Source organism: Mesorhizobium sp. P3_A2 (genome assembly GCF_056403115.1).
In genome coordinates this window covers 114058-224225 of the sequence record NZ_JBFUGC010000002.1, presented here as the reverse complement: position 1 = coordinate 224225, position 110168 = coordinate 114058, and the positions used below count along the sequence as shown (strand labels likewise).

115 protein-coding genes and 1 tRNA gene (2 of these 116 only partly in view) are annotated in these 110168 nt (G+C 62.8%); 76 read left to right on the top strand and 40 right to left on the bottom strand.

The window, feature by feature from the left end; translation table 11 throughout:
• A protein-coding gene (locus AC1DXM_RS05555; protein WP_477232151.1) for an alpha-ketoglutarate-dependent dioxygenase AlkB crosses the window boundary here: on the top strand, nt 1-587 show its 3' portion. Its footprint begins 34 nt before the window's first position; only the last 587 of its 621 coding nucleotides appear in the window; its start codon lies beyond the left edge, outside the window; it ends in the stop codon at nt 585-587.
• Between the two features lie 81 nt (nt 588-668).
• Complete coding sequence (locus AC1DXM_RS05550; protein ID WP_477232150.1) at nt 669-1787, top strand: phosphatase PAP2 family protein; 1119 nt, start codon at nt 669-671, stop codon at nt 1785-1787.
• Here AC1DXM_RS05550 and coaA read toward each other — a convergent pair.
• From coaA to hisB, 9 genes are all read right to left on the bottom strand, one after another.
• Nucleotides 1774-2733 carry a type I pantothenate kinase gene (coaA, locus tag AC1DXM_RS05545; protein WP_477232149.1) on the bottom strand — a complete coding sequence of 320 codons (960 nt, stop codon included), beginning with the start codon at nt 2731-2733 and terminating at the stop codon, nt 1774-1776. The genes AC1DXM_RS05550 and coaA overlap by 14 nt on opposite strands.
• A gap of 132 nt (nt 2734-2865) precedes the next feature.
• Complete coding sequence (locus AC1DXM_RS05540) at nt 2866-3189, bottom strand: phosphoribosyl-ATP diphosphatase (protein WP_477232148.1); 324 nt, start codon at nt 3187-3189, stop codon at nt 2866-2868.
• A gap of 35 nt (nt 3190-3224) precedes the next feature.
• Entirely contained in the window at nt 3225-4019 is a 795-nt protein-coding gene (gene hisF / locus AC1DXM_RS05535; RefSeq protein WP_192255471.1) for an imidazole glycerol phosphate synthase subunit HisF, read from the bottom strand.
• Nucleotides 4016-4852 carry an arginase family protein gene (locus AC1DXM_RS05530; protein ID WP_192255392.1) on the bottom strand — a complete coding sequence of 279 codons (837 nt, stop codon included), beginning with the start codon at nt 4850-4852 and terminating at the stop codon, nt 4016-4018. The genes hisF and AC1DXM_RS05530 overlap by 4 nt, the downstream gene beginning before the upstream one ends.
• The gene (hisA, locus tag AC1DXM_RS05525) at nt 4849-5595 is read right to left on the bottom strand and encodes a 1-(5-phosphoribosyl)-5-[(5-phosphoribosylamino)methylideneamino]imidazole-4-carboxamide isomerase (protein ID WP_192255390.1); all 747 of its coding nucleotides are present in this window, start codon (nt 5593-5595) and stop codon (nt 4849-4851) included. The genes AC1DXM_RS05530 and hisA overlap by 4 nt, the downstream gene beginning before the upstream one ends.
• 2 nt (nt 5596-5597) lie before the next feature.
• Complete coding sequence (locus AC1DXM_RS05520; protein ID WP_142868705.1) at nt 5598-5888, bottom strand: DUF1330 domain-containing protein; 291 nt, start codon at nt 5886-5888, stop codon at nt 5598-5600.
• Nucleotides 5888-6538, bottom strand: coding sequence for an imidazole glycerol phosphate synthase subunit HisH (gene hisH, locus AC1DXM_RS05515; RefSeq protein ID WP_477232147.1), 651 nt, complete (start codon nt 6536-6538; stop codon nt 5888-5890). The genes AC1DXM_RS05520 and hisH overlap by 1 nt, the downstream gene beginning before the upstream one ends.
• A gap of 1 nt (nt 6539) precedes the next feature.
• A complete protein-coding gene (locus AC1DXM_RS05510; RefSeq protein ID WP_192255386.1) occupies nt 6540-7016 on the bottom strand; it encodes a DUF2628 domain-containing protein in 477 nt (158 codons plus the stop codon).
• Between the two features lie 4 nt (nt 7017-7020).
• A complete protein-coding gene (gene hisB, locus AC1DXM_RS05505) occupies nt 7021-7620 on the bottom strand; it encodes an imidazoleglycerol-phosphate dehydratase HisB (protein ID WP_477232146.1) in 600 nt (199 codons plus the stop codon).
• A gap of 248 nt (nt 7621-7868) precedes the next feature.
• Here hisB and hslV point away from each other — a divergent pair, with 248 nt between their 5' ends.
• The 5 genes from hslV (at nt 7869) to AC1DXM_RS05480 (ending at nt 11986) form a co-directional block, all read left to right on the top strand.
• Nucleotides 7869-8420, top strand: coding sequence for an ATP-dependent protease subunit HslV (gene hslV / locus AC1DXM_RS05500; protein ID WP_112559910.1), 552 nt, complete (start codon nt 7869-7871; stop codon nt 8418-8420).
• Nucleotides 8410-8934 carry a GNAT family N-acetyltransferase gene (locus tag AC1DXM_RS05495; RefSeq protein WP_477232145.1) on the top strand — a complete coding sequence of 175 codons (525 nt, stop codon included), beginning with the start codon at nt 8410-8412 and terminating at the stop codon, nt 8932-8934. The genes hslV and AC1DXM_RS05495 overlap by 11 nt, the downstream gene beginning before the upstream one ends.
• Before the next feature lie 4 nt (nt 8935-8938).
• Entirely contained in the window at nt 8939-9538 is a 600-nt protein-coding gene (locus AC1DXM_RS05490) for a DUF2585 domain-containing protein (RefSeq protein WP_477232144.1), read from the top strand.
• A 4-nt stretch (nt 9539-9542) separates the two neighbouring features.
• Nucleotides 9543-10856 (top strand): ATP-dependent protease ATPase subunit HslU, encoded by a 1314-nt coding sequence (hslU, locus tag AC1DXM_RS05485; protein ID WP_142868711.1) that lies wholly within the window; start codon nt 9543-9545, stop codon nt 10854-10856.
• 173 nt (nt 10857-11029) lie between these two features.
• Complete coding sequence (locus AC1DXM_RS05480) at nt 11030-11986, top strand: DUF1402 family protein (protein ID WP_477232143.1); 957 nt, start codon at nt 11030-11032, stop codon at nt 11984-11986.
• A gap of 112 nt (nt 11987-12098) precedes the next feature.
• Here AC1DXM_RS05480 and AC1DXM_RS05475 read toward each other — a convergent pair whose 3' ends face one another.
• Genes AC1DXM_RS05475 through AC1DXM_RS05465 form a run of 3 tightly spaced genes read right to left on the bottom strand, consistent with a single transcriptional unit; the run spans nt 12099 to nt 14770 of the window.
• Nucleotides 12099-13337 (bottom strand): NAD(P)/FAD-dependent oxidoreductase, encoded by a 1239-nt coding sequence (locus tag AC1DXM_RS05475; RefSeq protein WP_477232142.1) that lies wholly within the window; start codon nt 13335-13337, stop codon nt 12099-12101.
• Complete coding sequence (locus AC1DXM_RS05470; protein WP_477232141.1) at nt 13334-13648, bottom strand: MocE family 2Fe-2S type ferredoxin; 315 nt, start codon at nt 13646-13648, stop codon at nt 13334-13336. The genes AC1DXM_RS05475 and AC1DXM_RS05470 overlap by 4 nt, the downstream gene beginning before the upstream one ends.
• A gap of 30 nt (nt 13649-13678) precedes the next feature.
• Nucleotides 13679-14770 carry a fatty acid desaturase family protein gene (locus AC1DXM_RS05465; RefSeq protein WP_477232468.1) on the bottom strand — a complete coding sequence of 364 codons (1092 nt, stop codon included), beginning with the start codon at nt 14768-14770 and terminating at the stop codon, nt 13679-13681.
• 180 nt (nt 14771-14950) lie between these two features.
• Between AC1DXM_RS05465 and AC1DXM_RS05460 the strand changes: the two genes are divergently transcribed.
• From AC1DXM_RS05460 to AC1DXM_RS05430, 7 genes are all read left to right on the top strand, one after another.
• Nucleotides 14951-15982, top strand: a complete 1032-nt coding sequence (locus tag AC1DXM_RS05460) for a LacI family DNA-binding transcriptional regulator (protein ID WP_477232140.1) — start codon at nt 14951-14953, stop codon at nt 15980-15982.
• Nucleotides 15983-16279: 297 nt separating this feature from the next.
• Nucleotides 16280-17221: a sugar ABC transporter substrate-binding protein gene (locus AC1DXM_RS05455; RefSeq protein ID WP_477232139.1), complete on the top strand. Its 942-nt coding sequence runs from the start codon at nt 16280-16282 to the stop codon at nt 17219-17221.
• 112 nt (nt 17222-17333) lie between these two features.
• A complete protein-coding gene (locus AC1DXM_RS05450; protein ID WP_192255364.1) occupies nt 17334-18410 on the top strand; it encodes an ABC transporter permease in 1077 nt (358 codons plus the stop codon).
• A gap of 2 nt (nt 18411-18412) precedes the next feature.
• Entirely contained in the window at nt 18413-19180 is a 768-nt protein-coding gene (locus tag AC1DXM_RS05445) for an ATP-binding cassette domain-containing protein (protein WP_027040720.1), read from the top strand.
• A 112-nt stretch (nt 19181-19292) separates the two neighbouring features.
• Nucleotides 19293-20288: an inositol 2-dehydrogenase gene (gene iolG, locus AC1DXM_RS05440; protein WP_477232138.1), complete on the top strand. Its 996-nt coding sequence runs from the start codon at nt 19293-19295 to the stop codon at nt 20286-20288.
• 30 nt (nt 20289-20318) lie between these two features.
• Complete coding sequence (locus AC1DXM_RS05435) at nt 20319-21113, top strand: SDR family oxidoreductase (protein ID WP_477232137.1); 795 nt, start codon at nt 20319-20321, stop codon at nt 21111-21113.
• A gap of 435 nt (nt 21114-21548) precedes the next feature.
• Nucleotides 21549-22640, top strand: coding sequence for a 3-deoxy-7-phosphoheptulonate synthase (locus tag AC1DXM_RS05430; RefSeq protein ID WP_477232136.1), 1092 nt, complete (start codon nt 21549-21551; stop codon nt 22638-22640).
• Between the two features lie 132 nt (nt 22641-22772).
• Here the strand turns inward: AC1DXM_RS05430 and AC1DXM_RS05425 are convergent, their stop codons facing one another.
• Complete coding sequence (locus AC1DXM_RS05425) at nt 22773-23408, bottom strand: LysE family translocator (protein WP_477232135.1); 636 nt, start codon at nt 23406-23408, stop codon at nt 22773-22775.
• Between the two features lie 127 nt (nt 23409-23535).
• Between AC1DXM_RS05425 and AC1DXM_RS05420 the strand changes: the two genes are divergently transcribed.
• The gene (locus AC1DXM_RS05420; RefSeq protein ID WP_477232134.1) at nt 23536-24237 is read left to right on the top strand and encodes a helix-turn-helix transcriptional regulator; all 702 of its coding nucleotides are present in this window, start codon (nt 23536-23538) and stop codon (nt 24235-24237) included.
• 135 nt (nt 24238-24372) lie between these two features.
• On the opposite strand, the gene AC1DXM_RS05415 is transcribed toward AC1DXM_RS05420, so the two are convergent.
• Nucleotides 24373-25482 carry a Gfo/Idh/MocA family protein gene (locus tag AC1DXM_RS05415; protein WP_477232467.1) on the bottom strand — a complete coding sequence of 370 codons (1110 nt, stop codon included), beginning with the start codon at nt 25480-25482 and terminating at the stop codon, nt 24373-24375.
• Nucleotides 25483-25635: 153 nt separating this feature from the next.
• Here AC1DXM_RS05415 and AC1DXM_RS05410 point away from each other — a divergent pair, with 153 nt between their 5' ends.
• Nucleotides 25636-26481, top strand: coding sequence for a MurR/RpiR family transcriptional regulator (locus AC1DXM_RS05410; protein WP_477232466.1), 846 nt, complete (start codon nt 25636-25638; stop codon nt 26479-26481).
• Here the strand turns inward: AC1DXM_RS05410 and AC1DXM_RS05405 are convergent.
• The gene (locus AC1DXM_RS05405) at nt 26478-27368 is read right to left on the bottom strand and encodes an AraC family transcriptional regulator (protein WP_477232465.1); all 891 of its coding nucleotides are present in this window, start codon (nt 27366-27368) and stop codon (nt 26478-26480) included. The two genes, AC1DXM_RS05410 and AC1DXM_RS05405, sit on opposite strands and share 4 nt — an antisense overlap.
• Before the next feature lie 139 nt (nt 27369-27507).
• Here AC1DXM_RS05405 and AC1DXM_RS05400 point away from each other — a divergent pair, with 139 nt between their 5' ends.
• The 9 genes from AC1DXM_RS05400 (at nt 27508) to phnN (ending at nt 37140) form a co-directional block, all read left to right on the top strand.
• Nucleotides 27508-28236: an SDR family NAD(P)-dependent oxidoreductase gene (locus tag AC1DXM_RS05400; protein ID WP_477232133.1), complete on the top strand. Its 729-nt coding sequence runs from the start codon at nt 27508-27510 to the stop codon at nt 28234-28236.
• A 273-nt stretch (nt 28237-28509) separates the two neighbouring features.
• Nucleotides 28510-30444: a bifunctional 5-dehydro-2-deoxygluconokinase/5-dehydro-2-deoxyphosphogluconate aldolase gene (locus AC1DXM_RS05395; RefSeq protein WP_477232132.1), complete on the top strand. Its 1935-nt coding sequence runs from the start codon at nt 28510-28512 to the stop codon at nt 30442-30444.
• A gap of 34 nt (nt 30445-30478) precedes the next feature.
• Entirely contained in the window at nt 30479-32329 is a 1851-nt protein-coding gene (gene iolD / locus AC1DXM_RS05390) for a 3D-(3,5/4)-trihydroxycyclohexane-1,2-dione acylhydrolase (decyclizing) (protein WP_477232131.1), read from the top strand.
• A gap of 144 nt (nt 32330-32473) precedes the next feature.
• The gene (gene iolE, locus AC1DXM_RS05385) at nt 32474-33391 is read left to right on the top strand and encodes a myo-inosose-2 dehydratase (RefSeq protein ID WP_477232130.1); all 918 of its coding nucleotides are present in this window, start codon (nt 32474-32476) and stop codon (nt 33389-33391) included.
• Nucleotides 33392-33434: 43 nt separating this feature from the next.
• On the top strand, nt 33435-33665 hold the full coding sequence (locus tag AC1DXM_RS05380; RefSeq protein WP_112559931.1) for a DUF3329 domain-containing protein: 231 nt from the start codon (nt 33435-33437) through the stop codon (nt 33663-33665).
• A 5-nt stretch (nt 33666-33670) separates the two neighbouring features.
• Nucleotides 33671-34483 carry a 5-deoxy-glucuronate isomerase gene (gene iolB / locus AC1DXM_RS05375; protein WP_477232129.1) on the top strand — a complete coding sequence of 271 codons (813 nt, stop codon included), beginning with the start codon at nt 33671-33673 and terminating at the stop codon, nt 34481-34483.
• A 150-nt stretch (nt 34484-34633) separates the two neighbouring features.
• Entirely contained in the window at nt 34634-35341 is a 708-nt protein-coding gene (locus AC1DXM_RS05370) for a DUF1045 domain-containing protein (protein ID WP_477232128.1), read from the top strand.
• A gap of 33 nt (nt 35342-35374) precedes the next feature.
• Nucleotides 35375-36514: an alpha-D-ribose 1-methylphosphonate 5-triphosphate diphosphatase gene (locus tag AC1DXM_RS05365; protein WP_477232127.1), complete on the top strand. Its 1140-nt coding sequence runs from the start codon at nt 35375-35377 to the stop codon at nt 36512-36514.
• Nucleotides 36511-37140 carry a phosphonate metabolism protein/1,5-bisphosphokinase (PRPP-forming) PhnN gene (gene phnN, locus AC1DXM_RS05360; RefSeq protein ID WP_192255467.1) on the top strand — a complete coding sequence of 210 codons (630 nt, stop codon included), beginning with the start codon at nt 36511-36513 and terminating at the stop codon, nt 37138-37140. The genes AC1DXM_RS05365 and phnN overlap by 4 nt, the downstream gene beginning before the upstream one ends.
• Before the next feature lie 2 nt (nt 37141-37142).
• Here phnN and AC1DXM_RS05355 read toward each other — a convergent pair whose 3' ends face one another.
• From AC1DXM_RS05355 to AC1DXM_RS05345, 3 genes are all read right to left on the bottom strand, one after another.
• Nucleotides 37143-38132 (bottom strand): ABC transporter permease, encoded by a 990-nt coding sequence (locus AC1DXM_RS05355; RefSeq protein ID WP_477232126.1) that lies wholly within the window; start codon nt 38130-38132, stop codon nt 37143-37145.
• A gap of 76 nt (nt 38133-38208) precedes the next feature.
• Entirely contained in the window at nt 38209-39747 is a 1539-nt protein-coding gene (locus AC1DXM_RS05350; RefSeq protein ID WP_477232464.1) for a sugar ABC transporter ATP-binding protein, read from the bottom strand.
• 122 nt (nt 39748-39869) lie between these two features.
• A complete protein-coding gene (locus AC1DXM_RS05345) occupies nt 39870-40832 on the bottom strand; it encodes a sugar-binding protein (RefSeq protein ID WP_477232125.1) in 963 nt (320 codons plus the stop codon).
• Between the two features lie 587 nt (nt 40833-41419).
• On the opposite strand from AC1DXM_RS05345, the gene AC1DXM_RS05340 reads away from it, so the two are divergent.
• The 3 genes from AC1DXM_RS05340 to AC1DXM_RS05330 all read left to right on the top strand — a co-directional run bounded on the left by AC1DXM_RS05340 (nt 41420) and on the right by AC1DXM_RS05330 (nt 43357).
• Complete coding sequence (locus AC1DXM_RS05340) at nt 41420-42538, top strand: LacI family DNA-binding transcriptional regulator (RefSeq protein ID WP_477232124.1); 1119 nt, start codon at nt 41420-41422, stop codon at nt 42536-42538.
• Between the two features lie 215 nt (nt 42539-42753).
• The gene (locus tag AC1DXM_RS05335; protein ID WP_477232123.1) at nt 42754-42936 is read left to right on the top strand and encodes a hypothetical protein; all 183 of its coding nucleotides are present in this window, start codon (nt 42754-42756) and stop codon (nt 42934-42936) included.
• A 193-nt stretch (nt 42937-43129) separates the two neighbouring features.
• A complete protein-coding gene (locus AC1DXM_RS05330) occupies nt 43130-43357 on the top strand; it encodes a hypothetical protein (protein WP_477232122.1) in 228 nt (75 codons plus the stop codon).
• A gap of 81 nt (nt 43358-43438) precedes the next feature.
• On the opposite strand, the gene AC1DXM_RS05325 is transcribed toward AC1DXM_RS05330, so the two are convergent.
• Nucleotides 43439-44557, bottom strand: coding sequence for a DUF1501 domain-containing protein (locus AC1DXM_RS05325; RefSeq protein ID WP_477232121.1), 1119 nt, complete (start codon nt 44555-44557; stop codon nt 43439-43441).
• Complete coding sequence (locus tag AC1DXM_RS05320) at nt 44548-45897, bottom strand: S8 family serine peptidase (RefSeq protein WP_477232120.1); 1350 nt, start codon at nt 45895-45897, stop codon at nt 44548-44550. Before AC1DXM_RS05320 ends, AC1DXM_RS05325 begins: the two co-directional genes overlap by 10 nt.
• 165 nt (nt 45898-46062) lie before the next feature.
• Between AC1DXM_RS05320 and AC1DXM_RS05315 the strand changes: the two genes are divergently transcribed.
• Nucleotides 46063-46644 carry a hypothetical protein gene (locus AC1DXM_RS05315; RefSeq protein ID WP_477232119.1) on the top strand — a complete coding sequence of 194 codons (582 nt, stop codon included), beginning with the start codon at nt 46063-46065 and terminating at the stop codon, nt 46642-46644.
• 12 nt (nt 46645-46656) lie between these two features.
• On the opposite strand, the gene AC1DXM_RS05310 is transcribed toward AC1DXM_RS05315, so the two are convergent.
• Nucleotides 46657-48384, bottom strand: a complete 1728-nt coding sequence (locus AC1DXM_RS05310) for an adenylate/guanylate cyclase domain-containing protein (protein WP_477232118.1) — start codon at nt 48382-48384, stop codon at nt 46657-46659.
• Nucleotides 48385-48566: 182 nt separating this feature from the next.
• Here AC1DXM_RS05310 and AC1DXM_RS05305 point away from each other — a divergent pair, with 182 nt between their 5' ends.
• Nucleotides 48567-49763 carry a YcaO-like family protein gene (locus AC1DXM_RS05305; RefSeq protein ID WP_477232117.1) on the top strand — a complete coding sequence of 399 codons (1197 nt, stop codon included), beginning with the start codon at nt 48567-48569 and terminating at the stop codon, nt 49761-49763.
• A 12-nt stretch (nt 49764-49775) separates the two neighbouring features.
• Here AC1DXM_RS05305 and AC1DXM_RS05300 read toward each other — a convergent pair whose 3' ends face one another.
• The gene (locus AC1DXM_RS05300; RefSeq protein ID WP_477232463.1) at nt 49776-50693 is read right to left on the bottom strand and encodes a LysR substrate-binding domain-containing protein; all 918 of its coding nucleotides are present in this window, start codon (nt 50691-50693) and stop codon (nt 49776-49778) included.
• An 87-nt stretch (nt 50694-50780) separates the two neighbouring features.
• Here AC1DXM_RS05300 and AC1DXM_RS05295 point away from each other — a divergent pair, with 87 nt between their 5' ends.
• The gene (locus AC1DXM_RS05295) at nt 50781-51482 is read left to right on the top strand and encodes a haloacid dehalogenase type II (RefSeq protein WP_477232116.1); all 702 of its coding nucleotides are present in this window, start codon (nt 50781-50783) and stop codon (nt 51480-51482) included.
• Here the strand turns inward: AC1DXM_RS05295 and AC1DXM_RS05290 are convergent.
• A complete protein-coding gene (locus AC1DXM_RS05290; protein ID WP_477232115.1) occupies nt 51479-52090 on the bottom strand; it encodes a hypothetical protein in 612 nt (203 codons plus the stop codon). The two genes, AC1DXM_RS05295 and AC1DXM_RS05290, sit on opposite strands and share 4 nt — an antisense overlap.
• Nucleotides 52091-52471: 381 nt before the next feature.
• Here AC1DXM_RS05290 and AC1DXM_RS05285 point away from each other — a divergent pair, with 381 nt between their 5' ends.
• Entirely contained in the window at nt 52472-55735 is a 3264-nt protein-coding gene (locus AC1DXM_RS05285; protein WP_477232114.1) for an Eco57I restriction-modification methylase domain-containing protein, read from the top strand.
• Complete coding sequence (locus AC1DXM_RS05280) at nt 55735-56319, top strand: Fic/DOC family protein (RefSeq protein ID WP_477232113.1); 585 nt, start codon at nt 55735-55737, stop codon at nt 56317-56319. The genes AC1DXM_RS05285 and AC1DXM_RS05280 overlap by 1 nt, the downstream gene beginning before the upstream one ends.
• Before the next feature lie 196 nt (nt 56320-56515).
• Here AC1DXM_RS05280 and AC1DXM_RS05275 read toward each other — a convergent pair.
• Both AC1DXM_RS05275 and AC1DXM_RS05270 read right to left on the bottom strand, forming a co-directional pair.
• Nucleotides 56516-56592, bottom strand: a tRNA-Arg gene (locus AC1DXM_RS05275).
• A 394-nt stretch (nt 56593-56986) separates the two neighbouring features.
• Nucleotides 56987-57901 carry a DUF1003 domain-containing protein gene (locus AC1DXM_RS05270; RefSeq protein ID WP_477232112.1) on the bottom strand — a complete coding sequence of 305 codons (915 nt, stop codon included), beginning with the start codon at nt 57899-57901 and terminating at the stop codon, nt 56987-56989.
• A 287-nt stretch (nt 57902-58188) separates the two neighbouring features.
• Between AC1DXM_RS05270 and AC1DXM_RS05265 the strand changes: the two genes are divergently transcribed.
• A complete protein-coding gene (locus AC1DXM_RS05265) occupies nt 58189-58638 on the top strand; it encodes a universal stress protein (protein WP_477232111.1) in 450 nt (149 codons plus the stop codon).
• Between the two features lie 30 nt (nt 58639-58668).
• Here the strand turns inward: AC1DXM_RS05265 and AC1DXM_RS05260 are convergent, their stop codons facing one another.
• Nucleotides 58669-59655, bottom strand: coding sequence for a D-alanyl-D-alanine carboxypeptidase family protein (locus tag AC1DXM_RS05260; RefSeq protein WP_477232110.1), 987 nt, complete (start codon nt 59653-59655; stop codon nt 58669-58671).
• A gap of 185 nt (nt 59656-59840) precedes the next feature.
• On the opposite strand from AC1DXM_RS05260, the gene AC1DXM_RS05255 reads away from it, so the two are divergent.
• The 4 genes from AC1DXM_RS05255 to AC1DXM_RS05240 all read left to right on the top strand — a co-directional run bounded on the left by AC1DXM_RS05255 (nt 59841) and on the right by AC1DXM_RS05240 (nt 64242).
• The gene (locus AC1DXM_RS05255) at nt 59841-61655 is read left to right on the top strand and encodes a methyl-accepting chemotaxis protein (protein ID WP_477232109.1); all 1815 of its coding nucleotides are present in this window, start codon (nt 59841-59843) and stop codon (nt 61653-61655) included.
• 350 nt (nt 61656-62005) lie between these two features.
• Nucleotides 62006-63097 carry a hypothetical protein gene (locus AC1DXM_RS05250; protein ID WP_477232108.1) on the top strand — a complete coding sequence of 364 codons (1092 nt, stop codon included), beginning with the start codon at nt 62006-62008 and terminating at the stop codon, nt 63095-63097.
• Between the two features lie 88 nt (nt 63098-63185).
• Nucleotides 63186-63806, top strand: a complete 621-nt coding sequence (locus AC1DXM_RS05245) for a nucleoside triphosphate hydrolase (RefSeq protein ID WP_477232107.1) — start codon at nt 63186-63188, stop codon at nt 63804-63806.
• An 85-nt stretch (nt 63807-63891) separates the two neighbouring features.
• Nucleotides 63892-64242, top strand: a complete 351-nt coding sequence (locus AC1DXM_RS05240; protein ID WP_477232106.1) for a hypothetical protein — start codon at nt 63892-63894, stop codon at nt 64240-64242.
• 111 nt (nt 64243-64353) lie between these two features.
• Here the strand turns inward: AC1DXM_RS05240 and AC1DXM_RS05235 are convergent, their stop codons facing one another.
• From AC1DXM_RS05235 to AC1DXM_RS05225, 3 genes are all read right to left on the bottom strand, one after another.
• Nucleotides 64354-65058 (bottom strand): glutathione S-transferase family protein, encoded by a 705-nt coding sequence (locus AC1DXM_RS05235; protein ID WP_477232105.1) that lies wholly within the window; start codon nt 65056-65058, stop codon nt 64354-64356.
• 141 nt (nt 65059-65199) lie between these two features.
• On the bottom strand, nt 65200-66408 hold the full coding sequence (locus AC1DXM_RS05230) for a beta-ketoacyl-[acyl-carrier-protein] synthase family protein (protein ID WP_477232104.1): 1209 nt from the start codon (nt 66406-66408) through the stop codon (nt 65200-65202).
• Nucleotides 66409-66663 carry an acyl carrier protein gene (locus AC1DXM_RS05225; RefSeq protein ID WP_023671226.1) on the bottom strand — a complete coding sequence of 85 codons (255 nt, stop codon included), beginning with the start codon at nt 66661-66663 and terminating at the stop codon, nt 66409-66411.
• Nucleotides 66664-66878: 215 nt separating this feature from the next.
• Between AC1DXM_RS05225 and AC1DXM_RS05220 the strand changes: the two genes are divergently transcribed.
• The 5 genes from AC1DXM_RS05220 to AC1DXM_RS05200 are packed head-to-tail and all read left to right on the top strand — an operon-like array spanning nt 66879 to nt 69256.
• A complete protein-coding gene (locus tag AC1DXM_RS05220) occupies nt 66879-67721 on the top strand; it encodes an urease accessory protein UreD (protein WP_477232103.1) in 843 nt (280 codons plus the stop codon).
• Between the two features lie 30 nt (nt 67722-67751).
• Complete coding sequence (locus AC1DXM_RS05215) at nt 67752-68054, top strand: urease subunit gamma (RefSeq protein ID WP_023693076.1); 303 nt, start codon at nt 67752-67754, stop codon at nt 68052-68054.
• A gap of 10 nt (nt 68055-68064) precedes the next feature.
• Nucleotides 68065-68319: a DUF1272 domain-containing protein gene (locus AC1DXM_RS05210; protein ID WP_477232102.1), complete on the top strand. Its 255-nt coding sequence runs from the start codon at nt 68065-68067 to the stop codon at nt 68317-68319.
• A 29-nt stretch (nt 68320-68348) separates the two neighbouring features.
• Nucleotides 68349-68942, top strand: coding sequence for a HupE/UreJ family protein (locus tag AC1DXM_RS05205; RefSeq protein WP_477232101.1), 594 nt, complete (start codon nt 68349-68351; stop codon nt 68940-68942).
• A gap of 8 nt (nt 68943-68950) precedes the next feature.
• Complete coding sequence (locus tag AC1DXM_RS05200) at nt 68951-69256, top strand: urease subunit beta (protein WP_477232100.1); 306 nt, start codon at nt 68951-68953, stop codon at nt 69254-69256.
• A 26-nt stretch (nt 69257-69282) separates the two neighbouring features.
• On the opposite strand, the gene AC1DXM_RS05195 is transcribed toward AC1DXM_RS05200, so the two are convergent.
• Together AC1DXM_RS05195 and AC1DXM_RS05190 are read right to left on the bottom strand one after the other, a co-directional pair.
• A complete protein-coding gene (locus tag AC1DXM_RS05195; RefSeq protein WP_477232099.1) occupies nt 69283-69768 on the bottom strand; it encodes a hypothetical protein in 486 nt (161 codons plus the stop codon).
• A 129-nt stretch (nt 69769-69897) separates the two neighbouring features.
• Nucleotides 69898-70260 (bottom strand): hypothetical protein, encoded by a 363-nt coding sequence (locus AC1DXM_RS05190; protein ID WP_477232098.1) that lies wholly within the window; start codon nt 70258-70260, stop codon nt 69898-69900.
• Nucleotides 70261-70438: 178 nt separating this feature from the next.
• Here AC1DXM_RS05190 and ureC point away from each other — a divergent pair, with 178 nt between their 5' ends.
• The 8 genes from ureC to AC1DXM_RS05150 all read left to right on the top strand — a co-directional run bounded on the left by ureC (nt 70439) and on the right by AC1DXM_RS05150 (nt 76662).
• A complete protein-coding gene (gene ureC, locus AC1DXM_RS05185) occupies nt 70439-72151 on the top strand; it encodes an urease subunit alpha (RefSeq protein ID WP_477232097.1) in 1713 nt (570 codons plus the stop codon).
• Between the two features lie 93 nt (nt 72152-72244).
• On the top strand, nt 72245-72838 hold the full coding sequence (locus tag AC1DXM_RS05180; protein ID WP_477232096.1) for a hypothetical protein: 594 nt from the start codon (nt 72245-72247) through the stop codon (nt 72836-72838).
• 44 nt (nt 72839-72882) lie between these two features.
• The gene (locus AC1DXM_RS05175) at nt 72883-73488 is read left to right on the top strand and encodes a glutathione S-transferase family protein (protein WP_477232095.1); all 606 of its coding nucleotides are present in this window, start codon (nt 72883-72885) and stop codon (nt 73486-73488) included.
• Nucleotides 73485-74084, top strand: a complete 600-nt coding sequence (gene ureE, locus AC1DXM_RS05170; RefSeq protein WP_477232094.1) for an urease accessory protein UreE — start codon at nt 73485-73487, stop codon at nt 74082-74084. The genes AC1DXM_RS05175 and ureE overlap by 4 nt, the downstream gene beginning before the upstream one ends.
• Entirely contained in the window at nt 74077-74748 is a 672-nt protein-coding gene (locus AC1DXM_RS05165; RefSeq protein WP_477232093.1) for an urease accessory protein UreF, read from the top strand. The genes ureE and AC1DXM_RS05165 overlap by 8 nt, the downstream gene beginning before the upstream one ends.
• A complete protein-coding gene (locus tag AC1DXM_RS05160; protein WP_477232092.1) occupies nt 74745-75185 on the top strand; it encodes a DUF3995 domain-containing protein in 441 nt (146 codons plus the stop codon). The genes AC1DXM_RS05165 and AC1DXM_RS05160 overlap by 4 nt, the downstream gene beginning before the upstream one ends.
• On the top strand, nt 75182-75814 hold the full coding sequence (gene ureG, locus AC1DXM_RS05155; RefSeq protein WP_477232091.1) for an urease accessory protein UreG: 633 nt from the start codon (nt 75182-75184) through the stop codon (nt 75812-75814). The genes AC1DXM_RS05160 and ureG overlap by 4 nt, the downstream gene beginning before the upstream one ends.
• Nucleotides 75815-75894: 80 nt before the next feature.
• Nucleotides 75895-76662 carry a class II aldolase and adducin N-terminal domain-containing protein gene (locus AC1DXM_RS05150; RefSeq protein ID WP_477232090.1) on the top strand — a complete coding sequence of 256 codons (768 nt, stop codon included), beginning with the start codon at nt 75895-75897 and terminating at the stop codon, nt 76660-76662.
• A gap of 323 nt (nt 76663-76985) precedes the next feature.
• On the opposite strand, the gene AC1DXM_RS05145 is transcribed toward AC1DXM_RS05150, so the two are convergent.
• On the bottom strand, nt 76986-77618 hold the full coding sequence (locus AC1DXM_RS05145; RefSeq protein ID WP_477232089.1) for an HAD family hydrolase: 633 nt from the start codon (nt 77616-77618) through the stop codon (nt 76986-76988).
• A gap of 216 nt (nt 77619-77834) precedes the next feature.
• Between AC1DXM_RS05145 and AC1DXM_RS05140 the strand changes: the two genes are divergently transcribed.
• Nucleotides 77835-78794 (top strand): sugar-binding transcriptional regulator, encoded by a 960-nt coding sequence (locus AC1DXM_RS05140; protein ID WP_477232088.1) that lies wholly within the window; start codon nt 77835-77837, stop codon nt 78792-78794.
• 23 nt (nt 78795-78817) lie between these two features.
• On the opposite strand, the gene AC1DXM_RS05135 is transcribed toward AC1DXM_RS05140, so the two are convergent.
• Nucleotides 78818-79003, bottom strand: a complete 186-nt coding sequence (locus tag AC1DXM_RS05135) for a hypothetical protein (RefSeq protein ID WP_112559997.1) — start codon at nt 79001-79003, stop codon at nt 78818-78820.
• Nucleotides 79004-79113: 110 nt separating this feature from the next.
• Here AC1DXM_RS05135 and AC1DXM_RS05130 point away from each other — a divergent pair, with 110 nt between their 5' ends.
• The 10 genes from AC1DXM_RS05130 (at nt 79114) to AC1DXM_RS05085 (ending at nt 89575) form a co-directional block, all read left to right on the top strand.
• A complete protein-coding gene (locus AC1DXM_RS05130; RefSeq protein WP_477232087.1) occupies nt 79114-80022 on the top strand; it encodes a LysR substrate-binding domain-containing protein in 909 nt (302 codons plus the stop codon).
• Between the two features lie 230 nt (nt 80023-80252).
• Nucleotides 80253-80483: a hypothetical protein gene (locus tag AC1DXM_RS05125; protein ID WP_477232086.1), complete on the top strand. Its 231-nt coding sequence runs from the start codon at nt 80253-80255 to the stop codon at nt 80481-80483.
• 228 nt (nt 80484-80711) lie between these two features.
• Nucleotides 80712-82022, top strand: coding sequence for an ABC transporter substrate-binding protein (locus AC1DXM_RS05120; RefSeq protein WP_477232085.1), 1311 nt, complete (start codon nt 80712-80714; stop codon nt 82020-82022).
• A 119-nt stretch (nt 82023-82141) separates the two neighbouring features.
• The gene (locus AC1DXM_RS05115) at nt 82142-83014 is read left to right on the top strand and encodes a carbohydrate ABC transporter permease (RefSeq protein ID WP_477232084.1); all 873 of its coding nucleotides are present in this window, start codon (nt 82142-82144) and stop codon (nt 83012-83014) included.
• A gap of 11 nt (nt 83015-83025) precedes the next feature.
• The gene (locus tag AC1DXM_RS05110; RefSeq protein WP_477232083.1) at nt 83026-83850 is read left to right on the top strand and encodes a carbohydrate ABC transporter permease; all 825 of its coding nucleotides are present in this window, start codon (nt 83026-83028) and stop codon (nt 83848-83850) included.
• Between the two features lie 108 nt (nt 83851-83958).
• On the top strand, nt 83959-84963 hold the full coding sequence (locus AC1DXM_RS05105) for an ABC transporter ATP-binding protein (protein WP_477232082.1): 1005 nt from the start codon (nt 83959-83961) through the stop codon (nt 84961-84963).
• Entirely contained in the window at nt 84960-85730 is a 771-nt protein-coding gene (locus AC1DXM_RS05100) for an L-iditol 2-dehydrogenase (protein WP_477232081.1), read from the top strand. The genes AC1DXM_RS05105 and AC1DXM_RS05100 overlap by 4 nt, the downstream gene beginning before the upstream one ends.
• An 88-nt stretch (nt 85731-85818) precedes the next feature.
• Nucleotides 85819-87297, top strand: a complete 1479-nt coding sequence (locus AC1DXM_RS05095; RefSeq protein ID WP_477232080.1) for a mannitol dehydrogenase family protein — start codon at nt 85819-85821, stop codon at nt 87295-87297.
• 11 nt (nt 87298-87308) lie between these two features.
• Entirely contained in the window at nt 87309-87992 is a 684-nt protein-coding gene (locus AC1DXM_RS05090) for an HAD family hydrolase (protein ID WP_477232079.1), read from the top strand.
• The gene (locus AC1DXM_RS05085) at nt 87989-89575 is read left to right on the top strand and encodes an FGGY-family carbohydrate kinase (protein ID WP_477232078.1); all 1587 of its coding nucleotides are present in this window, start codon (nt 87989-87991) and stop codon (nt 89573-89575) included. Before AC1DXM_RS05090 ends, AC1DXM_RS05085 begins: the two co-directional genes overlap by 4 nt.
• Here AC1DXM_RS05085 and AC1DXM_RS05080 read toward each other — a convergent pair.
• From AC1DXM_RS05080 to AC1DXM_RS05050, 7 genes are all read right to left on the bottom strand, one after another.
• Nucleotides 89568-90668: an ABC transporter ATP-binding protein gene (locus tag AC1DXM_RS05080; protein ID WP_477232077.1), complete on the bottom strand. Its 1101-nt coding sequence runs from the start codon at nt 90666-90668 to the stop codon at nt 89568-89570. The genes AC1DXM_RS05085 and AC1DXM_RS05080 overlap by 8 nt on opposite strands.
• Before the next feature lie 2 nt (nt 90669-90670).
• A complete protein-coding gene (locus AC1DXM_RS05075) occupies nt 90671-91717 on the bottom strand; it encodes an NAD(P)-dependent alcohol dehydrogenase (protein WP_477232076.1) in 1047 nt (348 codons plus the stop codon).
• Nucleotides 91718-91732: 15 nt separating this feature from the next.
• On the bottom strand, nt 91733-92545 hold the full coding sequence (locus tag AC1DXM_RS05070; protein ID WP_477232075.1) for a carbohydrate ABC transporter permease: 813 nt from the start codon (nt 92543-92545) through the stop codon (nt 91733-91735).
• Nucleotides 92542-93408 carry a carbohydrate ABC transporter permease gene (locus tag AC1DXM_RS05065; protein ID WP_477232074.1) on the bottom strand — a complete coding sequence of 289 codons (867 nt, stop codon included), beginning with the start codon at nt 93406-93408 and terminating at the stop codon, nt 92542-92544. The genes AC1DXM_RS05070 and AC1DXM_RS05065 overlap by 4 nt, the downstream gene beginning before the upstream one ends.
• Before the next feature lie 104 nt (nt 93409-93512).
• Complete coding sequence (locus AC1DXM_RS05060; RefSeq protein ID WP_477232073.1) at nt 93513-94784, bottom strand: ABC transporter substrate-binding protein; 1272 nt, start codon at nt 94782-94784, stop codon at nt 93513-93515.
• 229 nt (nt 94785-95013) lie between these two features.
• On the bottom strand, nt 95014-95931 hold the full coding sequence (locus tag AC1DXM_RS05055; RefSeq protein WP_477232072.1) for an AraC family transcriptional regulator: 918 nt from the start codon (nt 95929-95931) through the stop codon (nt 95014-95016).
• A 193-nt stretch (nt 95932-96124) separates the two neighbouring features.
• On the bottom strand, nt 96125-96928 hold the full coding sequence (locus AC1DXM_RS05050; protein ID WP_477232462.1) for a helix-turn-helix transcriptional regulator: 804 nt from the start codon (nt 96926-96928) through the stop codon (nt 96125-96127).
• A gap of 120 nt (nt 96929-97048) precedes the next feature.
• On the opposite strand from AC1DXM_RS05050, the gene AC1DXM_RS05045 reads away from it, so the two are divergent.
• From AC1DXM_RS05045 to AC1DXM_RS04980, 14 genes are all read left to right on the top strand, one after another.
• Nucleotides 97049-98185 (top strand): ABC transporter ATP-binding protein, encoded by a 1137-nt coding sequence (locus tag AC1DXM_RS05045; RefSeq protein ID WP_477232071.1) that lies wholly within the window; start codon nt 97049-97051, stop codon nt 98183-98185.
• Entirely contained in the window at nt 98166-99329 is a 1164-nt protein-coding gene (locus AC1DXM_RS05040) for an ABC transporter substrate-binding protein (RefSeq protein WP_477232070.1), read from the top strand. Before AC1DXM_RS05045 ends, AC1DXM_RS05040 begins: the two co-directional genes overlap by 20 nt.
• Before the next feature lie 62 nt (nt 99330-99391).
• Nucleotides 99392-100255, top strand: a complete 864-nt coding sequence (locus AC1DXM_RS05035; protein WP_477232461.1) for an ABC transporter permease — start codon at nt 99392-99394, stop codon at nt 100253-100255.
• A complete protein-coding gene (locus AC1DXM_RS05030; protein ID WP_477232069.1) occupies nt 100255-101067 on the top strand; it encodes an ABC transporter permease in 813 nt (270 codons plus the stop codon). The genes AC1DXM_RS05035 and AC1DXM_RS05030 overlap by 1 nt, the downstream gene beginning before the upstream one ends.
• A gap of 10 nt (nt 101068-101077) precedes the next feature.
• The gene (locus tag AC1DXM_RS05025) at nt 101078-101839 is read left to right on the top strand and encodes an SDR family NAD(P)-dependent oxidoreductase (RefSeq protein WP_477232068.1); all 762 of its coding nucleotides are present in this window, start codon (nt 101078-101080) and stop codon (nt 101837-101839) included.
• A 179-nt stretch (nt 101840-102018) separates the two neighbouring features.
• The gene (locus AC1DXM_RS05020) at nt 102019-103422 is read left to right on the top strand and encodes an MATE family efflux transporter (RefSeq protein ID WP_477232067.1); all 1404 of its coding nucleotides are present in this window, start codon (nt 102019-102021) and stop codon (nt 103420-103422) included.
• A 140-nt stretch (nt 103423-103562) separates the two neighbouring features.
• Nucleotides 103563-105362 carry a winged helix-turn-helix domain-containing protein gene (locus AC1DXM_RS05015; protein WP_477232066.1) on the top strand — a complete coding sequence of 600 codons (1800 nt, stop codon included), beginning with the start codon at nt 103563-103565 and terminating at the stop codon, nt 105360-105362.
• 155 nt (nt 105363-105517) lie between these two features.
• Nucleotides 105518-105814, top strand: a complete 297-nt coding sequence (locus AC1DXM_RS05010; protein ID WP_112560016.1) for a nickel-binding protein — start codon at nt 105518-105520, stop codon at nt 105812-105814.
• A gap of 129 nt (nt 105815-105943) precedes the next feature.
• Nucleotides 105944-106102 carry a DUF1127 domain-containing protein gene (locus tag AC1DXM_RS05005; RefSeq protein WP_112560041.1) on the top strand — a complete coding sequence of 53 codons (159 nt, stop codon included), beginning with the start codon at nt 105944-105946 and terminating at the stop codon, nt 106100-106102.
• A gap of 28 nt (nt 106103-106130) precedes the next feature.
• Nucleotides 106131-106352 (top strand): hypothetical protein, encoded by a 222-nt coding sequence (locus tag AC1DXM_RS05000; RefSeq protein WP_112560017.1) that lies wholly within the window; start codon nt 106131-106133, stop codon nt 106350-106352.
• A complete protein-coding gene (locus AC1DXM_RS04995; protein ID WP_477232065.1) occupies nt 106345-106518 on the top strand; it encodes a hypothetical protein in 174 nt (57 codons plus the stop codon). The genes AC1DXM_RS05000 and AC1DXM_RS04995 overlap by 8 nt, the downstream gene beginning before the upstream one ends.
• A 27-nt stretch (nt 106519-106545) precedes the next feature.
• On the top strand, nt 106546-107223 hold the full coding sequence (locus AC1DXM_RS04990) for an outer membrane protein (RefSeq protein WP_477232064.1): 678 nt from the start codon (nt 106546-106548) through the stop codon (nt 107221-107223).
• 99 nt (nt 107224-107322) lie between these two features.
• Nucleotides 107323-108912, top strand: a complete 1590-nt coding sequence (locus AC1DXM_RS04985; RefSeq protein WP_477232063.1) for a tetratricopeptide repeat-containing sulfotransferase family protein — start codon at nt 107323-107325, stop codon at nt 108910-108912.
• A 146-nt stretch (nt 108913-109058) separates the two neighbouring features.
• Nucleotides 109059-110168, top strand: the 5' portion of a protein-coding gene (locus AC1DXM_RS04980) for an adenylate/guanylate cyclase domain-containing protein (RefSeq protein WP_477232062.1). The gene runs 549 nt beyond the window's last position; the window shows 1110 of its 1659 coding nt (coding positions 1-1110); it begins with the start codon at nt 109059-109061; its stop codon lies beyond the right edge, outside the window.

The window sequence follows — 110168 nt, the reverse complement described above, 5'->3', positions numbered from 1 at the left end:
CTGGCTACTTGCCCCGCGCGGCGCAGGAAGCGCTGGTCGAAGACGTACGCAAGGTGGTGCAGCAGGCGCCGCTGTTCGTGCCGGCGATGCCGCGCACCGGCAAGGAGATGAGCGTGCGCATGACCAATTGCGGCTCGCTCGGCTGGGTAACCGACAAGGAACTGGGATATCGCTACCAGCCGACGCATCCGCTGACCGGGGAGCCATGGCCGCCGATCCCCGACGCGTTGATGCAATTATGGCAGGAGGTCGCCGCCCACCCGCATCCGCCGGAGGCGTGCCTGGTCAATTTCTATACGCAGGATGCCAAAATGGGCCTGCACCAGGATCGCGACGAAGCCGATTTCTCGGCGCCCGTGGTTTCTGTTTCGCTCGGCGACGATTGTCTGTTCCGGGTCGGCCAGACGACGCGCGACGGCGGCACCAAATCGTTCAGACTGAAAAGCGGCGATGTCGTCGTGCTCGGCGGCGAAGGCCGGCTCTGCTTCCACGGCGTCGACCGCATCTACCCGTCGACCTCGGCGCTGCTGAAGAATGGCGGCCGCATCAATCTGACGCTGCGGCGGGTGACGCGGGCGCGGCACTAACCGATTCTACAGGTTTTCCTCGTAAAAGCGCCTGGGCATTGCAACGTCGGCCCGGGGATCATGACAGACAGCAGTGTAATCTTGCGTCAACTATGGGCTGCCACCAACGGGGCAATCCCACTGGTTCGCCGGGATTCCGGCCTTTATCTGTTCATTGCCATCTACACACTGGCCGGACTGGTTTTTCTGCACGCGATCGGCGCGGCCGACCGCAGCGCGTATTCGATATATTTCTGGCGCTGGATATTGTTGAACGGCGTGATGCCGTCGGCCTTCGCGATTCTTGTCGATGTGAGCCTGCTCATGCACCGCTTCGATGGCAGGCGCCGTCTGGCGGCGAAACATGTGTTTTCGACATCGCGGCTGGCATACTCGCTCTCGGGTCTATGCCTCATGATGGCGCTCATGATCTTTCAGGGCACATTCACCTCCGTAAAAAACGGCATGCCGGTCTGGCAGGATGGCTTTTCATTCGACGTGACACATGCCGACATCGACGCCTTCCTGCATTTCGGCGCCGATCCGTGGCGCTGGCTCTACATGGTCGCTGAAAACGATTTCGTGCGGATTGCCGTCGAGTGGAATTACAACGTTTTGTGGTTCGCCCTCAATTTCGGTGCCTTGTTCTTCATCGTGACATCGCCCTGGGCGGCGTCGGTTCGAACACGCTATGTCGCCTGCTTCATGGTGGTCTGGGTTGTCGTCGGCAACATCCTGGCCGGGCTGTTCCTGTCAGCCGGTCCGGCATTCTATGGTGCGGTCACGGGAGACACGGCACGGTTTGGCGAACAGGTGGCATTCCTGGCCCACGGCGCCGGATCCTCCAACTCCGCCGTTTCCTATCAGCAATATTTGTGGACGCTGCATGAGGCCGGGCAGACGGGTTTCGGCTCAGGCATTTCGGCCTTTCCCAGCGTGCATGTCGGCCTGGCGATGCTCAACGCGCTTTTCGTGCGGGAGTACAATCGCCGTCTCGGCGCAGTAGCGTTCGTCTATGTGGCCTTTGTCGCCGTGAGTTCGGTGTATCTGGCCTGGCACTATGCGATCGACGGCTATGCCGCCGCCGCTGTCGCGATCGTGGTCTATGCCGTGGCGCGTAAACTCGTCCCCGCGGATCGGCCCTATTTGCGGCTACCGACGCAGGACCACCCGTCGACCGAGATCGTGGACCGCCAGGGGACCGCGGCTACAGTTTCCTGAGCGCCACTTCCTCGACCAGGTGATTGGCGCCCTTGCGCAGGATGAGGTCGGCGCGCGCCCTCGTCGGCACGATGTTCTCGCGCAAATTTTTCAGGTTGATGTTGGTCCACAAGCCTTCCGCAATGGCGCGCGCGGCGTCTTCGGAAAGCTGCGAATAGCGGTGGAAGAAGGAGTCCGGATTGCGGAAGGCCGTCTCGCGCAGCCGCATGAAGCGGGCGATGTACCATTGATGAATCAGCTTTTCGTCGGCATCGATATAGATGGCGAAATCGAAGAAATCGGACAGGAACGGCACGATCTTGCCGTCCTTCGGCAATTTGCCGGGCTGCAGCACATTGATGCCTTCGAAGATCAATATGTCGGGCCGGTCGATGGTGACGAACTCGCCGGGAATGACGTCATAGGTCAAATGCGAATAGACCGGCGCGCGGACATTGCGCTGCGCCGATTTGATGCCCGAGAGGAAACGCAGCAGCGCACCGACATCGTAGCTGTCGGGAAAGCCCTTGCGCTCCATCAGATTGTCGCGCCGCAACACCTTGTTGGGTAAGAGAAAACCGTCGGTGGTGATGAGATCGACCTTAGGGCTCGACGGCCAGCGCGCCAGAAGCTCCTTCAGCACGCGCGCCGTGGTCGACTTGCCGACCGCGACCGAACCGGCAATGCCGATGATGAACGGCGTCTTGACCACATCCAGCGCGTTGAAAAAGGCTTGGCGTTGCCGAAACAGCAGCTGGCTGGCCTCGACATGGGCCGACAGCAGGCGCGACAGCGACAGATAGATGCGCTTGACCTCTTCGAGGTCGACCGGGTCGTTGAGCGAGCGCAGACGGTTGATCTCGTCTTCGCTCAGCGTCATCGGCGTGTCGGCGCGGAAGTTCGACCATTGCTCGGCCGAGAAGAAACGGTAGGGGGAATATTTCTCGGTCGGAGCGAGCTGGTCCATCGAGTCTCCTGCCCTCTAGAGCATGATGCCGAAAAGTGTGAAGCGGTTTTCGGACGACATCATGCTCCTTCTTTAATTTTAGAGACGGATTCAGATTTCAGGCCTTGGCCTGAAATCATCCGGCTCTAGCGGTCAACCCTTCGACCGCGAAGCCTTTTCGGCGACGCCCGAGCGGCCGGTACGGCTCTCGAGCTCGCGCAGTATGTCGTCCAGCGGAACCTCCGCAATCCCAAGCACGACAAGCCAATGATATATAAGATCGGCACTTTCGGAAACGAGGGCTTTTTTGTCGCCTTTGACGGCGGCAATGACGGTCTCGACCGCCTCCTCGCCAAGCTTTTGCGCGGCCTTGTCCATGCCCTTGGCAAACAGTTTCGCCGTCCACGAGTCCGGGTCGCCGGACTGGGCGCGTTGGGCGATGATTGTCTCCAGCTCGGAGAGCGAGAATTCAGCCATGGCGCGGTAGCAAGCCTTTCTTAGCCGGAAACGCTCTAGGGCCGATCGACGGATGAGTCCAGCCGCATCGGCAGGCCAGCCTTGGCCATATGCGCCTTGGCTTCTGCAATCGTGTAGGTCCCGAAATGGAAGATCGATGCCGCCAGCACGGCACCGGCGTGGCCGTCGCGGATGCCCTCGACCAGGTGATCAAGCGTGCCGACGCCGCCCGACGCGATCACCGGCGCGCGCACCGCATCCGCGATCGCGCGGGTCAGCGCAATGTCGTAGCCGGCCTTGGTGCCGTCGCGGTCCATCGAGGTCAACAGGATCTCGCCGGCGCCGCGATCGACCATTTTTCGCGCGAACTCGACCGCATCGATGCCGGTTTTTTCGCGGCCGCCATGGGTGAAGATTTCCCAGCGGTCGGCCTCATTTGGCGCCGACACCTTCTTGGCGTCGATGGCCACGACGATGCACTGATTCCCGAATTTGTCCGCTGCCTCGGCGACAAAATCCGGATTCTTCACCGCCGCCGTGTTGATCGACACCTTGTCGGCGCCGGCCAGCAGCAGTTTTCTGATATCGGCGACCTGGCGCACGCCGCCGCCGACCGTCAGCGGCATGAAGCACTGTTCGGCGGTGCGGGCGACGACGTCGAAGATGGTTTCCCGGTTGTCGGACGATGCGGTGATGTCGAGAAAGCAGAGCTCGTCGGCGCCGGCCGCGTCATAGGCTTTTGCCGCCTCGACCGGGTCACCGGCATCGACCAGATCGACGAAATTGACGCCCTTGACGACGCGGCCGTTCTTGACGTCGAGGCAAGGGATGACGCGGGCTTTCAGCATCAGCGCTTCTCCATCGTCGCCAGCAACTCGGTGAGCAGTTCACCGACCAGCGGCGGAACCTCGGCCTTCGCGTCGAAGGCCGGATCGTAGGCCGAGACGGTGATGCCGGATATCGGCAGCAAACCGGCCATGCCGCAAACCGCCTGGCGCAGTTGTTTCGGCTCCGGACCGCCCGGCGTGGTGTAGCGGTTGGCCTGCAGCGCCTCGGGATCGTGCACGTCGAGATCGAGATGCAGGTGCACCCGCTTTGCCTCCGGCGCCTTTAGTCTGCCACAGGCCATTGACCAGTCGGGGCATTCGGTACGGATCACCGGCAGCGTCTTCAACAGCTCCTGTTCGGCGGGGTCGAGGTCGCGCGCATTGACCAGCACGCAGCGGGCCGGATCGATCGGTTTGAAGCCGGGGATGGCCGAGGCCATCGGCTTCCAGCACAGGCCGAGGACCGTGGCCAGCGCCATGCCGTCGAGAAAGCCGTAGACGGAGGTTTCGGGCGTGTTGAGGTCGCCATGCTGGTCGGCCCAGATGATCGCATCGGCGTCTTCGCCGGCGACCGCACCAGCCGATGTCAGGCAATTGCCGGCAAGCACGATCGGAAAGCGGCCGCGGTCGATGGCGATGCGGACCTCGCCGCAGACGGCATTGCAGACTGCAAAGCCGGTTGCGATCTCGCGCTCCTGCTCGTCGCCTACCCTGCCGATGTCGGTAACGACGACGTCATGCCCGGCCAGCGTCAGCGCATCGACGAGCCCGCCGGCGACGATCGCGTCCGGTCCCTGGCCCATGCCGCCGTGATAGTGGCCGCTGTCATAGGAGGCCAGGATGATGGAGATTTTCACGTGCGGGTCTCCATTGCCTTGCCTTGCAGCACCGCCAGCGCCTCGGCCGGATCGATGCGCCCGTCATAGAGCGCGCGGCCGGAGATGGCGCCTTCGAGTTTTTTTGCATCGGGCATGGTCATGCGCACGATGTCGGCGATCGAAGCGAGCCCGCCCGAGGCGATGACCGGAATCGACACGGCGTCGGCGAGGTCGATCGTGGCATCCCAGTTGATGCCGGTCAGAACCCCGTCGCGGTCGATGTCGGTGTAGATGATGGCGGCCACGCCGGCGCCTTCGAATTTCTGCGCCAGTTCGATGACGCCGAGGCTTGAGGCCTCGGCCCAGCCTTCGACCGCCACCTTGCCACCCTTGGCGTCGATGCCGACGGCAATCTTGCCCGGGAATTCCTTGCAGGCCTGCTTCACCAGGTCGGGGTCGCGAACCGCCACGGTGCCGAGAATGACGCGCGCCAGCCCGCGGTCGAGCCAGTCTTCGATCTGCTCTAGCGTCCGGATGCCGCCGCCGAGCTGCACCGGGTTCTTCGTCGCCTTGAGAATGGCGCCGACCGCCGCGCTGTTGACGCTTTGGCCCTTGAAGGCGCCGTTGAGGTCGACGACGTGCAGCCACTCAAAACCTTGGTCCTCGAAGGCCCTGGCCTGGGCCGCCGGGTCGTCATTGTAGATCGTCGCGGTCGCCATATCGCCGTGCTTCAACCGCACGCATTTGCCGTCCTTGAGATCGATGGCGGGAAACAGGATCACGGTCAGGCACCCTCGACGATGACGAAATGGCCGGTCGAGGCGGCGAGCCTGTATTTTGACGCCTCCTGATACTCCGGCGAGTGATAGCAGGCGACGGCCACATCGTAGGATTCGAACTCGACCACGACATGACGATTGCCGGTCAACGTTTCCGGGTTTTCATAGCGCCCGGCCCGGACGATGAACTTCGCGCCATATTTGGCGAAGGCTTTGGCGTTGGCTTCGATGTACTGCTTGTAGATCTCGGGATCGCGGACATCGACCAGCGCGATCCAGTAGCCCTTCTTGCTCATCAGGGTCTCCAGCGCAGGAAATTGGTGATCAGCGCCAGGCCGAGCGCCTGGCTCTTTTCAGGATGGAACTGCGTACCGGCGAGATTGCCGCGCGCGACCGCGGCCGTCACCGGGCCGCCATAGTCTGCAACGGCCAGCACCTCGTCGGCTTTTTGGGCATCGAGATGGTAGGAGTGGACGAAATAGGCATGCAGCCCCTTGGGCCCGGTAGCAATGCCGGAAAACAACGGGTGCTTGCGCTCCAGATCGATCGTGTTCCAGCCGATCTGCGGGATCTTCAGCGCCGGATCGGTCGGCGTGATCTCCTTGACGTCGCCGGCAATCCAGCCAAAGCCCTTGGTCACGGTCTTTTCCAGGCCGCGCTGCGACATGAGCTGCATGCCGACGCAGATGCCGAGAAACGGCCGCGCCTTGGCGATCGCCACTTCCTCCACCGCTTCCCACATGCCGGCCACCCCGCGCAGGCCTGCCGCGCAGTCGGCATAGGCGCCGACGCCGGGCAGCACGATGCGATCGGCGCTGCGCACCCGCTCGGCATCGGCGGTCAGCTCGATCGCCGCCGCGATGCCGGCTTCATGCGCGGCACGCTCGAAGGCCTTGGTGGCCGAGCGCAGATTGCCCGACCCGTAATCGATGATCGCAACCCGCATGTCAGCCTTTTCCCGGCGTATGGGTCAGCCCGAGCGTCAGGCCGGTCTGCGCCGGCCGGGCAAGACTGGCATCGGGCACGATGCGTGGCAGCGGCGCCTGTTCCTCCGCCTGCGCCTCTGCGTCCAGCGCCTGGCGGATGTCGGCACCGTCAGGATTGTCGGCTTCGATCACGCCCCATTCATGCCAGCCGCGGCGGCGCAGGGCCGCGATCCGCAGCCCTTGGCCCTCCAGGCCGATATAGAGCGAGACCAGCAGCGACAGCGCCGAGCCTGCCCAATCCAGTCCCAGCCTTTGGCCGAGCAGCGAGATGAGGCCCATGGCGACGAAGGCGAGCGCGGCCTCGACCCACAGCCGGTGCCAGGCCAGCCACAGCGGCGCAAGCAGGAAAGCCAGCCAGGAAAACCCGTCGCGGACAAAAATGGTTGCGTCGGCCGCCTCGGTGCGGCCCGGCGGTTCCATCACGACATAGATGGCCATCAGCCTACCCTTTCAGAGATCCCTTGGTGGAGGGAACCGCGTCCGGCTGGCGCGGGTCGCGCTCCAGCGCTGCACGCAGCGCACGCGCCACCGCCTTGAAGCAGGTCTCGGCAATATGATGGTTGTTGGCGCCATAGTGATTGGTGACATGCAGGGTGATGCCGGCATTCTGCGCCAGCGCCTGGAAGAATTCGCGCACCAGTTCGGTGTCGAAGGTGCCGATCTTCGGCGACGAGAAGGCGACGTTCCAGACCAGGAACGGCCGGCCGGACACGTCGATCGCAGCGCGCGTCAGCGTCTCGTCCATGGCAAGGTCGATCGAGGCATAGCGCATGATGCCGCGTCGTTCGCCCAGCGCCTTGGCCAGCGCCTGCCCGATCGCAATGCCGGTGTCCTCGACAGTGTGGTGGTCGTCTATGTGCAGATCGCCCTTGGCCTTGACCGTGATGTCGATCAGCGAATGGCGCGACAGCTGGTCGAGCATATGGTCGAAGAAGCCGACGCCCGTCGACATGTCGGAGATACCGGTGCCGTCGAGATGGACCGAAACCGCGATCTCGGTTTCCTTGGTCTTGCGGCTGACTTCGGCGGAACGGGACGCCATGACCTTATCCTTGTCTTTGGGCAAACGACTGGGGGCGAAACGGAAAGACAATGCCTCCAAGCGCTCATTTGCTTGAAAACGAAAGCCTTCTAGCAGCATGATCCGGCGATTGCCAGTTGCGATGCGGATCGCTATCGCCGGTAGCAGAGGCGGTTTGCAATCACACGCCCCATGCATACATATGGCCGATCGAAATCACTCGTACCGCGCCAATCGCCTTATCGGGATCGCGCGAATCGGAGCTATAAATGTCGAATGAACTGACCATGCACGCCACGACCATCGTGACGGTGCGCAAGGGCAACAAGGTGGTGATCGCCGGCGACGGCCAGGTGAGCCTTGGCCAGACCATCATGAAAGGCAATGCCAAAAAGGTGCGCCGCATCGGCAAGGGCGGCAATGTCATTGCCGGTTTCGCCGGCGCCACGGCGGATGCCTTCACCTTGCTGGAGCGGCTGGAAGCCAAGCTCGAACAATATCCCGACCAGCTGACGCGCGCCTGCGTCGAGCTCGCCAAGGACTGGCGCACCGACCGCTATCTGCGCCGGCTGGAAGCGATGATGCTGGTGGCCGACAAGTCGGTCTCGCTGGCGTTGACCGGCACCGGTGACGTGCTGGAGCCTGAATTCGGCGTCATGGCCATCGGCTCCGGCGGCAATTATGCGCTCGCCGCTGCCCGTGCGCTGATGGATACCGACAAGGATGCCGAGGAGATCGCCCGCAAGGCGATGCAGATCGCCTCCGACATCTGCGTCTACACCAACAATAATTTCGTCATCGAAACGCTCGATGCCGCCTGAGCCGCCGGTGCTCTACGATTTTCGGCCGGTCGTGGAAAAAGACCTGCCGATGATCGCCGGCTGGCTGGCCGAGCCGCATGTCGCCGAGTGGTGGGACGATCCGGAGGCGGAAATCGCCGGGATCCGCGAGCATATCGACTCGATTTCCGTCGAGCCGCTGATCGTTGAACTCGACGGCAAGCCGATTGCCTATCTGCAGAGCTACGACCCGCATCTGGAGGACGGTCATCCCTATGCCGACCAGCCGTTCGGCACGCACGGTATCGACCTGTCGATCGGCGTGCCGGACCTTATCGGCAAAGGCCATGGCTCGGCCATCGTCAGGCAGTTCGTCGAGCAACTGTTCGAAGAAGGCGCGCCGCGCGTCATCATCGATCCGCATCCCGACAATGGCCGCGCCATCCGCGCCTATGAAAAGGCGGGCTTCAGGGCTATCGATCGCAGGCACTCGGAATATGGCGACGTCGTGCTGATGGCCGTCGATGCCGAAGGCGACGCGCAAGAGGGGGAATAAGCTGATGACGACACCGGGCGGGGACACGAATTACTCGGCCTACGAAGACAGCTGGCGGATGGGGCTCCTGCTCGTGCTCGCTCTGCTCATCTTCCAGGCGGGCGCGCTTTACGGCATGGGCCGCACGCCGATCTGCACTTGCGGCTACGTCAAACTCTGGCACGGCGTGGTGAACAGTTCGGAGAATTCCCAGCACATTTCCGACTGGTACACCTTCTCGCATATCATCCACGGCTTCCTGTTCTACGCCTTGGCCTGGTTCCTGTTTCCGCGCTCGCCGATCGGTCTGCGCCTGGCCTTTGCGGTCGTCATCGAGGGCGGCTGGGAGCTCCTGGAAAACAGCCCGTTCATCATCGAACGCTACCGCGCCGGCACCATTTCGCTGGACTACTATGGCGACTCGATCATCAATTCCGTGTCCGACACACTGGCCATGGTGCTGGGATTTGTGATGGCCAGAAAGCTACCTATATCAGTCGTCGTCGGCCTCGCCTTCATCTTCGAACTGGGCGTCGGCTATCTCGTCCGGGACAATCTGACGCTCAACGTGATCATGCTGCTGCATCCGTTCGAGCCCATCAAGCAGTGGCAAAGTGGAATTTAGTGATATGACCACCTTCTCTCCCCGTGAAATCGTTTCGGAACTCGACCGCTTCATCATCGGCCAGAAGGACGCCAAGCGCGCCGTGGCCATCGCCTTGCGCAACCGCTGGCGCCGCCAGCAGCTGGAAGGCCAGATGCGCGAAGAGGTGATGCCGAAGAACATCCTGATGATCGGCCCGACCGGCGTCGGCAAGACCGAGATATCGCGCCGCCTGGCGCGGCTCGCCGGCGCGCCCTTCGTCAAGGTCGAGGCCACCAAGTTCACCGAGGTCGGCTATGTCGGCCGCGATGTCGAGCAGATCATCCGCGACCTCGTCGAGATCGCCATCGGCCTGGTGCGCGAGAAGATGCGCGAGGACGTCAAGGCGCGTGCCCACATCAACGCCGAGGAACGCGTGCTGGAAGCCCTCGTCGGCAAGACGGCGAGCCCTGCGACGCGCGACAGCTTCCGCAAGAAGCTGCGCGACGGCGAGCTCGATGACAAGGAGATCGAGGTCGAAGTGGCCGACACCGGCAATGGCGGCATGCCCGGCTTCGAGATTCCCGGCATGCCCGGCGGCAATATCGGCGTACTCAACATCAACGACATGCTGTCGAAGGCGATGGGCGGCAAGAAGACCAAGAGCCGCAAGACCACGGTCAAGGAATCCTATGCGCTGTTGATCAGCGACGAATCCGACAAGCTGCTCGACCAGGACGAGGTGGTGCGCAGGGCGCTCGAATCGACCGAAAACGACGGCATCGTCTTCCTCGACGAGATCGACAAGATCGCCTCGCGCGAGGGGGGCATCGGTGCCGGCGTGTCGCGCGAGGGCGTGCAGCGCGACCTGCTTCCGCTGGTTGAGGGCACGACGGTGGCGACCAAATACGGACCGGTGAAGACCGACCACATCCTGTTCATCGCCTCGGGTGCGTTCCACGTTGCCAAGCCGTCCGACCTTTTGCCGGAGCTGCAGGGCCGCCTGCCTATCCGCGTCGAACTGCGCGCGCTGGAGAAGGACGATTTCGTCCGCATCCTCACAGAGACGGAAGCCAGCCTTATCAAGCAGTATATCGCGCTGATGAAGACGGAAGGCGTCGACCTGACCTTCACCGACGACGCCATCGATTCGCTCGCCGGCATCGCCGTCGACCTCAACGCCAGCGTCGAAAACATCGGCGCAAGGCGGCTGCAGACGGTCATGGAGCGCGTGCTGGACGAGATCTCCTACGATGCGCCGGACCGCAACGGCACCAGCGTCACCATCGACGCTGCCTATGTGGAAAAGCATGTCGGCGACCTCTCCAGAAACACAGATTTGTCGCGATTCATCCTTTAAACAACGGCGCCGGTCAGTCCGGCGCCGGTTTAGGCACCAACTTCCGGCAAACAGCACCATGTGTGGCCGGATGGTATCATCGGGCCACCTTTCGTCTTGCCGTGTGACGGGGCGCTCTCGACTCAACCCGGAGCACTCCCTAGTTTGCGCGGCAATTCTCTAGGCGGCGGCGCATGAAAAAACTGATCCTGGTCATTCTCAGCTTGACGCTGGCGGCGACGCTGTTCGCCGCCGACGCGGCAACATTGGTGCCGGCGGGCAATCGCAACGCCGTGCAGCCCGACATACCCGGCGCTTCCAGTCGCCGCACCCAGGCCACCAACACCACCTTCCAGGCCAAATACCGCAAGGTCTACGCCTTGCTGCAGAGTGATGCCGAACTGCGCGCCAAGATCAAGAAGGCGGCCGCTGCTTACGGCATCAACCCCTTGCACATCGTCGGCGCCATCGTCGGCGAGCACACCTACAATGTCGACGCCTACGACCGGCTGCAGACCTATTACGTCAAGGCGATCTCCTACCTCTCCAGCAAGCTCTCCTTCGCTTATGACGGCGAGGACATCACCGATTTCGTGCAGCGGCCGGAATTCAAGAAATGCACGATGTCCGACAGCTACGATCTGTGGGAATGCCGCGAGCAGGTGTGGAACCACTCTTTCCGCGGCAAGACCGTCGGCGGCACAAGCTTTCCCAACGACCGCTTCGGCGCCACCTTCTTCCAGCCCTATTATGCCGGCCAGACCTTTGGCCTCGGCCAGCTCAACCCGCTGACCGCGCTGCAGATGAGCGATCTCGTCCACAAGGTTTCGGGGTTGCCCGAGCTCGATGTCGGCGATCCGAATGGGGTCTACAAGACGATTATGGATCCAGATCTGACGCTGCCCTATGTGGCGGCGACGATCAAGAAATCGATCGATGCCTACAAAAATATTGCCGGCTTCGACATCTCGGGCAATCCGGGGCTCACCGCCACGCTCTACAATGTCGGCAATCCCGAGCAGCGCGCCTATGCGCTGAAGGCCGAAAACGACAAGCGCCGCGCCGCCGGCGAACCGGTGAAACTGCCGGAAGAGAATTATTATGGCTGGCTGGTCAACGACAAGCTGGACGAGCTGAAGGTGCTGTTTTAGGGGCCTTCTACCTCCCCCTTGTGGGGAGGTCGGGCCGAAGGTCCGGGTGGGGTCGGTGCCGCACCCCCCACCCCGCTGCTTTCGCAGCGACCCACAAGGGGGGAGGGTAAGCCTAGGCCGCCAGCAGCGACTTCAGCTTCACATCCTGCGATCCCAGCGCTTCCGGCGCCGGCTTTGCCCGCTTGGCGATCAGCATCTCTGCCAGCCTGATGTCGCGCGCCACCGCATTGCCGGGACCGATACCACTCGCCGCCACCAGCCGGCCATCGTCGGCCAGATGAAACAGGATGAACGCGCCATCGTCGAGGTCGCGGCGCACCGTGCTTTTGCCCTCGTCGGAAAGTCCGGCAATCTGCAGGCTGAGCCCATACTGATCCGACCAGAACCACGGCACCGCTGCATGCGCCTCGCCGGCGCCCAGCATGTTCCTCGCTGCCAGCGCGCCCTGTTCCTGGGCGTTGCGCCAGGCCTCCAGCCGCACCCGGCGGCCAGCATAGATGGCTAGCGGAAACGCACAGCAATCACCCGCGGCGAAGATGTCCGGATCGTCGGTGCGCAGTTCGGCGTTGACGACAATGCCGTTATCGACGGACAGGCCCGCTTCGACGGCAAGGCCGGTGACCGGCACGGCGCCGATGCCGATGACGGCCAGATCGGCAACGATCTCTTGTCCGTCGGCGAGCGCAATGCACACCTCGGTGCCGTCATCGGCGATGGAGATGATGCCCTGACTGGTCAGGATTTTCACGCCCTCGGCTTCATGCGCTTGATGGACAATCTGCGCGATTTCGGCCGGCACACCGCGCATCAGGATGCGCGGCTGCGCCTCGATGACGGTGACCGCAACCCCGAGCTTGCGCGCCGAAGCGGCGAGTTCGAGGCCGATAAAGCCGCCACCAATGATGGCGATGCGGTTTGCGGGGCTGAGGTGACTGCGAATGGCGAGTGCGTCGGCAAAGGTGCGGAGGTAGACGCAGCGCGCACCCAACCCCGGCATGGGCAGCTTGCGCGGTGTCGAACCGGTCGCCAGCAGCAGTTTGTCGTAGGCGAGCACCGAACTGTCAGACAGCCGCACCAGATGCGCCGCGCGGTCGATAGCCACGGCTTGCACGGAATGGATATGGCGTATGGACCGTTCCGCCAGAATTTCGTCGCTGGCGATCGCCTTGATTTCAGGCGCATCGCTGACCATCGCGTCTTTCGACAAAGGAGGCCGCTCATAGGGCAGGTGCGGTTCGTCACCGACCAGCGTCACCGGGCCGTCATAGCCGAGCTCGCGCAGTGTCAGCGCTGCCCGCCCGCCACATTCGCCGGCGCCGATGATGACCATCCCCGCTTGCATCGCCATCATCCGATCTGGATCAGCACTTTGCCCGCCTCGACCTTGACCGGATAAGTCGCGAGGTTGACGCAGACCGGTGCGCCGCGTGCGGCGCCCGTCTTGTAATTGAAGCGGCCATTATGCTTGGGGCATTCGATGATGTCGTCCATCACCAGCCCGTCGGCCAGATGCACCTTTTCATGTGTGCACAGGCCATCGGTGGCGAAATAGTCATCGTCCGGGCTGCGAAAGATGGCGAAGGTGCGGCCGCCATGATCGAAGCGCATGACATCCTCTTCGTCGATATCGCCGGCCGCACAGGCCTCGACCCAGTCACTCATTTTCTCTCTCCAAAAATCGGATCGCCGCGATCATTCCGCCGCGGCGGCGACGGCATCGTTGTGGAATTCCTCGCGGTACGGCCGCGCCGTCGGCGGTAGTTCGCGCTTGAGGAAATAATCCTCGTTGCGCAGCTGGCGCAGGAAGGCCGGGATCATCTCGCGATAGCCGGCCAGGATCGACGGCGTCGGCGCAGGCAGATCGTGCTTGATCAGCGCATGCAGCTTCGGCAGCGCGTGATAGGGCACCATCGGGAACATGTGGTGTTCGACGTGATAATTCATGTTCCAGTAGATGAAGCGGCTGATCGGGTTGATGTAGACGGTGCGGCTGTTCAGCCGGTGGTCGACGACATTGTCGGCGAGCCCACCATGCTGCAGCAGGCCGACCATGACGTGATGCCAGGCGCCGTAGAGCCGGGGCAGGCCGACCAGCATGAGCGGCAGCCATGAGCCGAAATAGATCGCCAGCGCGATGGTCACGGCATAGATCGCCGTCCAGATGCGAGCGACATGGATCGCCCTGGGCTGTTCCTGTTCCGGGATAAAAGTCTTTTCCGCCGCGCTGATGTTGCCGGCGGCGTTGCGCAGCATGTCTGACATCGCACGCCAGGCATCGAGCACGCCGACGAAGGCGAGGACGACACGCAGCAGGTCCGGCGGCCGCATCACCGATATCTCAGGATCGCGGCCGACGATGATGGTGTCGGTGTGGTGGCGGGTGTGGCTCCAGCGCCAGGTCACCGGATTGCGCATGATCATGAAGCTGGCGATCTGGTAGACCGCGTCGTTCATCCACTGCGTGCGGAAGGCGGTGCCGTGGCCGCATTCGTGCCAGCGCGAATCGGTCGAGGAGCCGTAGAGCACGCCATAGACGAAGAAGAATGGCACGCACCACAACGTGCCCCAGAACCAGGCGCCGCCTGCCGCGCTAAGGATGAGCGCGCCGAGCCAGATGATGGTGTCGCGGATCGCCGGCTGGTCCGAGCGCTGCATCAGCTCTTTCATCTGCTTGCGCGAGACATCGGTGTGATACCACTCGGCCGCCGACAGCCCGGTCTCGACGGCGAGCCTGGCGTCGCGGCCGATCAGGCTGTAGTCGCGCCGGGACGGTGCTGCGTCCATCACTGCCGTCATCGAGGTTCCTCCATCAGCGCCTTGCGATCAGCCCACAATGGAAGCTCGGGCGCAATAGCTGAGAATTCAAAATAGCGCCAAGCCATGATAGTCTCAATATCATAAAGATAGTTTCTATCATTTCATATCAGAATGAGGTAATCTCAGTTCGCAAGCAGCGGAGGATCCATGGCAAAGCGGCCAACCATCACCGATCTGGCGCGCATCTCCGGCGTTAGCGTCGCCACCGTCGACCGGGTGTTGAACAACCGGCTGCCGGTGCGCGAGGAAACCGCGCGCCGTGTCTATGAGGCCGCGACCGGTATCGGCTATCACGCCGCCGGGCTGATCAAACAGCGCATGCGCCAGGAATTGCCGGAATACCGACTCGGCTTTCTGCTGCTGCGCGGCAATGATGTCTTCTACGGCGATTTCGCGCGGGAACTGGAAGTGGCGGTCTCGCAATCGCAGCGCTTTCGCGGCGTCGCCACCATCGACTTCGCCAGTTCGCTCGCCGCCGACGAGATCGCCGCCCAGATGCGCAGACTGGCGGCGAAATCCAGGGCCATCGCCGTTGTCGGGCCGGACCATCCAACGTTGACGGCGGCGGTGGAGGCGCTGAAGGCGAGGGGGCAACCGGTCTTCTCGCTGCTGTCGGACTTTGCCGCCGGCATCCGAGAGGGCTATGTCGGCCTCGACAACCGCAAGGTCGGTCGCACCGCGGCCTGGATGATCGCCAAGGCGGCGCCGAAGCCCGGCAAGGTCGCCCTTTTCGTCGGCAGCCATCGCTTCCACGGCCATGAGCTGCGCGAGATCGGCTTTCGCTCCTTCTTCCGCGAACACGCGCCGGAGTTTGCCGTGATGGAAACGCTGGTCAATCTGGAAGCCAACCGGGTGACCCACGATGCGATGATCGATCTCCTGGCGCGCTATCCGGATCTTGCCGGCTGCTACGTCGCCGGCGGCGGCATGGAAGGCGCGGTCTCGGCGCTGCGGGCGGCGAAGCCGGCAAACATGCCGGTGGTCGTCTGCAACGAGATCAACGCCGAATCGCGCGCAGCACTCGCCGACAACATCCTGACCATGGTGATCTCGACACCGCTCGCCGCTCTGTGCCGCGAGCTCGTCGGGCTGATGGCGCATGCCATCGAGGCCGGCGCCGCCAATGCGCCGGGCCAGACCTTTCTGCCCTTCGACATCTACGTGCCGGAAAACATTTGACCCTCGCCGGCGAGAGTCGGCCCGGAAATGATAGAATCTATCAGAGCGAGCCGAAAATCCGCCATCCGACCGCGGAATCACCCTTGACGTCGCGGCGGAAAATGGAATAAATATTTCACCAACTAGGTATTTTGGTTCTTTCGTTCCGGAACATCTGTTTCAAACAGGGAGCCTGGCGTTCCAATCCTTGGGAAAACGCCGTCCGGAACAGAGACGACATAGGGAGAGATTCCTCGGGCGATCGGGGATTCCGGGTAGATCGGTGCAGCCGGACACCAAATGTGGAGGAGAAACACAATGAAGAAACTGATTTTGGGCGTCGCCTTTGCGGCGCTGATGAGTTCGTCCGCTTTTGCCGCCAAGATCGGCGTGTCGATGGCCAAGTTCGACGACAACTTCCTGACCGTGCTGCGCAACGGCATGATCGAGCAGGCCAAGGGCATGAGCGGCGTCGAGTTGCAGGTCGAAGACGCACAGAACGACGTCGCCAAGCAGCTCGACCAGATCAAGAACTTCGCCGCCTCAGGCGTCGACGCCATCATCGTCAACCCGGTCGACACTTCGGCCACGCAGGCGATGTCCGATGCCGCCGCCGCCGCCAAGATCCCGCTCGTCTACGTCAACCGCGAGCCGGTCAACGTCGACTCGCTGCCCGACAACCAGGCCTTCGTCGCCTCGAACGAGGCCGATTCCGGCACGCTCGAGACCAAGGAAGTCTGCCGCCTGTTCACGGAAGCCGGCAAGAAGGAAGCCAATGTCTATGTCATCATGGGCGAGCTTTCCAACCAGGCCGCCGTGCAGCGTACCAAGGACATCGACGATGTCATCGCCACGCCTGAGTGCAGCTTCATCAAGATCATCGACAAGCAGACCTCGAACTGGAACCGTGACGAAGCGCAGAACCTGATGACCAACTGGCTGTCGACCGGCAAGCCGTTCGACGGCGTCATCGCCAACAATGACGAAAGCGCCATCGGCGCCATCCAGGCGATGAAGGCCGCCAACGTCGACATGAAGTCGGTGGTCGTCGGCGGCGTCGACGCCACGCAGGACGCGCTGGCCGCCATGCAGGCGGGCGATCTCGACGCAACGGTGTTCCAGGACGCGGCCGGCCAAGGCGCGGGCGCTCTCGATGCAGCTTTGAAGCTGGCCAAGGGCGAGAAGGTCGAGCACAAGGTCTACGTGCCCTTCCAACTGGTGACGCCGGCCAACATCGACAAGTTCCTGAAGAAGAACTGAGGCAAGCGCTTCGCTCGACCAACGGAGCGGCGCATCAACATCCGTGCCGCTCTTGTCTCCCTCACCGCCCTGACGGGCGGGAGGGCAGGTGTGGCCTCACGGAGGACAAGACATGTCACAGACATCGCATGGCGTCGGCGGGGTCAGCTATGACGCGAAGAAGCGGACATGGCCGGCCGAATTCAACGTCTTCCTGGCGCTCATCATTCTCGTCATCGTCTTCGAACTGATCGGCCGCATCTTTCTTGGCGACTCCTTCCTGTTCAACACCCGCGACAATGTCGCAGGGATCTTCAACGAGGCCCGCCTGCAGATTATCATCCTGCAGGTGTCGATCGTCGGCATCATCGCCATCGGCGTCACGCAAGTAATCATTTGCGGCGGCATCGATCTGTCCTCGGGCTCGATCGTCGGCGCCACTGCAATGATCGCCATGAGCTTCGCCCAGGTGGCGACGGTCAACGGCAACCCCAACCCCAAGGCGATGTTCCTGGCGCAAGGCTGGACCGACCTGCCGGTCATCGTGCCGGTGCTGGTCGCGATCGGCTGCGGCATGCTCGCCGGCCTGATCAACGGCTCGTTGATCGCCTACACGCGCATCCCGCCCTTCATCGCCACCCTCGGCATGATGATCACAGCGCGCGGCATCGCCAAATGGTGGTCCAAGGGCCAGCCGATCTCGTTTCCCACCGACAGTTTTGCCGCCATCAGCACCGGCTCGAGGCCGGTCATCATCTTCCTGGCGCTGGCGGTGCTGTTCCAGCTGATCCTGACCTATACGCGCTACGGCAAGCATTGTTATGCCATCGGGTCCAATGAGGATGCCGCGCGCATGTCCGGCATCAAGATCCCCAATCACAAGATCCTCGTTTACACGATCGCCGGCATTCTTGCCTCGCTCGCCGCGGTCGTGCTGTGCTCCAAGAACCTGACCGCCCAGTCCGGCATGGGTGTGATGTACGAGCTCGACGCCATCGCCATGGCGGTCATCGGCGGCGTTTCGCTGTCGGGCGGTCGCGGTTCGATCATCGGCACGGTGATCGGCGCGCTGATCTTCGGCGTCATCATTTCCGGCTTCACCTTCCTGCGCCTCGACGCCTACTATCAGGAGATGGTCAAGGGCGTGATCATCGTCGGCGCGGTCGTGCTCGACCAGTGGCGTCAACGCATGCGGGCATTGAGGGCTTGACCATGTCAGACATCGTCCTGAAGACCGAAAACCTCACCAAGCGCTATGGCGGCGTGCATGCGCTGGAAGGCGCCAATTTCGAGCTGCGCAAGGGCGAACATGTCGCCATCATGGGCGACAATGGCGCCGGCAAATCAACCTTCGTGCGCCAGATCACCGCTGTCGAGCAACGCACCAGCGGCCAAATCTGGTTCGACGGCAAGGAAGTGAATTTTGCCGGGCCGATCGAGGCCCGCACGGCGGGCATCGAGACGGTCTTCCAGAACCTGGCGCTCGCCGACGATCTCGACGTGCCGTCGAACCTGTTCCTCGGCCGTGAAAAGGTGCTGTTCAATCTCGGCCCGTTCTCGATCCTCGACCGCAAATACATGCGCAAGGCGACCGAGGCGGCGCTTATCCGCACGGCGGTGAAAATCCCCAATCTGTCGAACACCATCCGCCACATGTCGGGCGGCCAGCGGCAATGCGTGGCGATCGCCCGGACCGCAACCTTCGCCTCCAAGCTGATCATCATGGACGAGCCGACGGCGGCGCTCGGCGTGCAGGAGACCGCGCAGGTCGAAAACATCATCCGCACGCTGAAGGACAATGGCGAGCCGCTGATCCTGATCAGCCACAATATGCGTCAGGTGTTCGACCTGTGCGACCGCATCGTCGTCTTCCGGCGTGGCCGCATCGTCGCCAATCTGCGAAAGGAAAACACCGACGGCCAGGACATCGTCTCCTACATCACCGGCGCCAAGACCGGGGAGGCGGAGCTCGCGGCCTAAACAGGGCGACCGCCCTGTTTCCGGACGTTAAGAAATAGCCTTGCCACCTTCCCCAGACAGAAAGGTGCGCACACAACTCTCTCTCGAACCCATCCCCCTAGAGGAAATTTCCATGACTGTTCGTTTCGCTCTCCTTGGTGCCGGCCGCATCGGCAAGGTCCACGCCCGCGCCGTCGGCTCCAACCCCGACGCAAAGCTGGTAGCGGTGGCTGACGCCTTCGAGAAGGCTGCGACCGAGCTGGCGACTGCCTATGGCGCCGAGGTGCGCAGCATAGATGCCATCGAGAAGTCCAAGGACATCGACGCCGTCGTCATCTGCACGCCGACCGACACCCATGCCGATCTGATCGAGCGCTTTGCCAAGGCCGGCAAGGCGATCTTCTGCGAGAAGCCGATCGACCTCAACGTCAAGCGCGTGGAGAAATGCCTGGCCGTGGTCGACAAGGCCAAGGCGACGCTGATGGTCGGCTTCAACAGGCGTTTCGATCCGCATTTCGCCGCCGTGCGCAAGGCGATCGACGACGGCGCCATCGGCACTGTCGAAATGGTCACCATCACCTCGCGCGATCCGGGCGCCCCGCCGGTCGACTACATCAAGCGCTCGGGCGGCATTTTTCGCGACATGACCATCCACGATTTCGACATGGCGCGCTTCCTCCTCGGCGAGGAGGTGGTAGCGGTCAGTGCCCATGCCTCGGTGCTGGTGGACAAGAAGATCGGCGAGGCCGGCGATTTCGATAGCGTCAGCGTCATCCTCGAGACCGCATCGGGCAAGCAGGCCGTCATCTCCAACTCGCGCCGCGCCACCTATGGCTACGACCAGCGCATCGAGGTGCATGGTTCCAAGGGCATGGTCGCCGCCGAAAACCAGCGGCCGGTGTCGATCGAACTGGCCAATGAGAAGGGCTATACGCGCCCGCCGCTGCACGATTTCTTCATGACCCGCTATCTCGACGCCTACGCCATCGAGATTGCCGCCTTCATCGCCGCCGCGACCTCGGGCAAGAAGGCATCGCCGAGCGGCGCCGACGGCCTCGTGGCGCTGAAGCTGGCCGATGCGGCGCTGAAATCGGCGACGTCAGGCAAGACCGTCCGCCTCGACAAGTAAGATCCGAAACTCACTTCAGGGAGCAGAGCGATGAGCACATCCGCCGATCGCAATTCGAAGACGCGCGCCATCGTCACCGGCGGCGCGCAAGGCATCGGCTTTGCCGTCGGCGAGGCATTGGCCGACGAAGGCTGCCGGGCGCTGGCGCTCATCGGCCGCTCGCAGGAGAAGGGCGACAAGGCCGTCGCCCATTTCAAGAAGGCCGGCGTCGACGCCATCTTCATCAGCGCCGACGTCTCGAAAGTGGCCGACTGCAAGCGTGCGGTCGCGACCGCCATTTCGCATTTCGGGACCATCAACGCGCTGGTCAACGCCGCCGCCACGTCCGCACGCGGGTCATTGGTCGAAACCTCCGAAGAGGTTTTCGACCAGATCTTTCAGACCAATGTGCGCGGCCCCTTCTTCCTGATGCAGGGCGTGGTGGCTCACCTGTTGGATAAGAAGGCACCCGGCTCGATCGTCAACGTGCTGTCGATGTCGGCGCATTGCGGCCAGTCTTTCCTGGCCCCCTATTCCTCCAGCAAGGGCGCGCTGGCGACGCTGACCAAGAACGTTGCCAACGCCTATCGCTTCAACCGCATCCGCTGCAACGCCGTGCTGCCCGGCTGGATGGACACCGAAGGCGAGGACATCGTGCAGAAGAAATGGCACGGCGCTTCCGACGACTGGCTGGCAAAGGCCGAAGCCGGCCAGCCGATGGGGCAGCTGGTGAAGCCGGATCAGCTCGCGCGGCTGATCAGCTATATGGTGAGCCCGCAATCCGGCGTCATCACCGGGTCATTGGTCGACTATGACCAGAATGTTGCGGGGGCATCACCGGAGTAAGGAGCCGGCGGCGCGGCCGGCCCTTTCTCCCCGTCACTATACGGGGAGAAATGCCCGGCAGGGCAATGAGGGGCAGCACTGACTTTGACGGCTACAGGGTCGATTGAGGTCGGCGCCTTGGCCCTGTCCTATCCTCCGACGCAAGCGCCGCCCCTCACCTGCCTGTCGGCATCCTCTCCCCGTATAGTGACGGGGAGAGGGCCGCTCGCCGGCGATTCGCCAACTCATTTACGGCACGTGACAAACGCTCTAGCTTCGATTATATGAGCCTCATGATCAACCTGTCCGCCACGTATTGGTACTTTAGCAGCTCGCTGGCGGCGGGAGGATTGCGCTCGATCTGAAGATTGCAGCAACAAGTCCGAACAGCCGCCAGACCTGGCGGCTTTTTTGTTTCAGCCGGCAGGTCTCCTAAAAAAACAGGAGCAGAAAGCCGTGTTGACCACCACAGACGACCTTCGGGTCACCGAAATCAGGGCATTGAGCACGCCGGAAGAGGTGATGCGCGAGATACCGCGCACGCTGACGGCGACGCGCACCGTCGCCACGTCGCGCAACGCCATCCATTCCATCCTTACGGGGGCCGACGATCGACTGCTTGTCATCGTCGGCCCTTGTTCCATCCACGATCCGGTCGCGGCCGTTGACTATGCCAGCCGTCTGGCGGCGCTGCGCGAGACCCTGTCCGACCGGCTCGAGATCGTCATGCGCGTCTATTTCGAGAAGCCGCGCACCACGGTCGGCTGGAAGGGCCTGATCAACGATCCCGACCTGGACGGCAGTTTCAACATCGAGAAAGGGTTGCGCATGGCGCGCAACGTCTTGTCGGCCGTCAACAATCTCGGCCTGCCGGCAGCGACCGAGTTCCTTGACATGACCATCCCGCAATACATTGCCGACCTCGTCGCCTGGGGCGCCATCGGCGCGCGCACCACCGAAAGCCAAATCCACCGCGAGCTGGCATCGGGCCTGTCCTGCCCCGTCGGCTTCAAGAACGGCACCGACGGCAATCTCAGGATCGCCGCCGAGGCGGTGAAATCGGCTGCTCAGCCGCATCATTTCATGGCGGTGACCAAGGGCGGCCGCAGCGCCATTGCCGCAACCACCGGCAACGAAGACTGCCACGTCATCCTGCGCGGCGGCGTTCAGCCGAACTACGATGCGGCGAGCGTCGAGGCCGCCTCAGTCGAACTCGCCCGCATCGGCGTTGCGCCCCGGCTGATGATCGATGTCAGCCACGCCAACTCAGGCAAGAAGCCGGAGAACCAGCCCAAAGTGGCGGCCGACGTCGCTGGCCAGGTCGCGGCGGGCGACGAGCGCATCATCGGCGTCATGATCGAGAGCAATCTCGTCGCCGGACGGCAGGATGTGGTGCCCGGCAAGCCGCTTACCTACGGCCAGAGCGTCACCGATGGCTGCATCGACTGGGCAACCACCGAGACGGTGCTGCACGGCCTCGCCGGCGCCGTCGAATGGCGCCGCTCAGCACGCCGCGCCATGATGGAGAGCCGGCAGGGCGCCGCGTAATCTCCTTCTCCCCCTGAGGGGTCCGAAGGACGGGGCGAGACCCGTGGCTCGCCCCGGGCGGTGGATCGGCGCGCAGTGCCGAGACGGATGAGGGGTACAGGAAGAAACGCGGCGTGATCGCTTGGTCGGGGATCACGCCGCCTTCAAACCGTGCCAGGCGGTCAGCACCGAAACCACAATCAGAAGCAGTCCGGCCGCCCGGCCGGCAAATATGGTCGCCCGCGGATTGGCAACCAGCAGGTTGCGGCTGCGCCCGGCTGATACTGCGAGCCCGCCATAGACGGCAAACTGCGTGGCGACCGTCATCAATCCCATGATTGTCGCCTGCATCCAGATCGGGCCATAGGCCGGCTTCAGGAATTGCGGATAGACCGCGAAGACGAAGAGATAGGCTTTGGGATTGATCAGGCAGATTACCAGCCCCTGGCGAAACGCCTTCCATGCGGAGCGGCTGCCGGCCGGCCCGTCTTGGCCGACCTTGATCGAGCTGCGCATCAGCGACAGGCCGATATAGGCCATGTAGACGGCGCCCGCGATCAACAGCGGGTTGTAGAGGATCGGCACGAAATGCATCAGCAGGCCGACGCCGACGGCGCCGTTCAGCGTATGCACCATGCCGCCCGTCATGATGCCGCCGGTCGCGGCAAGCCCCCTGTTGCCGCCGCCGGTCAGCGCATTGGCAAGCACGAACAGCATATCCATTCCGGGCACGATGATGATGCCGAACAGCAGGATAAAGAAAAGCCAGAGATTTTCCGCGTAACTCATGTCAGTTGCCTGTCGCTTCCTGCCAGTGTGCCGTTGGGGAATTTGTTGATTTTCAACCCGATAGGCAGTCCAATAGATCATCCCAACTGACGGGGATGTGTCAGTAGCGTTTCATCAGGGAGAGGAAATGCGCAAGGCGTCGCGCCTGTTCGAGATCATCCAGATCCTGCGGCTGGCGCGGCAGTCGGTGACGGCGGCCATGATTGCCGAGCAGCTGGAAGTGACGGTGCGTTCGATCTATCGCGACATCGCCGCCCTGCAGGCGATGCGCGTGCCGATCGAGGGCGGGCGCGGCATCGGTTACATCCTGCGCCCAGGCTTCGACCTGCCGCCGCTGATGTTTTCGATCGAGGAGATGGAGGCGATCGTGCTGTCGCTGGCGCTGCTGGAGCGCACCGGAGACAGCGAACTCAAACAGGCAGCCAAGCGCGTCAGCGCCAAAATTGCAGGTGCTGTGCCGCCGCCCTTGCGCCAGGCTTTCGACGCCAATGCGTTGCATGTCTGGGGGTTCGCCGCGCCCGCAATCGGCACGATCGATCTGGCGCTGGTGCGCCGCGCCATCCGCGACGAGGAGAAGCTCGACCTCTCCTATCGCGACGAAATGGGCCGCGCTTCCGAGCGGCTGATCCGCCCGATCGCACTGATCTACTACGCCGAGACCGCCAACATCGTCGCCTGGTGCGAACTGCGCCAGGCGATCCGCAATTTCCGCAGCGACCGCATCGAGGATTGCCGGGCGACCGGCCTGCGCTTCAAGGGCGAAGGCGATCGTCTGCGGCAGGTCTGGGTCGACGGTTGGGAGACGAACGCTGTGGCCGCGGCCGGCTAGAGCGGTTCATCGTTTCACGGAACCGGCGAACCGCTCTATCTCTTTGTTTTTACGCAATTCCCAAGGGAAAGCGCTACGCGCTTTTCCCGGGAAAACCGCACACACGTTTCCTGGAATTGCTTAGGCGAGCAGATATTACCGCACGTCCACCCAGCGCTTTTCCTCGAATGAGCGCGCCATGGCGTGCACGGTGCGCTCGATCTCCAGCCCTTCGGCGAATTCGATCACCCGCGCCGGCTTGCCGGCAAGCCGGGTCAGCAATTCGTGGCACTCGATGATCTTGAGGTCGTTGAAACCAAGGCCGTGGCCCGGCGCCGGCAGGAAGGCGTCGTAGGGTTTGTGGTGCGGCGCCACCAATATGGTGCGGTAGCCCTGCTCGGTCGGGCGGTCGGCGGTGACGTAAAGCTGGATTTCGTTCATCCGCTCCTGATCGAACAGGATCGATCCCTTGGAGCCGAAAATCTGGATGGCGATGCGGCCCTTGCGGCCCCAGGCCGAGCGGTTGACCAGCAGCGTGCCGGCAATGCCGTTTTCCAGATGCATCAGCACGCTGGCAATGTCGTAGGTCTCGACGGCGCGGCGGCCGCCGCTGGCCAGCTTGCGGTCGGCATAGGGCTTGGCCATGTCGCAGATGACGCTGGCGACCCGTCCGAACAGGATGCTGACCAGCGACAGCGGGTGCACGGCGAAATCGTCGAGCGCGCCATAGCCGGACGCCGCCTCATGCTTCCAGAAGAACAGCGCTTCCGGGTCGGCCATGAAGTCCTCGTCCATCTCGATGCGCAGATGGTTGACCTCGCCGATGATCTTCTCCTCCAGTAGCGCGCCGATGTGCCGGATCGCCGGGCTCTGTATGTAGTTGTAGCCCAGCGCTGCGACCTTGCCGGACTTCTTCGCCGCGGCTGCCATCGCCTCGGCCTCGGCAAAGCTCGGCGCCATCGGCTTTTCGCACCACAAATGCTTGCCGGCTTCGAGGATGGCGATGGCCATTTCCGGATGGAACTGGTTGGGTGTGGTCAAGGAGACGATATCGACCGCCGGATCGTTGACGACGGCGCGCCAGTCGCCCGACGCCTTGGCGAAGCCGAACTCGCCCGCCTTGCGTTTGGCAAGCTCCTCATTGACCTCGCCGAGATGAACCAGTTTTGGCTTGGCGACATCCGGAAAGACGGCACCGACGGCACTCCACGCTATGGCGTGGCACTTGCCCATGAAACCCGTGCCGATAAGACCGACGCCGACCATCTTCTTCTCCACTCGCCTAAATTCCTCGGTGGATGAATTAGTCCATTTTCTCCAGAAATGGAATGTCTGCCTCATTTTTTATGGCGTTCTTGCGCTGGCTGGCTATGATGGGGCAGAGAGGACGTTTCACGGATGAGCTTGGACGGGCCGACGATGGACGAACGGGTACCTCGCGACTTCGAGACGCTGCGCGCCACGATCCTCGATCGCCGCGAAACCTTGCCCAAGCGCATTGCCCAGATTGCCGCCTACTCGCTCGACAACCCTGATGACATCGCCTTCGGCACCGCCGCCAGCATCGCCGCTTCGGCCGGCGTACAACCCTCGACCCTGATCCGCTTTGCCCAGCAGCTTGGCTTCGACGGCTTCACCAGCCTGCAGCAGGTGTTTCGCGAGCGGCTGCGGGAGCGCAACTCCTCCTATGACGAGCGCTTGCAGGCGCTGCGCGCCAAGGCCGATGCGGGTGCGGGCCATCGCGCCATTTTCGACGGCTTCGTCGCTGCCGCCAGCACCTCGCTCAATGACATTTCGCGCACGCTGGACGAAGCCCATCTGGAAGACGCGATCTCGCTGCTGGCCAAGGCCGAGACCATCTATGTGCTCGCCAAGCGCCGCTCCTATCCGGTGGCAAGCTACATCGCCTATGCTTTGGGCAAATTGAAGATCCGCAACCAGCTGATCGAATCCGCCGCCGGCCTCAACGCCGAAATGGTCGCCTTCGCTACGCCGGCGGACGCCGTCATCGCCATCAGCTTCTCGCCCTACGCGCCGGCAACCATCGAGGAAGCCCGCACCATTTCCGAACAGGGCGTGCCGATCGTCGCCATCACCGACAGCTCGTTTTCGCCGCTGGCGCAGTTCGCCAGCGTCTGGTTCGAAGTCGCCGAGGCCGATTTCGCCGGCTTCCGCTCGTTGTCGGCAACCATGGCGCTGGCCATGGCGCTGACCGTCGGCGTCGGCGAGAAACGGCGCAGCACCGGCCGCAAGCGCAAAGGTTAGATCACCTCTACGGCCGCCTCGCCGGCCGCCGAAAGCCGCGCCGCATCACGCGCCGGCGGCGACCCGAACTGGCGGGCATATTCCCGGCTGAACTGGGAAGCGCTCTCATAGCCGACGGCAAAAGCGACGCTGGCAACATTGCCTGGCTGGGCGAGCAGCATATGGCGGGCCTCCAGCAGCCTTATCTGTTTTTGATACTGGATCGGACTCATCGCGGTCGCCGCCTTGAAGTGACGGTAAAAGGCAGCCTCGCTCATATGGGCGATCTGAGCGAGATCGCTGACCCGGATCGGCTGATGGCAATGCGTCCGGATCCAGGCGATCGCTTGGCCGATGCGGGACAGATGGCCATCGGCGCGCGCCAGCTGGCGAAGCTTCCCGCCCTGGGGTCCTTGCAGCAGCCGAAACAGCATCTCGCGTTCGAGCATGCTGGCCAGCACGGGAATCTCGGCCGGCCGGTCGAGCAGCCGCATGATGCGCCGCAATGCATCGAGCAAATCGTCATTGACGGGCGAGGTGGCGAAACTGTCGCCGCCAAGCGCGGGCTCGTGCTCGACAAGCAGGGCGGCGACGGCCTGCAGATCAAGGGTGAAGCCGATGGCGAGGTACGGGCGCCCGGCGCTCGCTTCGACGATCTGGCTGATGGTGGGCGTTTCCACCGTGTAGATGAAATAGCTGGCGGGATCGTAGCGCAGAGCCCTGTCGCCGATCAGAACCGTCTTCGCGCCCTGCAGCACGAACAGAATCCCGGACCCCCACACACCCGCGACCGGTGCTGTGGTGGTTTCGCTGCGGCCGATCGAAACATGCGGGATCGCCGTTCTCACCCGCCGTCCGTCTGCGTGACGGCCGGCAATATCGATCAGTTCCCGCAACGCCTCGCTCATGGCGCCAGCATGGCGCATCCGAACCGACCGGGCAAGCCGGATGAGAGGATCAGGCAAGAGGAAGAGAGGTTTCGGCGCGCGGCATTGGCGGCGAAGCGCCATCTCTGTGTCTCCGATATGGAGAAATGGAGATATCAAAATGACGACGACAAAAACCGCTGTGGTGACCGGCGCCAACAAGGGCATCGGCCGCGAAATCGCCCGACGGCTGGCGACGATGGGCTTCAAGGTGTGGCTCGGCGCCAGGGATGCCGGGCGCGGCATGGCGGCAGAACAAGAATTGCGCGCCGAAGGCCTGGACGTTCAATGGCTTGCGCTTGACGTTACGCAGGACGACAGCGTGGCGGCCGCCGCCAAAACCGTCGCCGCAGAAGGCCCCGGGCTCGATGTGCTGGTCAACAATGCCGGCATCGCCATCAACTATGAGCTGCCGCCGAGCGAGCAGCATCTGGCCGATATCAGGGCCACCTATGAGGTCAACGTGTTCGGCCCGATCCGCGTCACCCAGGCCTTCCTGCCGCTGCTGCTGGCAGCGCCGGCCGCGCGCATTGTCATGGTCAGCAGTTCGACCGGATCCATCGGTCGCGCGCTCGATTCGGGCACGCCGAACCATGCGGTCAACCTGTTGGGCTATGGCAGCTCCAAGACGGCGCTGAACGCCATCACCGTGGCCTTCGCCCGGGAGCTGGCGCCGAGCGGCATCAAAATCAACGCCGCGGCACCCGGCTATACCGCCACCGACCTCAACGGCTTTAAAGGCCACCGCACCGTGCAGCAGGCGGCCGAGATCGTGATACACTTGGCGACCCTGGATGCCGATGGCCCGAACGCCGGCTATTTCAACGACGACGGTCCGCTCCCCTGGTGAAGGAGCCGGACGCGAAAGTCCTCCGACGGCGATCATCCAAAGCACTTTTCCGAGAAGGAATGCTCATTCCATATTGACTATGGATTGGAATTATTATTTCATATTGGCGGCGTCACGCTGCCGCTCGCGCGTGTCCCCCAACTAGGTTGCAAAAGCAATTCCAGCGAAAGTGTGAGCGGTTTCGCGTCCGGAATTGCGTGAAATAAGAGTTAGAGTGGTTCGCCGTGAAACGGCTAGCCGCTCTAACGACAACAAGACTGACGGGAGGTTCCAATGAGCGAAGCCGTGGACGCGAAATACGCTCCGCTCGATGTTATCACCATCGGTCGCGCCTCCGTCGACCTTTATGGCCAGCAGATCGGCTCGCGGCTGGAGGATATCGGCTCCTTCGCCAAGTCGGTCGGCGGCTGCCCGGCCAACATCTCTGTGGGCACGGCAAGGCTCGGCCTGCGCTCGGCGCTGCTCACCCGCGTCGGCGACGAGCAGATGGGCCGCTTCATCCGCGAACAGCTGCGGCGCGAAGGCGTCAATGTCGACGGTCTCAAGACCGACAAGGAACGGCTGACGGCGCTGGTGCTGCTTTCGGTCGAGAGCGAAGGCGTTTCGCCGATGATTTTTTACCGTAGCGACTGCGCCGACATGGCGCTGGCGCCGGAAGACATTGACGAGGCCTTCATCGCCTCGGCGCGTTCCATCGTCGTCACCGGCACGCATTTTTCCCGACCCAACAGCGACGCCGCCCAGCGCAAAGCGATCCGCATCATCAAGGCCAAGGGTGGCAAGGTGGTGTTCGACGTCGACTACCGCCCCAACCTCTGGGGCCTCGCCGGCCATGCCGAAGGTTTTGAACGTTATGTGAAGTCCGACCGCGTCTCGGCGCAGCTGAAGACGGTATTGCCCGATTGTGACCTCATCGTCGGCACCGAGGAAGAGATCATGATCGCGTCCGGCGCCGATGATTGCCTGAGCGCGCTGAAAACCATCCGCTCGCTGTCCTCGGCGACCATCGTCCTGAAGCGCGGCGCCATGGGCTGCATCGTCTATGACGGGCCGATCAGCGACGACCTCGAAGACGGCATCGTCGGCAAGGGGTTCCCGATCGAGATCTACAATGTGCTCGGCGCCGGCGACGCTTTCATGTCCGGCTTCCTGCGCGGCTGGCTGGGTGGTGAAAACCATGCGACGTCGGCGACCTGGGCCAATGCCTGCGGCGCCTTTGCCGTGTCCCGGCTGCTCTGCGCGCCGGAATATCCGACGTTCGAGGAGTTGCAGTTCTTCCTCAAGAACGGCAGCAAGTACCTCGCTTTGCGCAAGGACGAAGCGATCAACCACATCCATTGGGCGACGACGCGTCGGCGCGACATCCCCTCGATGATGGCGCTCGCTTGCGACCACCGTGTGCAGCTCGAGGATGTGGCGGCCAAGACCGGCGCCGATCCGGCGCGCATCCGCGATTTCAAGGTGCTGGCGGTCAAGGCAGCGGCGAAGGTTGCCGCCGGCCGTGATGGCTACGGCATGCTGATCGACGAGAAGCATGGCCGCGAGGCGATGTTCGAATTCGCGCGCCATCCTTTTGCCTGGCTCGGCCGCCCGGTCGAACTGCCAGGCTCGCGGCCGCTGCGCTTCGAATTCTCGCAGGACATCGGCTCGCAGCTGGTGGAATGGCCGGTCGACCACTGCATCAAATGCCTGTGCTTCTACCATCCCGACGATCCGGCAGAACTCAAGGAAGAACAGCAACAGAAACTGCGCGCGCTGTTCGAGGCGGCGCGAAAGGTCGGCCGCGAATTGCTGGTCGAAATCATCGCCGGCAAGCACGGCAAGCTCGATGACACCACGATCCCGCGCGCGCTGGAAGAACTCTATGCGCTCGGCATCAAGCCGGATTGGTGGAAGCTCGAGCCGCAGGCCTCGGCCGGCGCCTGGGCCAAGATCGAGGCCGTCATCCTCAAGCACGATCCGTGGTGCCGTGGCGTCGTGCTGCTTGGGCTGGAAGCGCCGCAGGACGAGCTGGAAGCTGCCTTCGCCGCGACCGCCAAGGCGCCGATCGTCAAGGGCTTCGCCGTCGGCCGCACCATCTTTGTCCACGCCGCTGAACAGTGGCTGGCCGGCAAGATGTCGGATGACGAGGCCGTCGCCGACATGGCCGCGCGCTTCGAACAGTTGACCGAAGCGTGGCTTGCCGCGCGTGGCCGTAAAGCAGCATAAGAAGACGCGACGCAGGACTGCGGAGGAAAATACCATGAGCAAGACAATCCGCCTGACGATGGCGCAGGCGCTGACCCGCTTTCTCAGCAAGCAGATGACCGAGATCGACGGCAAAAAAGTGCCGATCTCCGGCGGCGTTTGGGCGATTTTCGGCCACGGCAATGTCGCAGGGATCGGCGAGGCGCTCTACCAGGTGCGCGATGAACTGCCGACCTTCCGCGCCCACAATGAACAGGCGATGGCGCATGCGGCGATCGCCTATGGCAAGGCTAATTTCCGCCGCCGCTTCATGGCCGCGACCTCGTCGATCGGCCCCGGCGCGCTCAACATGGTGACGGCGGCGGCGCTTGCGCATGTAAACAGGTTGCCCGTCCTGTTTTTGCCGGGCGATGTCTTCGCCAACCGCATCCCCGATCCGGTGCTGCAGCAGGCAGAGGATTTTTCCGACGGTACGGCGACGGTCAATGACTGCTTCCGTCCGGTGTCGCGCTATTTCGATCGCATCACCCGGTCGGAGCAGATCATTCCGGCGCTGAGCCGGGCCATGCAGGTGCTGACCGATCCGGCCGATTGCGGCCCGGTAACACTGTCGCTGTGTCAGGACGTGCAGGCCGAAGCCTATGACTATCCCGAAAGCTTCTTTGCCGAGCGGGTCTGGCACCAGCGTCGGCCGCGTCCGGACCGCCATGAATTGGCGGCCGCAGTCACGGCGCTCAAGGGCGCCAAGAAGCCGCTGATCATCGCCGGCGGCGGCGTGCTCTATTCGCAGGCATCGGACGAACTGGCAAAATTCGCCGAGACCGCAGGCATTCCGGTCTGCGAGACGCAAGGCGGCAAATCCTCGCTGCCCGACAATCATCGGCTCAACATGGCGGCGGTCGGCGTCACCGGCACATCCGCCGCCAACCGGCTGGCGGAAGAGGCCGATGTCGTGCTGGCCATCGGCACCCGCCTGCAGGATTTCACCACCGGCTCGTGGGCGCTGTTCAAGAATTCCGGCAAGACCATCATCGGGCTGAATGTGCAGCCTTTCGATGCCGGCAAGCACCGGGCTTTGCCGCTCGTCGCCGATGCGGCCGAAGGGCTCGCCGAACTCGGTGCTGGGCTCAAGGGCTGGAAGGCGCCTTCCGCATGGACCGACAATTCGGCCACCGGCAAGAAAGCCTGGCAGGCCGATGCCGGCAAGGTGACGGCCTCGACCAACGCCGCCTATCCCTCGGATGCGCAGGTGATCGGCGCCGTGCAACGCGCCCTGGGCTCCGGCGTGACCTTGCTGCATGCCGCCGGCGGTCTGCCAGGTGAATTGCACAAGCTCTGGCAGGCTGGCGCGCCCGGCTCCTACCACGCCGAATACGGTTTCTCGACCATGGGTTACGAGATTGCCGGCGGCCTCGGCGCCAAGATGGCCAAGCCCGATGAGGAAGTCGTCGTCATGATCGGCGACGGCTCCTACCTCATGCTGAATTCAGAGATCGCCACCTCGGTGATGCTCGGTCTGAAGCTCACCATCGTGCTGCTCGACAACAGGGGCTATGGCTGCATCAACCGGCTGCAAATAGCCACAGGCGGCGCCAACTTCAACAATCTCCTGAAGGACTCGCGCCACGAAATCTTGCCCGACATCGACTTCGCCGCACATGCCGCCAGCATGGGCGCAATCGCCGAAAAAGTGCCATCAATCGCCGGCCTGGAAAACGCGCTGCAGAAGTCGAAAAAGAACGACCGCACCACCGTTCTGGTCATCGACACCGATCCGCTTGTTTCCACCGATGCCGGTGGCCATTGGTGGGATGTAGCGGTGCCGGAAGTCTCCGCGCGCAGCCAGGTCAACGCGGCACGCAAGGCCTATGACGAAAAGCGGCAGATGCAGAGTGTTGGTGATTGAAGTAAATGCGCCAGCCCCTACCTCCCCCTTGTGGGGAGGTCGGACCGAAGGTCCGGGTGGGGGTCTGTGCCGCACCCCCACCCCGCTGCTTCGCAGCGACCCTCCCCACAGGGGGGAGGGTGAACAAAAAACCGGAGTGACGACTTGAAAGCCAAACTGGGCATGTCCCCCATTGCGTGGTGGAACGACGATCTTGCCGAACTCAGCGACGACGTCTCGCTGGAAGAGTGCCTGCGCCAGTCGCGTTCGGCCGGCTTCACCGGCATGGAGATGGGCCGGCGTTTTCCCAACGATCCCGCTGTCATGCTGCCGATCCTGAAGAAGGCCGACGTCACGCTGTGCGGCGGCTGGTTCTCCGGCACGCTGGTCGACGAGGACATGGGCAAGAACAAGGACCGCATCCAGCCGATGATCGACCTGTTCAAGGCGGTCAACGCGCCTTGCATCGTCTATGGCGAGGTCGGCCGTTCGATCCAGGGCGACCGCTCCAAACCGCTCGCCACCAAGCCGAAATTGTCGGGCGACGAGATGAAGGCCTATGCCAGACGCCTGACCGAGTTCGGCGAATGGTGCGCCGAGCAAGGCATGCCACTGTCCTATCACCACCACATGGCGGCGGTGGTCGAGACCGAGCCGGAACTCGATGCCTTCATGCGCCATTCCGGCGACGGCATTCCGCTGCTGCTCGATGCGGGTCACCTGGCCTTTGCCGGCGGCGACGTGCTGCGCGCCATCGACAACCACCACAAGCGCATCAACCATGTCCATGTGAAGGATGTGCGTATGGCTGTCATCGACGGGCTCGACCGCACGAAACAGTCCTTCCTCGATGCCGTGGCGCTTGGCGCCTTCACTGTGCCGGGCGATGGCTCGCTGGATTTCGGCGCCATCGTGCAGCGTTTCGCCGACCATGGCTATGAAGGCTGGTTTGTCGTCGAGGCCGAGCAGGACCCGAAGAAGAATCCGCCGCTGAAGATGGCGCAGGTAGGTCACAAGGAGCTGATGCGGGTGATGACCGCTGCCGGCTACACCGTCGAGACGCAAGGCTTTCCCAATGTCTGATGCGACGGGTTACCGCCGAGCCAGCTTGCTGTAGATTGGCCCGATGAAAGATTACGAGCACCCATTCTTCCGGCCGCTGTGGCGGCGCGTTGCCGTCGTCGCCGTCTGCGTAATCTGGGCGATCATTGAATTCGCCTCCGGCACACCGTTCTGGGGCGTCATCGCGCTCGGCTTTGCCGCCTACGCCGTCTGGCAGTTCTTCTATCTCTACAAGCCGGTCGACGGGGCGAAGCCTCCGGTCGAGCCGAAGACTGGCGCCGAACCGAAGGAATGACCGCAATGTCGAAACTGCTCGTCAAAGCCGACAAGGGCCATGGCCGCGTCGCCCATGTCACGCCCAAAAGCGCCGGCTGGACCTATGTCGGCTTCGACCTGCACCGGCTGAAGCCGGGCGAAAACGCCTCGGGAAAGACCGGTGATCGCGAAGTCTGCCTGGTGTTCGTCACCGGCAAGGGTACGGCAAAGGCCGGTGGTCAGGAACTCGGCCTGCTCGGCGAGCGCATGTCGCCCTTCGAGGGCAAGCCATGGTCGGTCTACATCCCTGAGGGGTCGGACTGGTCGGTCACCGCCGACACCGATCTCGAGCTTGCTGTCTGTTCGGCACCGGGCCTGGGCGGCGGCCTGTCGGTTCGCGTCATCGCGCCCGACGATCTCGGCCAGGAAGTGCGCGGCAAGGGCACCAACACGCGCTACGTCACCAACATCCTGCCGGAAGGCAAGCCGGCCGACTCGCTGCTGGTGGTCGAGGTCATCACGCCTGGCGGCCATACATCGAGCTATCCCCCGCACAAGCACGACCAGGACAATCTGCCGGCCGAATCCTATCTCGAGGAAACCTACTATCACCGCCTCAACCCGCCGCAGGGTTTTGCCTTCCAGCGCGTCTATACCGACGCCGACCAGAATGGCGCCCGCGAGCTCGACGAGGCCATGGCGATCGAGGACGGCGATGTCGTGCTGGTGCCCAAGGGCTACCACCCCTGCGCCGCCTGCCATGGCTACGACCTCTACTATCTCAACGTCATGGCCGGCCCGAAGCGGACGTGGAAATTCCACAACGCGCCCGAGCACGAATGGCTGATGAAGGCCTGACCACCCTGTCTTTCAGGGGAAGCTGTTGGCCCAGTTCGGAAAAATCGTCGGCTAACGACCCATGGGGTCGATTTGCCATCGAAAACCCTTCAAAGCTTCGTCAATCCGTCATGGAAATCACCTATGGCAGCGGGCTGACGAGGATTTTCGATGCGCTACGCCATCTATTTCACCCCGAGGCAGGACGAGCCACTGGCGCGGATCGCCGCCAACTGGCTGGGACGTGACCCTTTCGGCGCCGCCACAAGGCCGAGCGAAGCGGTGGGCGACCTGTCGGCGGCCGAAGTCGCCTTCCACACCGCCTCGGCGCGGCGCTACGGCTTTCATGCGACGCTGAAGGCCCCCTTCCGGCTGGCCCCGAACGAGACGGAAGCCTCGCTGCGTGCTGCCCTGGACGTCTTTGCCGAAGCGACGCCGACGGTCACCATCCCGCGTCTCATCGTCAGCCAGATCGACGGCTTCTTTGCCTTGGTGCCCGAAGGCCCGCTGCCGCCGCTCAACCGTTTTGCCGATGATGTCGTGCTTGGTTTCGACCGTTTTCGCGCGCCGCTCACCGAGGCGGAAATCGAGCGGCGCAGCCCGGATTCGCTTAAACCCGCCGAGTTCCGCAATCTCTGCCAGTGGGGCTACCCCTATGTTTTCGAGACGTTTCGCTTCCACATGACCCTGTCCGGCCGGGCCGGGCCACAGGAAAGCCTACGTCTGCGCGCAGCAATTGACAGCCTGTTCGCCGAGGTGCTGCAGCAGCCGGTGCTGGTGGATGCGCTGACGCTGTTTGTCGAAACCGAACCGGGCGCCCCGTTCATGGTGCTCTCCCATCATGCGCTCGGCCGCCGCGCGGCCCGGAAAACTGCCTGACCACGTCGCCTTAAAACCTAAGGACTGCCTGAGATGACCGCCGAGACCGTTTTGACCAATGCCCGCATCGTGCTTGCCGACGAGATCGTCGAAGGATCGCTGCTGCTGCGCGACGGCCTTATCGCCGGCATCGACGCAGGCACCGGGCGGACCGGCGAGGATATGAGCGGCGACTACATCATCCCCGGCCTGGTCGAACTGCACACCGACCATCTCGAAGGCCATTATGCGCCGCGGCCGAAGGTGCGCTGGAACCCGATCGCCGCCGTGCTCGCCCATGATGCGCAGGTGGCGACCGCAGGGATCACCACCGTGCTCGACGCCTTGCGCGTCGGCATGGATGAGGATGCGGATCTCACCTCCGACGACATCCGCAAGCTCGCGGACGCCATCGAGGACAGCGTGGCGCAGGATCGCCTTCGGGCCGACCACTTCCTGCATCTGCGCTGCGAGGTTTCGGCGCCGGACTGCCTGCAGGCCTTCGCCAATTTCGACGGCGACGAGCGCGTGCGGCTGGCGTCGCTGATGGACCATGCGCCGGGGCAGCGCCAGTTCGTCAACCTCGAGACCTACGCCTATTACTACCAGCGCAAGCTGAAGCTGACCGATCGCGACTTCAAGCTGTTCTGCGAAAAGCGGATGTCGGAATCGGCGAAGAATTCGGGACCGAACCGGGTGGCGATATCAGCCGCCTGCAACGAGCGCGGCATTGTGCTGGCAAGCCATGACGACGCCACATCAGGCCATGTCGACGAGGCGATTGAACAAGGCGTGCGCGTTGCCGAGTTTCCGACCACGCTGGAAGCCGCCAAAGCGTCAAAGGAGGCCGGGCTCGGCGTGCTGATGGGCGCGCCCAATGTCATGCGCGGCGCCTCGCACTCCGGCAATGTTTCGGCCCGCGCGCTGGCCGGCGACGGCCTGCTCGACATCTTGTCGTCCGATTACATCCCCTTCAGCCTGATCCAGTCGGCCTTCTTCCTCGGCGACGTCGTCGAAGGCATTTCCCTGCCGCAGGCGGTCGCCATGGTGTCGAAGAACCCGGCCGAGGCCATCGGCCTCAGCGACCGCGGCGTCATCGAACCGGGCCGCCGTGCCGACCTGGTGCGCGTGCGCGTCGACGATCATGTGCCGGTCGTGCGCACCGTCTGGCGCCAGGGACGCCGGGTCGCCTGATGGTCTCGGCGTCGATCGAGCGCGAACTCACCGCCGAGGCCTTTCCGGTCCGCAACGGCGTCTTTGTCGCCGTCGTCGGCCCGAGCGGCGCCGGCAAGGATACGGTGATCGGCTATGCCAAGTCGTTGTTTGCCGATGAGACAAGGCTGGAGTTCGTCCGTCGGGTCATCACCAGGCCGAGCGATGCGGCAAGCGAGGATCACGACACGCTGGCCGACGCCGCCTTTGTCGAGGCCGAGGCCGACGGCGCTTTCGCCATTTCCTGGGAGGCGCACGGCCTGCGCTACGGCATCCCGGCCGATGTCGACTGGTCGATAGCCAATGGCCATGTCGCGGTCGCCAACGTGTCGCGCGCGGTCATTCCGGTGCTGCGTGAGCGCTACGCCAATCTGGCCGTGGTCGAGATCACCGCTGCGCCGGAAATCCTCGCCGAACGGCTCGCTCAGCGCGGCCGTGAGTCGCGCGGCGAAGTGCTGGCACGCCTCGCCCGCAGTGCCAATGTCGCTTTGTCCGGACCCGGCGTCACCTCGATCGACAATGGCGGTCCACGCGAAGCCGCCGGCGAGCGTTTCGCCGAAGTGCTGCGCAAGGCGATGGCGTTCTCCGACATGTCGGGGGTAATTTAACGCTACTCCGCCGCCACGGCGCCCTTGCGGCTGGCGTCGAGCATCAGCCGTCTTGCCCGGAACACGCCCCATTGCTGGTCGACCAGCACGCCGATGAGGATCACGCCGCCCATCACCGCGAAGTTGAGCGAAGACGGGATGCCGAGCAGGTTGACCAGGTTCTGCAACTCCTGCAGCAGCACGGTGCCGAGGATGACGCCGACCAGCGAGCCTTCGCCGCCGCGCAGCGAGAAGCCGCCGAGCACTGCCGCGGCGATGGCGTAGAGTTCATAGAACTGGCCATGGCTGGCCGGCGAGATAGAGCGCGTGTACATGGCGAAATAGATCGCCGACAGCGCCGTCAACACGCCGCAGATGACATAGGCGGCCATGACGACACGGCCGGTGCGGATGCCCGAATATTTGGCCGCTTCCTCGTTCTTGCCGATGGCATAGAGATAGCGGCCGAACACCGAGCGGTGCAGCACCACCCACATCACGATGGCAATGACGATGAGCGCAATGAAGCTGTTCGGTACGCCCCAGGATCGGCCCGCCGTCAGGAATTCGAGCTCCGGAAAATTCTGCCCGAAGCCGAAGCCCGCGGTGCCATCGGCGGTGTAGAAGCGCGCCACGCCGCGATAGATCAGCAGGCCGCAGAGCGTCACCACGAAGGGCTGCAGTTTGAGCCGGGTGATCAGCCAGCCATGCACCAGCCCGATGATGGCGCCGAGCACCAGGATCAACGGCAGCGCTATCGGCCATCCCAGACCACGTACGGCGATGAAGTCGATGAACAGCGTACCGAGCAGCGCAACCACCGAGCCGACCGACAATTCGATGCCGCCGGTGATGATGACGAAGGCCTGGCCGATCGACAGGATGCCGAACAGGCCGATCAGGTTCGAGGTATTGGCAAGGTTGATCGGCAGCAGGAAGCGAGGGTTGATGATCGCCACCACCGCTCCGACCACCAGGATCAGGATCAGCAGGCCCAGATCTTTCTTGCTCATCGTTTTTCTCCCCCAAAACAGGTTCCGCAAAAGTGTTCCGCGGTTTTGCGACCAGAACCTGCGGCAAAGCAAAATGCTATTTTGGCTTCTTGCCGACAGCCAGCAGAAGCACGTTCTCCTGTGTGAAGTGTTCCTTGTCGAGAATGCCCGAGATCTGGCCCTCATGCATGACGGCGATGCGGTCAGACACGCCGATCACCTCTTCCATGTCGCTGGAAATCATCAGCACGGCGACGCCGGCATCGGCCAGCGCCCGCATCAGCCCGTAAATCTCGGCCTTGGCGCCAATGTCGATGCCGCGCGTCGGCTCGTCGAGGATCATCACCCTGGGGTTCATCGCCAGCCATTTGCCCAGCACCACCTTCTGCTGGTTGCCGCCTGACAGCGTGCCGGTGCGCGTCTGCACCGAGGGCGCCTTGATGTCGAGATCCTTCTTCTGCTTCTCGGCGGTGACGGTCTCCGCACTTGCCGACACCAGCTGGCGCTTCGCATGCGCCGGCAGATTGGGGAGCGAAATGTTTTGCGCGATCGACAAATCGAGCAGTATCCCGGTCAACTTGCGGTCTTCCGGGACGAGAAAAATGCCGTGCGCGACGGCATCGGCCGCCGAGCCCAGGACAAGCGGCTTGCCGTCGAGTTCGAGCGCGCCGCCGAGCGTGCTGTCGATGCCGAAGAACACCCGCGCCAGTTCGGTCCGGCCGGAGCCGACAAGGCCGGCAAGGCCGAGGATTTCACCGCGCCGGATATCGAGATCGACCGGCCGGGCAGGGTAGGCGGGGGTGCGTACAGCTTTGGCCGACAGCGCCGTTGCGCCCGGTGCTCGCGCCGCTTCGGACGCTTTCTCGCGCTCCTTCAGCATGCGGCCGATCATCAGCTTGACCATCTGGTCGTGGTTGATGGCGCTCTTCGGCAAGGTGCCGGCCAGCATGCCGTCGCGCAACACCACGACGCGGTCGGCGACACGCTCGATCTCGTGCAGGCGGTGCGAAATGAAGATGACGCTGATACCATCGGCCTTCAGCGCCTTGATGACGTCGAGCAGCTTGTCGGTTTCGGCGATCGGCAGGCTTGAGGTCGGCTCGTCGAGGATGACCAGCCGCGCCTTGATCGACAGCGCCTTGGCAATCTCGACCATCTGCTGCTGCGCCAGCGACAGGTTTGCGACCGGCGTATCGGCGGAGAAATTGGCGCCGACGCGCTTCAACAATGGCGCCACCATCTCGCGCAGCCTGGCGCGGTCGACCAGTCTCAGCGGCCCGCCGCGTAGCGGCTCGCGGCCAAAGAAGATGTTGGCGGCGACGTCGAGGTTTTCGAACAGGTTGAGTTCCTGGTGGACGAAGGCGATGCCCGACCCCAGGCTGGCTTCGACGCTAAGCCCGTCATGCGCGACGCCGTCGACGGTGATGGTGCCGCTGTCCGGCCGGGTGACGCCGCCGAGGATCTTCATCAAGGTCGATTTGCCGGCGCCGTTTTCGCCGACAAGGCCGATCACCTCGCCCGGCCTGACCTCCATGGAAAAGCCATCCAGCGCGACAACGCCCGGATAGGTCTTGCGCACGTTCTCGAGGCCGAGGAACGGGGTAGTCGCTGCAATGGATGTGTCGGAATAGTTCATCAAGCCTGACAGCAGCCGCTGGGCCAAAATGGCCCCTTCAGCAGACTGACGGGCCTTCGCCCGCCCGTCAACACGATCACCGGCCCAAGGCGAACCTTGAGCCGGCGTAACTGCTCGTGGCCTCAGTTCCCGGACATCGCCTTCAGATTGGCCGCATAGGCGTCGACATCGTCCTTGCCGATGATCTTGGTCGGGATGATGATCAGGCCGCCTTCCGGAATGCCGGATTTGTCGCCCTTCAGATAGGCGGCCATCAGCTTCATGCCCTGATAGGCCCATTCGAAGGGCTGCTGCACAACGGTCGCCGCCACCGTGCCTTCCTTGACGCCGCCCAGCGTGATCGGATCGTCATCGAAACCGACGACGGTGATCGAACCGAGCTTGCCGGCGTCGCGCAGCGCTTCATAGATGCGCGGCGTGTTGTAGGAGTAGAAGCCGACCATGCAGGTGATGTCGGGGCTGGCGACCAGCGCGTCCTCGACATTCTTCTTGGCGCGCGCCTGGTCGATATCGTCGCCGCGTACGTCGACGAGTTCGATCTTAGTGCCGGCCAGGCCGTCCTTCATGCCCTGGATGCGTTCCTTGGCATTGTCGGCGCCGAGCAGGCCGACGAAGCCGAGGCACTTGCCGCCGTCGGGCATCGCCTTCTTGGCGATCTCGGCGGCCTGCTTGCCGGCGTCGACATTGGACGAGCCGATATAGGCGACGCGCTTGGTCTGCGGGGCGTCAGAGTCTGTGGTGAAAAGCGCCGTTTGAGAGGCGATCTTGTTCAGACCGTCGGTCGATGTCTTGGGGTCGACGGCCGAGACCATGATGGCCTTGACGCCGGCGGTCACCAGATCGTCCATCAGCCGCTGCTGGATGGCGACCGAGGACTGCTCGGGATATTTGAGTTCGAGATTGTAGTCGGGTAGCTCGCCCTGCGCCTTCTTGACACCGGCTTCCGCCGCCTTCCAGAAGTCGGACGCGCCGTTGACGACGAAGGCCAGCGTCGGCTTGTCGTCGGCGCGCGCAATGGCTGTCGCCGTCAGGCCAAGCAGCAGGGCTGCCGTAGCAACGGATGCATGTCGTATCAAGGATTTCATGTTCAACCTCCCGTTTTGGATCAGTCGTCGGACTGAACCGATCTTGCATTCACTGAATTGCCGCTTGCGATTTGGACGCCCTCCTCCCCAGGGTTCCCGGCACTGAAAGAATGGCGTCGTTCCAGTCGCGATTACGGACTTTAGAGACTCATCCCATGCTCGTAAATAGTCTGATTTGTCTGACATATCACATGTCCGAGACAGAGCTTGCGGAGGCAATTTCCCCGCTCGCCATCAGGCCATTCACGCGCATTTCTCGCCGCATGGGTCCTAGCCGGACCGGACGCGACGGATTGACGTTACAGCGCATCTTTGTATTAGTAAACAGTATTAGTAAAACGTCCCATGTGAAGGCTCGACGGTAACCTTGGGGCTCGTTTGACGAACGCGCGCCGCATCGGCTGCGTTCAAGTGAATGCCTTGCAGCCTTTGGGCTTCACCAGCACGGAGCGGCATGGCGAAGGAACTTCAAAGCTGCTAATAAACATAAACGTCTTCGACCATTTCCATTAGTCGACGGCGCCAAGCTATCTTGTCGGCCTGACTGGCTGCCGCTAGACAGGCCGTGGATTGGGGACACGAATGCCATGAGCGATACGATTGACCCGGACGGCCCGGCCAGCGACGCGGCGCGGCGGCGCAAGGCGCCGGCGAGAACCGCCAAAGGCGGCCGCGTCACCATGACGGATATTGCGAGGGCTGCCGGCTGCTCGCAGGCGACCGTCTCCTTCGTGCTCAACAATTCGCCCGGCATCAGGTTGTCGCAGCAGACGCGCGAGCGGGTGATCGACGCCGCGCGTGCGCTCGGCTACACCGCGCCCGCCTTCTCGGCGCTGCGCAAACCGGTTCCCGCTTTCGAAGGGCTTGATGGCGTCATCGGCTTCGCCGTCGACCAACTGGCGACCAGTCCGGAAGCCGTCGTCGCCATCGAGGGCGCGCGCCAGGCGTCATGGAACGCCGGCAATGTCTTGCTGGTGGCGCAGACCATGGGCGACGCCGTCATGGAGCCGCGCGCCATTGCGGCTCTCACCAAGCGCGGCATTTCGGCGCTGATCTACATGACCATCTTCACCCGCGAGATCACGGCGCCCGACTTCCTCTACGGCCTCGACATCCCGGTCATCCTGCTCAACTGCTACACATCCGACTATGCCTTCCCCGCCGTGGTTCCTTCCGAGATCGCCGGTGGCCAGAGCTCGACCCGGCATCTGATCGGCCACGGCCACCGCCGCATCGCCACCATCACCGGCGAGCCGTGGATGCAGGCCGCGCAGGACCGGCTGAAAGGCTACCGCAGGGCGCTCGCCACCGCCGACATCCCGTTCGATCCGGAACTGGTGGTCGAAGGCGACTGGTCGGCAAGTGCGGGCTATGCCGCGACCGTCAAGCTCTTGGCGCTCAAAGACCGCCCGACCGCCATCTTCTGCCAGAACGACCGCACGGCAATCGGTTGCTACGAAGCGCTGAAGGAGGCGGGCCTGCACATTCCGCAGGACATTTCGGTGGTCGGCTATGACGACGAGGAGATCGCCCGCCATCTGTTCCCGCCGCTGACGACGTCGATCCTGCCGCACATGGCCATGGGCCAATGGGCGATCGAGCAACTGGAAGTGCCGCCGCCCGGCCGCGGCCGCTATCCCATCACCAAGCTGGAATGCCCGCTGGTCGAGCGCGACTCCGTGGCGGCAGTGGCGGGGCCAGCCTGACAGACCCATCCCGAAGCAAATCGGGATGGGTCTGTTCAGTACTTGCGCCTCAGGGCAGGATTTGTCCGAACCTCGGGATCATCCTGCGGCTAGAACCGCAAGATGACATAGGAGCGCCTGCGGTAGCAGCGCCTGTGCCACCTGCCATACCGCCAGAACCTGCGGCAATGCCGTCTCCAGACGCGCCGCCTGTGGTGGCGACGGTGCCATCGCCGATGGTAGATCTGCTCGACATCGCCCGGGCCGTCGTCGTCATCGAAAGCACTGGCATCCTGCTTGTCGAGCTCATCGAGAATGCCGTTACCGACATTGGGAACCCCGGCCACGGCCTCAAGAGGCCGAACCGTAGTAGCAAGCGCCGCGGCCCCCGCAACGCCGAACAATGCTGTCAAGAATGATCGCCGATCCATCAAAACCTCCATCAGAGGATAAGGCTAACATCAGCCAGATAGAGCGGCTGAGGCAAAAGGCCAGAGGGGCAATTTTAGCCGACACAAAGGGTGGTTAACGCCACGGCCCGTGGCCTGCTGGCTGTCTTAGTCCGTTCATAGGGTTGACCTAAAAATGGCGGTCTCAACAAGGGAGCGTGCCATGCCAGGCGACAATCTCGACCAACTGCAGAACGCCTACAAGACCGCGGTGGAAGAATGGATAGCGGCGATCAGGCAAGAAGCGGAACTGGCCTCCGTCCACCATTCGGTTGCCGAGGTCGACACATGGGAAGCAGCGCACTTCAAGGAAGACGAGATGCGCGACAAGGTCCTGGACCTGAAGGCGAAATACGAAGACGCTCTGCGCAAGGAACTGTTCGGGTTTTAGCCGCGCCGCGATTGCGTCGATCCCGGCGTGTGGTCCCCGCGAGCGGACGTCGGCGCTGCTACGCGTTCTGCCAAGGGTGCATCAAGTCTGAAACAAGCCTTTGATTGCTTGAAGGCCCGATGCGTTTGGAGCGACCAACGCCATTGCCTGGCTTGAGAGCCCAAGATGATCTTTCAACACCGCGTTGACAATCGAGCGGGCATCAGTGGTGACCGCCAAGTCGGTCCCCTCGTGGAGCTGATCTGCCGCCAATCCGGGCCAGCGACCCGCGATCCGCCCGCCGGCTGTCGCACCACCCATCAAGAACGCGACGCTGGCACTGCCATGGTCGGTGCCGCCTTGCTCGTTGAAGTGGATGGAGCGCCCAAATTCCGTAATGCCGAGGACAACGGTTTGACGCCAGATTGCGGCTGCCGCTTCCGAGAACGCGACGACACCGCGCGCCAATGTCCCAAGGGTCGCCGAAAGACGCTCTCCCTGAGCAACGTGGGTATCGATGCCGTCCAACTGCAGCAGGGCCACGCGCGGACCGTCCGGCCTGGACAGCGCCTGCCCCGCGGAGGTCGCCGCTGCGGCAAAGCTGGCGGCACTCAGCGCATGTCGCCGCGCAAGCAATGTCTGCACCGCGTCTCCGGCTGAACCGGACGCCTCACCGAGGCAAAGGCGGGCGATGTCAAGTCCAGGATTGGCCAACACAAGATCGAAAAGCGCGTCATTTGGCAGGTTGGCCGGCGCTGCACGCCAGATTGTTTGCCTTCCCTGCGACAGCACCGAAGCGGCTCTTCCTGGCCAGCCAAAATCGCCGCCATCGACATCGCCGTCGAACAGGACCCTCTGCGCGGCGTCATGCGATTTCCCGAGACCCGGGATGCCCGTCGCGGGCAGGATCAGCAATTCGCCGGCCGAATAGAACCGAGCAAGAGGTTCGAGCGCCGGATGAAGCGCAAACAGCGGATCAAGCTTCACACTGAACGCGTCGTCGGAGGTGTCAAGTTCTCTCGCCGTGCCTCGCACCCGCCGGAAATCCGAATCACCATGGGGCGGCAGCGCGGACAGCGCATCAAGTCCGCCCCGAAGGTGGACGACCAGCAGCCGCGGGTGGCTGTCGCCGGCAAAAACCGCCGAAGCAAGCCCTGCGCTGGTCGCAAACAGCGAGGTAAGACCCAAACCCTGGAGGGCCGTGCGGCGCGTTAATTGCATTTCGGATAGTCCGGATCAGTGACGTCCGGCGTTCCGGGCGTCGAAAATCCAAGCTGATCGGCATTTGGGATCACACCCTTTTTGATCGGGACCTCCTGCAAATTCGGAGCGGGCCGGGCCAGCAGTCCCGCCAGGACTGGAGCGGCAAGGGACGTCCCCGAACAGATATTCTGTCTTAGCTTGTGGGTATTCTTTGTGCTCCGCCAAAGCACCTGGACGCCAACGCCGGGCTCGGACATGGCCGCGCCAAAAGCGCCGCCATTCCAAAGCACATCACACCACCCGTTTGAAACGGTGCTGCACGCGCCGGTGCCGGTGCCGGTGACATAAGTGCTGTCGGATGCCGAGACACTTTGGATGAAGCCTTGCGTCGGGTTTGGAGAAAAATATTCCGACGCATTGGCCGGGAAAAAGGACTGTACCCACGACGCCTCGTCGTCTTCCCGCGCATTGCCCGCCGCAATCACAATGCGGACCTGCTTGTTTGCGATCGCAAACAGCAGCTTGTCCATCTGACCAAGCAGGTCCAATTGGCCACCCTTCCTCGCGGTCTCCAAGAACTGCGAGCCCCAGCTGATGTTCAGGATTTGGCCGGGCGACGCATGATCACTGACATATTGCAGGGCGACAAGCGGCGGCCCGACGATCTTCGACTTCCCGCCTTCAAATGCCTTGACAATCTTGAGCGGCACCCCGGGGCTGACCCCAACGATGCCAAGGAATTGACCGCTTGTTGCACCTGGCACACGCTTTCCGCCAATGATCCCTGCAACCATCGTGCCGTGACCTTGAGTGTCTGGCGCGCCGGTGGTCGTGCTGCAGGTAGTGGTCATACAGTCGATCCGTTCCGAAATATTGAGAAGCCCTTTTGTGACGATGTCTTCGTCGACGCCGCTATCGATGATCCAGACCGCGGACCCGTTGGTCACAAGACCGGGCGATCCGACGACTCTGCAAACGCTCGGCGGCACGAGCTTGTCACCCGTCACATCCGCTAGCGGGCCGCGTGCTTCGCAACCGCCATCCGCGAACAGGCTTACTTCCGGGGAGTCCGGTTCCTGATACCCCGCCGACAGAAGCTTGTTCGCTTCCTCATCGGTAAAGCTTCCAGTGACCAGGCTAAATCCCAGGTCCGGCATGTCGACGGCCTGCAGGGGGTCCCCCGACAGATTCATCTTGTTCAGGCTGGCGATAACCGATCCAAATCTGTCCTTGTCCGCAAGTGGCGCGATGAATGTGTGTTGCGTTACTTGCGGCCCGTCCGGGTCTTCGTCCGCGTGCACGATCGTGGCCGCGGAAAATGTGGCGGCGAGAAAAGTCACAAGCCAGGCGAACCTCATGGATCCCCCCCCATCTGCTGGTCGACTGACGGGCAGCATGCTCCCAATAGCTCTTTCTGTCCACGGCAAAGCTTTGGAGGCGAACCGTTTGAGGCTCTTCTTGCAGCCAAAGAAAAAGCAGCCTAGGTTGTTCTCGCACGCCTCAAAGCGCGGGGAGCAACGGTTGTGCCCAAGGTGAAACTCAAGCAGGGCCGACAGGCCCAGGAGATTGGCGCGGCGCTCGTGGGGGCCTGGCTGAAGGCTTTGCCGCCCGCGTTCACGGCGACTGTATCAGTGGTAGATTCGACAAGTCAGTTGACTATAACCGTCGACATGCAGAACGCATTCGCGTCCGGTGACGTCATAGCTGTGCGCACTGAAGACAAGACTGGCGGCCTTCGAAGCGTGAAGGTAGGGACGATCACCCCGGGCACTTCGGGCAAAACCTTTCGCGTTGTTGATCTTGCTGGTGCCAATATCAACTACAAAGGCAAAGATTTAAAGAATGGCGTAGTGTCGAAAGTAAAAGACCTGAATGACGCTACTCTTCTAAGCGAACTTAAGATTGTGCTGGAGCAGATCGTCGACGCGAAAGTGAAACTGGTGTGCGATGCCCCAACGGAGCTGACTGTGGTCCTGCCAGCCCTGCCGGAAGGCGTTGTCACCCGAGAGGACCTGATAGATTACCTCGGGACGTACCACAACAACGCACAGGGTCGGCACTATCATGAAGAGCTTGCGTCCGCGGTCCTTTTCGGCTGCCGATAGCAAACTTCAATTTCAGTTCGGCAGCCCTGCGGCGAGCAGCCCTTTGAGCAGCGTGGCCCGATCCTCTTCCAGGCGATAAGGCTCCTTGGCCACGAATCGACTGCAAGAAAAGCTGGGCGTACCCGCCAACACGCGAGCCGCGTACAACTTTGCGTCGCTGTCCCGGCCAAGCGCCGAGCTCGAAGCGGCCATGTAGGCCGTAACCCATGTCGGCATTGTCGATGAACGGCTCAAAGCGACCAATGCCTGCTCGGGCCGGCCCGCAATGAAGTGGACGATGCCGCGAAACGGCCAATACCAGGATGGTTCATAGAGGGGATCGAGCACCTGCGCCCGCTCGAACCATTGGATGGCGCGCTCCGGTTCGCCGCAAAATGTGTAGAGGGTGCCGAGATAGGAAACCTGCTCGGGATCGTTCGGATTGAGGTAGAGGGCCCGTGCGTAGAGTTGCCCGGCGACGTCGAAGTCTCGCCGGTGCAGCAGCACCCAGCCGAGAATGTTGAGGCAAACCGGATCGTTGGGGGAGAGCGCCACCGCCTTTTTGGCAATTGCGTGCGCCTCGTCGAGCAGGGCATCGGAAGATCCCATGTCGCGAAACCATTCCAACTGCTTGTAGTGAGCCAGCTTGGCGTAGGCGCGCCCATAGGTCGGATCGAGGTCGATGGCGCGCTGATACCATTGCCTGGCTTCCGCTTCGCACGCGAGGTCGCCCAGCGGCAGGGCATTGCCGCGCAGCACGCACTCATAGGCCGCCAGATTGGCCGGCGGCTTGCGCCGCGCCTTCTCCGCACCAGCGGCTTTGAGCCGTCCGATGACTGTGCCCACGATCTTGCGGACCAGTTCGTCCTGCACATCGAAAATGTCTTGATCGTCGCTGTCATAATGCTCGGCCCAAACGTCACCGCCGGACGTAGCGTCAACCAGTTCGCATGACAGGCGGATACGCTTCCCCATCCTGCGGATTCGCCCCGCAAGCTCGAAATCGAGCCCGATATCCGCGACCAGCTTCGGCAGTTCCACATCCTTGAGCCGCATCGAGGTATGATATGACGCGACGGAGAGCTGCGTGAACCGCGTCAGCTCGGTGATGACGTCTTCAGTGAACCCTTCGCTGAAATAGGGTTCCACCCCGCCGGTGCTGACAAACGGGCGGACCAGGATCGATGGCGTGTTCGAGCCCGAAGTCCCGGCGCCGATGCTCGGAGCGGGGCTCTCGGGTCTGTGAATAAGCGAGTAGACCGCTACGGGTCGGGGAATGTTCTTGAGCAGAAAATCACCGCAATATTCGAAGGGCAATTGCAGCCCCGCGCGGACCTCCTCATGCACTTTTGCCGAAAGGCAAATGCCTCCGGGGGCTGCGATCTGTTCAAGGCGTGCAGCCACGTTGACACCGTCGCCGAACACGTCTCCGTCGCCGTCGACGATAATGTCGCCGAAATTTATGCCCATTCGAAGCGACAGACCGGGCGACCCGGGGCTTGCGAGATAGGCCTGGATAGCCACCCCGCACCGGACCGCTTCGACCGCACTGAGGAACTCCGCGACGATACCGTCGCCGGTGTTCTTCACAACGCGGCCGTCATGCCGATGAACGTAGCCTGGGATCTCGTCGTGCATCAGCGCCCGGACGCGGGTAAACGTGCCTTCCTCGTCTTCCGCCATTTGTTGCGAATAGCCGACCACGTCTGCGACCACGATCGCAGTCAGGCGTCGCTTCAGCGTGCCGTTGTTTGCGGTCAATCCAGGCTTTGGGGTCAATCCATACCTCGGGTCGGACGTCCGAACGTACTTTAGCATATTTGCATGATGCTATCGCGTATGGCAGCGTGTAAACTGCTGCACGAAGAGCGTCGGGCGCGCGACAGAGCGAAATCCGTTCAGAAGCGCCCGCAAGGCGAAAGATACGCACATTCGAGGTCTGCGTGGGGTCTAGTCTTCTCTATGGCCCGGTGGTGATCTCGGACCCATTGCTCGGCTGTCCTCTCACTGTGGCCGCCGGCCGCGTTCGCGCCGCCAGCGATGGCGATGACAGCACTTACTTCGTGTCTGGTTGGGGCACGACAGTCGAGCAGGCGCTGCAAGGCTGCCTCTATGAGGCGGACGAGACCTACTTCGCCCAGATCATTCCCGAGGGGCGAATTCTCCGATCGTGTGCCGATGCGATTCATGGGCGGGTCGTCGAGCCGCCCGGCATCCTTCTTTTCAGCGAAAAGCAATATGACCGGCAAGAGGCCGGGAACCGACAGCCCCGCAACATGGTTCCGGCCCGCTGGGATAGATCCGCGCCTGAAGACTGGATCCTGAGTGACGACAAGCTCGGTACGGAGCAAGCCTGGGTGCCCGCAGGGCTGTGTTTCCTTGGATATGATCGCGGTGGCAAGCAATCATCTTTGCCGGCTGCCGACTCGAACGGCCTCGCGCTGGGCATCAACCTCAAGGACGCGGCGATGAGCGCACTTCTCGAGCTGATAGAGCGAGATGCGACCTCCATCTGGTGGTACAATCGACTTGTTCTGCCTCAAATCGATCCGAAGTCGACGGCAAGCGACACCGTATCTTCCTACGAGGACTGGCTTCGGCACCGAGGTCGCGAATTGCGGCTTCTGCGCCTTACGTTGGATTTGGCGGTGCCGATAGTTGCGGCAATCTCCAGCGACAGGTCCGGCCGGTGTCCAGCGATGGGGTTTGCGGCAGGCGCATCGTGGTCCGCGGCTGCCACAAGGGCGGTTGGCGAGCTTGCTCAATGCGAAGCGAACCTTGCTCTGCTCTCCCAACAGGCGCAGCAACAGGGAACGACCCGCTTTACGCGCGGGGCGCTGCAACTTTATCGCTGGCATCAAGAGACAGATCTTGGGCTGTGTCCATATCTGCAGGGTGGCGGCCCTGCCTGCGCGGATGAAGCGACACTCGACTACGCCTCATGCGTCAAACTCTGCCATGAACGAAACCTGGAAATATTCGCCGTCATCCTGGTGCAGGATGAGCAGCGGTCCCTTGTTCGCATGTTCGCTCCGGGCTTGCGTTCGACCAAACCAAGGTTTGGTCCGGGCAGGCTGTATTCTGTTCCAGGCAGTCTTGGCCTCAAGCCTGCGCGCTGCCGAGACCCTTTCCCTTTTTAGCGCCGAAACCAGTTAGCGCAGGGCCGTAACCACGTGCCGCGCTTCCTTCAGCCGGGCGACAGAGCCATGCAGAATGCTGCCGATGTTTGCGGCCAGAAACGCAGCCAGGTCACGCGCCGGCGCATCCAGCCGTTGCGAGGGCGCGATCAACGCCAGCTCCGACGGCGGCTGTTCCGCAAAACCGTCGGCTGCGGTGAGCAGGCGGTGCTCGGGAAGCACCGCATCCACCGGCAGCAGGCTGATGCCCAGCCCCGACGCCACCGCCGCCTGCACCCCGATCAGCCCCTGGCTTGTATAGGCGATGCGCCACATCCGCCCTGTCGCCTCGATGGCGCGGGTGGCCCTTTGCCGGTAAATGCAGCCTTGCGGAAACATGGCGAGCGGCACCGGGTCGGCGTCGATCTCGCCGGACGGGCCGGCCACCCAGACCAGTTTTTCCTCCCAGCGCCCAAGGCAAGGCGCGTCGCCGGCTTCGCGCTTGATCAGCGCCAGATCGATCTCGCCATTGTCCAGCAGGCGCCGCAGCTCGAAACTCCAGCCGCTGACGGTGTCGAGCCGCAGGTGCGGCGAAGCCCTTGAAAATCCCGACAGCAGGTCGATCAGCCGCCGGCCGGCAAAGTCTTCTGGCACGCCGAGCCGCACCGTCTTCGGCGCCGCGGGCTGCCGCAAGGCCGCTTCCGCCTCGGCCGAGATCGACAGCAGCCGGCGCGCATAGCCGAGCAACACTTCGCCCTCTTCGGTGACCTGCACGCCGCCCGGCGCGCGCTCGCGCACCAGCAGGCTGTGGCCGACGCTGTCTTCCAGCCGCTTGATCTGCTGGCTGATGGTCGATTGCGTCAGATGAACGTGCTCCGCCGCGCGCGTAAAACCGCCGGTTTCGACCACGGCGACGAAGCTGCGCAACAGATCGAGATCCAGCTCCATTCGAATTCCCACTTGATCTTATCGCAACATTTAATTTTCAAATGACTGAAATCGCTGGCAGTGTCCAGCCAACTTTCCCTGAGGTTTCTGCAAATGGCATTGAACGGGCCGCGCCCGACCTGGCTGACATTCGATTGCTACGGAACGCTGATCCAGTGGGACGAAAGCCTGATGGCGGCGATGGCAACGATCCTCGCGCGCAAGGGCCGCAAGATCGAGGCGAAAGATTTTATCCCGGTCTATGACCGGCACGAGCACGCGCTCGAGCACAGCAGGCCGCACGTCTCCTTCGCCGATGTCACCGCAAAGGCCTTGCAGCTGGCGATGCACGATTTCTCGCTGGAAGCGGCGGCCGACGACGCGGAACTGCTGACCTCGTCGATCGGCAAGATGCCGCCTTTTCCCGAAGTCGTCGCGGCGCTTCGCCGGCTAAAGGATGCCGGCTTCAAGCTGGCGATCATCTCCAACACCGATGACGCCATCATCGCCGGCAACGTCGCGCAGCTCGGGGGCTCGATCGACCGGGTCATCACCGCCGAGCAGGCGCAGGCCTACAAGCCGTCGCGGCAGATTTTCGAACATGCCTGGCGAACTCTCGGCGTGACCAGGGACGAGCTGGTCCACATCTGCGCCAGCCCGCATCTCGATCTGACCGCCGCACGCGATCTCAACTTCCGCGCCGTGTGGGTCGACCGCGGCACCGGCCGGCGCCCGCCGCCCGACTACCAGCCGGACGCGATCGCCCACGGACTGGATGACGTGCCCGGATTTTTCGAAGCGGCAGGCTGGATCTAGCGCCGCGCCAAAAACAGGCAGAGCTGCTTCAGGCGATCGTAGTTGCCCTGGCCGCTGAGCACGCTGGCGCAGCGCTTCTTCATCTTGGCGAGCTGGCCAACCGACATGGCGTTGATGGCCGTCACCGCCGGCCGCGTCGGGATTGCCGGCGTGTAGGGATCGCGCGGGCTGGTCGGCCCGGTCGTGCCGCCAATGCCGATGCCGACCCCGGCCGTCACCCCATTGCCCACACCGACACCGGCGCCAACCCCGACACCGTTGCCGACCGTTGCGCCGACACCCGCCTTGACGCCGCTGCCAACCGATGCGCCGATGCCCGCGTTGACGCCATTGCCGACCGATGCACCGACGCCGGCAGCAACGCCGCCGGTACCGCCAACTGTTGCGCCGGCGGTGACGCCGCCGGCGCCGCCGACGGTAGCGCCGGCATTGACGCCCTTGCTGCCGCCGACCGAGGCGCCGACGCCAAGCCCGCCGCCACTGCCGCCGACCGAGACGCCCACCCCGCCGACGCCCACATTGAGCCCCCCCGCATTAGCCGGAAAGCACAAAGCAGCGGCAACAGCGCTGCCTGCCAAGACCTTGATGAAACTTTTAAAGAAATTCATCAGAACGCTCCCCCGTGTTGGTTGCCTGGACGCAGGTCGAACGCATCCATTACCAATATGATTACGGGAGAGTAGCGGTTTTAGTTTCGGCAAGAGTAGGTAGTATTGGAAATCGTTGTTATGGTTGCTTAAGGTGGTTGGGATAGATATTTGGCGATGGGTGTGAAAAATCGAGGGTTCTTGGGGGTAGCGCTCCCGGGCGATAGCGTGGGTATGCGCGTTTGGTGTTTTTCGGGACATGGGCGCATGACCCAGCTAGGTTTGATCGGCTACGGTCTGGGATCGTTGTGCAGGGCCTTGGTCCTGGCTATTGAGGCGATGCTAGGCGGAGAGTAGCCGTCTAGTCCTAGACGACGCGCAGGTTCGGGACCATAAGAAGTCATGCCACTATTCAATCCGAAGACCGTAGAGACAGCGTTAGCTGCTTTCACTTGGAAGCCAACGGCTGACGAAGCTGTTGCGGCGCAGACTTGGGCCGCAAGAGCCGCCGATCCGTTATTCGAGCTGCAGAACGAGAGTCAGCTCGAGCAGGAATTCAACCGCACAATCCTACAGCAGGTGCTCGGCTATGCAGCGCCATCCCCTGCCATTGTAGGCACGATGCAGGTGAAGCAACCCGTGCCTGGCGGCACAATCGTCGATGTCGCACTCGGTCGCTTCGTCGATGGAAAGGCGAGCATTATTGCTCCACTAGAGCTTAAAGGACCAAAGGTAGCGCTCGATCGAATCATGCCAGGGCGGGCAAAGACACCAGTTCAGCAGGCGTGGGACTATGCAATGGACGCCCCAGGGGCCCGTTGGGTGCTGATCAGCAATATGAAGGAACTGCGCCTATATGCGTTTGGCCAAGGCCGGCAACTCTACGAAAGTTTCGACCTGAGAAAGATCGGCCAACCAAACGAGCTTCAGCGACTGCGCCTTTTGTTAGGATCTGATCGCCTATTAACCGGCGCCACCGCCGAGCTTCTGACCCGCAGCGCACAGGCCGATCGGGAAGTTACCAATCAGCTATACCGCGACTACAAGGAACTCCGCGCTCAGCTCATGGAGTTTGTCGCGTCGCACCACCCTTCGATCCAGGTTGAGGCTCGGATCAGGCTCGTCCAAACACTGCTCGATCGGCTGCTATTCATCGCGTTTGCAGAGGACAAGAACCTACTTCCCTCACGAAGTCTCGCCCAGGCGCTTGAATATCATGATCCATACTTTCCTCGGCCGAAGTGGGAGCAAATCTGCAAGCTTTTCGAATGGGTCGACAAGGGCGCGCCACCGAACAACATACCACGATACAACGGCGGCCTTTTCGCCGCTGATCCAATGATTGATGGCCTGGGACTCCCCGATCACCTCGTGGAGCGATTCGGGCTGCTTGCCAACTATGATTTCGCGAGTGAAATATCGGTCACGATTCTTGGTCACATCTTCGAACAGTCAATTACCGACATTGAGAACGAGAAGGCGGCTGCCGGCCTTGAAGCGCCGCCACCGGTACCGAAGAAAAAGCGTGAGGGCGTCGTCTACACGCCTGATTTCATCACTCGCTTCATCGTTGAGCAGACGATCGGCCGCCATCTGGCCAACATCAGAGATGATCTGCTCCCGGTCTACGGCAAGCGCGATGCTAGTGACGCCGTACGCTGGCGCAACAAGACAACGGCAGAAGCGAACTATTGGAACGCTTACTTGGACCGGTTGACCAGTCTGCGTATCCTCGATCCAGCCTGCGGTTCGGGCGCGTTTCTGATCGCCGCTTTCAACTTCCTCAATTCCGAGCAGAAGCGGGTGCGTGATCGCCTTAGCGAATTGCAACCCGGCCTACTTGCGTACGCCTCACCCAATGCCGATGTGGAGATCATCACAGACAATCTGTTCGGTGTGGATCTGAATGCTGAGTCAGTCGAAATTACCAAGCTCGCATTGTGGCTGCAGACAGCAAAGCGGGACCGCGCCTTGGAAAGCTTGGACAGCAATATATTGCACGGTAACAGTTTAGTCGACGACCCCCAGTATCATATGCGACCGTTTAGATGGGAGAAGGCCTTTCCCCAGTTGGTCGATGGCGGTTGCTTCGACATTGTGCTCGGCAATCCACCCTATGTTCGGATGGAACTGATTAAGGCCATTAAGCCACACCTTCAGCAACGCTTCACCGTCGCGACCGAACGTGCCGACCTCTACGCCTATTTCTTTGAGTTGGGCGTGAAGCTGCTCAAGCCCGGTGGTAGGCTTGGCTTCATATCGTCTTCCACCTTCTTTCGCACGGGCTCGGGCAAACTGCTCCGTGCCTATCTCGCAGAGCATAGTGAGATTGAAAGTGTGGTCGATTTCGGTGACCTCCAGGTTTTCGAAGGTGTCACTACCTATCCTGCTATAGTTACACTGCGAAAGAGCGAGAGGGCTTCGGCAGATGGCACATTGCAATATCTTGCAGTCCGAGAACTGCCGCAAGACCTGGGGAAGACCTTCGAGGAGGAGGCTCGGCCGATGCCGCGCGCTCGGCTAACAAGCGGCACTTGGCGCTTCGAGAGCGACGTGCTCGACAAGATTCGCGAAAAGATCGCGTCGGGACGACCGACGTTGGCTGAAGTGTTCGGCGCTCCGCTCTACGGTATCAAAACCGGCCTCAACGACGCCTTCGTGCTATCCCGGGCGGAGCGCGACAGCATTGTAGAGCGAGCGATGCAGACTCCCGAGGACCACTCCGCTGGCCTGCTCAAACCCTTTCTGATTGGCGAGAACCTTAAGCGCTGGCACGTCGAGAGGGATGATCTTTGGCTAGCATACATACCCAAGAACCGCATTGATATCGAGCGCTATCCAGCTCTGCGCGATTTTCTTTCATCCCGCCGGGATCGCCTTGAGGCCCGCGCGACGCAGCAACAATGGTGGGAGCTTCAACAGGCTCAAGCGAATTATGAGGCAGCCTTTTTGGCGCCGAAAATCGTTTACTCAGATATCGCCAACTATGGAACGTTCTCGATCGATCGAGACGCATTTTACCCTGCCAATACGGTATACTTCATTCCGTCGAACGATGACGGGCTCACTTCTTATCTAAATAGCCGACTTGCTTGGTTCTTTTTCGCGGGGCTCACCAACATCGCACGCGGGGGCTATCTACGCCTTCGCACCGAATTCGTCAGTCAACTGCCGCTCCCCGACGAAGCAGCCTTATCTCAACTACGGGAAGAAGGTCGAGTTGCATCTCTAGCTGCTCGTGCACTCGCCGACCTCGCCGTCGCTGTCAAACATCGCCTGACCGACATAGACCTGCGAATCGCATCGATCCACAATTGGCCCTCGCTCACTTTCGCGGAACTGCAGGCCGTTATCTCCACGCGATACAAAGTCTCTATCCCCGTTGCTCAACGCGACGACTGGGAGCTCTGGTACAGCGCAAAACGCGTAGAGGCGTTGACGCTGCAGAGACGCATTGTGGAGGCGGAAGCCGAAATCGATCGCCGCGTTTATGGTCATTTCGGACTGACTCCAACTGAGATTGCCTCTATTGAGCACTCGCTGGCGGTCACCTCTCCCGCGCTTAGCCTCCGTGGGTATGAGGCGATCAGCGCGGTGGAGGGCCTAGAGCTATCGAATGAAGCGCGGGATCGGCTTGCCGGTTTGGACCATACCCAGGCGGCCTGATGGTCGGCGATCCGTATAAAGCCATAGATGATCCGGCGTGTTATCCCGGCACCAACCTTCTCATCAATCTGCCTGATCTCCGCACCCAGGTGGAGCTTGAGGCTTTCGAGGTGGAGACAGTCGGCCGTCGTAGCTTGGAGTCTCCGCCGACCGGCGATTTCAACCCCGCACATTACTGCGCGCTCCATCGTCACCTCTTTCAGGATGTCTATTCGTGGGCCGGCCAGTATCGGACGATCCGTACCGCGAAGGGCGCTAGCTGGTTTTGCTATCCTGAGAACATCGTGAAGGAGATGGACAAGCTGTTTGTGGTTCTAGATCAGGCGACTTTCCTTCCCGGAGTGGATGTTGAAGCCTTCGTGCCAGCGATCGCGGATTTTCTCGGCGATCTCAACGCCATTCATCCATTTCGTGAGGGGAATGGACGGACTCAGCTGTATTTCGTCCGTCTGCTCGGCTTGCGCGCGGGGCACCCATTTCGGTCGGAGGCAGTCGAAGGCGAGGCTTTCCTATCAGCGATGGTCCAGAGTTTTTACGGCGGAATGGACGCGCTCATCGATGAACTCGAACGCATGATCGCGTGATTGGCCGCATTGGCACTTTGGGTAGTAGTGCCCAGGCGCTGACGGCTCAAGGAACTTTTTGCTGGCTGTATGGTCTGCTTAGACTTTAACGACGAACCAGGAATAGGTCCATGATTACCGCTTGCTTGCCCGTTGCCTGCCTAAAGAAAGGTCGACCATCACCAATAAACTAATAGGCTGATATTGTTACAAGAGTTGGCGCACCCGACAGGATTCGAACCTGTGACCTCTGCCTTCGGAGGGCAGCGCTCTATCCAGCTGAGCTACGGGTGCCTTCAGGGAACCTGAAAACGAACCAGCCATTAGGCCGGCCAGCCACGGCTTCTTAGCGGAAGCCGCGCCGGGCTTCAACGGGCAATTGGACTGGCTCCTCAGGCAAAGGTCACAGGTTCCAGTCCTGTCAGGATCCAACTGATGGTTTCGAGAAGCCCGAGGCCCGCAAGGCGGAAAACGAAAAACCCGCCTCGGCGGCGGGTCGCTGGCGCAAATCAGCACCATGTCCAAAACAATAGCACAATTGCCGTCACCGGACAACCGATCGTGAGCGCCCTTGGCAGGCTCTCTGCCCTTCAAAAGGTCCGCGAGACCTCCGCCCAAGGCGGATCGGCGCTTCACCCTTCGTTATTCGAAAAGCCCGGCAATTAGCTTTTTGCCCTCTGCGCGGGCCTCACCCCGCCGCCTCCACTTTCGCCACCCTCCTGCGCACCCTTCTTGGCGTCCGCTTCGCCTTCTTCGCACCCGTCAGCTCGTGCATGGCATCCAGCTGCATCTGCTGCATTTCGGCCAGCCGCGTCCATTGGCGCGAGATCAGGTAGTCGAGCTTTTCGTGCAGATGGCGCACTTCCAGTTCGGCTTTCAGGTTCACCCGGTAGTCGTTGAAGGAGCGCAGGCGGTCCTTGGCCTCCGTTCGTCTCTGGCTCATCATGATGATCGGCGCCTGGACGGCGGCGATGCAGGAGAGCAGAAGGTTGAGCAGGATGAAGGGGTAGGGGTCGAAGGCGCTCTGCAAGCCCTCGAGCAGGTTGATGCCGATCCACACCAAAAGCACGCTGCCGAACGAGATCAGGAACCACCAGCTGCCGCCGAAGGCCGCCATATTGTCGGAGACGCGGTCGGCGAACGACCTGTGCTCCTCGAACTCCTCTTCCGAGTTTTCCGAGATGGTGTCCTGCCTGGCGATCGATTCGACCACCTGGCGGTCGAGCTCGGAGAATTCGCCATGCTCCTGCTGCAGCAACTCTTCCATGTAGCGCATGCGGTAGCGGCCGAGCTCCTCGCGGCTGATGCGGGCGCCGCGCGGCAGGTCGGGATGGTCGGAGCGGATGCGGTCGGCAAGGCTCGGCCTGAGATCGTCGATGCGGACTAGGTCGCGCTTGCGAAACTTTCTACCTGAAATCGCCGACGGTTTTCGCTTCGGCTTCAGGCGGCCATGACCGGTGGGTTCGGAGTCCGGCACCTCGGGCGCCTCGAGCGCCTCGTCGGCGACCAGCTCGGCTTCGTGGGCGGGCGGCGCCTCGAAATACTCGCCGCCGCTGTCGTTTTCGCTGTCGGCCTGTTCGGATGGTTTTGGGGCTGTGCTCATGATGCCGGCTCCTGCTGTCGCGCTGTCGGACACGTTACGCCAAGCCGGCGCGGCATAGCTATCGCTGCGGCGAAGATTGCGGGCCTGTGCAAGCGCTTGTGATTGACGGGTCGGGTCGTCACGCGCGCGGCTGGCGCCATGGTCATTGGCGGCTGGCCCCATCATGGACCTGTGGCGGGCCGGGCGGGGCGCTTATATCCAGATCAGTCCTGACGATGTTGCATGAAAGCGCTAGGGTCAGGCTGCCGCCAGGGGCATTGAATCGCCCCACAACAGGGGTTGCCACCATGTACAAACATATCCTGATCGCCACCGACGGTTCGGAACTCGCTGCCAAGGGCGTCGCCCACGGCCTTGAACTGGCCAAGGGCCTAGGCTCCGATGTCACCTTCGTCAACGTCTCCGAGCCGTTCCCGGCACTGGCCTGGGGCGGTGCAATGGCCGGCTATGTCGCCGGCGAAGAGCTGGTCAATTACGAGGAAAACGCCCGCAAATATGGCCGCCAGGTGCTGGACAAGTGCAAGGCTGAGGCCGACGCGCTCGGCGTGCGGGCAAAGACCCTGTACGTCGAGAACCGGACGCCGGCAGAGGCCATCCTCGACGCCTCCCGCTCCGAGGCCTGCGACCTCATCGTCATGGCCTCGCATGGCCGCCGCGGACTGGGCAGGCTGGTGCTGGGCAGCCAGACCGCGGAAGTCGTGTCGCTGACGGAGATCCCGGTGCTGGTCGTGCGGTAGGGTTGCAGCAGGCACCGTCCTTGCGCCACGCTACTGCGTCGGCAAACCAGGCGCCGGCAAACCGGGCGGCTCCAGACCTGGAAGCGACGAGCCCGGTGGCGGCAGGCCGGGAAGCGGCGAGCCGGCCGGCTGGCCTCCCGCAAACATCAGCCGCGTCTTGGTATCGGCCATCGCTGGCGACAGGCTGCGCTGGATCAGCGCTTCGACATGGTCGTTGCGCTGCCTGGCGCTGTCGGCGCCCATCACCACCACGATCAGATGCCGGCCGTCGGCATTGTAGGAGGTGACGATGTTGTAGCCGGAGGCCCTGATATAGCCGGTCTTGATGCCGTCGACGCCGCGCACCCGGCCCAGCATGTCGTTATGGCCGCGCACCAGCCGTCCGCGGAACATGAAATCGCTTTCGGAGAAATAGTGGAACTGTTGCGGGAAGCGGGCGCGCAGCGCCATGCCGAGCGTTGCCATGTCGCGCGCCGTCGTGTGCTGGCCGGCGTCGGGCAGGCCGGAGGCGTTGCGGAAGACGGTGCTGGTCATGCCGATCTGGCGCGCCTTCGACGTCATCATGGCCGCGAACTGGTCTTCCGAGCCGCCAAGATATTCGCCCACCGCCACCGCCACGTCATTGGCCGATTTGACCACGATCGCCCGGATCGCCGAATCGACATCGATGCTCTCGCCGCGCCTGAAGCGCAGTTTGGTCGGCGGCTGCCGGGCCGCATTGTCGGAGACCGGGATCTGCGTCTCCTTGGAGACGCGGCCGGTCTCCAGCGCCTCGAACAGCAGATACAGCGTCATCATCTTGGTCAACGACGCCGGATAGCGCTGCGCCGTCGAACTGACCTCGAACAGCGTCTTGCCGCTGGCATCGACGACGATGGCCGCATATTTTTCCTGCGGCGCCGGCACCGCCAGCACGCTGTCGGGCGGTGCGGTGGTGCTGCAGCCGGCAACGAAGACGAGCAGCAGGATGGCTGCGACAAATCTTTGGGCGAGGGAGGGGAAATGGAAATCGGGCAAGGCAAGTCCGGCGTTGCTGAGAGGGCCGGAACCTAGCCTAACCCATTGCCTTCGTCCATTTGGTTAACGGCGAAGCCTGGTTTTCCTCGCGTTCATCCCGCCCCGAAATCGCCTGTTTCCTGTCCTGTTTTGCCGGCGGGGTTGCGCTGCTACACTGCGCGCGGCAATTGCTTTGGGGGTTTGACATGACGACCGGTGACATCGGCGCGGCTGCGCCATCGCTTATCAAGGCTTCGCTCAGCCGCACCGGGAAATGGGCCGGCAGTGTCGCCTTCATCGGTGGTGCTGCTTCCGACATTCTCAATCCGCTGGCGCCGTTCGCCGCCTATATCGCGCTGGTCGCCTCGGTCGCCGCCGCCATCATCGCCATCGCCATTGTTCTGCGGCTGGTGCTGGCCGCCAAGGCGCTGCCGGCGCTGATCTTTGCCACCAGTGCGGCTGCCGTCGCCGGCGGCGTCTACGGCCTGCAGCAGCAGACCAATTCGCAAAACGGCGTGATCGCCGGCCTGGTGCCGGCCATCGCGCAGCTGCAGCAGCAGCTGGGCATCGTCTCGGCCAGGGTGGCCAAAATCGAGCAGACCGTCACGCAGACCCAGCAGACGGTCGACCAGGTCAAGCAATCGACCGACGCTGTGGCGAAAAAGACCGAGGAGATCGCCTCCAGCCAGCAACAGCAGACCGAGCAGGGCGCGCAGACGCAAAAGACCGTCGATCAGGTCAAGCAGACCACCGAAACGCTCGCCGCCGGCCAGCAGAAACAGGCAGAGCAGGCCGATAAACTGCAGGCGACCACCGAGCAGATCGCCGCCTCGATCGACACCATCGCCAAAGGCTTTGCCGCGCTGGCCGCGCAAGGCGGGGCGATCGCCGAGCCGAAGCGGCCGGATGAATTCTACCACAATGCCCGCGTCTACGAGCTGTCCGGCGATATGCTGAATGCGCGCCGCTCCTATCTCGCCTTTGCCGGCTTCGACGTCGACGCCGTCGATCCCTACACCCGCTTTGCCACGCTGCTGCGCGTGCAGGACGGCAAGGCCGGTGCGCGCGAAGTGTTCGGCCAGCTTGCCGACAAGGCCAAGGCGCTGTCGATCAAGCTGGTCCATGTCCTGCAGTTCGACGACACCCAGCGTCTCGACAAGCTCAACGCCTTCATCGCGGCCAATCCGGATTTCGCGCCGGCCTATTACCTCTTGGCGCAGGAGTTTTCCGAGGACCGCCTCGGCGCCCAGTCGCTGTCCGACAAGCGCAGCGAGGCCGAGGCGCTCACCAAATTCGTCTCCTACGAAAAGGATGGTGGGCTGCTCAAATATTTCGTCGACCAGAGGGAGCTTGCCGACTGGCTCGACCACAGCCGCAGCCGGCTGACGGCCCTTGGCGACGTGCTCGACCCCGCCCGTTTTGCCCCGTCGCTGACGCCGATGCGCTCCAATGCCGGCTGGACCATCTCCATATCGCTGCCCGAGGCGGCTACCGGCATTTCCTGGCGCCTGGGTGAGTCCGGTCCGTTCACCGATACCGGGCTGATGGCGATGAACGACCAGCGCACCGGCAAGCCGATGCCCAATCCGAGCTTCGAATTGCCCGACAGCACGACGGCCACCATCATCGGGGTAAAATATCTCGATCTCAGGGGCCGCGAGACCGGGCCGTTCAACATAAGTTTCGATCCGGAAGCCGCCCTCCAGGAGGGCAACAAACAGATCCTCGACCAGTTCTGGACGTCGTGGATCGCCTTCGACGCCAGCGGCAATCACGGCCTGGTCTATTTCTCGCAGATGCTGTCGTACCGTTGCGGCATCAAGGAGGTGCGCTACAGCCTGAACGGCACCGCGCTCGACAAGGAGATCAAGCTGCCGCCTTGCGACAAGAAGGACCCCTACGCCATCCCTTATGACTACCAGCCCTACTTCAAGGTCGCCGACAGCGTGACGTCGATGGCGGTGCAGGTCACCTACACCGACGGCACCAAGTCGCCGGTCAGGGAATACAAGCGGCAGTAGGGGGCAGGGCCGGTCTGTATGCCTTGCTGTTCCGACCGTTTGCGCTGCCCCTCATTGCCCTGCCGGGCATTTCTCCCCGTATAGTGACGGGGAGAAAGGGCTGGCCGCAACGCCGGCGCCCTTCTTGCAACGCTGGTGATTGGCGAAGGTGGCGACGAAAGCGCCCCTCTCCCCGTCACTATACGGGGAGAGGATGCCGGCAGGCAGGTGAGGGGCGGCGCTGGCCTTCGATAAGTCGACCACCTTCGATGATGGCAGCGAACTGGTCTGATGCAAAATGCCGGAAGCTGCGCTTGCGCAACCTGCGCGGAGCGGGTTTGTTCGCTGCCATCAGAATCAGCAGGTGCATGATGGATACGGTCACGATCAAGGCAAAAGGCATCTCGGTCACGGTCGACCTCACCGTCGGCCATATCGCCGACATGACCGTCGACAGCGATGGCCGCCAGCTGAAGCCGCTGCACCGCGCGCCCTGGGTCGATGCCGGCGAGACGCTGCCGCCAGACCTGCCCGAGGGCACGGTGCGGCTTTCCGGCGATTTCCTGTGCGCGCCGTTTTCGGCGAGCGACATCGAGGCTGCGCCGCTGCATGGCTGGCCGGCCAACAGCGGTTGGGATGTCACCGCCAGCGAAGCGACATCCGATGGCTGGCGGGCCATCTTCCGGCTGCGCCGCCAGGTCATGGGCGCCTCGGTCGACAAGATCTTTACGCTTCGGGATGGCCATCCCTTCCTCTACCAGGAGCATGTCTTTTCCGGTGGGGCGGGCGCGGTGTCCGCCGCTCACCATCCGATGACGGCGATGCGCGACGGCGGGAGGCTGGCCTTTTCGCCCAAGCGTTTTGCCGCAACGCTGGACGCACCATTGGAGCCCGATCCGGCCCGCGGCCGCTTCAAGCTTGCCTATCCCGCGCGCACCACCAATCTGACGCGCTTTCCCGCCACCGGCGGCGGCACGCTCGATCTCACCGACTACCGCATGGAGGATCAGCGCGAGGATTTCATCACCATGGTCGAGGCCGATCACGGCGGTCCGGGTTGGACGGCGCTGGCGCGCCGGGCCGAGCAGGATCTGGTGCTGGTGCTGAAGAACCCGGCCGAATTGCCGGTCACCATGCTGTGGTTCAGCAATGGCGGCCGCGACTACGCGCCGTGGAGCGGCCGCCATCGCGGCGTGCTCGGCATCGAGGACGGCCGCGCCGCCGTCGGCCATGCCGCCTCGGTCGGCGGCAACTGGCTGAAGCGCGAAGGCGTGGCGACCGCCTTTGCGCTCGGCGGCGAAGTCTCCTTCCGCCATGTCATCGGCGCGCTGCCTCAGGCTAGCGGCGAGCCTCCGCGCGATATCGCGACAACATCAGGTCACATGCGTCTCACCGGAGCCGATGGGTCGCCCCGCGACGTCGCATTCGACAGCGACTTCCTGCGCATCGCCAAGTCAGCGTAGCCTGACGGCATCGCAAGTTCAGGGTTTGAAATTTCCTCCAACAGCCGTCAAGATGCGGCTGAAACCATCTGGCTGCAAAAAGGCTTTCATGTCTGAAATCGCCCACCTCGCCGCCACCATCTTCAAGCGCGCCGGCAAGGCGAAGCGCTTCATCGTCGCCATTGCCGGCCCGCCCGGCGCCGGCAAGTCGACGCTGTCGGCCAGCCTGCATGATCTGTTGCCGGAAGGCGCCTCGGAAGTCGTGCCGATGGACGGGTTTCACTATGACGACGTCGTGCTCAACCAGCGCGGCCTGCGGCCAAGAAAAGGCGCTCCCGAAACCTTCGATTTCGGCGGTTTTGAAACGCTGTTGAAGCGCATCCGCGCGGGCGAGCCCGACATTGCCATTCCGGTGTTCGACCGCAGCATGGAATTGTCGCGCGCCGCAGCCTCCATCGTCGCCGCCGAGGCCAAGTTCATCCTGGTCGAGGGCAATTACCTGCTGCTCGACGAGGAGCCGTGGTCGCGGCTGGCGCCTTTGTTCGACTTCACCATCTTTGTCGACGTGCCGCGCGCCGAACTCGAGCGCCGCCTGCTGGCGCGCTGGCACGAGCATGGCCGTTCCGACGAAGACGCACGCGCCTGGATCGCCTCCAACGACATGCCCAACATCGACCGCGTGCTTGGCCGTCGGCGGTCCGCCGACCTGGTTGTCGGCGATCCCGCTTAATTCTCAGGATTTCCGAACGGGAACCTTAAGACTTTCAGGTCGTTATCGCTGACGAGGCAACTTAGCCACAGAGGGATTTCGTCCGATGGCAACCAAAGCAAGAAAACCCGCAGCCGCCAAATCCAGGGCAACGCCAGCCAAGGCCACCCAGGCAAAAGCAGGCGCCGGTCCGGCAATTGCGGAGCGCTCCAAAGATGCAAAGCCGGCTTTCGGCAAGGCGGCGCCGAAGAAGGTGGTGCCGGGCGTAGCGGCCAAGGTGGCGGCAAAGCCTGCCAAGGCCAAGAAGCCGGCAGCCAGCGGCAGCTCGGTGGGCACCATGCGCAATGTAGCCAACGTTGCCGCCGGCGCGGTTGTCGCCACGGCCAGAGGCGCTGCATCACTTGCCGCGTCAGTGATGGGCAAGGGCGGCTCCAAGGCCAAAGCCAAGGCAAAGTAGAGCAATTCCAGGAAAAGTGTGGAGCGGTTTTCCCGGGAAAAGCGCGTAGCGCTTTCCCTTGGGAATTGCGTCAAACAAAAGGGGAAAGCCGCTTTCAAGCGGCTTTGATCATCAGCCTCTGGCTGGAATGGTCAGGCCGCGTTGCACCGCGGGCCGTGCCAGGCCGCGGTCAAGCCAAGCCGCGACGGTGGGGAAATCGTCGAAGCCGACGAGTTCGCGCGCGTCGTAGAAGCCGATCAGATTGCGCACCCAGCCCAGCATCGAAATGTCGGCGATGGTGAAATCGTCATCCATGATCCAGCTGCGGCCTTTCAGCCTCGTCTCGAGCACGCCGATCAGCCGCCGCGATTCGTTGCGGTAGCGATCCAGCGGCCGCTTGTCGGCGATCTCGCGTCCGGCGAATTTGTTGAAAAACCCGACCTGTCCGAAGATCGGTCCGATCGCCGCCATCTGGAAGAACACCCACTGGATGGTTTCGTAGCGCCGCGCCGGGTCGGCCGGGATCAGCTTGCCGGTCTTGTCGGTGAGGTAGAGCAGGATGGCGCCGGATTCGAACAGGCCGAGCGGCTTGCCGTCCGGGCCGTCGGGATCGATGATGGCCGGTATCTTGCCGTTCGGGTTCAGCGACAGGAATTCCGGCGTCCAGCTCTGGTCCTTGCCGATGTCCACCAGATGCGCCTCGTAGGGCAGGCCGAGTTCTTCCAGCGCGATCGACACTTTCACCCCGTTCGGCGTCGTCGCCGAATAGAGCTGCAGGCGGTCGGGGTGCTTGGCCGGCCAGCGCTTGGTGATCGGAAAAGCGGACAGGTCGGTCATCGAAAGCTCCGGTCGGGAATTTGGCGCTGGCATCGCGCCGTTTGGCGGGTTGCGAAGGATTATCCGCCACGTGTTTGCCGATCAACCGGCCGGCGGTGCACACACCGTGTTTACCAGCGATTCACGGCCAGCCGCCTGCCGTCAGACCGCCTTGAACGCTACCACGGCATTGGTGCCGCCAAAGGCAAAACCATTGCTGATCGCGGCCCGCACCTTGCGCTCGCGCGCCACATTGGGCGTGACGTCGAGATCGCAATCGGGGTCGGCTTGCCGGAAATTGGCCGTCGGCGGCACGATGCCTTCGCGGATCGCCATCACGCAGGCGATCATCTCCAGGCCGCCCGAGGCGCCGAGGCAATGCGCATGCATCGACTTGGTCGACGACACCGAGAGCTTGTAGGCGTGGTCGCCAAACGCGCGCTTGATCGCCGCCGTTTCGATCTGGTCGTTGGCCTTGGTGCCGGTGCCGTGGGCGTTGAGATAGTCGACGTCCTCGGGGTTGAGCCCGGCGTCGGCCAGGCAGGCGCGCATCGCCGCCGTCGGCCCTTCGACAGTCGGTGCGACGATGTCGGAGGCGTCGGCGGAAAGCCCGACGCCGGCAATTTCGGCCAGAATGTCGGCGCCGCGCGCCATGGCGTGTTCGTAAGTTTCCAGAACCGCCATGCCGGCGCCTTCGCCCAGCGACAGGCCCTGGCGGTCGGCCGAGAACGGCCGGCAGGTGTCGGGCGCCAGCACCCGCAGCGCCTCCCAGCCTTTCAGGATGCCCCAGACCAGCGGCGCATCGGTGCCGCCGGCGACCATGACGTCGGCGCGGCCAAGCCGGATCTGGTCGACCGCCGAGGCGAAGGCGTGATTGGACGACGAACAGGCCGAGGTGACGCCGAACACCGGCCCGCGCAGGCCAAGCACCATGCTGACCTGGCCGGCCGCAGCGCTTGGCATCACTTTCGGTACGGTGAAGATGCCGGCCCGGTTCTTGCCGTCGATCAGGATGGCGCGATAATTTTCCTCGATCGCTTCCCAGCCGCAGACGCCGACGCCGACCACCGTGCCCATCCGGTAGGTTGTGGCTTCGTCCGACGTCAGTCCGGCTTGCTGCATGGCCTCGCGCGCCGCGATCGTCGCCAACAGGCTGAAGCGGTCCATCGACACGGTCTGCTTGTGGCCGATGCCATGCTCGGGCATCGCCTTGATCTCGCAGCCGACCTTGACCTTCAAATCATGCAGCAGCGGGTTGTCGATCTGGCCGATCGCCGAACGTCCGGCGCGCATTTCGTTCCAGATCGCAGGCGCATTGGTGCCGAGCCCGCATATGCCGCCTATGCCGGTAATGACGACGCGCTTGTGCATTCAGGCTTTCTTCGCGATCAGCGCGCGAACAGCCTCGACCATGTCGCCGACATTCTTCAGATTGCTCCAGGCATCGACCGTGTTCATCTCGATCTCGATGCCGTACTGTTCCTCGAGATCGAAGATGATCTCGGTCAGTTCCAGGGAATGGATGCCAAGCGCGGTCAATTCCGTATTGGTGGTGATCTCTTCGCCGCCGGGCTCAGCATGTGCCCTGATCTTGGCGATGATTTCCGTTGCCAGCTCGTCAGCCATTCGTTTCCTTCCCCAATTTTATCGTTTCGCGGTGCCGATTGGTTGGCGCCCGTGTTGCCTGGACTGAAAATCGCCGTCGCCTTCAAAACCCCGCCAGGCGCGGCATGACCGTTCCAAAGAGGCTCCCTCTATAGAAACGGAAACGCTGTCAAGCAACAAGCTATATCAATAAGCACCATATCGACAAAGCAGCCGGAGTGCTTAACGTTGGGGCGATGGATACGTTGCAACCTGGCTTGACTGCAGTGCTACCGGCCCAGCGCGTCGCTGGCGCGGCCCGGCTTGCATGCGGCGTCAGTGCCGGCCGCACCAGGCTTTCGCGCCTCTATCAAGACGGATCGGCCAAGATCCGAATGCCGGCCGTCGCGGCGGATCCGCTCGAAGCCGTTCTCATCAACACCGCGGGCGGGCTGACTGGCGGTGATCGGCTTGGCTGGGAAATCGATGTCGGGCCAGGTGCCTCCGCTTCCATCACCACCCAGGCCTGCGAAAAGATCTATCGCGCCGAAAGCGACCGTGCCGAAGTGCGGGTAAAACTTGAAGTCGGCGCGGATGGCCGTATTGCCTGGCTGCCGCAGGAAACCATCGTCTTCGACCGCTCGGCCTTTGCCCGCACGCTCGACGTTGAGCTTGCCGCAGGCGCCGAGGCATTGCTGCTCGAGGCCACCGTCTTTGGCCGCCTGGCCATGGGCGAACAGGCCGCGCACGGCCATTTCCACGACCGCTGGCGGGTCCGCCGGGACGGCGCGCTCATTCATGCCGAGGATTTCCGCATCGGGCCGGCCATTGCCACAGCGCTTCGTCGCCCGGCAGTCGCTTGCGGCGCCATTGCCGTGGCGACGCTGCTGATGGTTTCGCCGCATGCCGAAACCTTTCTCGAGCCGGCCCGCGACATCATCGGCGCCGAGGGCGACGCCAGCGCCTGGAGCGTGAAACAATCTGGCAAGCTTCTTGCGAGGCTGTTTGCCGAGGACGGTTACCAGCTGCGCAAGCGGCTGGTTCCGCTCGTCGAACTGCTCAACGGGCGGGCCGGTCTGCCCAAATTATGGTCACTCTGAACCAAATCCAGGCCAAATCCAGGAAAGCGCATGAACCTGACGCCGCGTGAAAAGGACAAGCTGCTCATCGCCATGGCGGCGATCGTGGCACGCAAGCGGCTGGAGCGCGGCGTCAAGCTCAATCATCCCGAAGCGATCGCGCTGATCACCGATTTCGTCGTCGAGGGCGCCCGCGACGGCCGCCCGGTCGCCGAACTGATGGAGGCGGGCGCCCATGTCGTCACTCGCGCGCAGGTGATGGAAGGCATCGCCGAGATGATCCACGACGTCCAGGTCGAGGCTACCTTTCCCGACGGCACCAAGCTGGTCACCGTGCACGAACCGATCAGGTGAGGAGGAAACGATGCTCGAACTCAGGCCCAACTGCGAATGCTGCGACAAGGACCTGCCGCCGGAAGCGACGGATGCGCTGATCTGCACCTTCGAATGCACTTTTTGCGCCGACTGCGCTGAAAATGTGCTGGGCGGCGTCTGTCCGAATTGCGGCGGCAATTTTTCCGCCCGCCCAATCCGGCCGGCAGAGAAGCTGAAGAAATATCCGGCCTCGACCAAACGTGTGCTCAAGGCCGAGGGCTGCGGCCCGCGCAAGGCCGCGTGATTGTTACCGTGACTTGGAAGGGAAGACCGATGATCTCTGCCTCAGCCAAACGCACCACGCTAGCCGCAATCCTGCTGCTGGCGGCAGCCATGCGCGCCTATGCCCATGTCGGCATCGGCACGACCTCGTCCTTCGCGGAGGGCTTCGCGCATCCGCTGTCCGGACTCGACCATATGACGGTGATGATCGCCGTCGGCTTGTGGGCCGCGCTCAAGGGCGGCAAGGCGGTTCTTGCCTGGCCGCTGGCCTTTGTCGGCGTCATGCTGGTCGGCGCCGCGCTCGGCATGCTGCATGTACCCTTGCCTTTCGTCGAACCGGGCATTTTGGCCTCCGTCGTCGCTCTTGGCCTGCTGGTTGCGCTGGCGGTTGAATTGCCGATCTCCACCGGCGTCGCCATCATCGGCCTGTTCGCGCTGTTCCATGGCCACGCCCACGGCACCGAAGTGCCGGAAAATGCTGGCGGGCTTGACTATATGGCCGGCTTCGCCGTCGCCACCGCGCTTCTCCATGTCATTGGCATCGCTGCCGGTCTCGGTATCGGCCTGCGCTTTCGCGGCCTTGCCCGCGCCGCCGGTGCTGCCTGCGCTGCGGTCGGTGTCGGCCTGGTCTTCGGCGTTCTGTGAGGCTCACGATGATCCCCGGCGAAAGCATCACAGCAAGCGGCGACATCGAGCTCAATAAGGGCCTGCCGACGGTTACGCTCAAAGTCGCAAACAGCGGCGACCGGCCGATCCAGGTCGGCAGCCACTACCATTTCTTCGAAACCAATGAGGGGCTGAAATTCGATCGCGACAAAGCCCGCGGCATGCGTCTCGACATAGCCGCCGGCACCGCGATGCGCTTCGAGCCGGGACAAGAGCGTGACGTCACGCTGGTACCGCTCGGGGGAAAACGCGAGGTCTATGGTTTCCAGCAGAAAATCATGGGCAAGCTGTGAGATCGACAGGGTCGAACGCCCTGGGATCAGTTCGACGGCCTGGCCGCTGCATAGATGACGATTCCTGCAGGCCCGTCGAATTCGACGGCGAGAACGTCCTCGGCCAGCACGCGCCTGGATTCGATAGCATTGAACAGCAGCGCGTTGGCGTCGATCTCCTTGCGCAATTCCGTAATGTCGTCCTGATGCTGCCTGACCTTGCTCTCGACGGCCGGCGGCGGGCCGCCTTCGCTGCGCGCCGCGTCGGTGAGGAAGACGATATCCACCGTGTCGAGCTTGGATGTCTTGCGTACCGTGCCGATGTTTTCACGCGTCCGCTCGATCGCGGCGATGAGCTTTCCGGTCTCCGTCGTCGTGCGCGCCTCTTCCTGGCGGACATCGGAGCCGACGATCCGGTTGACGGTGTCCGCGCTCTCAACGGCCTGCGCGGCAGGCGGCCCGTAGGCCGCGAGGAACACGCAAGTCGCTATGGTCTGGAGCCATCTGGCGTCGGTAAAGGGAATGGTCGGCATAGATCGCTCCTGGCGAACTTTTCTGCGCAACGCCGTTCGGCGCCAAAGAAGCCAAACGACTCCCGTCCGGCGAAGGTTCCCTCCGCGATAGGGCCGGCGGGCCGGATATCGGCCCGCCAGGCGCGGTCGTCAGCTCGCCTTCTTGGTGACCAGGGTCAGCGCGCCATTGGTGGTCATGCTGGCGGCGACCACCTGTGCCGAGGTGAGCCCCTTGGCTTCGAGCGCCGACTTGAGCTGCGGTGTCGCATCGATCGAGCTGCGCAGTTTTTGCAGCCCGGCATCGCCGCGCTTGGCGATCACCTGGTTGACCTGCGTCTGGGTGGCCTCAGGCAGCTCGGTGATATCGACGATGTTGACGCTCTGGATCGCCGGCGCCGCCGGCTGAGCGCTAGGTGCGGTTGGTTTCGGTTGCGGCGTCGGCTGCTGCTGGGCGCCGGCAATTGTCGCGGAGGCGAGCGTGGCGGCGGCTGCAAGAACGATGATTTTGCGCATGGATTTTCCTTCCATCGAATGGGCCAGGGATCTGGCAAACGGTTGGTTCGGGGTGGCACGCCCACCTCAACGGCCAAATGGGATCAGAAGGTGTCGCCGAGCGGGTCATTGCATGACCATTGGATGGCGACGATGTGGAATTCGGCTGAAGCCAGACCGTTTTGGGGAGCATTGACTGATGGCTAGAATCACCCGCGCCGCCTATGCGCAGATGTACGGTCCCACCGTCGGCGACAAGGTGCGCCTGGCCGACACCGAATTGTTCATCGAGGTCGAAAAGGACCTCACCATCCATGGCGAAGAGGTGAAATTCGGCGGCGGCAAGGTCATCCGCGACGGCATGGGCCAGAGCCAGGTGTCTCGTGCACAGGGTGCGGTCGACACCGTCATTACCAACGCGCTGGTGATCGATGCGTCGGCAGGCATCTTCAAGGCCGATATCGGCCTCAGGGACGGCCGCATCGCGGCCATCGGCAAGGCCGGCAATCCCGATACACAGGACGGCGTCACCATCATCATCGGGCCCGGCACGGAAATCATCGCCGGCGAGGGCAAGATCCTCACCGCCGGCGGTTTCGACGCGCATATCCACTTCATCTGCCCGCAGCAGATCGACGAGGCGCTAATGTCGGGCATCACCACCATGCTCGGCGGCGGCACCGGCCCGGCGCATGGCACGCTGGCCACCACCTGCACGCCAGGCCCCTGGCACATGGCGCGCATGATCCAGTCCTTCGACGCCTTTCCGATGAACATCGGCCTGTCCGGCAAAGGCAATGCCTCGCTGCCGGCGGCGCTGGAGGAAATGGTGCTGGGCGGCGCCTGTTCGCTGAAGCTGCATGAGGACTGGGGCACGACGCCGGCGGCCATCGACTGCTGCCTGTCGGTGGCCGACGATTACGACGTGCAGGTGATGATCCACACCGACACGCTGAACGAATCCGGCTTCGTCGAAAACACCGTCGCGACGATCAAGGGCCGCACCATCCACGCCTTCCACACCGAAGGCGCCGGCGGCGGCCATGCGCCTGACATCATCAAGGTCTGCGGCCTGCCCAACGTCATCCCGTCTTCGACCAACCCGACCCGGCCCTACACCGTGAACACGCTGGCCGAGCATCTCGACATGCTGATGGTCTGCCACCATCTGTCGCCGTCGATCCCCGAGGACATCGCCTTTGCCGAAAGCCGCATCCGCAAGGAAACCATTGCCGCCGAAGACATTTTGCACGACATCGGCGCCTTCTCGATCATCTCGTCCGACAGCCAGGCCATGGGCCGCGTCGGCGAGGTGGCGATCCGCACCTGGCAGACTGCCGACAAAATGAAGCGCCAGCGCGGGTCGCTGCCGCAGGAAACCGGCAACAACGACAATTTCCGCGTCCGCCGCTACATCGCCAAATACACCATCAATCCGGCCATCGCCCATGGCCTGTCGAAGGACATCGGCTCGATCGCGGTCGGTAAACGCGCCGATCTTGTGCTGTGGAACCCGGCCTTCTTCGGCGTCAAACCGGACATGGTGTTGCTTGGCGGCATGATCGCTGTGGCCCCGATGGGCGATCCCAATGCCTCGATCCCGACCCCGCAGCCCATGCACTATCGCCCGATGTTCGGCGCCTATGGCAAGGCCAGGACCAATTCGTCGGTGACCTTCGTTTCGAAGGCCGCACTTGAGTCTGGCCTGCATGGCCGGCTCGGCGTCGACAAGCAGTTCGTTGCGGTGGAAAACACGCGAGGCGGCATCGGCAAGCATTCCATGGTCCTCAACGACGCCACGCCGCATGTCGAAGTCGACCCCGAAACCTATGAGGTTCGCGCGGACGGGGAGCTACTGACTTGCGAGCCGGCAACCGTGCTGCCGATGGCGCAGCGGTATTTTCTGTTCTGACGCCGGCAATCCGACCGACCGGGCAAAATGCGTTGCGGCTGGCATCCCGACGCCGCAATATGCTGCCCACGATAAGCCGCATAGTGATCAGGCATGGCCATCGAAACAGCGTCCGCCCACGACATCTTCCCGCACATCCGCATCGTCATGGGCATGGTGATCGGCCTCGGCGTCACGCGCCTGCTGTCGGGGCTCGCGCGCATTGTCCAGCATCCCGGCCAGTACAGGCTCTACCCCGTGCACCTCGCCTGGGTCGCCTCCATGCTGTTGCTGCTGGTGCATTTCTGGTGGTGGGAGTTCGGTCTCTATGCCATCGAGACCTGGACCTTCGGCAAATATTTGTTCCTGATCTTCTACGCCATCACGCTGTTCCTGCTGTGCGCGCTGCTGTTTCCGGATTCGATGCTCGACTACACCAGCTACGAGGATTTCTTCTATTCGCGCCGTGGCTGGTTTTTCGGCCTGCTGGCGGCCACTTACCTGCTCGATGTCGTAGACACGCTTCTGAAAGGTCCCGAGCATTTCGCCCGCTACGGCAACGAATATCTGTTCCGGACGCCGGTTTTCGTCCTGTTGTGCATTGCCGCCATCCTGGTGCGCGACCGCCGTTTCCACATCGCCTTCGTCGTCGGCACGCTGATCTACCAGGTCTCGTTCATCCTGCGGCTCTTCGACACCATCGTCTGAGCGAGCGCAATCATTTAGGGTCGCGAGGAAAGAGGGCTCAACCAATGTACAAGGCCATCGGATCGCGCGGATCCCGGGTCAGCCGCGTTCTCTGGATGCTCGAGGAACTCGGACAGCCCTATGAATTCGTCGAGGTCAAATTGCGCTCGCCGGAAGCCTATGCGCTCAATCCGTCGGGCAAGGTGCCGATCCTCATCGACGGTGAACTGACGGTGACGGATTCGGCGGCGATCTGCGTCTATCTCGCCGACAAGCATGCCGACAAGGGTTTGGGCGCCAATCCTGGTGTCGCCGGCCGCGCCGAGATGGATTCCTGGATGCATTTTGCTCAGAGCGAGTTCGAGGCGCCGCTGTGGAACAAAGTGCGCCATCGCTTCCTGCTGCCGAAGGAAGTGCGGGTCGATGTCGGCCCGGCCGCCGCCTACGACTTTGCCTCGGAGACCAAGGCGCTTGATCGCCGGCTGGGCGACCGGCCGTTTGCACTCGGCGACCGGTTCTCTGCCGTCGACGTGTTGTTGGGCGACATGGGCAACTGGGCCCGCGCCGGAAAATTCCCGATCGAGTCAGAGCGCGTCAACGCCTATTTCGACCGTGTGCTTTCGCGGCCGGCCCGGGCGCGGGCGCAAGCCAATGGCGGAGCTATGCGATGAAACTCAACCTCAACACCGACTTCACCAAATTCCCGCGCGCCGTCCAGGTGCTGCCTGCCGGAAAAGCCGGTGCCGCGGCGCCATTCGGCCGCGCCGTTCTGCCCCATGACGAACGCCATCTGCGCCGGCGAGCGATCGAACTTACCGATGGCAGCAAGGTGCTGGTCGACCTGCCTGAACCGGTGACCCTGAACGACGGTGATCGGCTGGTGCTGGAGGACGGCCGCCATGTTGAAATCACAGCAGCACCCGAAGAGGTCTACGACATCCGCGCCCGCGACGCCGTACATCTGACCGAACTTGCCTGGCATATCGGCAACCGGCATCTGGCGGCGGCGATCGAGTCCGGCCGTATCCTGATCCTGCGCGACCACGTCATCAAGGCGATGCTGGAAGGTCTCGGCGCCACCGTGCGCGAGGTCTCCGAGCCGTTCAAGCCGGTGCGTGGCGCCTATTCCGGCGGCCATGATCACGGCCATGCGCACGCCGAAGCGCATGCACACAGCCACGCCGAGGCGCATTCTCACGCACACAGCGAGTCGCATTCCCATTCCCACAGCCATTCCCACGAAGGGCATCACCACGACCATGACTGATCAACCGTCCGGCATCGCTTTGCTGCGGCTGATGGCGTGGCTGTCGCCGGCTTTCCCGGTCGGTGGCTTTTCCTACAGCCACGGTCTCGAACGGGCGGTGCATGACGGGTTGGTGGCCGACAGCGAAAGCCTCGCCGGCTGGCTCGAAACGCTGGTCGAGATGGGCTCGGGCTGGAACGACGCTGTGCTGTTCACAGAGGCCTGGCGCCGCGCCCGCGACGGCGGTAACCTCCATGAAATTGCCGACCTCGCCGAAGCGCTTGCCGGCTCGCAGGAGCGCCACACCGAAACCATGCTGCAAGGCGCTGCTTTTCTGAAAGCGGCGTCGGCCTGGCCCAATCCGGTGCTGGCCCGCTTGCCGGCCGAATGCGCCTATTGTGTCGCCGTCGGCGCAATTACCGGCGGCAACGGCATCGCGCTTCAGGACGCGCTGTCCGCCTTCCTGCAGGCCTTCTTCTCCAACCTCGTCCAGGCCGCGATCCGGCTCGGCGTCGTCGGCCAAAGCGGAGCGACTGTGCTGCTCGCCGGCTTCGAACCGCTGGCGTTGTCGACGGCCGCGCGGGCGGCCGGCTCGACATCGGACGATCTCGGCGGCTGCGCCTTCATCTCCGACGTGATGGCAATGAAACATGAGACGCAATATTCCAGGCTGTTCCGCTCATGACTGTCCTCGCCGTAGCCCTTTCGGCCGTCCTGCTGCTGATCACCGCGCTGCATGCCTATTGGGGCCTTGGCGGCATCTGGCCGGGCAGGGACGGCGCCTCCTGCGCCCACGCCGTTGTCGGATTTCGGGGCGTCGACGAGATGCCGACGCCCTTTGCCTGTTTTGCCGTTGCCGCATGCCTGTGTCTGGCAACGCTATGGCCATTGGCGCTCGCCGGTGTCTTTGCCTCACCTTTTCCAAGGGAAGGCCTTGCCGCCACAGCGCTGCTCGTCGGACTGGTCTTCTTCGGTCGCGGCATTTTGGGCTTCACGCCCTGGTGGCGCCGGCTGGCGCCGGAGCAGCCTTTTGCGCGGCTCGATACCAGTCTCTATTCGCCGCTGTGCCTTTTGATCGGGCTCAGCTTCGCAATTCTCGCCATAACGGAGTTTTCGGCATGACCCAGGCCAACGGTCCCCTTCGCATCGGCATCGGCGGCCCCGTCGGCTCCGGCAAGACGACGCTGACGGAAAAGCTCTGCAAGGCGCTGCGCGACGACTTTTCCATCGCTGTCGTCACCAACGATATCTACACCAAGGAAGACGCCATGATGCTGGCCCGCCTGCAGGCGCTGCCGGAAGATCGCATCGTCGGCGTCGAGACCGGCGGCTGCCCGCACACCGCCATTCGCGAGGACGCCTCGATCAATCTGCAGGCGATCGCCGGGCTGAACAAAAAATTCCCGGATCTCGACATCGTCTTCATCGAATCCGGCGGCGACAATCTTGCCGCCACCTTCTCACCCGACCTTGCGGACCTGACCCTCTATGTCATCTCGGTCTGCCAGGGCGAGGAGATCCCGCGCAAGGGTGGGCCGGCGATCACCCGCTCCGATTTCCTCATCATCAACAAGAGCGACCTGGCACCCTATGTGAACGTCAACCTCGATGTCATGGAGAGCGACGCCGCCCGTATGCGCGGCAAGCGCCCGTTCGGCTTCACCGACCTGTCGCGCAGCAAGGGGCTGCAGGAGGTCATCGACTTCATCGTCGAGCATGGCGGGCTGCGGTCGGCTCGCACGGCGGCCTGACGCAAGACAGCCTGACCCAGCAGTTTGCCGTTGCTGGCCGGGGTCGGGCGCGGCATTCTCTCGAAAACGGAGGTTTTCAAATGAGCATCGCCCGCCTGCAGAAGGAAGCGCTGACCAACCTGCCCTACTACGAAGAGCGCGTCGATCTCGCCGCTGCCTTCCGCTGGACGGCGCGACTCAACATGCATGAGGCGGTGGCCAATCACTTCTCGCTGTCGGTCAACGAGGACGGCACGAAATTCCTCATGAACCCCAACCAGGTGCATTTCTCGCGCATCAAGGCGAGCGACCTGTTGCTGATCGACGCCAATGATCCCGACACGCTGACCGGCCCCAACGCACCCGATCCGACCGCCTGGGGGCTGCACGGCGCCATCCATCGCAACGTGCCGCACGCCCGCTGCGCCATGCATGTGCATTCCATCCACGCCACCGTGCTGGCATCGCTGGCCGACTCGACCTTGCCGCCGATCGACCAGAACTCGGCGATGTTCTTCAACCGCCACGTCGTCGACGCCCATTATGGCGGCCTGGCCTTCGAGGAAGAGGGCGAGCGCTGCTCGCAACTGCTCACCGACCCCAAGGTCAAGGTCATGGTGATGGGCAATCATGGCGTGATGGTCATCGGCGATACCGTCGCCGACGCCTTCAACCGCATGTTCTATTTCGAGCGCGCCGCCGAAACCTACATCAAGGCGCTGTGGACCGGCCGCCCCTTGCGCACGCTGTCCGACGCCATCGCCGAGAAGGCAGCCAGCGAGATGGACGACTATCCCGGCCAGGCCGAGCGCCATCTTGCCGAGCTGAAGGCGATCCTCGACGAAGAGGAGCCGGTTTACCGGAGCTGAGCGATCATCCTTCTCCGCTACGCACACACCTTACGTGATTGGTGTGACTGATCGGCCGAAGGCTTGATTGCCAGGTGGTTCCCCCAATCCGTCGCTGCTTTGCAGCGCCACCTTTCCCCCCTCCGGAGGGAAAGGAAGGGAGCCTTGCTGGACGAGCGTTTGACGGCAAAAAAGCTTGGCGCCTTCCCTCTACCCCGTCGATCGGGGGAGAAGTGGCTCGGCGAAGCCGAGACGGAGTGGGGGGTCGACCAGCGCAACATTAGACAATGCATGCGCCAAGCTGAAGGGAGGATGAGGGGTAGCGCCGGCTTCGAGGGATCTCCTCAGAGCCCCAGCTGAGCCCGCAATTCCTCCGCGCTGTTGATCACCACAGCCCCCTTCGGTCCTTGCATCGGCGCTTCCGGCCAGAAGATCGTCCGCATCCCCGCCGCAAGGCCGGATGTGGCGCCGGTCACGCTGTCGTCGATCGCCACCGAATCCGCAGGGTCGACCCCTGCCAGCCACGCGGCGCGCAGGAACGGCTCGGGGTGCGGCTTGCCCTCGCGCACGTCGTTGCGGCTGATCGTGCGCATGCCGGGATAGATCAGGCCGACGGCGCTTAAATTGGCATCGACGATCACCCGGTCCGAATTGGACACCACCGCCTGCTGCACGCCAAGGGCGCGCAGTGCGTTGAACACTTCGATCGCGCCGGGGCGCGGCTTCAGCGTCTCGGCCATCGGCAGATAGTGGTCATACTTGCGCACGATCCAGTCGTCGAAGGGCAGGTCGAGGCCGAACTCGCTGCGCAGCATCTCGTAGACCGGTCCGGCGGCGATGCCCAGCACCCGCTCATGCAGGTTGATCGGCGGCGCGATGCCGACGCTGCGCAGCGCCGCCACCAGGGCGGCCTCATGCAGCGGCTCACTGTCGACCAGCGTGCCGTCCATATCCCAGAAAACCGCTTTCGGCGTCATGCGCGAGGCTCCTTTTGCCGATCCCCTTAAAGCGTTTGTACCGGGAGATAAACCGCCGAAGCCCTTTGCCTGCGATTTTTGGCTGGGGCGATTGCCTCGTCGCAATCGGGTCAACGCGGCAAGCAATTGCCCTCTCGATAGACAATTGCGCGCCGGAGCATTCCCTGCAAGACTATGACGCTTCGCCCAAGGGGGCGGGGTCTCGGGAGGCAGACTTTGAATTCGCGGCAGGACGGCGGCAGCAACAGGTTGGACGACGCGGCGCGCGCCGGCTGGCTTTACTATGTCGCCGGCAACACGCAGGACCAGATCGCCACCACGCTCGGCATTTCCCGGCAGACTGCGCAGCGGCTGGTATCGCTCGCAGTATCGGAGGGGCTGATCAAGGTGCGTGTCGACCACCCGATCGCCAATTGCCTCGACCTCGCCGCGCGGTTGAGGTCGCGCTTCGCGCTTGACCTGGTCGAAGTGGTGCCGAGCGATCCGACCTCGTCCTCGACCACGATCGGCATTGCCGAGGCGGCGGCCGCCGAGATCGAGCGGCGGCTCAGGTCGCCGACGCCGATTGTCATGGCCATCGGCACAGGCCGCACGCTGAAGGCGGCGATCGAGCAATTGCCGCCGATGGAATGCTCGCAGCACAAGGTGGTGTCGTTGACCGGCAACATCTCGCCCGACGGTTCTGCCGCCTTCTACAACGTCATCTTCACCATGGCCGACAGGGTCAAGGCGCGCTCGTTCCCGATGCCGCTGCCGGTCATCGCCTCGTCGCCGGAAGAGCGTGAGATGCTGCTCGCCCAGCCGATGATCCAGCCGACGCTGGCGCTCGCAGCGGAAGCCGACGTCACCTTTGTCGGCATTGGCGATCTCGGCCCGAAGGCGCCGCTCTACGAGGACGGCTTCATCTCGGAAAGTGAATTGAAGGCGCTGCAAAAGGCCGGCGGCGTCGCCGAGATCGTCGGCTGGGTGTTCGACCGGGAAGGCCGCATGATCGAGGGCATCACCAACGACCGGGTATCGTCGGCCGCTTTGCCGTCACGCGAAAAATCGCTCGTCATTGCGCTCGCCATGGGCGAGCGCAAGCTGCCGGGCATTCTGGCGGCGGTGAACCGGCGGCTGGTCAACGGCCTCATCACCGACGAGCGGACCGCCACGGCCCTGCTCGACGGCGCCTGAGCTGGCGATAAAAATCGGCACGGCTATTTATGCCGCCCGCCAACGTCGTTGCCATCGAGGAAACCCATGTCGCGCTGCAGATGCGGCGACAGGTCCCTGACGTCGACATAGCCGCGCTTGCGGTTCACAAGCTGGGAAAATTCGTGCGCCAGCACGGAAAACCAGCTCTGTGCCGGGGTAGAATGCAGTCTTTCCTGTACCGTGGTCATGATCTTCAGTCTCCGCTATGCTTGAGCTGGATTGATCGTCCACACCACATATCGGTCTGATCGGCTCCTGCTTCCAATCAAACGTCGATCATGACCCATAAGGAGGGCTTATGCCCGAACTCAAGGCACCACAGCTTGCCCAACTGCCGCCGCTGCAGGCCATCAGGGTGTTCGAAGCCGTCGCGCGGCATCTCTCCTTCACCAAGGCCGCCGAGGAACTGGGCATGACCCAGGCCGCCGCCAGCTATCAGATCAAGCTGCTGGAAGAGCGCATCGGCTCGCCGCTGTTCCTGCGCCAGCCGCGCCAGATCGTGCTGACCGAACCCGGCCAGCGCCTGGCGCCCGCCGTCAGCGAGGCGTTCAGTCTGATCAGCAGCGCCTATTCGGCCGCGCGCGGCGGCGCCGATGGCGTGCTTTGCGTGTCGACGCTGCTGACCTTCGCCTCGAACTGGCTGGCGCAGCACCTCGGCTCCTTCCAGCTGTCGCACCCGTCGCTGGCGGTGCGCGTCGACACGTCTAACAGGGTCATCGATTTCACCCGCGAGGACGTGGACATCGCCATCCGCTCCGGCAGCGGCAAATGGCCGGGGGTGGAAACGCACCTTCTGTTCAAGGCCGATTTCACCCCGGTGCTGAGCCCGGCGCTCGCCGCCAGCATTGGTGGCGTTCACGAACCGGCCGACCTGTTCAAACTGCCCATTCTCGATCCCGGCGACATATGGTGGCGGGAATGGTTCGCCCTTGCCGGCGTGCCGGCGGACGAACTTGCCAATCGCACCGGAACCAGCATGGGCGCGCAGGCTTATGAGGCGAATGCGGCGATCGCCGGCCATGGCGTGGCGATCCTGACCACGGCACTGTTCAAGACCGAGCTCGCCGCCGGCCGCCTGATCCAGCCCTTCGACCTGGTTGGCGACGACGGTCACGCCTATTGGCTGGTCTACCCGACAGCCCGCCGCAACGTGCCGAAGATAAAGACCTTCCGTGACTGGATCCTGGCCGAGATCGCCTGCGCATAAGGCCCGAGCGATTCGCGGAATGATTCCGGGAGCGAACTCTGCAAGGTCGAGTCGCAGATCCACGAAAGCTTCGCTTTTTGGGGACAAGCAGGCTATCGGGCAGCCCGGTTAACCAAGCCTGAGAAAAACACTGTCGATATCGCCTGTCTGGCTTGGGCTCGTGCTTGTGGCGGCCCAATTGAACGGGATCAATCCTGTGCAAGTTGAAAACAGGATCGATCAGCGGGCTGATGAAAGTCTATCGCGTCGAAGAAGTCGAAAACAACACCGTGCGCGTGACGCACGTCATCGAAGCATTCGCGCCGTTTCAAGCTGCCGCAAAGGCAATCGGCCGGGAAGTTAGGCTGCGCAAGGACGAACCCAACTGGATCCGGGTGACGGAAACGCTGACCAGAGCCAAGCAAACCCGCGATGGTGGAGTTTTCGAATATTCCGTCGGAAGCTATCCGGCCCACGGCTGAGGGTTTGCCCTAGCTCCATGATTGATGGGGTTGCGATGGCAAGCCGCCCTGATGTTCGCGCCCCGACGGGCTGCCCCCGAATCCATCCAATATTCTCTCCCCGCCCGACGCCGCGCGGCGCCCGCGTGCTGCGCTGCAGCATCGAATCCGGCTTGACATAATTAACGCCGAGTGAGTAATTGCTCAGCACCAAGGCAAATGCTCATCTTGGTTCATGGGAGGAATTTGATGAAACTTCGCACGCTCACTCTGGGCCTGTTGTCGGCCAGCGCTTTCGCTTTCGCCGCGCATGCCGAATCCATCACCATCGCCACCGTCAACAATGGCGATATGGTCCGCATGCAGAAGCTGACGGACGACTTCACCAAGACTAACCCCGACATCACGCTCAACTGGGTCACGCTCGAAGAGAATGTGCTGCGCGAGCGCGTCACCACCGACATCGCCACCAAGGGTGGCCAGTATGACGTGATGACCATCGGCACCTACGAGGTTCCGATCTGGGCCAAGCAGAGCTGGCTGCTGCCGCTCGACAAGCTTGGCGACGACTATGACGTCAAGGACATCATCCCGGCCATCGCCGGCGGCCTGTCGGTCGACGGCAAGCTCTATGCCGCGCCGTTCTATGGCGAAAGCTCCTTCGTCATGTACCGCAAGGACCTGATGGAGAAGGCAGGGCTGACCATGCCCGATGCCCCGACCTGGGACTTCATCAAGCAGGCCGCCGACAAGATGACCGACCGCGCCACTGGCGTGAACGGCGTCTGCCTGCGCGGCAAGGCCGGCTGGGGCGAGAACATGGCCTTCCTGACCGCGATGTCGAACTCCTTCGGCGCACGCTGGTTCGACGAAAACTGGAAGCCGCAGTTCGATCAGCCGGAATGGAAGAACACGCTGCAGTTCTATGTCGACCTGATGAAGGCCGACGGGCCTGAGGGCGCCTCCTCCAACGGCTTCAACGAAAACCTGGCGCTGTTCCAGCAGGGCAAGTGCGGCATGTGGATCGACGCCACCGTCGCCGCCTCATTCGTCTCCGACCCGAAAGCTTCCACTGTCGCCGACAAGGTCGGTTATGCTCTTGCTCCCGACAACGGTCTGGGCAAACGCGGCAACTGGCTGTGGGCATGGTCTCTGGCCATTCCCGCCGGTACGCAGAAGGCTGATGCGGCTCAGAAGTTCGTCTCCTGGGCGACCTCGAAGCACTATGCCGAGCTCGTCGCGGCGAAGGAAGGCTGGGCCAACGTTCCTCCAGGCACGCGCTCCTCGCTCTACGCCAATGCCGAATACCAGAAGGCGGCTCCGTTCGCCAAGATGACATTGGACTCCATCAACGCCGCCGACCCGACGCATCCGACCGTCAAGCCGGTGCCCTATGTCGGCGTCCAGTTCGTCGCCATCCCTGAGTTCCAGGGTCTCGGCACCACCGTCGGTCAGCTGTTCTCGGCGGCGCTTGCCGGCCAGTCGAGCGTCGACGATGCGCTCAAGCAGGCCCAGGACGCCGCCACGGCAACGATGACCGAAGGCGGCTACATCAAGTAAGGCTCCTCCCGGTGCCGACTGCCGGCCGCCTTCCTGGCCGGCAACGGCCGCCCGAATCCCAGTTCGGGCGGCCTCTTTCACACACTTGAAAATTTGGCTGACCTTGAAGGGTGACCGTCATGGCTACTCAGCAGACCCGTTCGCTTGCCCGTTTCATGATGGCGCCATCCGTGGTGCTGCTGTTCGTCTGGATGATCGTGCCGCTGGTCATCACCCTGTGGTTCTCCTTCCAGCAGTACAATCCGCTCAATCCGATCCGCGACGGGTTCGTCGGCTTCTCTAACTACGCGCTGTTCTATTCCAACCCGGCCTTCCTGCAGTCGATCCTCAACACGCTTGTTCTGGTGGGCAGCGTGCTGCTGATCACCGTCATCGGCGGCATCCTGCTGGCGCTTTTGATCGATCAGCCGATGTGGGGACAGGGGATCGTGCGCATCCTCGTCATCTCGCCGTTCTTCGTCATGCCGCCGGTGGCGGCGCTTGTCTGGAAGAATATGATCATGCACCCGCAATACGGCGTCTTTGCCGACATTGCGCGCTTCTTCGGTGCTCAACCGATCGACTGGTTCGGGCAGCATCCGATGATGGCGATCATCATCATCGTCGCCTGGCAATGGCTACCCTTCGCCACGCTGATCCTTTTGACCGCGCTGCAGTCGCTGGACGGTGAGCAGAAGGAAGCCGCTGAGATGGACGGCGCCGGCTTCATCAGCCGCTTCATCTATCTGACGCTGCCGCACATGTCGCGCGCCATCACCGTCGTCATCCTGATCCAGACCATCTTCCTGCTGTCGGTCTATGCCGAGATCCTGGTCACCACCAATGGCGGCCCCGGCTACGCCTCCACCAACCTGCCCTTCCTCGTCTACCAGAAGGCATTGCTGGAGTTCAAAATCGGCCAGGCATCCGCCGGCGGTGTCATCGCCGTCATTCTCGCCAACATCGTCGCCTTCTTCGCCATGCGCGCAGTCGGCAAGAACCTGGACAAGTAAGGGAGGATACGATGGCACGTGCAGTCACCACCCAACACAAGGTCATTGCAACCGGCGCCGCCTGGGTCGTCGCGCTGCTGATCTTCTTCCCGATCCTCTATACGATCATCACCTCGTTCAAGTCGGAGCAGGAGGCCATCCAGGGCTTCGCCCTGATCCCGTCGGGGACGTTCGAGAGCTATACCGAGGTCCAGGCGCAGAGCGGCTACTTCAAGTTCTTCTTCAACTCGGTGCTGCTCTCGGTCGGCTCGACCATCCTGGCCCTGATCGTCGCGGTTCCGGCCGCCTGGTCGATGGCCTTCTCGCCGGGCAAACGGACCAAGGACATCCTGATGTGGATGCTCTCGACCAAGATGATGCCGGCGGTCGCGGTGCTGTTCCCGATCTACCTGATCTTCCGCGACACCGGCCTGCTCGACAGTCGCATCGGCCTGATGGTCATGCTGATGCTGATCAACCTGCCGATCGTGATCTGGATGCTCTACACCTACTTCCGCGAAATCCCTGGCGAAATCCTCGAAGCGGCGCGCATGGACGGCGCTACCCTGTGGGGCGAGATCGCCTATGTGCTGACCCCGATGGCGGTGCCGGGCATAGCGTCGACCATGCTCCTCAACATCATCCTGGCATGGAACGAAGCGTTCTGGACCATCCGTCTGACCACCACCGAGGCCGCGCCGCTGACGGCCTTCATCAGTTCGTTCTCAAGCCCGCAAGGCCTGTTCTGGGCCAAGCTTTCGGCGGCCTCGACGCTGGCGATCGCCCCGATCCTGATCATGGGCTGGTTCAGCCAGAAGCAGCTGGTGCGCGGCCTGACGTTCGGAGCCGTGAAGTAAACCGAAACTGCCTGAAGCAATCGGCGAAAGCAATTCCAGGAAAAGTGTGTAGCGGTTTTCCGTTCGGAATTGCGTAGAACCAAACAGTTACCCCTCGGGGAGGAAACCATGGGAAACATCACGCTCAAGAACGTCTCCAAGCATTTCGGATCGACGGTCATCATTCCGGGTCTCGACCTGGTCATCGAGAATGGCGAGTTCGTCGTCTTCGTCGGTCCGTCGGGTTGCGGCAAGTCCACGCTGCTGCGCCTCATCGCCGGCCTCGAGGACACCAGCGGCGGCAGCATCAACATCGATGGCCGTGACGTCACCGGCGAGGCGCCGGCCAAACGCAAGCTGGCCATGGTGTTCCAGTCCTATGCGCTCTACCCGCATATGACGGTGGCCAAGAACATCGGCTTCCCGCTGAAGATGGCCGGCGAGGATGTAGCGACCATCGACAGGAAGGTGAAGGACGCCGCGCGCGTGCTGAACCTCACCAACTACCTCGAGCGCCGGCCCGGCCAGCTCTCCGGCGGCCAGCGCCAGCGCGTCGCCATCGGGCGCGCCATCGTGCGCCAGCCCTCGGCCTTCCTGTTCGACGAACCGCTGTCCAACCTTGATGCCGCACTGCGCGGCACCATGCGGCTGGAAATAAGCGAGCTGCACCATCAGCTCAAGACGACGATGATCTACGTCACCCACGACCAGATCGAAGCCATGACCATGGCCGACAAGATCGTCGTGCTCAACGCCGGCAACATCGAGCAGGTCGGCTCGCCGATGGAGCTCTACAAGTCGCCGAAGAACCTGTTCGTCGCCGGCTTCATCGGTTCGCCGAAGATGAACCTGATCGAAGGTGCGCCGGCCGCCAAATACAACGCCAAGACCATTGGCATCCGTCCCGAGCACATGAACATCTCGACCACGGCGGGCGACTGGAAAGCCACTGTTGGCGTTGCCGAACATCTCGGATCCGACACCTTCCTGCACGTCCAGGCCGATGGCGTCGGCACGCTGACCGTGCGCGCCGACGGCGAAATGCCTGTCCGTCACGGCGACACCATTTACCTCACGCCCGACAAGGTTCGGATGCATCGCTTCGGCCCCGACGGAAAGGCGCTGACGCAGTGAGGCTGAAAGGCAAATCGGCGCTGATCACCGGATCCGCGCGCGGCATTGGCAGGGCCTTCGCCGAAGCCTATGTGCGCGAGGGCGCGACCGTTGCCATTGCCGATATCAATCTGGCGGCTGCCGAAAAGACAGCCTCCGAGATTGGCGCCAAGGCCTATGCGGTCAGGCTCGACGTCTCCGACCTCGCTTCGATCGAGGCGGCGGTCAAGGCGGTCGAGACAAGAACCGGCGGCCTCGACATACTGATCAACAACGCCGCTTTGTTCGACCTGGCGCCGATCGTCGAAATATCGAAGGCGAGCTACGACAGACTGTTCTCGGTCAATGTCGCCGGTACGCTGTTCATGCTGCAGGCCGCAGCCCGCTCAATGATTGCACACGGCAAGGGCGGCAAGATCATCAACATCGCCAGCCAGGCCGGACGGCGCGGCGAGCCGCTGGTCGGTGTCTACTGCGCCACCAAGGCCGCGGTCATCTCGCTGACCCAATCGGCGGGGCTCGACCTGATCAAGCACCGCATCAACGTCAATGGCATCGCGCCGGGCGTCGTCGACAGCGATATGTGGGATGAGGTCGACGCGCTGTTCGCCAAGTATGAGAACCGGCCGAAGGGCGAGAAGAAGCGGCTGGTCGGCGAGGGCGTGCCTTACGGCCGCATGGGCAAGCCGGAGGACCTGACCGGCATGGCCGTGTTCCTGGCCAGCGATGACGCCGAATACATCGTCGCCCAGACCTACAATGTCGATGGTGGCCAGTGGATGAGTTGAGGGGCGAAGGCACTCTTCTCCCCGTCCCTCCACGGGGAGAAGAGGCCGGGATTACGCAGGCCGCAGCCCGGCCAAAGGGTAAAAGCAGATGACCATGAAACTCTCGTCTTCCGTCCTCGCCAAGCTTCCCCCAGAGGTCGCCGGCCCGAAATACGATCGCACTGCGCTCAAAGCCGGCATCGTCCATTTCGGCGTCGGCAATTTTCATCGCTCGCACCAGGCCGTCTATCTCGACGACCTCTTCAATGCGGGCGTTGGCCATGATTGGGCGCTGATCGGCGCCGGCGTCTTCGAGGGCGAGAAGGTCGGCCGTTCCAAGCTGCAGGAGCAGGACTGGCTGACCACCGTGGTCGAGCAGGATTCCGACCATATGAGCGCCCGCGTTACCGGCGCCATGATCGACTTCCTGACGCCCGGCGATGCCGATGCCATCATCGACCAGCTTGCCGATCCGGCCATCAAGATCGTTTCGCTGACCATCACCGAAGGCGGCTATTTCATCGATCCGGCGTCGGGCAAGTTCAACCCGACCCATCCCGACATCGTCGCCGATGCGCAGGCCGGCACGACGCCGAAGACAGTGTTCGGCCTCATCCTGGCCGGGCTGATGCGCCGCCGCGCCGACGGCATCGTGCCGTTCACCGTCATGTCCTGCGACAACATCCCCCACAACGGCCATGTCACGTCGGACGGCGTCATCGGCCTCGCCCGCCTGATCGATGAGGATCTGGCCAACTGGGTCAGCGACAACGTCGCCTTTCCGAACGGCATGGTCGACCGCATCACACCTGCGACCTCAGATCGCGAGCGCGGCATCCTGGCCACGGAGTTCGGCCTCGAGGACAATTGGCCGGTGTTCTGCGAGCCGTTCAAGCAATGGGTGCTGGAGGATCATTTCACCGACGGCCGCCCGCCGCTGGAAAAGGTCGGCGTGCAATTCGTCAAGGATGTCGCGCCCTATGAGCTGATGAAGATCCGCATCCTCAATGGCGGCCATGCCACCATCGCCTATCCCGCGGGACTGATGGACATCCATTTCGTCCACGAGGCGATGCAGGAGCCGCTGGTGCGCGGCTTCCTGGCCAAGCTCGAACATGACGAGATCATTCCGACCGTGCCGCCGGTGCCCAACACGGTGCTGGAAGACTACTACCAGCTTATCGAGCACCGCTTCTCCAACCCCAAGATCGGCGACACCATCCGAAGGCTTTGCCTCGATGGTTCCAACCGGCAACCGAAATTCATCATCCCGACCATCGCCGACCGGCTGAAGGCCGGAAAGGGCGTCGCCGGGCTGGCGCTGGAATCGGCACTGTGGTGCCGCTACTGCTTCGGCACCACCGACAGTGGCGCCGTCATTGAAGCCAACGATCCGAGCTGGGACAGGCTGCAGGCCACCGCCAAGGCGGCGAAGGACAAGCCTGGCGCCTGGCTTGCGATGGAGGACATCTATGGCGATGTCGGCCGCTCGGCGCCGTTTGCCGAGGCTTTCGCCCATGCGCTCAACGTGTTGTGGGCAAATGGCGCGCGCGCGACGCTGACGCGCTACATCGCCGGCAAGCTCTGACGCGAGCCGCAATGACGCCCGAACTGGTCATCTTCGACTGTGACGGCGTGCTGGTCGACAGCGAGGCGCTGTCCGTCTCGGCTTTGCTCGGAATGATCTCTGCTGCCGGCGGCTCGATCAGCGAGGATACGGCCTACGAGCATTTCCTAGGCAAGAGCATGAAGAGCGTGCGCGAAATCCTCGGCCGTGACTTCCGCGTAGACATCACCGACAGCCATTTGACCGACATGCGTGTCGAACTGATGCGCAAATTCCGCGAGGAGCTGAAACCGATACCCGGCGTCAGTGACATCCTGCCGAGGCTCGGCGCACCCTGCTGCGTCGCCTCCTCGGGCACGCTCGACCGCATCCGCTATGCGCTCGACGTCACCGGTCTGCTTGGCCTGCTCGAGCCGCATCTGTTCAGCGCCGCCATGGTCGCGCGCGGCAAGCCGGCGCCGGATCTTTTTCTCCACGCCGCCGCCTCGATGCGGGCCCATCCGAGCAGCTGCCTTGTCGTCGAGGACAGCCCGGCCGGCATCGCCGCGGCTCGGGCTGCCGGCATGCGCGTCTTTGCCTTCACCGGCGGCTCGCACGCCGGCAACCCGGCCTTGAAAGCGCGGCTTGCGTCGAGTGAACCGGACTTTATATTCGCTGACATGCTGCAATTGCCCGATCTGATTGCAGGCCTGGGAGCGAGAGTAAAAGCATCTTGACGAAAAGCTTCGTTTGCGCGGTCGATGTCGGCACCGGGAGCGCCCGCGCGGGCATTCTCGACACGTCAGGCACCTTGCTCGGCCGCGCCGAGCATCCGATCGTCATGAACCAGCCGAAGGTCGATCACGCCGAGCACAATTCGCAGGATATCTGGTCGGCAGTGTGCATCGCGGTGCGCGCCGCGCGCGAAAAAGCAGGCGTGTCAGCTGAAGACATTGTCGGCATGTCGTTCGACGCCACCTGCTCGCTGGTGGTGCTGAACAGGGATGGCGGCCAGCTCAGTGTGTCGGTGACGGGCGAGCGGCGCTGGGACACCATCGTCTGGCTCGACCACCGCGCCATCGCCGAAGCCGACGAATGCACGGCAAGCGGCCACGCCGTGCTCGACTATATCGGCGGCGTCATGTCACCCGAGATGGCGACGCCGAAGCTGATGTGGCTGAAGCGCAATCTGCCCGGCACATGGCATGAAGCCGGCTATCTATTTGATCTCACCGATTTCCTGACCTGGAAGGCGACCGGTTCGCTGGCGCGTTCGCAATGCACGCTGACCGCCAAATGGACCTATCTCGCGCACGAAGAAACCGGCTGGCGTCGCGACTTCTTCGAGACTGTCGGGCTAAGCGATCTGTTTGAGCACGGCAACCTGCCGGAGAAGGCGAGTGCGGTTGGCGCCGATATAGGCATGCTCTCGGCTGACGCCGCGGCGGAGCTTGGTCTGACCGAGAACTGCCGGGTCGGCGCCGGCGTCATCGACGCCTATGCCGGCGCGCTTGGCGTGCTCGGTGGCTTTGCCGGCGATCAACAGAATATCGGTCGCCATCTGGCGCTGATCGCCGGCACATCGAGCTGCGTCATGGCGATGTCGCCCGACCCGCAGCCCTTTGCCGGCGTCTGGGGCCCGTACTATGGCGCCGCATTGCCGAAGCTGTGGCTGTCGGAAGGCGGCCAGTCGGCCACCGGCGCGCTGCTCGATCATATCATCCGCTGGCACGGCGCCGGCGGTGAGCCGGACGCCGCCATGCATGCCAAGATCGCCAGGCGCGTCGCCGAACTGCGCGCCGCCGAGGGCGACAAGCTGGCCGCCAGGCTGCATGTGCTGCCGGATTTCCACGGCAACCGCTCGCCGCTTGCCGATCCGCATGCCGTCGGCGTCGTCAGCGGGCTGACGCTGGATTCCTCCTTCGACAGCCTGTGCAAGCTCTATTGGCGCACCGCCGTCGGCATCGCGCTCGGCGTGCGCCACGTGCTGGAGGCGCTGAACGAGAATGGCTATCTCATCGACACGCTGCATGTCACCGGCGGTCACACCAAGAACCCGTTGCTGATGGAGCTCTATGCCGACGCTACCGGCTGCGCTGTGATCGAACCGCTGGCCGACGAAGCGGTGCTCCTCGGCACCGGCATGGTCGCTGCCACCGCCGCCGCACTGTTTCCGGACCTGAACGCCGCCTGCGTCGCCATGCAGCAAGGCGGCAGGACGCGCGCCTCGAACCCGGCCGCTTCAGGCCGCTTCGACCGCGACTACAAGATCTTTCTCGAAATGCACCGCCAGCGGCAGGCGCTCGACGCCATCAGCTAGGCTTCTGCGCTCTGCGCAAGGATACACCGGACGTCGCGTCGAACAGGTGGACGCTCTCCTCCTCGAATGTATAACGCACAGGCGTGCGCAACACCGGGCATTCGCGGGCCGGCACCAGCGCGCTGACCTCCTTGCCGCCACAGGCGAACGTCACCAGCGCGTCATTGCCATGGAACTCAATGAGATCGGCAGTGCCTTGCAGGAGGTTGGTGCTGTCCCCGGCGTCGGCGGTCTTCAGGTCCGGAGGCCGGACCCCAAGCACCGCGCGATGGACGCCTCGCAGGTCGAAGCCGGAGCCTTCGATGGAAAAGGTCGTGCCGGCGCCGGTCAGCGCCCAGCGGTCGTCCTTCCGACCGACCGCCACGTCGATGAAATTCATGTTCGGCGTGCCGATGAAGCCGGCGACGAACAGATTGCCCGGCTGCCTGTAAATCTCGGCCGGTGAGCCGATCTGCTCGATGACGCCGTCCTTGAGCAAAACGATGCGGTCCGCCAGCGTCATCGCTTCGAGCTGGTCGTGGGTGACGTAGACGGTGGTGGTCTTCAGCGACTGATGCAGCCGGGCGATCTCGACCCGCATATGGTTGCGCAGTTTGGCGTCGAGATTGGACAGCGGCTCGTCGAACAGGAACACCTTTGGCGTCTTGATCATGGCGCGCGCAATCGCCACGCGCTGCTGCTGGCCGCCGGAAAGCTCCGTCGGCTTGCGGGCGAGGTAGGGCTCGAGGCCCAGCGTCTTTGCCACCGCCTCGACCCGCTTCTGGATCTCGGCGGCGGGCACCTTCTGCCGCTTGAGGCCGAAGGCGATGTTGTCGAAGATCGTCATATGCGGGTAGAGCGCATAGTTCTGGAACACCATGGCGATGCCGCGATCGCCGGGTTCGAGATCGTTGACCACTCTGCCGCCGATCGACACCTCGCCGCCGCTGATATCCTCCAGCCCGGCCAGCATCCTCAACAAGGTCGACTTGCCGCAGCCGGAAGGCCCGAGGAAGACGACGAATTCATGCTCCTCGATCGAGAGATTGAGATCGCGGATGACGGTGGTGGCGCCGTAGGCCTTGTCGACATGGGAACAAACGATCGCGGACATGATCAGCCCTTCTCGCCGGTGAGCAGGATTTGCAGCTTGACGTCTTGCGGGTTGCCTTGCGCCGCCCGCTCGAAGGCCTTGATGCTGTCGGCAAAGGCATAGGTGCCGGTGATCAGCGGCTTGAGGTCGACCTTGCCAGAAGCGATCAGCTGCAGCGCGCGGTCGAAGATGTTGGCGTAGCGGAACACCGTCTCGATGCGCACTTCCTTGGAGATCGCTGCCGGAACGTTCAGGCTGACCGGCTCGACCGGCAACCCGACCAGCACCACCGCGCCGCCGGGCCGCACGACATCGAACAGGTTGGCAAAGGCCTTCGGGCTGCCGCTAGCCTCGAAGACGATGTCCGCGCCCCAATTGTCGGTCGCAGCCGCTACGGCATCGGCCAGCGATTGCTCGCCGACATTGACCGGCACGATGCCGGCGTATTGCGCAGCAATCTCGAGCTTGGGCGCCGAGAAATCGGAGATCAGCACTTTCGAGCAGCCACCGGCGAGTGCAGCCAGCGCGATCATGATGCCGATCGGGCCGCAGCCGACGACGACGGCGACATCGCCCGGCACGATGCGGGCGCGGCTTGCCGCCTGCATGCCGATGGCAAAAGGCTCGACCATCGCCCCTTCGGCAAAGGAGACATTGTCGGGCAGTCTGTAGGTGAAGGCGGCCGGATGCACCGCTTGAGGAGCAAGCACACCATGCACCGGCGGCGTTGCCCAGAAGCTGACGTCGGGATCGACATTGTAGATGCCGAGCCTTGTCGCGCGCGACGACAGGTTTGGTACGCCGGGCTCCATGCAGACGCGGTCGCCGACCTTGAACGTCTCCACATTGGCACCCACCTCGACGATCGTTCCGGAGGCTTCATGGCCGAGCACCATAGGGGCTCGCACGACATAGCTGCCAATGGCGCCATGCGTATAATAGTGCACGTCGCTGCCGCAGACGCCGACCGTGTGGATGGCGATTTTGACATCGTCCGGTCCGACGTCGAGCGGCAGCGCGATCTCGCGCAGCGACAGTTCGCCTTTTTTCTCAAGCACCAGTGCCCGCATCGGTCAGTCCTCGCATCAAGTCTTTTTTTGCCGGAAAACAGAATTCAGGAAGCCGCTGAGCACGCCGAGGAACAGCAGCGGCGGCAGCGACAGCAGCACGACCGAGGCATTGAGGATGCCCCACGGCACATTCATGCCTTGCTGCGACAGTTCGGAAGCGACGATCGGCAAGGTTTTGGCGTTGGAACTGGACAGCATCAGAGCGATCAGGAATTCGTTCCAGACCAGCACGAAGCTGAAGGCGACGGCGCCGATCAACGAGCGCGCCGCAACCGGCAGCGCGATCCGCCAGAACACCGAATAGGCGCCGTAGCCGTCGACGAAGGCGGCTTCCTCGATTTCCTTCGGCACCGCCTGGAAAGCGGGAATGGCAAGCCACATGATCACCGAGATGGTGAGCAGCGAATAGGTGACGATCAGCGCCGGCAAAGTGTCGTAGAGCCCGATCTGCAGCCAGATCACCATCAGCGGAATGGCGACAGCGACCGGCGGCAGGAAGCGCAGCGACAGCACGAAGAACTGGATATCGCCCGCCCAGCGGTTGGGATAGCGCGCCACCGCATAGGCCGCCGGCAGGCCGAGAACGACACCGATCAGCACCGCGCAGCCGCAGGCGATGACCGAATTGTAGAGCCCGGTCATGACGCTGTCGCGGCCGATGATGTAGCTGATGTTGTCAAACGTCGGCGTAAACACCAGGCGCGGCACGCGGGTGATGATATCGACATTGTTCTTCAGCGAATTGAGCGCGGTCCAGGCGAGCGGAAACACCGCCATGAAGCCGGCAAATGCCAGGATGGCTTTGGCGATCAAATGGCCGGGTCTCATGCCTGCACCCGCTTCCACAGCATGGTGAAGGTGATGACGGTTGCGATCATCATCAGCACCGCCATGGCCGAGGCGTAGGACACCTTGCCGGACTCGATGAAGCCTTGCGAGAAGGCGTACATGTCGAGCGTCTCGGTCGCCACGCCCGGCCCGCCGCGCGTCATCACATAGATCAGGTCGAAGGAACGCAACGACTCGATCATCTTGACGAACATCAGGCTGATCAGCGGCGCTTTCAGCATCGGCAAGGTCACATAGGCATGGATCTGCCAGCGTTTGGCATGGTCGAGCCGCGCCGCCTCGATCGGCTGCGGCGGCAAGGTCTCCAAAAGCTTCAGCACGATGACGGCGAAGAACAGTCCCCACTGCCAGACATCGACCGAGGCGACCGCAAACAAAGCCGTCGATGGCTTGGACAGCGGATCGAAGATCAGCCCGCCGGTGATCAGCCGGTAGGGGTAGGTGGCGATGCCGTAGAGCGGATGATAGGCGAACTTCCACACGAAGGCCGCCGAGACGCGCGGCAACAGCACCGGGATGATGAACAGCAGGCAGTAGAAATTGCGCAGCCGTGGCGACGCCGCTTCGAACATCAGCACGCCGAGCCCGATCGCCACCACCATCGTCGCCACGACGGTGACGATTTCCCATTTCACCGACACCCAGACCGCGTTGAGGAAACGCCGGTCGAGGAACAGATCGATGAAGTTCGACAGCCAGACCCAGGAATAGTCCGACGAGCTCAGTTCGCGGTTCTGCAGCGCGATGACGATGGCGTAGAGCGTCGGCACCATCGACAGCACCAGGAGAATGGCGAGCGTCGGAACGAGAAACGTCACGGGCAGGGAAGAACGTCGGCGCATTGCCTATCCTCGGGCTATGCCTTTCGGGAGTGGCGGGAGACCCGCGGCGCACAGGTCCCGGCATCCAATCGAATGCCGTGGACCGCGCACCGCGGGCGGGAGGATTACTTCTTTTTCACCAGCTCGTTGGCGTAGGCTTCGAGCTCGTCGAGGCCGCCCTTGACGTCGGTGCGCGTGCCGGTGACCAGCTCTTCCAGGATGATGCCCCAGCGGTCGCCGAGATCCGGCCAGCGCGGATCCTGCCAGAAGTTGACCGCCGTCACCTTGCCGGTTTCGGCGAGCGCCTGGCCGAGATCGGCGCCATAGATGTCGGCGAATTCCTTGCTGGAAAGCACGCTGGTGCGGTTGAGCTCGCCGAACTGATGCGCGTCGAGCCGGCGCTTCTCGTTCTCCTTCGACGTCGCCCAGGCGATGAACAGGCCGGCGCATTTCTTCGAGGTGTCATCGGCATTGGCCTTGGCAGCAATGGCAAGACCATGGCCATAACCGCCGCCGGTGAGCGGCGAAGGCGGCGGCAGGAAGCCGATCTTGCCAACCACTTGCGACGTCTTCGGGTCGACCGCCATGCCCGACAGCGGTGTGGATTCGACGAGGATGGCAACCTGGCCCGACAGGAAGGCGCCCGTCGATTCATCCCAGCTGCCGGTCTGCGTGCCGGGCGCCGAATCCTTGAACAGCTTCAGGTATGTCTCGGTCGCCTTGACGGCAGCCCCGGAATTGAAAGCCGGCTTGTCGCCATCGAACCACTTGCCGCCATAGGCCTTGAAGAACGGCATCCAGCGCCAGACATTGGCGCCCGAGCCACGCGCGCCGCGCAACGCAATGCCGTACATGCCCTTGTCCGGGTCGGTCAGCTTCGGGACGTCGGCGATCAATTCGTCCAGCGTCTTCGGCGGCTGGATGCCGGCGGCCTCCAGAATGTCCTTGCGGTAGACCATCAGGTCGCCGCCGCCGGTCAGCGGCGCGAACCAGACCTTGCCGTCATAGGTGGCGACCTTCTGCCGGCCCGGATCGAAATCGGCATAGTCGTAATCAGCCGGATAATAGTCGGCCAGCGGCACGATCCATTTCGACGAGGCGAACAAAGCGACATTGGCCTCGTCAACATAGTAGACGTTGTAGTTGCCGACGGTGGACGCATCCGCGCGCGACTTTGCCCGGCGGTCGTTCTCGTTGAGATAATCGATCTGGAAGCTGGCGCCGGCGAGTTTCTGGAACTCGTCCTTGGACTCTTCCAGCAGCGTCAGGCCGTCGCGCGGCTGCGCCAGCACCTTGACCGGCGCCGAGCAGACCGGCGCCGCCAGCGCCATGGTCGAGAGGGTCGTGGTAAGCATGAAAGCTGCGCTTATGCTCGCAGCGAGCCGAATTGGTTTCATTGATTTTCTCCTCCAGGAACAGTCGCAGGAAGCGGAAGTCCTCGGATTGCGCGATCCTCGCCATCGCCCGAGCGACAAGCCACCCATCGCCAAAATGAGGAGTTGCTAAAGGCCGCGCTAGAAGCCCCGTTGCAGCAGACCTGTACTTTTATGCATTGTGCGCTGCAAAACCGGCTCCATGGAGACGGTGTCCGTCAGGTGAGTACCGATGGGCCGGGAAAGGCGGTTTTCAGGCACGCATCGTCAGCCGCTGCCGCGACAGCTTGCGATAGGATGACGGCGTCATCTTGTGCTTGCGCAGAAAGGCGCGGTTGAAGTTGGAGATGTTCATATAGCCGACCTGGAAGCAGATGTCGGTGATCGGAATATCGGTGTCGGCCAGGAGCTTGCAGGCCTGCCAGAGCCGGAGCTTGGCGATGTGGTCACTGAAGGAATTGCCGGTGTTCTTCTGGAAGAAGCGCGAAAACGTGCTTTCGCTCATGCCGGCCAGTTCCGCCACCTCCGGCAGCTTCAGGTCCTCGGCGAAATGCTGGAACAGATAGGTCAGCGTGCGCTGGATGATATCAAGCGAGGTTGCATCGAGGGCGGGTGAGAAATCCGGCGACGACAAAAGCTCGTATTCGTCGGTCCTGGCCAGCAGGTCGACCAGCTCGAGGAACAGGCAGAGCCGGGCGAGCCCGTGCACCGTGCCCATCCGCTCCATCAGCGCGGCACCTTCGAGCGCGGTTTGGCCGTGGAAGACGATGCCGCGCAGCGACCGCTCCAGGAACGGCTCCAGCTCGCGCAGCTCCGGCAACAACCCAGCCGATCCGCGCAGCCGCTGCGGGTCGAATTGCAGCACGATGTCGCGGCCTTCGATCAGCTCGCCCGGCTGCACCGCCGTTACCCAGTCATGCGGCAGCCCGCCGCCGACGATGGTCAGGTAGCCCGGTCCGAACTCGCCGATATGGTCGCCGACCAGCACGACACCGGAAGACTTCCTCAGCAGATGGATTTCGTATTCCGGATGGAAATTCCAGACATTGCGCTCCCAGGGATAGTCGTCCACGCGCCACAGAAAACTGTCGCTCGCTTCGGTGACGATGTGCTCGAAGGCAGGCACCGTGCGCGGGATCGCGGCCGTGTTCTTTCTGCGCCTGAATGCCATCGTCCGCTCTCCGGGCGAAATCCGGATGCGATCCGGTCTCGGACAGTTCCTAGAGCAATTCCAGGAAAAGTGTGAGCGGTTTTCCGACGGGAATTGCGTAAAAACAAAGAGATAGAGCGGTTACGCCGTTTCCCTGAAACGGTGAAACGCTCTAGTCTGTCAGTGGCAAGTGAACGATGTCTGTCATTGGAATTCAACGCCGGCTCTCGATGATCTCGATGAAACGAGCGAACAGTCCGGCCTGTGATTTGATGCCGAGCTTGCGATGGATGTTGCGGCGGTGAACCTTCACGGTTCCCGGCACGATGCGCATGGCTCTCGCGATCGATTCGGTGGAATGCCCTTGCAGCACCAGGTCGACGACATGCTTTTCGCGCGGCGTCAGCGACAGGCTCTCCCAGATGTGGGCGCGGTCGAATTCGTTGGCCGCTGCGATCGTCTCGTCCTGTTTCGCCTCGACCGGTTCGTCGATGGGAAGGTGCGGCCAGCGCAGCCTGGCGAAGTTGACGACCGCGGGCGCCATGTCGCGCAGCAGCCTTGCATCCGCGGTGCCGAAAGGCCCGGAAGCGCGCAATCGCATCAGCGACAGCACCAGCGCGTCCTTTCCCGGCAGTGGCACGAAGAAGCCGACCTCCTCGGCCAGTTTCGTCTGGCTGTAGTAGGAGCGAAAATATTCGCTGGCGTAGAAGCGGTCCGGCGCCAGTTCGCGCATGCGCCAGAACCCTTCCTTGCGCTCGACAGCGGCGTGGTGGAACGGGTCAAGCAGATAGGGCCCTTCCTGATAGAGCGTGACGAAGACATGGCTTTCGGCCGGCGAGAAGGTTTCGAACAGCAGTGGCGGTCGCGCCGCACCGCGATACCCGAAGATCACGCAGTGGTCGAAGCTGACATGCTGCCTCAGCCAGCCGACCATTGCCTGGCCGAACAGGTCGCCGCTGGTCTCTCGCGTTGCCGCGACAAGCGCAGCGAGCTGGGCGTATTCGTCGCTGCGGGACACACTCAACCTATACCCCCTTAAACGAGAAAATAGATTAGATATACCACCTGAGAGGTATATACTAGCCGCCATTGGCTCTGGTAGCGTCGTGAAATAGCCCTGTTGCTGGAGGCCAGCACTTTGACCGCAGTGCCCGACATCGAGTTTCGCGGCGTCACCAAGCGCTATGGCGCGGTGACCGCGGTCACCGGCATCGATCTCGCCATTCCGCCCTCCGCCTTTGTCGCCCTGCTCGGCCCGTCCGGCTGCGGCAAGACCACATGCCTGCGCATGATCGGCGGCTTCGAGCAGCCGAGCGAAGGCCAGGTGCTCATCCGCGGCCAGGACATGGCCGGTACGCCGCCCTATCGCCGGCCGGTCAACATGGTGTTCCAGCAATACGCGCTGTTTCCGCATCTCGATGTGGAAGCCAATGTATCCTACGGGCTGCGCCAGGCACGGCCGCGCCTGTCGTCACAGGAGATCGGCCGGCGCGCCGGCGAGGCCCTCGAAATGGTGCGGCTCGCCGGCTATGGCGGCCGCAAGATCCACGAACTCTCCGGCGGCCAGCAGCAGCGCGTGGCGCTGGCGCGCGCGCTGGTCAACAAGCCGGCGGTGCTGCTGCTCGACGAACCGCTGGCGGCGCTCGACAAGAAACTGCGCACCGACATGCAGATCGAGCTGCAAAACCTGCAGCGCGAGATCGGCATCACCTTCGTGCTGGTCACCCACGACCAGGAGGAAGCGCTGTCGATGAGCGATTTCGTCTGCGTCATGAATGGCGGCCGTATCGTCCAGCTGGGGCAGCCGAGCGAGATCTATGACGAGCCGGCCGACCTGTTCGTCGCCGATTTCGTCGGCAAGACCAATCTGCTGAGCGGCAAGGTCGCCGGGCATACAGGCGATCTGGTGAACGTGGCGCTCGCCGACGGCACCGTCATTGCCGCGCGCAAGCGCACGGCCTTGCAGCAGGGCGAGACCGTGTCGGTCAGCCTGCGTCCTGAATCGCTCAGCCTCGGCGCCACGGAAGGCGGCCCCTTCAAGGGCATCGTGCGCAACCGGATTTTTTTGGGCTCGACCGCGGAATACGCCATCGAGGTTCAGGGCATCGGAACGCTGCTGGCCAAGGCCGACCATGTGATCGGCCATGGCAATCTCTTCAAGCCGGGTGAACCCGTCGCCATCGGCTTTGCCTCCGGGACGCCGCTGGCGTTTCCGGAGATCAAGAATAACGGGACCAACCAGAGGGTAGCAAAAAATGTCGAAATCATATCGTGACGGACTGCCGATAAGCCCTGAGAAATTCGTCGACCAACTGATGCGTTTGAAGCGCGGCTCGATCAGCCGCCGCGACTTCCTCGGCCTCACCGGCCTGGGCATCGCAACCGCGGTGATGGCGCGCGAGATCGGCATCATGCCGACGCCGGCCTTTGCCGCCGAAAACCTTGGCGACCGCATGTCGATCGCCACCTGGCCGAACTATCACGACCCACAGACCTTCGAAAACTTCAAGAAGGACACCGGCGTCGCCGTCGAGGTCAACGTCTTCGGCTCCAATGAGGAGATGCTGGCCAAGCTGCAGGCCGGCGCTTCGGGCTGGAGCCTGTTCGTGCCGACCAATTACACCATCTCGACCTACAAGAAACTCGGCATCATCGATCCGCTCGACATGGCCAAGCTGCCGAATTTCGACGGCTCGCAGGAAGACCCACGCTTCACCTCGGAAGGCACGATCGACGGCACGACCTACGCGGTGCCGAAGAACTGGGGCACGACCGGCTTTGCCGTCAACACCAAGAAGCTGGCCAAGCCGATGACCAGCTGGAAGGAGTTCTGGGACACCGCCATGGCTGAGGGCGATGGCCGCACCATGGTGCACGACTATCAGCTGACCACCATCGGCAACGCGCTGAAATATTACGGCTATTCCTTCAACTCGCTGAAGCAGGACGAACTCGCCAAGGCCGAGGAACTGCTGCTCAAGGTCAAGCCGCATCTGTTCGCGGTTTCATCCGACTATCAGCCGGGCATGCGGGCGGGCGACGCCTGGATGACTATGTGCTGGACCAATGACGGCGCGCAGCTGCATCGCGACATTCCAGAGATCGCCTATGTGCTGGGCAAGGAGGGTGGCGAGATCTGGACCGACTTCTACGCCATCCCGAAGGACGCGCCGAACAAGCCGGCCGGCTATGCCTTGCTCAACTATCTGATGACCCCTGAGGTTGCGGTGAAGGAGCATCTGGCCAACGGCGCGCCCTCGATCGATGCACGCGTCAACAAGCTACTGCCCAAGGAAGTGCTGGACAATCCGATCCTCTATCCGGCGGCCGACCTGTTGACGCCGCTGGAATTCGGCGCGGCGGCAACGCTGACCGATCCCGGCCGAGCCGAACTGATGGCCCGATTCAAGTCGGCTTGAGGCCGGCCTGAATGAGACAAGCAACCGGCGGGCATATGTCCGCCGGCATCGGGGCGGTTTTCATGCACGGCAACAGATTTAGGCATAATTTTCTGACAGCGCTGCTGCTCGCTCCGGCCACGCTGTGGCTGGTGGTGTTTCTGGTGTTGCCGTTCATCGCCATTGCCGTGTTCAGCGTCGGCGAGCGGGCGCCGGAGGGCGGCTATCAGGCCGCGTTCACGCTGGCGCAATACGCCAATCTTCCGGCGCGGGCGACCGCCTTCTGGAACACGATGATGCTGGCGCCGGTGGGCGCGCTTGCCTGTCTGTTCGTCGCCTACCCGGTCGCTTACTACCTTGCCCTCAAGGCGCCGCAACGCTGGCGGCTGATCCTGCTGGCGCTCGTCGTCATTCCGTTCTGGACCAGCCTTCTGATGCGCACCTATGCCTGGATGTACATTCTGGGCGGACGCGGCATCCCGGCGCTGCTGGCGTTCGTCGGCATCGAGGATGTCAGGCTGATCAACACGCCGGGCGCCGTGCTGCTCGGTATCGTCTACGGCTATTTGCCGCTGATGATCCTGCCGATCTATGTCAGCCTGGAACGGCTCGACCGGCGATTGCTGGAAGCCTCAGCCGATCTCGGCGCGACGCCGCTCTCGACCTTTCTGGGTGTCACCCTGAAGCTATCGCTGCCGGGCGTGATGACCGGCTTCTCGCTGGTCATGATCCTGCTGCTCGGCGAATACCTCATCCCGACCCTGCTTGGCGGCGGCAAGGTGTTCTTCATCGGCAATGCGCTGGTCGACCTGTTCCTGCAGTCGCGCAACTGGCCGTTCGGCTCGGCCATCGCGATCACGCTGGTGGCGGTTTCGGTGGTGGTGCTGATAGCGGCAAACCGCATCTCTACACGGGTGTCGGGCGCCCGACGGGTGGACCTGATCTGATGCGCGCCTTCGTCACCGCTGTCTTTGCCTTCCTCTATCTGCCGATCGCGCTGGTCGTGCTGTTCTCTTTCAACGCCGGCCGTCACGCCAGCGAGTTCACCGGCTTTTCGGTGCAGTGGTACGGCACGGCGCTGTCGAACCCGTTCCTGGTCGAGGCGCTGAAGAACAGCCTGTTCATCGCCACCACCAGCGCGCTGCTGGCGGCCGTGTGCGGCACGGCTGCGGCGCTCGGCCTGGCGCGTGTTGGTGTCAGAACCCGCGCCGTCTTCGACGCGCTGATGGGTGCGGCGATCGTCGTTCCCGGCGTCGTCATCGGCATCTCCACACTGGTCGCGCTCGTCCAGCTGTTTGGCGTGCTCAACCCGTTCCTCGCCTCGATCTGGCCTGACGACCAGCCACCACGGCTGTCGCTCGGCTATGGGTCGATCATCGCCGCGCATGGCCTGTTTTCCATGGCGCTGGTGACGATGATCGTCGGCACGCGTCTCGCCAGCCTCGACCGCAATCTGGTCGAGGCCTCGAGCGATCTCTACGCGACGCCGCTGACCACCTTCCGCTCGATTGTCCTGCCGCAGATAATGCCGGCGGTGGTCGCCGGCTTCCTGCTCGCCTTCACCTTCTCCTTCGATGATTTCATTGTCGCCTTCTTCGTTGCCGGCGCGCAGACGACACTGCCGATCTACGTCTTCGCCTCGATCCGGCGCGGCGTCACCCCGGAAATCAACGCCATTGCGACGATCGTGCTCGTCGCCTCGGTCCTGCTGGTGGTGCTTGCCCAATGGCAGCTGCGCCAGCGCAAGCCGTCAAACTGAAAGCCGCACCATGATCCTCAAAGACCGCATCGCCGTGGTAACGGGCGCCGGTTCCGGCATCGGCCGCGCCGGCGCGATGATCATGGCCAGGGAAGGCGCGGTCGTGGTCATCGCCGACCGGGATCAGGCCAGAGGCGAGGCGACGGCGGCGGACATCCGCGCGGCGGGCGGGCAGGCAGAAGCGATCGCGACCGATGTCGCTGACGACACGGCTGTCGAGCAACTCATTGCTGGCACGCTCGACAAGCACGGGCGGATCGACATCCTGCACAATCATGCCGGCATCCAGGTCGGCGGGGCGCTGACCGAGGTCGAAGTCGATGGCATGGATGCGTCCTGGCGCATCAATGTACGGGCGCAGTTTCTGGCCGCCCGTCTGATCATGCCGGCGATGGTCGCGCAAGGCGGCGGCGTCATCCTCAACACGGCCTCGAATTCGGGCGTGTTCTACGACCGCGAGATGATCGCCTATGCCACGTCCAAACATGCGGTGGTGGCGATGACCAGGCAGATGTCGCTCGACTATGCCCGGCACAATGTGCGCGTCAACGCGCTCTGTCCCGGCTGGGTCGACACGCCCTTCAACGAGCCGTTCATCGCCCAAATGGGCGGGCGCGAAGCGATCGAGACCTATGTCCGCACCAAGATCCCGATGGGGCGCTGGGCCAGCGCCGAAGAGATCGCCGAAGCGATCCTGTTCCTCGTCTCCGACCGCTCATCCTTCATGACCGGCCAGGCGCTGGTCATCGACGGCGGCGAGAGCATCGGCTGATCCAAGGACAGCCGGGTGGGAGGGTCTCTGGCTCAATCGCTGCCAGCCCGTCCTCCCTTGCCTTCATGTCGCGTTTCGTTCATTAGACGACGCAAACGCCGCGAAACCGAAGGTTTTGCCGTTTGGAAGTGTGGCTTCCGGCCTATTGCCGACGCGCCGCAATCGGAAAGAGCAGGACAATGTCTGCGATCGAAGCCGGCGCTCGTGCGCCGGAAAATCTTTGGCGTCAGGAAATCAGGGCGACATTGGCGCTGGCCTGGCCGATGGTGCTGACCAATCTCGGCCAGACCGCGATGACCGCCACCGACGTCATGATGATGGGGCGTCTGGGAGCGGACACGCTGGCCAGCGGCGCGCTCGGCGCCAACCTCTATTTCATGCCGCTGATCTTCGGCCTCGGCCTGATGCTGGCGACCTCGCCGATGATGGCGACCGAGCTTGGCCGCCGCCGCTATTCGGTGCGCGACCTGCGCCGCACCGTGCGCCAGGGTCTGTGGCTGGCAATCCTGATCGCGATCCCGATCTGGATCGTGCTTTGGCATGGTGAAGCCATTCTGCTGGCTATGGGACAGGAGCCCCGTCTAGCCCATCAAGCCGGCATCTATCTGCGTTGGCTCGAATGGGCGGTTCTGCCCTTCTACGGCTACATCGTGCTGCGCTCCTTCATCTCGGCGCTGGAGCGGCCGGGCTGGGCGCTGGTCATCGTCTTTGTCGCCGTTGCCTGCAACGCCCTCTTCAACTGGGTGTTCATGTACGGCAATCTCGGTGTCCGCCCGATGGGCATTGCCGGCTCAGGACTTGCCACGACGCTGTCGAGCACGCTGATGTTCTGCGGCCTGGGGGCAGTGGTGATGCTGGAAAAGAAGTTTCGCCGCTATCGCCTGTTCGGGCGCTTCTGGCGCGCCGACTGGCCACGCTTCAAGGGCCTGCTGCGGCTTGGCCTGCCGATCGCCGGCATCCTCGCCTTCGAGGTGACGATCTTCAACGCGGCAGCTCTGCTGATGGGCCTGATCGATGCGGATTCGCTTGCCGCGCACGCCATCGCCATCCAGATTGCCTCGATCTCCTTCATGGTGCCGCTAGGCCTCAACCAGGCGGTTACGGTGCGCGTCGGCCTGGCGCATGGCGCCGGCAACCCGGCGGGCGTTTCGCGCGCCGGCTGGACCGCCTTCGTAATCGGCGTCTCATTCATGGCGCTGATGGGGCTGGTGATGGTCCTGTGGCCGCATCTGCTGATCAGCGCCTTCATCGACATCACCGATCCGGTCAATGCCAGGGTGATCGCGCTTGCCGTGTCGTTCCTGGCCTTTGCCGCGCTGTTCCAGATCTTCGACGGCGCGCAAGCCGTTGCCGCCGGCATGCTGCGCGGCCTGCACGACACCAAGGTGCCGATGATCTATGCCGCCATCGGCTATTGGGGCATAGGCCTGCCGCTCGGTGTGCTGCTCGCCTTCCATTTCGGCCTGCACGGCGTCGGCATCTGGATTGGCCTGGCGTCGGGTCTGGCGGTGGTGGCGGTGCTGCTCCTGGCCCGCTGGCTGCGGCGCGACCGCATCGCGCCGCCGCTCGTCTTCAGCCATTGATGGCGCACCAATCGGCCCGCCAGTTGCTGTCGCTAAAGCTGCCGTTGGCTACCGATCCAACCTAAGCCTTGCTATCGTTCGGCCCAGGCCTCTCCCCTAGTCAAAGCTGATAAGGTAGATTGTTGCATCGGGATGAGGCGATGCGACACTCATTTGGACAATTCGAACTCGATGAAGCTGCGCGCAAACTGACGCTAGGCGGCGTTGGGCAGAAGATCCAGCCGCTTGTCTTTGATTTGCTGGTGTATCTGGTGCGCAACGCCGGCCGGGTCGTCCCCAAGGACGAATTGATGGAGGCTCTTTGGCCCGATGTTATCGTGACGGAAGCATCGCTTCAGCGCGTGGTCAGCCTCACCCGCAAGGCGCTTGCAGCAGGCGGCCTGCAGGACGCGATACACAGCTACGTTCGCCACGGCTATCGCTTCGCCATGGATGAACCGGGACTGGGCTATGTCCGGCCTGCCTCGTTGCAAGGGGACGACATGCTTGCCGAGGCCCGCAGGCTGGCAGCGGCACGCGATTGGAGCACCGCTGCAAGACTTTTCGCGCATTTGGCGGACAATGAAGGTCTCTCTCCTGCTGATGTCGATCTCTGGGCTCTGGTCGTCGAATGTGGTGGACGACCGACCGAGGCGATCCCAGTGCTGGCCCGCGCGGTGGCGGCTCATATCGAGGTCGGTGATTTCGCGCGCGCCGCCAGATCCGCTGTCACGCTCGCGAAGATCCAGGCCGAACGCGGATCGGGTGCCGTTGCAGAGGGATGGCTGGAGCGTGCTGCGTCGCTTCTGTCTCAGTCGCCGGACGATGCTACGCAAGCCTATCTGCTGTGGATGAGGTCGCGCCTGGCTTCCTCGGGCGGCCGTCCCGAGGAAGCGCTGCAACTGGCATCAGCCGCTTACGCGATAGCCGAAAATTGCGATGATCCCGGCCTGCGGGCTCTGACTTTGACATACAAGGGGTTTTTCAACCTCGCCCTCGGCAAGATCGAGGAGGGCAGCGAGCAGCAAAACCACGCGGCGGCGATCGCTCTGTCGAGCCAGGTCGACCCCATCACCGGTAGTCTGGTTTACTGCAACATCCTGTGGAGCTGCAGGACGTACGCCGATTGGCCCCGTGCTCGCCAGTGGAGCGAAGGCTTCGAAAGCTGGTGCACCGCAAGTTTTGCGCAGACCTCGGGCGCGTGTGACCTTCATCGCGCCGAAGTGGTCGCGGCGCAGCAGATATTGCCTGAAGCCCTGACCTGCATAAACGACGCGCTTCCCAAACTCTCCGCCGAGGAGTCCTGGTCGCTCGGCGAAGGCTTCCGCGTTCGCGGCGATATCTTCGCCATGATCGGCGACCTCACATCGGCGCGCGCCGACTACGACCAGGCTTATGCACTCGGCTGGGACGCGGAGCCGGGCAATGCCGTGCTTTTGTTCGAAACAGGCGATCTGGACGGGGCGCTTGCCGCGCTCGATCGGGCTCTGCAAGGGATGTCGTGGTTCCATCTGCAGCGGCGCGGAAACCTGCTGGTGAACGCAGCCTGCATTGCGGCGCGCGGCGGGCGCTCAGCCCAGGCGTCAATCTATCTCCACGAAATCGATGCGCAGCCAGAGCGTTGGCGGCAACCGGCAACGCAGGCCTTGATAGCCGAAACCAAGGCGGCCCTTTGCGAGCCAGACGACCCGAACGGCAATCGGCTTCTGCTGTTGGCCCGGCAGCTATGGACCAGTGCAGGCGTCGATTATCACGCGGCAAGGGTTCGGCTGCGGCTCGCCAGCGCATTGTTGAGTTCGGGCGACGTCAGTGGGGCGAAAGTGGAGATCACAGCGGCAGAGAGATCGGCCCGCCATCTGGGATCACGGCGCCTGGAAGAGGAAGCTGCAATGCTCCGCAGTGTCTTTTCCCGCGAGAGCCAGCCGTCTGGCGATGGCTCCATGCAAGAACTCACCCTCTGATTCTGCCTGCCTCCTGATCGAAAGATCAGCCAGAGATCAGGTCCCGATAAGGACGATCAGTCCCCCTCGACGGTAATTTTTCCCCAGCCAGGCAGACACGCCTGGCAATCATCAGCGCCGGCGAAAGGTTGGCGCGAAATCGAAAGGGAAAGATCATGAACCTGTTTGTTATCCGCCGCCCGAGCGCGTGGGCATCCCTGCAGGAACTCGAAGCCGCCGGCGCCAAATCGGCAAAGGTCGCCAAGGAACAGATGGCGGGCACGGTCAGCTGGATCCGCAGCTATGTCGTGCACGAGCCCGACGGGCGCATCGGCACCTTCTGCATCTACGAGGCCAAGGACGGCGAGGCCATCCGGGATCACGCCAAGCGCGTCGGCATGCCCGGTGAGGAATTCTACCCCGTCGCCGACACGGTCATCCTTCGCAACGATCCGATGACGGCGGCCGCCTGACGACCTCCAGTCGCTGCCTCGCGTGAACAAAGCGAGGCAGCGTCATTCAACCAGCAAACATTAACAGCACGGCGCTTGGGGCGGCATGCCGCCTTCCATGCGCTGCGATTCCAACGAATGGAGAAAGCAATGTTTCACTACCTGAAGCGCGTTTCGATCGGGCTGAGAGCACGCAGGGCCGAGAGGGCCTTGCAGGAACTGCCTGACCATATCCTGAAGGACATAGGCATTCGCCGCGGTGCGATCGCCTTTGCCGTTCGGGAACACTTCAAGGACCGTCTCGTCTGAGTACCCAGCACCCATTGGAACCAGGGACATGGACCTTCTGATAAACATGGCGAACATCCTGTATGTGATCGCCTACTTCACGCTGGACATTTTGCGGCTGAGGATTCTCACCACAGCGGCTGCAATCTGTCTTGCCGTGTATTTCTATAGCCAGCCGGCGCCGCTCATGAACGTCGTCGGCTGGAACGTTTTCTTTGTGCTTCTGAATCTGGTCCAGATCGGCCGCATTTTGAAGTCTCGCTATGGTTGAAGCAAAGCTTGATGACCTGCCCGCCGCAAACTTTGCGCCGATCATGATGCCACAATCCGGTTGTTGCAGTATTGCAACTGGAATTGCTGTTAATCTCGGCCGAAAAATCAAGTTGCATGTTCAAAGGTTGACAGTTCGGCAATTGGCCGAGACTGATGTCGCCTGATGCATTTCGGTGTGGGATGGCGTATCCATGAAACTGAACCTGATGGCCAGCGTGTCGACGTTAGCTCTGGCGCTCGGCTGGACCTCTGCACATGCCGCCGAGGCCGTAGAAATCCCCGCTGCCCAGGACCTTTGGTATGTCACGCTGTTCGGCGGCGCGAGCTTTCCCAGTGAGGTAAAGACCCACGCGGACTACTACAACAATGACTTCTCCATGGACTTCAAGACCGGCTTCATCGTCGGCGCGGCCGTCGGCAAACGGCTCAATGACGTATTCCGCGTCGAAGGTGAACTGTCCTATGCTCGCTACAAGGCGAGCACGTATTCCGAGGGTCCTTTTTCGGGGTACCCGGCCTCGGGTAATTTGTCCGCTACCTATCTGCTAGCCAACGTCTGGGCTGACGTTGCTCATTTCGGGAAGGCCACGGTCTACGCTGGCGGCGGCCTCGGCGCCGCCTATGTAACCGCCGACACCCATTGGGACGGACACTCGTATGGGTACGGGTCGGGCGGGTGGGGCTTCGCCGGTCAATTGGGAGCCGGCGTCAACTACGCGCTGGCGCAGAATATCGACATCGACTTTGGCTACCGGTTCAAGGCTGTCTCCAGTGTCGACTTCGATTCCAGTCGCGAAGGCGACGCCGTTTTTTCAAACGGCAAGCTGAATTCCCAAAACCTTCAGCTTGGCGTGACGTTCAAATTCTGATTGGTTGCAACTCGGTCCGGCTGACTGTTGTCGGCTCTCCGGCAACCAGGAGTTAACGATCCCGTTGTCGCTGCTCCAGCAACCCGTGGCACCATAGCTATGGCCCAGAACTCGCACCCCACCACGGGGACATCTGCTCTGGAGACCTTACAGCGCGGTATCGACTTTCAACGGCGAAATCTCTTCCGCGAAGCAGAGTTTTGCTACCAGACTGTCCTCCGCCAGCACCCCGACAATGCCATGGCGCTTAACCTGATGGGCACGCTGGCAATCGAAGCGCATCGAAACGATGTGGCCATTGGCTACATGAAGCGAGCAGTCAAACTCGATCCCAACAACGCTATTTTCCGAAATAATCTTGGTAACGTCTATAATCTTGTCGGCAATGTCGATCTGGCGCGCAAGCATCTGAGAAAAGCAATCGATCTTGACGGCAGGCTGATCGAGGCTATGTGCAACCTTGGCCGATCCTATAGGGCTGAACTTGCGGGCGAGATTGCCGAGGGTTTCTACCGCAGGGCGCTGGAGGTCGACGGCCAGTCGCTCACTGCCCTTGTCGGCATGGGCGACCTCCTCACGGATATGGGCAGACAAGCCGAAGCGGTTGGATATTTTGAGCGTGCCATTGCCCTTGACCAGCGGAATGTCGAGGCACTGGCCGGGCTGGCGCTCGCACGACGGGCGATCAAGGGCGACCCCGCCCTGGCGTTGGTGCAGGCCCGCCTCGAGCTGCCGACGACCACCGATCGTGATCGGGTGATCCTCCACCATGCCGCCGGAAAGATGCTTAACGACCAAGACGAGTATCTGTCTGCGATACGCCATTTCACCAAGGCAAAGGCTATTTCCGGCAACGACTTCGATATTGGCCTGCACACGAGGCTTTACGACAGCTTCATCCACACTTTCGACGCTGGTTTTTTTGAAGCTCGTCAAGCATTTGGCAATCCGTCCGACCGACCTGTCTTCATCGTTGGCATGCCACGTTCGGGAACGACGCTGACCGAGCAGATATGCGCCAGCCATCGGGGTATCTATGGCGCCGGCGAACTGCCGATCATCCGTCTGTTGGCCGCAGAACTTGGGTTCGATCAGCTTGATCCTACGATCTTCACCAAGGCCATGGAGGCACTCACTCCGCAGAAAGCCAAAGACCTCGGTTCGAAATATCTCGGCTATCTCAAGAAGCGCAACGACAAAGCGATACGCGTCATCGACAAGATGCCGCATAATTTCGAACTATTGGCTTTCATCAGCCTTGTTTTGCCAAACGCGCGTGTCGTCCACTGCATGCGCGACCCGATGGACAATTGCACATCCTGCTTCATGCACAATTTTTCGGATGCGCATGGCTACAATGCCGACCTCGCCAAACTTGGCCAGTATTATCGGCAATATGATCGCCTGATGAAACATTGGGCAAAGGTCCTGCCAATTGCTATCCATGACATGCAATACGAACGAACCGTGGCTGATCTCGAAACCCAGGCTCGCGGATTGATCGCTTTCCTCGGTGTGGAGTGGGACGCCGCCTGTCTGCAATTTCACGAGACTGAACGCACAGTCCGAACGCCGAGCCGCTGGCAGGTGCGCCAGCCGATCTATTCAACCTCGGTCGAGCGTTGGAAACTATATGGCGATGCCCTTGACCCGTTGCGGGCAGCGCTGGGGCCGCTCGCCCAAGTCTGAGGTCGCGTTGAACATGTCCGAGGTAGTGGCTGCTCATGCCATAGCAGAGCTGCCGCACCCGCGGACGCATAAGGTGAATCCAGACACCGCTGTAACATCCACGATTCCAGCGCGCGCTTCAGCGACACAATCTGGGAACTGACTTCATGCAACCTCTTGTGGTAACCTCAGCCAAACCAAGGGTCATTGCCGTGACAAGCGCGCAACCGGCTTCGGAGGGAAATAACAGCGTGCGGGAGCGTCGCATCTGGCCGGCTGCGATCGCAGTAATCCTTCTCCTGGCGGCGCTTCCGGCTGCGGTCGTCCTCGACCTGCGTGACTTCACGCATCAACTATCCGAACGTCAAGCCAACGACATCAGCAAGATCATAACCGACATTCGCACGTTCTACGCCACCGACGTGGTCGGGCGGATCCTCCAGGCGGACCCGCATACGAAGATCACGGCAACAGATAACTACCGCGACGTTGCCGGCGCGATACCAATTCCAGCGACGTTCTCGCTGGAAATCGGACGGCTCACGAGTTCCCGTGACAACACTGTCCGGTACGAATTTGTTTCCGACTATCCGTTCGCCGGGCGGCCTCCGCACAATCTTGATGACTTCCAATTGAAGGCATTGGCATCATTTCGCGCCGACCCGAATATTCAATCGCTTGAGGCGACGGAAGGGGGCTGGAGCCCGACCGTTAGGCTGGCTTCGCCGATCCGTATGACCGCCGCCTGCGTGGCATGCCACAACTCGCATCCGGACAGTCCAAAGAAGGATTGGAAGGTCGGTGATGTCAGAGGGATTCAATCTGTGTCTGTCTCGCAGCCTCTGTCTCAAGGGTCGATCGGCTTCCACTATCTCTTCGCATATTTTGCGGCCGCCCTGGCCACTGGAGTTGCATTCATCGTGATGCAATGGCGGCAGTCGCGCGAACTTGCCCTGGTCAACGGCGAACTGAAGGAGGCCAACAACTTCCTGGCAACGGTGTCGCTCAAAATCGCAAAATATCTCTCACCTGAGATCTACAAAAGTGTGTTCAGCGGCGAGCGCGACGTGAAGGTGACTGCGGAGCGAAAGAAACTGACTATCTTCTTCTCCGACATCGTGGATTTCACTGCCACGACCGAGCGTATGCAACCCGAGGAACTGACCGCCCATCTCAACGAATATCTGACCGAGATGTCGCATATCGCCATTTCTCATGGCGCCACCGTCGACAAGTTCATCGGCGATGCCATTCTCGCGTTTTTCGGCGACCCGCAG

What these genes read in the sequence shown, in the direction of transcription:
- coaA (WP_477232149.1), bottom strand. Translation starts at nt 2,733, where the DNA reads ATGGACCAGCTCGCTCCGACCGAGAAATATTCCCCCTACCGTTTCTTC.
- AC1DXM_RS05540 (WP_477232148.1), bottom strand. Translation starts at nt 3,189, where the DNA reads ATGGCTGAATTCTCGCTCTCCGAGCTGGAGACAATCATCGCCCAACGC.
- AC1DXM_RS05520 (WP_142868705.1), bottom strand. Translation starts at nt 5,888, where the DNA reads ATGAGCAAGAAGGGCTACTGGATCGCGCTGGTCGATGTCCGCGATCCC.
- hisH (WP_477232147.1), bottom strand. Translation starts at nt 6,538, where the DNA reads ATGCGGGTTGCGATCATCGATTACGGGTCGGGCAATCTGCGCTCGGCC.
- AC1DXM_RS05510 (WP_192255386.1), bottom strand. Translation starts at nt 7,016, where the DNA reads ATGGCCATCTATGTCGTGATGGAACCGCCGGGCCGCACCGAGGCGGCC.
- hisB (WP_477232146.1), bottom strand. Translation starts at nt 7,620, where the DNA reads ATGGCGTCCCGTTCCGCCGAAGTCAGCCGCAAGACCAAGGAAACCGAG.
- hslV (WP_112559910.1), top strand. Translation starts at nt 7,869, where the DNA reads ATGTCGAATGAACTGACCATGCACGCCACGACCATCGTGACGGTGCGC.
- AC1DXM_RS05495 (WP_477232145.1), top strand. Translation starts at nt 8,410, where the DNA reads ATGCCGCCTGAGCCGCCGGTGCTCTACGATTTTCGGCCGGTCGTGGAA.
- AC1DXM_RS05490 (WP_477232144.1), top strand. Translation starts at nt 8,939, where the DNA reads ATGACGACACCGGGCGGGGACACGAATTACTCGGCCTACGAAGACAGC.
- hslU (WP_142868711.1), top strand. Translation starts at nt 9,543, where the DNA reads ATGACCACCTTCTCTCCCCGTGAAATCGTTTCGGAACTCGACCGCTTC.
- AC1DXM_RS05480 (WP_477232143.1), top strand. Translation starts at nt 11,030, where the DNA reads ATGAAAAAACTGATCCTGGTCATTCTCAGCTTGACGCTGGCGGCGACG.
- AC1DXM_RS05475 (WP_477232142.1), bottom strand. Translation starts at nt 13,337, where the DNA reads ATGATGGCGATGCAAGCGGGGATGGTCATCATCGGCGCCGGCGAATGT.
- AC1DXM_RS05470 (WP_477232141.1), bottom strand. Translation starts at nt 13,648, where the DNA reads ATGAGTGACTGGGTCGAGGCCTGTGCGGCCGGCGATATCGACGAAGAG.
- AC1DXM_RS05465 (WP_477232468.1), bottom strand. Translation starts at nt 14,770, where the DNA reads ATGGACGCAGCACCGTCCCGGCGCGACTACAGCCTGATCGGCCGCGAC.
- AC1DXM_RS05460 (WP_477232140.1), top strand. Translation starts at nt 14,951, where the DNA reads ATGGCAAAGCGGCCAACCATCACCGATCTGGCGCGCATCTCCGGCGTT.
- AC1DXM_RS05455 (WP_477232139.1), top strand. Translation starts at nt 16,280, where the DNA reads ATGAAGAAACTGATTTTGGGCGTCGCCTTTGCGGCGCTGATGAGTTCG.
- AC1DXM_RS05450 (WP_192255364.1), top strand. Translation starts at nt 17,334, where the DNA reads ATGTCACAGACATCGCATGGCGTCGGCGGGGTCAGCTATGACGCGAAG.
- AC1DXM_RS05445 (WP_027040720.1), top strand. Translation starts at nt 18,413, where the DNA reads ATGTCAGACATCGTCCTGAAGACCGAAAACCTCACCAAGCGCTATGGC.
- iolG (WP_477232138.1), top strand. Translation starts at nt 19,293, where the DNA reads ATGACTGTTCGTTTCGCTCTCCTTGGTGCCGGCCGCATCGGCAAGGTC.
- AC1DXM_RS05435 (WP_477232137.1), top strand. Translation starts at nt 20,319, where the DNA reads ATGAGCACATCCGCCGATCGCAATTCGAAGACGCGCGCCATCGTCACC.
- AC1DXM_RS05425 (WP_477232135.1), bottom strand. Translation starts at nt 23,408, where the DNA reads ATGAGTTACGCGGAAAATCTCTGGCTTTTCTTTATCCTGCTGTTCGGC.
- AC1DXM_RS05420 (WP_477232134.1), top strand. Translation starts at nt 23,536, where the DNA reads ATGCGCAAGGCGTCGCGCCTGTTCGAGATCATCCAGATCCTGCGGCTG.
- AC1DXM_RS05415 (WP_477232467.1), bottom strand. Translation starts at nt 25,482, where the DNA reads ATGGTCGGCGTCGGTCTTATCGGCACGGGTTTCATGGGCAAGTGCCAC.
- AC1DXM_RS05410 (WP_477232466.1), top strand. Translation starts at nt 25,636, where the DNA reads ATGGACGAACGGGTACCTCGCGACTTCGAGACGCTGCGCGCCACGATC.
- AC1DXM_RS05405 (WP_477232465.1), bottom strand. Translation starts at nt 27,368, where the DNA reads ATGAGCGAGGCGTTGCGGGAACTGATCGATATTGCCGGCCGTCACGCA.
- AC1DXM_RS05400 (WP_477232133.1), top strand. Translation starts at nt 27,508, where the DNA reads ATGACGACGACAAAAACCGCTGTGGTGACCGGCGCCAACAAGGGCATC.
- AC1DXM_RS05395 (WP_477232132.1), top strand. Translation starts at nt 28,510, where the DNA reads ATGAGCGAAGCCGTGGACGCGAAATACGCTCCGCTCGATGTTATCACC.
- iolD (WP_477232131.1), top strand. Translation starts at nt 30,479, where the DNA reads ATGAGCAAGACAATCCGCCTGACGATGGCGCAGGCGCTGACCCGCTTT.
- AC1DXM_RS05380 (WP_112559931.1), top strand. Translation starts at nt 33,435, where the DNA reads ATGAAAGATTACGAGCACCCATTCTTCCGGCCGCTGTGGCGGCGCGTT.
- iolB (WP_477232129.1), top strand. Translation starts at nt 33,671, where the DNA reads ATGTCGAAACTGCTCGTCAAAGCCGACAAGGGCCATGGCCGCGTCGCC.
- AC1DXM_RS05370 (WP_477232128.1), top strand. Translation starts at nt 34,634, where the DNA reads ATGCGCTACGCCATCTATTTCACCCCGAGGCAGGACGAGCCACTGGCG.
- AC1DXM_RS05365 (WP_477232127.1), top strand. Translation starts at nt 35,375, where the DNA reads ATGACCGCCGAGACCGTTTTGACCAATGCCCGCATCGTGCTTGCCGAC.
- AC1DXM_RS05355 (WP_477232126.1), bottom strand. Translation starts at nt 38,132, where the DNA reads ATGAGCAAGAAAGATCTGGGCCTGCTGATCCTGATCCTGGTGGTCGGA.
- AC1DXM_RS05350 (WP_477232464.1), bottom strand. Translation starts at nt 39,747, where the DNA reads ATGAACTATTCCGACACATCCATTGCAGCGACTACCCCGTTCCTCGGC.
- AC1DXM_RS05345 (WP_477232125.1), bottom strand. Translation starts at nt 40,832, where the DNA reads ATGAAATCCTTGATACGACATGCATCCGTTGCTACGGCAGCCCTGCTG.
- AC1DXM_RS05340 (WP_477232124.1), top strand. Translation starts at nt 41,420, where the DNA reads ATGAGCGATACGATTGACCCGGACGGCCCGGCCAGCGACGCGGCGCGG.
- AC1DXM_RS05335 (WP_477232123.1), top strand. Translation starts at nt 42,754, where the DNA reads ATGGTAGATCTGCTCGACATCGCCCGGGCCGTCGTCGTCATCGAAAGC.
- AC1DXM_RS05330 (WP_477232122.1), top strand. Translation starts at nt 43,130, where the DNA reads ATGCCAGGCGACAATCTCGACCAACTGCAGAACGCCTACAAGACCGCG.
- AC1DXM_RS05325 (WP_477232121.1), bottom strand. Translation starts at nt 44,557, where the DNA reads ATGCAATTAACGCGCCGCACGGCCCTCCAGGGTTTGGGTCTTACCTCG.
- AC1DXM_RS05320 (WP_477232120.1), bottom strand. Translation starts at nt 45,897, where the DNA reads ATGAGGTTCGCCTGGCTTGTGACTTTTCTCGCCGCCACATTTTCCGCG.
- AC1DXM_RS05295 (WP_477232116.1), top strand. Translation starts at nt 50,781, where the DNA reads ATGGCATTGAACGGGCCGCGCCCGACCTGGCTGACATTCGATTGCTAC.
- AC1DXM_RS05290 (WP_477232115.1), bottom strand. Translation starts at nt 52,090, where the DNA reads ATGAATTTCTTTAAAAGTTTCATCAAGGTCTTGGCAGGCAGCGCTGTT.
- AC1DXM_RS05285 (WP_477232114.1), top strand. Translation starts at nt 52,472, where the DNA reads ATGCCACTATTCAATCCGAAGACCGTAGAGACAGCGTTAGCTGCTTTC.
- AC1DXM_RS05280 (WP_477232113.1), top strand. Translation starts at nt 55,735, where the DNA reads ATGGTCGGCGATCCGTATAAAGCCATAGATGATCCGGCGTGTTATCCC.
- AC1DXM_RS05270 (WP_477232112.1), bottom strand. Translation starts at nt 57,901, where the DNA reads ATGAGCACAGCCCCAAAACCATCCGAACAGGCCGACAGCGAAAACGAC.
- AC1DXM_RS05265 (WP_477232111.1), top strand. Translation starts at nt 58,189, where the DNA reads ATGTACAAACATATCCTGATCGCCACCGACGGTTCGGAACTCGCTGCC.
- AC1DXM_RS05255 (WP_477232109.1), top strand. Translation starts at nt 59,841, where the DNA reads ATGACGACCGGTGACATCGGCGCGGCTGCGCCATCGCTTATCAAGGCT.
- AC1DXM_RS05250 (WP_477232108.1), top strand. Translation starts at nt 62,006, where the DNA reads ATGGATACGGTCACGATCAAGGCAAAAGGCATCTCGGTCACGGTCGAC.
- AC1DXM_RS05245 (WP_477232107.1), top strand. Translation starts at nt 63,186, where the DNA reads ATGTCTGAAATCGCCCACCTCGCCGCCACCATCTTCAAGCGCGCCGGC.
- AC1DXM_RS05240 (WP_477232106.1), top strand. Translation starts at nt 63,892, where the DNA reads ATGGCAACCAAAGCAAGAAAACCCGCAGCCGCCAAATCCAGGGCAACG.
- AC1DXM_RS05235 (WP_477232105.1), bottom strand. Translation starts at nt 65,058, where the DNA reads ATGACCGACCTGTCCGCTTTTCCGATCACCAAGCGCTGGCCGGCCAAG.
- AC1DXM_RS05230 (WP_477232104.1), bottom strand. Translation starts at nt 66,408, where the DNA reads ATGCACAAGCGCGTCGTCATTACCGGCATAGGCGGCATATGCGGGCTC.
- AC1DXM_RS05225 (WP_023671226.1), bottom strand. Translation starts at nt 66,663, where the DNA reads ATGGCTGACGAGCTGGCAACGGAAATCATCGCCAAGATCAGGGCACAT.
- AC1DXM_RS05220 (WP_477232103.1), top strand. Translation starts at nt 66,879, where the DNA reads ATGGATACGTTGCAACCTGGCTTGACTGCAGTGCTACCGGCCCAGCGC.
- AC1DXM_RS05215 (WP_023693076.1), top strand. Translation starts at nt 67,752, where the DNA reads ATGAACCTGACGCCGCGTGAAAAGGACAAGCTGCTCATCGCCATGGCG.
- AC1DXM_RS05210 (WP_477232102.1), top strand. Translation starts at nt 68,065, where the DNA reads ATGCTCGAACTCAGGCCCAACTGCGAATGCTGCGACAAGGACCTGCCG.
- AC1DXM_RS05205 (WP_477232101.1), top strand. Translation starts at nt 68,349, where the DNA reads ATGATCTCTGCCTCAGCCAAACGCACCACGCTAGCCGCAATCCTGCTG.
- AC1DXM_RS05200 (WP_477232100.1), top strand. Translation starts at nt 68,951, where the DNA reads ATGATCCCCGGCGAAAGCATCACAGCAAGCGGCGACATCGAGCTCAAT.
- AC1DXM_RS05195 (WP_477232099.1), bottom strand. Translation starts at nt 69,768, where the DNA reads ATGCCGACCATTCCCTTTACCGACGCCAGATGGCTCCAGACCATAGCG.
- AC1DXM_RS05190 (WP_477232098.1), bottom strand. Translation starts at nt 70,260, where the DNA reads ATGCGCAAAATCATCGTTCTTGCAGCCGCCGCCACGCTCGCCTCCGCG.
- ureC (WP_477232097.1), top strand. Translation starts at nt 70,439, where the DNA reads ATGGCTAGAATCACCCGCGCCGCCTATGCGCAGATGTACGGTCCCACC.
- AC1DXM_RS05180 (WP_477232096.1), top strand. Translation starts at nt 72,245, where the DNA reads ATGGCCATCGAAACAGCGTCCGCCCACGACATCTTCCCGCACATCCGC.
- AC1DXM_RS05175 (WP_477232095.1), top strand. Translation starts at nt 72,883, where the DNA reads ATGTACAAGGCCATCGGATCGCGCGGATCCCGGGTCAGCCGCGTTCTC.
- ureE (WP_477232094.1), top strand. Translation starts at nt 73,485, where the DNA reads ATGAAACTCAACCTCAACACCGACTTCACCAAATTCCCGCGCGCCGTC.
- AC1DXM_RS05165 (WP_477232093.1), top strand. Translation starts at nt 74,077, where the DNA reads ATGACTGATCAACCGTCCGGCATCGCTTTGCTGCGGCTGATGGCGTGG.
- AC1DXM_RS05160 (WP_477232092.1), top strand. Translation starts at nt 74,745, where the DNA reads ATGACTGTCCTCGCCGTAGCCCTTTCGGCCGTCCTGCTGCTGATCACC.
- ureG (WP_477232091.1), top strand. Translation starts at nt 75,182, where the DNA reads ATGACCCAGGCCAACGGTCCCCTTCGCATCGGCATCGGCGGCCCCGTC.
- AC1DXM_RS05150 (WP_477232090.1), top strand. Translation starts at nt 75,895, where the DNA reads ATGAGCATCGCCCGCCTGCAGAAGGAAGCGCTGACCAACCTGCCCTAC.
- AC1DXM_RS05145 (WP_477232089.1), bottom strand. Translation starts at nt 77,618, where the DNA reads ATGACGCCGAAAGCGGTTTTCTGGGATATGGACGGCACGCTGGTCGAC.
- AC1DXM_RS05135 (WP_112559997.1), bottom strand. Translation starts at nt 79,003, where the DNA reads ATGACCACGGTACAGGAAAGACTGCATTCTACCCCGGCACAGAGCTGG.
- AC1DXM_RS05130 (WP_477232087.1), top strand. Translation starts at nt 79,114, where the DNA reads ATGCCCGAACTCAAGGCACCACAGCTTGCCCAACTGCCGCCGCTGCAG.
- AC1DXM_RS05125 (WP_477232086.1), top strand. Translation starts at nt 80,253, where the DNA reads ATGAAAGTCTATCGCGTCGAAGAAGTCGAAAACAACACCGTGCGCGTG.
- AC1DXM_RS05120 (WP_477232085.1), top strand. Translation starts at nt 80,712, where the DNA reads ATGAAACTTCGCACGCTCACTCTGGGCCTGTTGTCGGCCAGCGCTTTC.
- AC1DXM_RS05115 (WP_477232084.1), top strand. Translation starts at nt 82,142, where the DNA reads ATGGCTACTCAGCAGACCCGTTCGCTTGCCCGTTTCATGATGGCGCCA.
- AC1DXM_RS05110 (WP_477232083.1), top strand. Translation starts at nt 83,026, where the DNA reads ATGGCACGTGCAGTCACCACCCAACACAAGGTCATTGCAACCGGCGCC.
- AC1DXM_RS05105 (WP_477232082.1), top strand. Translation starts at nt 83,959, where the DNA reads ATGGGAAACATCACGCTCAAGAACGTCTCCAAGCATTTCGGATCGACG.
- AC1DXM_RS05095 (WP_477232080.1), top strand. Translation starts at nt 85,819, where the DNA reads ATGACCATGAAACTCTCGTCTTCCGTCCTCGCCAAGCTTCCCCCAGAG.
- AC1DXM_RS05090 (WP_477232079.1), top strand. Translation starts at nt 87,309, where the DNA reads ATGACGCCCGAACTGGTCATCTTCGACTGTGACGGCGTGCTGGTCGAC.
- AC1DXM_RS05080 (WP_477232077.1), bottom strand. Translation starts at nt 90,668, where the DNA reads ATGTCCGCGATCGTTTGTTCCCATGTCGACAAGGCCTACGGCGCCACC.
- AC1DXM_RS05075 (WP_477232076.1), bottom strand. Translation starts at nt 91,717, where the DNA reads ATGCGGGCACTGGTGCTTGAGAAAAAAGGCGAACTGTCGCTGCGCGAG.
- AC1DXM_RS05070 (WP_477232075.1), bottom strand. Translation starts at nt 92,545, where the DNA reads ATGAGACCCGGCCATTTGATCGCCAAAGCCATCCTGGCATTTGCCGGC.
- AC1DXM_RS05065 (WP_477232074.1), bottom strand. Translation starts at nt 93,408, where the DNA reads ATGCGCCGACGTTCTTCCCTGCCCGTGACGTTTCTCGTTCCGACGCTC.
- AC1DXM_RS05060 (WP_477232073.1), bottom strand. Translation starts at nt 94,784, where the DNA reads ATGAAACCAATTCGGCTCGCTGCGAGCATAAGCGCAGCTTTCATGCTT.
- AC1DXM_RS05055 (WP_477232072.1), bottom strand. Translation starts at nt 95,931, where the DNA reads ATGGCATTCAGGCGCAGAAAGAACACGGCCGCGATCCCGCGCACGGTG.
- AC1DXM_RS05040 (WP_477232070.1), top strand. Translation starts at nt 98,166, where the DNA reads ATGTCGAAATCATATCGTGACGGACTGCCGATAAGCCCTGAGAAATTC.
- AC1DXM_RS05035 (WP_477232461.1), top strand. Translation starts at nt 99,392, where the DNA reads ATGCACGGCAACAGATTTAGGCATAATTTTCTGACAGCGCTGCTGCTC.
- AC1DXM_RS05030 (WP_477232069.1), top strand. Translation starts at nt 100,255, where the DNA reads ATGCGCGCCTTCGTCACCGCTGTCTTTGCCTTCCTCTATCTGCCGATC.
- AC1DXM_RS05025 (WP_477232068.1), top strand. Translation starts at nt 101,078, where the DNA reads ATGATCCTCAAAGACCGCATCGCCGTGGTAACGGGCGCCGGTTCCGGC.
- AC1DXM_RS05020 (WP_477232067.1), top strand. Translation starts at nt 102,019, where the DNA reads ATGTCTGCGATCGAAGCCGGCGCTCGTGCGCCGGAAAATCTTTGGCGT.
- AC1DXM_RS05015 (WP_477232066.1), top strand. Translation starts at nt 103,563, where the DNA reads ATGCGACACTCATTTGGACAATTCGAACTCGATGAAGCTGCGCGCAAA.
- AC1DXM_RS05010 (WP_112560016.1), top strand. Translation starts at nt 105,518, where the DNA reads ATGAACCTGTTTGTTATCCGCCGCCCGAGCGCGTGGGCATCCCTGCAG.
- AC1DXM_RS05005 (WP_112560041.1), top strand. Translation starts at nt 105,944, where the DNA reads ATGTTTCACTACCTGAAGCGCGTTTCGATCGGGCTGAGAGCACGCAGG.
- AC1DXM_RS05000 (WP_112560017.1), top strand. Translation starts at nt 106,131, where the DNA reads ATGGACCTTCTGATAAACATGGCGAACATCCTGTATGTGATCGCCTAC.
- AC1DXM_RS04995 (WP_477232065.1), top strand. Translation starts at nt 106,345, where the DNA reads ATGGTTGAAGCAAAGCTTGATGACCTGCCCGCCGCAAACTTTGCGCCG.
- AC1DXM_RS04990 (WP_477232064.1), top strand. Translation starts at nt 106,546, where the DNA reads ATGAAACTGAACCTGATGGCCAGCGTGTCGACGTTAGCTCTGGCGCTC.
- AC1DXM_RS04985 (WP_477232063.1), top strand. Translation starts at nt 107,323, where the DNA reads ATGGCCCAGAACTCGCACCCCACCACGGGGACATCTGCTCTGGAGACC.